Origin of the sequence: Tatumella terrea, assembly GCF_039523755.1 — a bacterium.
Taxonomy (GTDB): Bacteria; Pseudomonadota; Gammaproteobacteria; order Enterobacterales; family Enterobacteriaceae; genus Tatumella; species Tatumella terrea.
In genome coordinates this window covers 172,193-255,554 of record NZ_BAAAFX010000017.1, presented here as the reverse complement: position 1 = coordinate 255,554, position 83,362 = coordinate 172,193, and the positions used below count along the sequence as shown (strand labels likewise).

Below are 83,362 nucleotides of genomic sequence, written 5' to 3'. Positions count from 1 at the left end.
TCAGGCCCAAAAAGCCAAAATATCCCTTAAAAAACAATGCCGGTCACCTTAAGTGACCGGCATTAGCCTCTGGCCCTTTTTTAGTGAAGGCTCAGCCGGATTAATCAGGCATGTGCCACCGGCGTTGTCTGGTGGTCTGCTTTACGCAGTAACATGACCAGATAAACGAAAGATACGGCTGCTATCATGGTAAACAAAACATTGTCCGAGTAGTGTTCCATCAGTAATGAGGTCATTACCGGGCCCAGCAGACTGCCGATGGTATAACTTAGCAGCAGGGCCTGATTCATCGCGATCAGTTCATGATGTGCCACTTTTTCACAGGCCCATGACATGGCCACCGGGTAGAGCGTGAAACAGGAGCACCCCAGAATAAACAGCGCCGGCACCATTGCCATTTGAGATAACATGGCCAAAGCGCCCAGGATCACCATAAAGACCTGAATTCTCAATACCATCAGACGCCCGAAACGATCTGCCAGCCTGCCGATAGGCCACTGCCCGAGGATGGCGGCACTGACCAGCAATGCCATCCAGTAGCCCACATTCGAATCGCTCATGCCGCGATGGGAAAGGTATAGCGGCAATAAACCATACAGTGAACCCAGAACCACTCCGGAGAGGATGCAGCCATTGATCCCCAGCCGTGAAGAATGACGACCGAACATTTCCCGGACGTTGGGTGTTTCAGCCTCCGCCGCGATTTCCGGCGTTTTAATACGGGTAAACAGTAATGGCAGAAATGCCACGACAATCAGCATGACCAGCATAGGCAGTACATAACCCGCTTTATCGGAAACGAAGCTGACCAGTAACTGTCCCAGAACCGTAGCAATATAATAAACGATCATATACGCTGCCAGCAGACGTCCGCGGTTGCGCGGCGTACCTGAACACAGTAACGCGCTCTCGACAACAACCCAGATTAACGCACAACCGGTACCTGCCAGAAAACGCCACAGTGTCCAGCCCGCAAACCCACCAGCAATTAACAGAGCGCCTGTCGCCACTGCAAACACACCGGCGGCAAGGTAATAACTGCGGTTAAAACCAAGCCGGCGGATCACTTTACCGGCAATAATGGTCCCCAGTAAGTTACCCGAGAAATAAGCAGAACTCACGACGCCAACCTGCCAGGTCGCGAACTGGTCATGGGCCAGCCATAAAGGCACAAGTGTATTCAACACCGCAATCGCAATGGTTAATAACAGTAAACCACTCAGTAAAAGCAATACGGGACGGGACCATGCAGACATAGCCATAACCACAGAAGGAAATAATGTGGCGAATAATGGCACCAACAATTTTAAAGTCAATTAACAAAAATATGCAGAGCATTTTTTGCTTTCGCAGCGGGGAATTAATGAGAAAAACGGGAAGTGTCAGGCCTGTTGATTAACAGTTTTATTACTTCAGGAGATGCAGATAAGTAACAATATCGGGCAGGACATAAAAGCTCTGCCACAGATATCTCCTCTGATAGCGGCGGATTTTACTTATTATGTATCGTTTTGAACTGTATTTTTTAGTAACTCACCACCACACGATTAATACCGTCCCCGGTCGCCACATCCGGACGAACGGTGATCCTATAGGCAACGTGTCTGTTGCAATGTACGGAGATATCACCTGCTGAGGCCTCTAGTAGCATTGCGCAGCGATTAACCACCTGCAAATGTATTCCTAAAGAAGCCTCAACTATCTGACTCGTTGCCGGAAAAGCTACCATCAGACTCATTGCTGAAAAATTAGCTGAAAAAACTAAAGCTCTGATACTTCTGTGCGGGTATCGCATTTTCCACCCCCTCTTGCAATGAATGCAGCAGGCTAATGCTTTCCGCCCTGGTTAAATGTTTAAAATATAAAACTACTTTAGGTAATCTTTGCTACCTGTTGCCTTAGATATACAAGAGGGTGCGAATATTTACAAATGAAATAAATATTTTTTATGATTTAAGTCATTTTGGGGAAAAGAGTGTGATTTACAGAAAGGTAATGAACGAATACTAAGCAGAACGGAGAAGAGAGTGCCGACAGGAATATGGCCGGCTTGTCAACGTCCGATTCGGACAGCGCACAAGCCGGAAAGCAGATTAATAATTCAGTGTCACCGTCACCGTATCACTGTAGTCGCCAGGCGTAGGCCAGCTTTGGGAGGGAACGACGCCATAAACGGTCATACTTTGGCTTGAGCCGGTCGCAGAAGTGACTGTCTGAGTATTTGTATCATCCCATGGCTTACTGTGAGCGGCATCCTGATATAGCTGATAGGACACACACTGATTATCTGAGCTATTACACAGATAACGGGTCGATTGCTGACTATGCAACCCGCTACCCAGTCCTACCGAAAAGGCCGTATTCACAGGACAGGTCACCGTGACCGTCGATGTGGAGGTTGTCGATAAGGCTGATGAAGCCGCCGGACTTAACTCCCCGAAGTTCAGATCACTGACATTGTTGATCTGACAACCATTTTTCACCGCGGCATTAGCCCCCAGCTGTACCGTCCGCGTATTGGTCGATGCCATTGATGCACAGGAAGGCAACTGACTACTGCTGCTGGCATAACTGTACTTGATCACTGTCCAGAAGCCATAATTATAGTAATCAGAGGCGGTCAGTTTAGTTTGTCCGGAAACTATCTTCGACACTAAAGAGAAGTCCTTTTCCACCGAACCGCCCACCGGCACCACAAAGTCTCCCTGCGCATAGACAGTATTGTTTGCACTGAGTGCATCCGACGTATCCGTTGAAGAATAAACATTAAAATACAACGGATAACCACTCACACCGTTCGGATTCATTGCCAGAGGGGCGTTATCCTGTAAGGTCAGACAGGCCCTGATATACTCAGGGACTGAATCATAATTATTACAGGTAAAGGCCACCTGTCCTGAGGTAGATGCAGACTGTCCCGCCGTGACCGTACCAAAACTAAAGGTTATCCCCCCACCGTTCCAGCAATTCGGAGCGGCAGAGGCCCCCGATGAAAAACCGAAACCGATACCTGCGAGTATTAACCACAACATCGTTCTAATTATTGGCATATCGCCTCCATCTGCACCACACTTTTCCCTGCGGGCAACTCTGCTGGTAATTGTATCCGGCAATCTCCATGGGTACGGTGAACAATAACCTCACCCCTGGCCGGAGGATCTTCCAGATAGATATTGCCTTCATAACCCACCACCGTATGGGTCGTCCCTTTCACGGCAGTCAGCCCTTCTGCGTTTGTTACATCAACTGTTGCTGCAAAAGGTAACGCAGTCCCGTTTGCCTGTTTACCGGTAATCAATAAGGCATGAGTCCGGTAAATAGAGAATGCGGCGACCGCACCATCACCACTCTTCGGAATCACTTTCTGCTCGGTATACAACGCCCGGTAATCCATCGGCAGCGACAACACATCTATCGAAATATCATTACTGAAATAAGGATCCAGATCATTGAGAAATAATGTGCCGTTTTTATCCGTTTTACCTGCCGGTCGATGCTGCAGATACACCGGAATATCCGGAACCCCTGCGGTATCAACGATCGCAAAGGCATCTCCCAGCTCCCGGGTCGCATACATATGCCCCATAAACAGACCGACTGCGCCGGTCATTGATGCATAATAGTTACTCTGCTGATTATAGCGGTTATAACCGAGTTCCAGGTCGCTCCAGCGGGTCCGCTGGCGATAGTCTGCATGGGTATTCGGATTGTCTCCGCTTTGTACCGACACATCGCCTCCCCAGCCTGGTTTATTGGAGTCCAGCGTCCGTGACCAGGTTAGCTGGTTATAGGTCGACTGGCTTTCCTGTGACCGCTGAACCGACACATACTGATGGTCGCTCAGCGGGAACGACAGATTGATATACACCGTCTTATCGCGTGTATCCTCCATCGATTGCGTCAGGCTGGTCGCAATGTTGAAACGCTGGCCGAACGTCTTAAACCATGAAAATCCTGCATATTGCTGATGTGTTTCCGGATACTGGCGGTTAATCCAGCTCATGCCGACCGTACCCATATGCGTGAAAGACCAGCTGATAAAGGCATTATCGGAATGCGTGGCTAAGGTACCTTCAGTCAGCACTGACATATCACGATAGGCCATACTGCGTCGCGTTTGCGAAACGGAGGCGCTAAAGCGCTGATCTGACCACTGCCAGCCCATTCCCCATTGCTGACCGGCCTCTCCGTCATGACGGCTGACAGAGAAATCACTGTGGACAATCCCCAGCATCGGGGAGAGCAGATAATTAAATCCTAGTCCGCCATTCTGAAGAGGTTGTCCCTGCTCGGTATGCCCTTCCAGGGTTAGCCGATCCGCCAGACCATAACGCCAGTTTCCCGTCGCCATAAAGTCAGGATCGTAACTGAAGGAACGATAACTATAATTTTCACGTACCCAGCCGGTGTTAAGACTCCAGGTATCCAGACCTTTCGACAACAGTAAGTCAGACCCATAGAGGTTCAGATTGATGACACGTTGCTGACCATTAATATCGGTGATCACGACCTGCGCCGTGTTGCTGCCGGTAAAAAAGGGGGTCGTAGTCAGGGTAAACTGGCCCGGGTTCACATGCTCTGACGATTGTTTAATCCCCTGCACATAGAGATCGACGGTCGACGGTAATGCTGTCGTATCCGACAGCACATCCTGTGCTGAGGTATTAAAGTTCGGCTGTAAGCTATAGTTATGAGAGATGCTGAATCCGCCAAAACGGACGCTATTCGTCCATGCTTGCGAACCGGTATAACTATCGCCCAGGGTGATACTCAGCAGTTTATCCGGATTGTCATAACTCCAGCTGGTCATCAGACGCTGGGTGCTGTTATCCGTATTGCCACTCAGGTCTTCAAACCGGCTGTTAAAGGAGCTGCTGAAATTTCCCGGGCCAATACCAAAGGAACGTAACTGCGTATAAGCGGTAACATCCTGGCCTGATGCATCCTGACTGGCATAGAGATCATAGTTTAGTGCCATCCCTTTTACTGCCGGAGAGAACTGCTGACCTGAAAGCAAACCGGATTGCTGCTGGCTATTGAGTTTTTGGTCCCCGCCCAGCCAGTGTTTATCCGCTTTTATTTCCAGCACCTGGCCGAGGGCATCATAATGGATACCGAGTCCCGGCTGACTGCTCAGATCTAAACGATTATTTTTTAAAGGTAACTGCTGAGTATTAATATTTAGTTTTTTGGCATCTTCAGCGGCGATATAAAAGTTTTGACCCTGTTTTGAAATCTGAAACAGGCCAGGAACAGAGGCTCCGTTGACCGTAATATTCAGATATAACATTTCATCCGGAGCCGCAAAAACAGACGATGACAGAAATAGCGACGTATATAAAAAATAGTTACTGGAGTGTGATCGGGACTGTTTTTGTTGTCGAATCATCATTAGTGGTAAAAGTAATTGTTGAACCGGAGTACCTGCCTTTCGGCAAAGACCATGAACGGGCACTATGTGCTAAAACATACCCCATTAACCCCTGGTTAATCGTTACCTGATGCTCACCTGAAGATAAAATAACATTACTTAGTTTTAAATGTTCCGCCCCATTATTTACAATGCGCAGTTTTTCAGGAACAGAATGAGTATCCAGATAAAATTTGAAGTCACTCATATCAGGTGCACTCTGCGGCGTATTAATAAATACCGGAAGGGTGTAGCGTAACAGGAACCTGACAGCATGTTTACCGCTGTTATCTGTGGCTCCGGGCAATTCATCCACAACCAGTTTATAAGATTGTTCCGCCGGCCCCACGGGTACAGGAAGAATGACACGTAATAATTGCTGTTTTCCCGGCGGTATCGCCGTCATTGGCGGGCTGACGACCAGAGACTGTGTCTCTGTCAGCACGTCCGTATCATTCTGCTGCGTCCATTGATAGACACGAACCTGTGCGCTGATAGGATCAGTACCCATGTTGTTAACATAGATCGCTTTTACATTTTCTCCCGCTGAGAAATTAATATTCACGGGAAAAACCTGCAGGCTGGCGGCATATGAACCAGATATAAAGAAAGTCGTAACAAAAAGACTTAACACCGTAAAAAAACGCATCATATACCACACCAGCAAATAATATGAATTAGTAATCAACACTCAGCAACACGGTATCGGTATAATCACCTGCAGGTGCAACCTGTAATGCCGATGAACCTACCTTACCATAGATATTAATATTCTGCGCAACACCGGTACCTGTTCCGGTAGTACCGGTGGTAAAAGGTGTCGATGCGGCCTGATCGGCATAGAGACTATAGGCAATTTTGTCGCCGTTAGTGTCCGACATTTCATAATCATGTGAACTGTCAGAAGAAACTTTATAAGGTGTATTTTTAGTACAAACTACAGCAGCCGTCGTTTGCACCGATAAATCACCAGCGTTGCTGTATTGTTTACCAAAATTCATATCACTGGCAGTGATGCTACATGCTTTTAATACGGTCAGCGAAACATTCATATTGGCAGTTGCCTGCGCAGTATATGTCGCGGTAGTTGCAAAGCTTGCTGAAGTAAAAACTAAAGAAGAACTTAAAGAAATCAGTAACAGTGATTTTTTAAACATATTTTTCTCTTTTTTATTTTTCCGACATTTAATGTCAACCACAGTATTGCCAGCACATCTGAATAAACAGATTAGCAATTCAAATGATTAATGATGCGGCTGCATTATACTCGCCAATAATAAAAAACCAACGCAGATCACTGATCAAATATATCTATTGATAGACACTTCCTTTTAAGCTCCCTGCCAGGTGCCATTAATTGAAATTAATCACTACAAAAACAATAAAAACAAGCACAATAAACTACTGCCACAGACAAAAGAACATTAAAAACTGCTATCAGAGCGTGTTAATTAATAGGAAAAAACTATTGAACAGCACTTTTAGCCAGCTAATAAAACGTATAAACACGCATTTCACAGTTTAAAATATCGGCATAAATTACATATGGTAGTATTTAAGAACGATATATTTACGATAAATTTACGATAAACTTATTGCACTGATTAATCATTCATCAGAGTATCTTTTTATTCACTAAATAGCGCATAAAAAAAAATCCAGCTTGTTTTTTAGCCAGATAAAACACTACCTTTTTAACACGTCGTTTGTCACCTGCCGTTTTCATCAGGGCCCTATAGATTTGAGGGCTATTCTATATTTTTATGAGGATTACCTTAATTAAGAATTATTATTACCTCCCTATATGTTTAGGTGATTAACTATTTTTCTACTATAAAATACGTGCCTTCTTTTATGGCCTCTATAACATAGAAGGGTTCGGGTTCGGATGCTGAAAATACACACCTCCGGTAAGCTATATTTACTCCCCTTTCAGGGTAGAAACCCTAATTCCGTGGAGCCTGCAAAAATCCCGGCGCTTTCTTTTCCGGTACGGACCCTTTGCATTCTGCCTATGTCTGGTCTGCTCCTGTTCTTCACTGCTGGATTCCGGGGTGGTCATCTGACGGATAAAGGCACAGTTTGGGTCAGGCTTACACCGGGAAGCAAAGGTGTATTTCTGCCTGCACGGCAGATTTTTCCGGATTAGACACCCGGCGGTAGGGATATTCAGTGTCCGGTAGTGCGACTCACACGACGGTACAGAGATATTATTAACAGGAACACTGTTTTACAGATAAAAAAAACCTGCCGTTCTTACGAAGGGCAGGTTTTTTCAGGCAGGGTCTGTCAGCCAATATAATCCAGATTGTTCATATAAGGCTTCAGGACTTCCGGTACACGGATGCGACCATCGGCTTGCTGGTTGTTCTCCAGAACCGCTACCAGCGTACGTCCGACCGCCAGCCCTGACCCGTTCAGGGTATGCAGAAGCTTCGGTTTTTTCTCCGCTTTACTGCGGCAACGAGCCTGCATGCGACGGGCCTGGAAGTCAGCCATATTTGAGCAGGAAGAAATTTCGCGATAGGTGCCCTGTGCCGGTAACCAGACCTCAAGGTCATAGGTCTTAGTGGCGCCGAAGCCCATATCACCGGTACATAGCAGCATTTTACGGTAAGGGAGTTCCAGTAACTGCAGAACTTTTTCTGCATGTCCGGTCAGTTCTTCCAGTGCCTGCATCGACGTCTCCGGAGTCACCACCTGCACCATTTCGACTTTATCGAACTGATGCATACGGATTAACCCGCGGGTATCCCGGCCATATGAACCGGCTTCGGCACGGAAGCAAGGAGTATGTGCCGTCATTTTAAGCGGCAGACTCTCTTCTTCAAGAATTTCATCACGGACCAGATTCGTCAACGGAACTTCCGCCGTCGGGATCAACGCATAATTACTGCTGTCCGCTTCTTCTTCCAGCGGACGGGTATGGAACAGGTCATTACCAAATTTGGGTAACTGTCCGGTACCGTATAAGGAGTCCTGATTTACCAGATAAGGGACATACATCTCGGTGTAGCCATGCTCGCCCGTATGCAGGTCCAGCATAAATTGGGTCAGAGCACGATGCATACGGGCAATCTGCCCTCGCATCACCACAAAACGTGAGCCGGTCAGTTTAACTGCCGAAGCAAAATCCATCCCGCCGGAAAGTTCACCCAGATCCACATGATCACGAACCGTGAAATCAAACTGCTGAGGTTCACCCCAGCGACTGATCTCCAGATTATCGTTCTCATCTTTACCCTGAGGCACTTCATCTGCCGGCAGGTTAGGCAGCGTCAGCGCGAGATTACGGATGTCGGTCTGCAAAGAATCCAGCCCGGCTTTAGCCGCTTCCAGACGCTCTCCCAGTTCATTCACTTCCTTACGCAGTGGCTCGATATCTTCCCCACGCGCTTTAGCCTGACCGATGGATTTGGATCGTGAATTACGTTCCGCCTGGAGATTTTCGGTTTCTACCTGCAAAACTTTACGACGTTCTTCAAGAGAACGTAACGTTTCAACATCCAGAGTAAATCCCCGGCGTGCCAGTTTTTCTGCAACTGCGTCTGGCTCATTACGCAGCAGGTTGGGATCGAGCATGCTAATCCTGTGTATGAGTTAATGAAATGAAAAAATCGTTGGGAGGAATCCACTAAACGAAATAACGTTGCTACTCACCTTACCGTAATGTTTTTATCAGCGGTAGCGTTTTGTCGGGCTATTTTGATTCTGTTCAGTCAGCCATGCCAGCTTTTCTGCAATTTTCGTCTCCAGACCGCGTTCAACTGGTGAATAATAGCGCGAACCGGCCATTTCAGGCGGAAAATACTCCTCGCCAGCGGCATATCCGTTGGGTTCATCATGGGCATAACGGTAACCTTTCTTCAGCCCCATTTCTTTCATCAACCGGGTCGGCGCATTACGCAGGTGATCCGGAACATCATAATCAGGATTTTCTCTTGCAGACGCCATCGCTGCATTGAACGCCTGATAGACCGCATTACTTTTTGGTGCACAGGATAAATAAACTATCGCTTGGGCGATCGCCCTTTCCCCTTCGGCCGGCCCCACTCGGGTGTAACAATCCCAGCCGGCTAGCGCGACCTGCATGGCTCTGGGGTCAGCATTACCGATATCTTCTGACGCGATCGCCAGCAGACGACGGGCGACATACAAGGGATCACCGCCTGCGGTAATAATACGTGCATACCAGTAAAGGGCAGCATCCGGGGCAGAGCCGCGAACAGATTTATGCAACGCTGAGATAAGGTCATAAAACCGGTCACCTTTATTATCGAAGCGGGCGGTACGTTCGCCGGCGATTTCGGTTAATAATGCCGGGGTCAGTATACGCTTCCCTCCGGCATCAGGTTCCGCCATATCCGCCATCATCTCCAGCGTATTCAATGCACGACGGGCGTCCCCGTTCACTAACTCCGCGATCATTTTCCGGGTATCATCCGGTAATTGCAGATCCTGTCCGCCGAGGCCGCGTTCACTGTCAGACATTGCCTGTGCAAGCACTGCCTCAATATCAGTCACCGTCAGCGATTTCAGCAGATAGACCCTGGCCCGGGAAAGCAGTGCAGAGTTAAGTTCAAAAGAGGGATTTTCTGTCGTCGCGCCGATAAAGGTTATGGTGCCGTCTTCAATATGCGGCAGAAAAGCATCCTGCTGACTCTTATTAAAGCGGTGCACCTCATCCACAAAAAGAATGGTCCTGCGACCCGCCTGCCGGCTCTGACTTGCTCTGGCAATGGCTTCACGAATATCTTTAACCCCGGAGGTGACCGCAGATATACGTTCAACACCGGCATTCGCGTACCGGGCGATAATCTCTGCCAATGTCGTCTTACCGGTTCCCGGCGGCCCCCAGAGGATCATGGAATGTAAATGACCGGCTTCGATCGCTCTGGGCAGGGGTTTTCCGGGGGCCAGCAGATGCTGCTGCCCCCCATATTCAGCCAGGGTTCGTGGCCGCATACGTGCGGCCAGCGGCTGAAATTCGTTGACAGAAAAGTCCAGAGAAAGTGTATCCACATTCACCTCACTGACGCTGATCGTCCACCGTTACCCCTTGCGGAGGAGTAAATTTAAATTTATCCGGACTGATCGCCCCGTTTTGCTGGCTTTTCAGCTGATAACTGCTGCGTTGCCCGTCCTGTTCAACCGCACTGAACTGACGGATAGTGCCGCCCGGAGTGACATCTATCGTGAACTGCTTCAGATTACCGTCGCTGCTCTTCGGCGTCAGTTCGAAATTATCGCCCTGCTGTTTCACATTATAGCGTTTCCAGTCTGAGGGCTGGTTACGTGCAATCAGCATAAACGGTGTATTACTGGTGGCATTTTTCACCCAGGTCGCCGTTACCTGCTCAACAAAAGGATTATAAAACCATAACGTTTTGCCATCGGAAATAATGGTACTTTCATCCGGAGCGGTCATATGCCAGTTGAACAGGCTCGGACGCTGGACCCACAATTCACCTTCACCGTTCTGCACGTTGTTGCCTGAAGCATCCGTGACTTTCTGACTGAATTGCGCATGAAAACTACTTACCTTGTCCAGACGTGTCTGCAGACTGGCTGAATCGTCGGCCCGGACAGCGGCTGAAATCATAAGACTGATAACACCTGTAGCAATCAACAATTTTTTCATCTGTAATTATTCCTTAACTTTCATTCCGGCTGTGCACTGTTAACCGTAGTCTCTGCCGGTATATTCCGACAGGAGAAAAAACTGAATTCTGAGTATTACTATGGGGATACCGGGAGAGATAAACAATGGGCCAGAAAATTCTGGCCCATCAGGATAACAACCTGTTATCGGAACTTACATTTCGTGCGGAGGGGGTGACAGCACCTCCCGGTTACCATTATGTCCGGGCTCGGAAACTATTCCCTGCGCTTCCATCTGTTCGATAATCCTGGCCGCCCGGTTATAACCGATACGGAACTGTCGCTGAACACCGGAAATAGAAGCACGACGTTTTTCAACCACGAAACCAACGGCCTGGTCGAATAACGGGTCCAGTTCTTCACCATTACCATCAGCGCCACCGGTTCCGCTTTCACTCTCATCCCCGGCAGTAATGCTGTCGATATATTGAGGCCGGCCACGGGCTTTCCAGTCCTGGACCACGGCATGCACTTCCTGGTCACGGACAAAGGCTCCATGCACACGGACCGGCATCGAGGAGTTAGGTGGCATATACAGCATATCCCCCATTCCGAGTAATGACTCCGCCCCGGCCTGATCCAGAATGGTGCGGGAGTCAATTTTACTTGAAACGGTAAATGCAATACGCGTAGGAATATTCGCTTTGATAAGCCCGGTGATCACATCGACCGACGGTCGCTGCGTCGCCAGGACCAGGTGAATACCGGCGGCGCGGGCTTTCTGTGCCAGACGGGCAATCAGTTCCTCGACCTTTTTACCCACCGCCATCATCAGGTCCGCAAACTCATCCACCAGCACGACAATGTAAGGCAGCTTTTCGAGAACCGGCGGCGTAGTATCCATACTGTCACCCGGTTTCCAGAACGGATCCGGAATAGGCCGGCCCATAGCTTCAGCCTGTACAATCTTCTCGTTATAACCGGCAAGGTTACGTACGCCCAGTGCGGACATCAGCTTGTAGCGCCGTTCCATCTCTCCGACACTCCAGCGTAGCGCATTGGCGGCATCCTTCATGTCTGTCACAACTTCAGTCAGCAGATGCGGAATGCCTTCATAGACAGAGAGTTCCAGCATTTTCGGGTCGATCATAATGAAGCGCACTTCATCAGGCGTTGCCTTGTACAGCATACTGATGATCATGGCGTTCACACCGACAGATTTCCCTGAGCCAGTGGTCCCCGCGACCAGCAGGTGAGGCATCTTCGCCAGATCGGCAACCACCGGCTGACCGGCAATATCTTTCCCCAGCACAATCGCCAGCGGTGAAGGATTATCCCTGAACTTTGCGCAGTCCAGTACTTCACGCAAATAAACTGTCTGACGATGCTTATTCGGTAATTCCAGGCCGACATAGGGCTTGCCAGGGATAACCTCGACAATACGGACCGCAACAGCAGATAACGAACGGGCCAGGTCACGTGAGAGATTAGAAATCCTGGCGGCTTTCACGCCAGGAGCCAGATCCAGCTCGAAACGGGTGATCACCGGTCCCGGTGAAATACCGACAACTTCTGCTTTCACTCTGAAGTCATTCAGTCTTGCCTCGACCAGTTTACCCGTTTGTTCCAGAGCAAACATATCAACCGGTTCTTCTTCCGCCGGAGGTGGTGTCAGTAAATCCATGGTCGGAAGAGGTGTCGACGGTTTTTCCAATGGCTGTTCATGGCGAACCAGGAACGGATGGAACAGACTCTGCTGTTCCTGAGCAGCCGGCGGTTGAGAAGCGGCTTCCTGCGGGGCTGCGTATTGCGAATACCCTGGCTGAGCCGTTGTGCCTGACGTCTGCGGAGACTGCTCAGAGTTACCCTCTGCGGCAGAATACGGTGCCTGCTCCGGTGTGTGCGGGGCTGCGTATTGCGAATACCCTGGCTGAGCCGTTGTGCCTGACGTCTGCGGATACTGCGCAGAGTTACTCCCTGCGGCAGAATACGGTGCCTGCTCCGATGCCTGCGGGGCTGCGTAGGGTGAGTGCCCTGGCTGAGCTGTTGTGCCTGACGTCTGCGGAGACTGCGCAGAGTTACTCCCTGCGGCAGAATACGGTGCCTGCTCCGGCGGCTGCGGGGTCACTGTTTCCGCACCCGGTGCAATCGTAAACAGAGGCTCTGCCGGATTGTCATCCACCAGCTCTTCCATCGGTGAAAAATCAAACGCAGAAATAGCCTCTGAGGAGAGCGGCGCAGAGGCCACAACGTGGTCAGCACTAACCCGCGTAGCATCCTCAGCCGGCGTCTGATACCGCTGCTGCTGTTGCTCCGAGAATTGACGTGCCAGCAACGCCTGTTGCAGTTCATCTTCTTCGTCAGGTGTGGCAGTGACATGGTCCTCGCCATAGCGCGCCTTTTGCTGCCCGGTAAAAGCCTGGCGAAGCGCCGCCTGGTCGAATTCACTCTGTTCGGACGAAAGCTCGTCTGTCTCCGGTATCTGCGCATTCAGCTGACGCTGTAATTCCTCTTCACGTGCTTTTTCTTCTGCCATCCGTTGTGAAGGTAATTTAATGCCATAAGAGGCCATTTCGCGGCGGGTCGGCAAACGGACAGGATTCGGTCGTGGCAGTTCCGGCCCACCGACTCCGCGTTTTACCTGAGGGTTAGCACTTCGTTGCGCTGATTCTGTCACCGTCGCAGGGGGCTGTAATTTACCCATACTGGCGGCCACAGCAAATGGCGACTGCCCTGCCGGTTTCACTACAGTGGCAGCCACGGTCTGAGCATTGACTGCGGCAGGCGTCGCCGCCGCAACCGGTGCCTGAGGGGTAACTGCCGGCGGCCGCTGAGGATCAGGCCGGGTTGTCTGAACCTGTGGAGTAACCCCGGAGGCTTGGGGTGCCGCAGACGGAGAAGCTGCTGGTGTCGGCTGAGATGCCACCGTATCCGGCACATCGAAGCGGTAAAGTGGTGGCTCTGCGGCCTGCGTGGCTTTCACCTGAGCAGGTGCCCTGTAGGCATCGGCAGCGACGACAGGTTCAGGACTGTTTTCCGGCCTTGTGGATGACTCCGGTGCAGGTTGCCGCGCGGCAGGAGATTGGATGATCGGTCCAGCCCCGGCGACGGGTGCACTGAATAGCGGATCATTTTCTTCCTCCTCCGTCACTGGGGAGAAGGCAGAAGAGGTAAATAAGGGGTCATTGTCATCCGTTTCCGACGCAGAAACCGGCGTTGAAAACAGCGGATCATGTTCATCATCCTGTGACTGAGAGACTGTATTACCGTGCGCAGGCGATCCGGCGGCCGGAGAGGCTTTGGAGCGGAACAGAGGAGCGTCTTCAGTGACATCCTGCGCCGTCTCTTTACGGGACACCGGGGCAATCGCCTCGTCTTCGTCCTCGTCTTCATCGTGCCAGCGATCATCCCCCCGGGAGCGGTTGCTCGCGAAGGTCAGAACGGACATGATGACCCCGCCGATCTTCTCAGCAATCGTCAGCCATGACCACCCGGTATAGAGGGTGATCCCGGCGGCCCAGACAAACAGCAGGACCAGCGTTCCGGTCATCTGGTTAAGATACGGGGCCATTGCACTACTGACCAGGCTGCCAATCACGCCTCCGGACGCAAAGTACCAGATATCATCAGCATTGATTGCTGCCAGACCACAGGTGGTGACCACCAGGGCCAGCACACCTATCAGACGCAGGCCGATAGAGAAGCAGTCGATGAATTCTTTGCTGTTACGATGGCGGAAGGTAATCCAGCATAAGCCAATGATCACTACCGGAATGGCGTAGGCCATCACCCCGAAGATAAATAACAGGGTATCCGCCATCCAGGCCCCCGGCCGGCCACCCAGATTATGGATAGGCTCATGCCAGGCCGTTTGTGACCAGCTCGGGTCAGAGGGATTGAAACTGACCAGCGAGACCATCAAATACACGGCAAAAAGTGCCACCAGAATCAGTAATGCTTCCAGCAGCCGTCGTCCACTACTCAGTGGCGTTAAAGATACATCTTTATCTTCTGTATATTCCTGGCTCAAGAGAACTCTCCAGGTGCCTGTCAACTAAAGAGAGGAACAGCACCATCAGTCAGCACTGTTCCTGTATGAATTCACAGGAGTGTACCTAATTGCCACAGGTTTTGCACCTGCCTGATTTAGCGAGTTTTAATCACTAACCGGTTACTCTGTTTTACTTCTTCCATCACTACATAGGTGCGGGTATCGTTAACACCTGGCAGGCGTAACAAGGTTTCCCCCAGCAGCTTACGGTATGCGGACATATCCGGCACGCGCGTTTTCAGCAAATAGTCAAAATCGCCGGAAACCAGGTGACACTCCTGAGTTTCCTCAAGTTTCTGGACGGCGGTGTTAAATTGCTCGAACACATCAGGCGTGCCACGATTCAGAGTAATCTCAACAAAAACCAGCAGTGATGCGTCCAGATAGTGCGGATTAAGCAGTGCGGTATACCCCAGAATGAACCCCTGACGCTCCAGACGGCGGACACGCTCAAGGCAGGGCGTCGGAGACAACCCTACCCGTTTGGAGAGCTCGACATTAGAAATACGGCCATCTTTTTGCAATTCGTTGAGGATATTTCTGTCGATGCGGTCCAGATCTTTGCCAGGGCGTTTCTTATTATCTGTCATTATTATTTTCTCTCTTCATTTCCTTCCCAAGACTACCTGCCCTTCCACCTGTCACCGGCGAAGGGCCTGAGTTATATTGAAACAATGCCTGTATATTTGCTGTTTTCGGTACATTTCACTGTCTGTCCACGATGAAACAGCCCAAAAACAACTCAGGTTTATTTATCCTGCGCTCAGAAGCTGCGGCCTGCGCGGGTTCCTGTTCGCTGAACTTTATTTGTCTCACCTCATGTTTTCGCAAAACAACAGGCGATTGTCAAAGTAAAACATCCAATTTCAGTACAACATTCCGCCGTCTGCGGTGAATATAAATTTTCAGCCAGTAATTTCAGCCATTTCAACTCCCGTCACACGCCAGACTGATCCCTTTGGGTGACCTTTACAGAGAGTGATTAGTTTCGACGTTCACATTAATCGCTAATCTCAGCGACCGGACTCTTTTTTTCGTCGCCGCGTTTGCCTACAATCAGCAGATATTTGTCAGCGGTTTGTTTTATTGAGGAAAAAAGCATGGCCAAACACAGTAAACTTCTGATCCTGGGTTCCGGCCCTGCCGGTTACACCGCAGCTGTCTATGCTGCGCGTGCAAACCTTAATCCGGTACTGATTACCGGGGTAGAAAAAGGCGGGCAACTGACCACCACGACAGAGGTAGAAAACTGGCCGGGTGATCCTGAGGGGCTGACCGGGCCCGGACTCATGGAGCGTATGCATGAACATGCGGTAAAATTTAATACCGAAATCGTTCACGACCATATCCACACCGTCGACCTGAAACAACGCCCGTTCCGTCTTGTCGGGGACAGTGGTGAATACACCGCGGATGCGCTGATTATCGCCACCGGCGCATCGGCACGTTATATTGGCTTACCTTCGGAAGAAGCGTTTAAAGGCAAAGGTGTCTCCGCCTGTGCGACCTGCGACGGTTTCTTTTATCGTAAGCAAAAAGTAGCTGTAGTCGGTGGCGGGAACACGGCCGTCGAAGAGGCCCTCTACCTGGCGAATATCGCCTCTGAGGTTCATCTTATCCATCGTCGTGACACCTTCCGTGCCGAAAAAATCCTTATTGACCGGCTGATGGAAAAAGTCGCCAGCGGCAATATCGTTCTGCACACTAATCGTACCCTGGAAGAAGTTACCGGGGATGAGATGGGAGTGACCGGAGCACGTCTGCGTCCGACAGGGGATAATGCTGAAGCTGAGCAGATCGACGTGGCCGGGGTATTTATTGCCATCGGGCATAGCCCGAACACCGCTATTTTTGCTGACCAGCTTGAACTGAACAACGGTTATATCGTGGTACAGTCCGGTCTGCAGGGCAATGCAACTCAGACCAGTATCCCGGGAGTCTTTGCCGCCGGTGATGTGATGGACCATACCTACCGTCAGGCAATCACCTCTGCAGGTACCGGTTGTATGGCAGCGCTGGATGCAGAACGTTATTTAGACGGTCTCGGCACAGACGCCTAGTTCTTCCCTGAACACTGAATGATTTCCTAAGGCGACAGCGAAACTGTCGCCTTTTTACTGTTCCGCATGCTAAAGTACCTGCACTTTTATAAGGGGTATTACTTTACACCTCTGGTGTCTGACATTCACTTTGCAGAATTCCATGAATAAATCCCGTCAACAGTATTTAGTACGCTGGCTGAAAGAACAGCGCCATTACGGACGCCGCTGGTTACGCCTTTCGGTTATTACCGGTGTCTTCAGTGCACTCCTGATTATCACGCAGGCCGGGATCATCGCCCGCATATTGCAGAATTTTATTATCAGTCATCACCCTGCCAGTGATACGCCAGGCTTGCTGGTTGCGCTGGCGGCCTGCTTTGCCGGGCGAAGCCTGTTGCATTACCTGCGGGAAATGGCGGGTTTCCGTGCCGGAAGCGTCATCCGCGAGGCTATCCGCCAGCAGATTATTTTACGTCTGGAGGCCCGGGGCCCTGCCGGAACGACGAGCCGGGCCGTCGGTAGCTGGACCACCCTGTTGCAGGAACAAATTGATAATATGCAGGATTACTATGCACGTTATCTGCCACAGATGAGCCTGGCAACATTGATCCCCGTGCTGATCCTGATCACGCTGTTACCCCTTAACTGGGCTGCGGCGTTGATCCTGTTCTGTACCGCGCCACTGATCCCGTTATTTATGGCCATGGTCGGTATGGGGGCGGCAGAAGCCAACCGCAGAAACTTCCAGGCCCTCGCCCGTCTCAGCGGAGACTTCCTTGACCGCCTGCGCGGGCTGGAAACACTCCGCCTGTTTCACCGGGGTCGGGCAGAACAGGCGGCTATCGCCGACAGTACAGGGCAATTTCGTCTGCGTACCATGGAAGTCCTGCGGCTGGCATTTCTGTCTTCGGCAGTACTGGAGTTTTTCGCGGCCATTTCCATCGCCGTGGTGGCTGTCTATTTCGGCTTCTCCTATCTGGGGGTACTGCATTTTGGTGATTATCACCGTGGCGTCACCTTGTTTGCCGGTTTCCTGGCATTGATCCTGGCGCCGGAGTTCTTCCAGCCTTTGCGGGATTTGGGGAATTTTTACCATGCCAAAGCTCAGGCTATCGGCGCTGCCGAACAGCTGGAGGCCTTCCTCAGTGACACTGAAGCGGCCAGCCAGAGCACCGGAACACTGACCCCGGACAGGTCCGGGCCCTGTACCCTGGTCGCACGTGATCTGATTGCTATGACAGCTACAGGAGAACCGTTAACCGGGCCGCTCAATTTTATTCTGCCGGCAGGCAAGCGCGTTGTGCTGGCCGGGGTGAGTGGTGCCGGTAAAACATCGCTGATCAATGTCATACTGGGCTTTCTTCCTTACCAGGGGTCTCTCACTGTCGACGGCACAGAATTACGGGATATTCGCCCGGATCACTGGCAGCAACAACTGGCCTGGGTCGGGCAGAACCCGCGGCTGCCGGCAGAGACCCTGCGCGATAACATCACCCTGGATCGCCCCTGTGACAGGCAGCAGTTTCAACGGGTGCTGGAATGCAGTGGAATCAATGAATTTATCGCCGACCTGCCTGAGGGGATTGATACTCCTGCCGGCGATGATGCCGTCCGGTTATCAGTCGGCCAGGCCCAGCGTGTTGCGGTTGCCAGGGCCCTGTTACTGCCTTCAGCACTGCTGCTGCTGGATGAACCAACCGCCAGTCTGGACAGACAAAGCGAGCAACATGTGATGCATGCACTCACGGAAGCCTCCTTACAGCAGACGACACTGATGATCACTCACCAGCCCGAAGGAGTACAGGACTGGGACGAGATCTGGATGATGGCGGGCGGAAAAATTATTCAGAAAGGCGGCTGGCAGGCGCTCGCCGTGACACCGGGGCCGTTCCGGGACATGTTAGCTCAGCGTCACGGGGAGATAACGCTATGAAAACTTTACTGCCGTTTTTACGCCTCTGGAAACGCCATGGCTTTTTGCTCGGGCTGGGTCTGGTGCTGGCTCTGCTGACATTACTGGCAAGTATCAGTTTACTGACGCTGTCCGGCTGGTTCCTGGCCGCTTCGGCGGTCGCCGGGACGGCCGGACTATACAGTTTTAACTATATGTTGCCCGCGGCCGGTGTCAGGGGAGCTGCCATTATCCGCACCGTGGCACGCTACTTCGAGCGACTGGTCAGTCACGACGGCACATTCCGCGTACTGCAGCATCTTCGCGTTTACACGTTCAGTAAGCTGTTCCCACTCTCCCCTGCCGGGCTGTTACCGTTTAATCAGGGCGATTTACTGAACCGCTTTGTTGCAGACGTTGACCACCTGGACCATCTCTATCTGCGGGTGCTATCCCCCCTCGCCGGGGCGTTATGTGTCATTATCGTGGTTACCTTCGGACTGAGTTTCCTGAACCTGCCGCTGGCACTGGTCGCGGGCCTGGTGATGCTGCTGACGTTATTATTACTCCCTCCCCTCTTTTACCACCTGGGTAAAGGTTCCGGTGAGGCAATGGCGCTGACACAGGCCAGTTACCGCCGGCAACTGACCCGCTGGCTAAGCAGTATGGCGGAACTGAAGATTTATCAGCACACTCAACGCTGGCAACAACAACTGACGGCCACCGGACAGTCTATTTATCAGGCCGAACGGCAACAGCAGTCGCTTAACGCCGCATCGCAGAGCCTGTTGATGTTCATTACCGGGCTGACTGTCTGCCTGATACTGGGACTGGGTTCCCTGCTGCTCAACTCCGCGTCTGCCGACCCCACCTGGCTGGCACTGTTCACTTTTTGCATCCTGGCGGCGTTTGAGTCCCTGGGGCCGGTGGCTGCCGCTTTCCTGCATATCTCGAAGGTGATGGTTGCAGCTTCACGCTTAAGTGAAATTTTAGGACAGACTCCCCCGGTACAGTTTCCGCAGAAAATAGTGGCAGATAATCATCCCGGGATTGCCGTACGGATCACCGGTCTGGGATTCAGCTATCCCGGACAACCCCGGTCGGTGATTAACGGACTGAACCTGTCCGTGGCTCAGGGTGAAAAAATTGCGCTGCTCGGTTTTACCGGCTGCGGTAAGTCAACACTCCTGCAACTACTAACCCGTGCGGCTGACCCCGCACAGGGCGAAATTTTCTTCAACCAGTCCCCTCTGCCACAGTGGGATGAAGCATCGCTTCGTCGCAGGACCAGCGTAGTGACCCAGCGTGTCTCCGTATTTAACCAGACCCTGCGTGACAACCTCAGACTGGCTGCCCCTGACAGTAGCGATGCAGCGCTGGTCGACGTATTGCAACAGACCGGTCTTGAGAAGTTGCTGGAAAATGACGGGCTTAATCGCTGGTTAGGCGAAGGCGGCCGGACACTCTCCGGAGGGGAATTACGCCGTTTAGCCATCGCCCGGGCACTGCTCCATCGGGGAGACCTCTGGTTACTGGATGAACCCACCGAAGGGCTGGATGCCACCACCGAACAGCATATTCTGGCGCTTCTGGCGCGGGTCACCCGGGATAAAACCGTCATTATGGTGACACATCGTCTGACCGGCCTGGCGGCCATGGATCGTGTTTGTGTAATGGAGAACGGCCACATTATAGAACAGGGTGACACGGCCACGCTGCTCCGTGCGCGTGGTCGCTACTGGCAGTTTACTCAGCGTCTGAATCAGAGTGAGGTCATCGCGGATGCCATTGATCCTGCCACAGTTACCGGCTGATACACTGAGCTTTCCCCCGCCATCCCGGGCGCTGACAGAACCTGACGGTCTGCTGGCGTTTGGCGGAGACCTTAGCTGGCCACGGATGCGGGAAGCCTACCGGCAGGGTATCTTTCCCTGGTTCTCGGAACAGGACCCGTTGTTATGGTGGTCACCGAATCCGCGGGCGGTACTTTACCCTGAGGCATTTCATCTCAGCCGCAGTATGGCCCGCTTTCATCGTCACTCACCTTATAAGGTCACCGTGGATCGGGACTTCGGTGGGGTGATCCGCGGTTGTGCTGCCGACAGAACAGACGGTACCTGGATCACTGAGCAGGTGATCGAGGCGTGGCTGGCTTTATCGCAGAGAGGCGATGCACACTCGGTCGAGGTCTGGCAGGACGGGCATCTGATCGGCGGATTATATGGGATGGCCGTCGGCCAGCTCTTCTGCGCCGAGTCGATGTTCAGCACCCGGCCGAATGCTTCAAAGACTGCGCTGATGCTGTTTTGCCGGCACTTCAGCGTCCATGGCGGACAGTTAATTGATTGCCAGATACTGAACCCGCATACTGCCTCCTTAGGAGCGACAGAGATCCCGCGCGAGGCCTATCTGCAACAGGTTGCCTTACTCCGGACGCGCCCGCTGTCGGACGGCTGCTGGCAAACGGCTGAGCTGGGATAAGCAGGCTTTTAATGTTTTACAGACATTTCACCCGGAAAGTGTTAGACTCCGTGTGCTTGTTATGTCGTTCGCGCTTCAGAAGGTGTTTTCCGATGCGCCCTGATGGAGATTCTGCTGGTACACTGATGAACATCAAGGAAGGTTTTCCCCCGACTTGCTATTCAGATGCACGATTCTGCAAATATCCCCGATTAACGTCAGAACACCCGAATTTATTTGCACTGCGCATGTTTTTACATGCCGCATAGCGGAGTGTTGGTATTTACACCAACAATTCTTTACATAGATACCAGAATTGGGCATTATCTTGCCGATTCAAATTTAGCTAGTCCATTCAGAGGATTCGATGGCCAAAGAAGACAATATTGAAATGCAGGGTACCGTACTGGATACGTTACCTAACACCATGTTCCGCGTTGAGCTCGAAAACGGGCACGTGGTTACCGCTCATATCTCCGGTAAAATGCGTAAAAACTACATCCGCATCCTGACCGGTGATAAAGTCACCGTTGAGCTGACTCCTTATGATTTGAGCAAAGGCCGCATTGTCTTCCGTAGTCGCTAAGAGTCAGTAACCTGTTTTTATTCAGGTACAAATAATAAAGGCCGGATATTCCGGCCTTTTGTTTTATGACTGCCTGGCAAATACGGAATCAATGTACCGTTCCTGCCGCTTTACGCTGTTCCGCACTTTCAAAATGATAGGTTAATGTATTACTGGTGTTATCCAGTGCCACCTTCACCGATCCCCCGTCAACCAGTGAGCCAAACAGTAATTCATTCGCCAGCGGTTTCTTAAGGTTTTCCTGTACGGCACGGGCCATTGGACGGGCACCCATCGCTTTGTCGTAGCCTTTTTCAGCCAGCCAGTCCCGTGCGCCGTCACTGACTTCCAGAGACACGCCTTTCTGATCCAGCTGGGCCTGCAGTTCGACAATAAACTTGTCGACTACCTGATGAATGACCCCGGTCGACAGATGATCAAACCAGATAATATTGTCCAGCCGGTTACGGAATTCAGGGGTAAAGGTCTTCCTGATTTCTTCCATCGCATCGGTCGTATTATCCTGATGGATCAGCCCGATAGATTTACGCTCTGTTTCACGTACCCCGGCGTTAGTGGTCATCACCAGCACCACATTACGGAAGTCTGCTTTACGTCCGTTATTATCGGTCAGTGTCCCGTTATCCATCACCTGCAGTAACAGATTAAAGACATCCGGATGCGCCTTCTCAATTTCATCGAGTAGCACGACCGAATGCGGATGTTTGATCACCGCATCCGTCAGTAATCCGCCCTGATCAAAGCCCACATAGCCCGGAGGCGCACCAATCAGGCGGCTGACCGTGTGGCGTTCCATATATTCCGACATATCAAAGCGTAACAGTTCAATGCCCAGAGCTTTCGCCAGCTGTACCGTGACCTCCGTTTTCCCCACCCCGGTCGGACCGGCAAACAGGAAGGAACCCACGGGTTTATGATCATGGCCCAGACCAGCACGACTCATTTTGATAGCTTCCGCCAGCGCATCGATTGCATTGTCCTGACCGAACACCAGCATTTTCAGCCGTGAGTCCAGATGACGCAGGGTATCGCGGTCTGTGGCTGAAACGCTCTGCTCAGGAATACGGGCAATACGCGCCACGACACTTTCAATGTCCTGAACATTGATGGTCTTTTTACGTTTACTCTGCGGGACCAACCGTGCACGGGCACCGGCTTCATCAATCACATCGATGGCTTTATCCGGCAGGTGACGGTCATTAATGTATTTCACCGCCAGTTCTACTGCCGCACGAACGGCTTTAGCAGTATAACGAACATCATGGTGTGCTTCGTACTTCGCTTTCAGACCGTTGATGATGCGGATGGTCTCTTCGGCTGATGGTTCAGTGATGTCAATTTTCTGGAAACGACGGGCCAGCGCACGGTCTTTTTCGAAGATCGAGCTGAATTCCTGATACGTCGTCGAGCCCATCACGCGGATTTTACCGCTGGAAAGCAGCGGTTTGATCAGGTTAGCGGCATCCACCTGCCCGCCGGAGGCAGCACCGGCACCGATGATGGTATGGATCTCATCGATAAACAGGATACTGTTTTCATCCTGCTCCAGTTGCTTAAGCAACGCTTTAAACCGTTTTTCAAAATCGCCGCGATACTTCGTCCCGGCCAGCAGAGAACCGATATCCAGTGAGTAGATAGTACAGTCTTTCATCACCTCCGGCACATCACCCTGCTCAATACGCCAGGCGAGACCTTCGGCGATCGCCGTCTTACCGACACCGGATTCCCCTACCAGCAGCGGATTATTTTTCCGGCGGCGGCATAAAACCTGAACGGCTCTTTCCAGTTCTTTATCACGGCCGATCAGAGGATCGATACCGCCGACCCGGGCCAGCTGATTCAGATTGGTGGTGAAGTTCTCCATACGTTCCTCCCCGCCTGTACTCTGCTCTTCGTTGTTGGCCTGGTTTTCGGGAGCAGGCGCACTCTCACCCTCATCTTTACGGACGCCATGAGAGATAAAGTTCACAATATCCAGACGGCTCACTTCATGCTTACGCAGTAAATACGCGGCCTGAGATTCCTGTTCACTGAAAATAGCCACCAGGACATTCGCCCCATTGACTTCACTGCGGCCGGAAGATTGCACATGAAACACGGCGCGTTGTAATACCCGCTGAAAACTCAGTGTCGGTTGAGTATCACGTTCACCGTCAGTGTCCGGTAAGACCGGGGTCGTTTTTTCGATGAAGGTTTCGAGTTCCTGACGTAAAACCACCAGGTCTACCGAGCAGGCTTCGAGGGCCTCACGGGCGGACGGATTACTGATCAACGCCAGTAACAGGTGTTCCACGGTCATAAATTCATGGTGGTGCTCCCGCGCTCTGGCGAAAGCCATATTTAAACTGAGTTCCAGTTCCTGATTGAGCATAAAGCACCTCCTCGATTCACGCTCTGATGTCTGCCTACAGATATGGTGGCTTAATCAGATTTTTCCAGAGTACAGAGCAAAGGATGTTCATTTTCTCTGGCATACTGATTGATCCTGACAACTTTTGTTTCTGCCACTTCGGCAGTAAATACCCCGCAGATCGCTTTGCCATCGTAATGGACTTTCAGCATGAGTTCCGTTGCGCGTTCAATATCATAAGAAAAGAACTTTTGCAGTACGTCAATAACAAATTCCATCGGTGTATAGTCATCGTTGTTCAAAATAACTTTATACATTGACGGTGGCTTCAGTTCCTCACGAACGGTGTTATCAGCAAGGTGTTCAAAATTAAGCCAGTCGTTTGTATTCGCCATAATATCCACTGAAGTGTGCCTGTGACTCTGTAGAGAATTCTTCAGTTAAGTCTATCATGCCGGCAAAATGATGCGCAGTCTGCATGCTCCTGATTAGGGCGGTTTGCTGCGGTTTTAAAGTCCGTATAGCGTTAACTGCTTCAAAGTTTGAGAAATTATCCCTGCCCGGCCTGTGGTAATTTCTTGACGATCCGTGCCGGTGAAGAGATAGTCGTAGCGACGGGTTTGTCTGTTTTATCATCAGGTGGCTCCCCGGCCACCCTGATTCATTTTTGCAATTCAGGTGAGAGGCATCATCACATGGAAACAGGATTTGTAAAATGGTTTAACAATGCCAAGGGATTCGGTTTTATTTGCCCGGAAGCCGGAGGTGAAGATATTTTTGCGCACTACTCCACCATTCAGATGGAAGGGTATAAGACACTGAAAGCAGGCCAGAAGGTGAGCTACAATGCCAGTGAAGGTGAAAAAGGGAATCAGGCCAGCCTGATCGTTCCTGTCAATGAAACTGTAGTCAATCTGTCATAATTACCCCTGCTGTGCAAGCCTGTCTCGCACAGCATGTTAAACGGATGACTCAGCCGTACCGGCCCCGGGCGAGTCCCCGTACCCGGCCTATCATTTTCCGGAGTAACCACGGAATCGACTGACTGCCCCGCTCTGCCACTTCACTGGCCACTGCTATCGCCAGCGAAGGTTTGGAGCTGTGCTGTATTGCGCGGGTGATCACTCGTTTTACCCCGCCCGGTCCATGTTCAGGGAGCTGAGCAGCCTGCCGGTAAACCTCAGCAAATCCGTTACGGTAGAAGTAATGTTCAATATCCGGCGCCGGAAAGCGGGTGAGATGATGCCGTTCCGCCTGCTGATCTGTCAGGTGGCTGGTCGCGATGGCGGCGTATTTCGCCCCTGCTTCATCCCCGTCCGTCAGAACGTGCCACCGGATACCCATATGTGCGGCAAACCGTAACAGTGGCTTCAGCCCGGACTGGGCGAATTCAACCACGCGGATCCCCTCCGACGCCAGAGAAAACCCTGTCTGCCGGGCCAGTTCATTAATCAGCCAGACTTCGGTTTCTCCCTCCACCAGAAGCCAGCAACGGGCAAACAGCGCCGTCGGGCGATTCACCTGAATATGGAAGGTCACTTTTCGCAACTCATCGCGGGACATGCCTTCATCAGGAATATGCCAGCAGCGGGTGATTTGCTGGTACCGGTCAAGACGGTAAATACTCTCCAGTGGCACCATAGAGACCAGATCAGACGAGTTAGTGGTCACCACCTTTTGTGCCGGTAACAGTGCCAGAAACTGCCATACCATCGATAGCATCATCGGATGCAGACGGGTTTCCGGGTCTTCGAGCAGGATCAACGGACGGGCACCCTCCGGAAGGGTTCCGGCTGAGGGCGTACCGGCGAGTAACATCAGCAGGGCACGCAGGATCGGCGCCCGATCCTGCCGGGCGGTTTTGGCCAGTTTCCGGTTCAGTGTATTCAGTTGCTGCCAGAGCAGATCGTTTTTCTCCGCTGATACCGGCAATTCAGATAATGCTCCCCCGGTACGGATATGGAAGTAATGTCCGGATAACCGGCACAACAGACTCAGCGCCTGTTGCAGCACCTCCGCTCCCTGCAGAATTTCTCCTTCCTGTGCCCTCCCCGCCAGGGGTAACTCAGCAGCCCGGACGCCCTCTCCACCGGCTGACCTCGCCAGTCCCGGGGGGCTGAAACGGGCATCACGTAATCGCAGCACCGGACACAGCACCCTGACATGTTGTATCAACCGATACACCACGGATTCTGTTACGTCAGGATAGTCAGGAAAGGAAAAACCCTGAGTCATCCCCTGTGCTGTCCGGCAGGCACTGAAGCTGAAACGCAGCCCGCGAACGGCGGGTTCTGCAGGCAGCAGCGCTGCTAACGTTGCCGGCAGGCTGCCGTCAGGGGACTCTGGTCCGAAAGTCAGTTCGATCAGACAGGTCCTGGCAGGCTCATCGTCCTGCGGGCGGAAAAAGTCGTTCTCTGTCAGGCGTGAACTCCCGGCCGCAGGCGACATCATCAGGGTCAGCGCATCCAGTAAACTGGATTTACCCCAGGCATTTTCACCAATCAGCAGGGAAATCTGGCGGAAGGACAGAGATAAAAACGCGATACCGCGAAAGTTTCTGATCTCGATCTGTTTCAGCATCATCGGGGAATTCGACTCCATAAGGAAAAACTGACAGGCCGGAAAACAGCCATCAGTATTTTATTTACTGACCAATATCAATCAGATAACCTGATTCTCTGATAATTACCTTTTCTGGGCTTCTTATGTATTCCGGTTTACTCATTATTCTCATTCCTTTGGTTGCGGGTTACCTGCTGCCTGTACGGCGTCCCGGTATTCTGAAAGCCGCGAATTACGCACTGACCCGCATGGTCTACATTATTCTGTTATTTATGGGAGTGAGCCTGGCATTCGTGGACAATCTGACCGCGAACCTGATGGTGATTGTCCGGATCACTCTGATCTGCGCTCTTTGCATTTTAGTCTGTAATTTTCTGGCGTTGAGATTATTTGACCGTATCGTCCCTTCACCGGCTGCTCATGCTTCCGGCCCGCTACCTTCCCGGCTGCATATGCTGCTGGACTCACTGAAAATGTGCGGTGTTGTGATTGCCGGATTTCTTATCGGATTAACCCACTGGCCGGTCTTACAAAATGCCACCCGGGCGGGTGAATATGCCCTGTTACTGCTGCTGTTACTGGTAGGTATCCAGTTACGTGCCAGTGGTATGAACCTGCGACAAATCCTGTTTAACCGTCAGGGCGTGACCGTCGCGGCCATCGTGCTGGTCAGTTCTCTGCCCGCAGGAATACTCGCCGCCCTGCTGCTCGGATTACCGGTGAAAACCGGACTGGCACTTTCCAGTGGTTTCGGCTGGTATTCTCTGTCCGGTATTTTAATGACCAATGCGTTCGGGCCGGTGATTGGTAACAGCGCTTTTCTGGTGGATCTGTTACGGGAACTGATCTCAATGATGCTGATCCCGTTGCTTATCCGCCGTTATCGTTCGACAGCACTGGGATTATGCGGCGCGACCTCCATGGACTTTACCCTGCCGGTACTGCAACGCGCCGGCGGATCCGGGATTGTACCTGCGGCGATCGTTCATGGTTTTATTATGAGTCTGCTGGCTCCGATCATGATCGCGTTCTTTTCCGCCTGAGCGCCGGTAACGATCACGTTCCGCGCTTTTCCGGGCAATTGTTGCCAGATACGCTACAATTTTGTTCATTATTCGTACTCATAACCGTCCCGGTCGGACCGGTTTTATTCCAGGGAGTCAGTAATGAAAAATACGGTTGCGTCATTTCTTATAAAAAGTCTGGAACTTGCCGGTGTAAAACGTATCTGGGGAGTCACCGGCGACTCCCTGAATGGCCTCAGTGACAGCCTGAATAAGCTGGGGACCATTGAGTGGATGTCCACCCGTCATGAAGAGGTCGCCGCCTTTGCCGCCGGTGCTGAAGCTCAGATCACCGGCCAGCTCGCGGTCTGTGCCGGCTCCTGCGGCCCGGGTAACCTGCATCTCATTAACGGACTGTTTGACTGTCACCGCAACAAGGTGCCGGTGCTGGCCATCGCGGCGCATATCCCTTCCAGCGAAATCGGCAGTGGTTATTTCCAGGAAACTCACCCGCAATCCCTGTTTCAGGAGTGCAGCCATTATTGTGAGATGGTGACGAATCCGGAGCAGTTACCACAGGTGCTGGCCATTGCAATGCGAAAAGCTTTCGTGGAAGGCGGCGTCTCCGTCATCGTTTTACCCGGCGATGTGGCCCTGGAGCCGGCGCCGGAAAAAGCCACACCCGCCTGGTACCCGCCGGTAGCGCCGATCTCCGTCCCTCCGCTGTTACAGCTCGAAACGCTGGCCGCCATGCTGAATCAGTCCGAAAATATCACGCTAATGTGTGGCAGCGGTTGTGCGGGTGCACACGCCGAAGTAACCGCGCTGGCTGAAAAGCTGAAAGCCCCCATCGTGCATGCACTGCGTGGCAAAGAGCATCTGGAATACGATAACCCTTATGATGTCGGAATGACCGGATTCATTGGTTTCTCTTCCGGCTATCAGGCCATGCAGAAAGCCGATACGCTGGTGCTGCTGGGGACTCGCTTCCCTTATCGCGCTTTCTATCCCACCGATGCGAAAATCATTCAGCTCGATATTTCTGCAGGCAGCCTGGGGGCACACTGCCCTGTCGACCTTCCGCTAACAGGGGATGTGAAAGCCACGCTGATGCTGCTGCTTCCCCGTCTGGAGGAAAAAAAGAACCGGAAACATCTCGACAGGGCCATTAATCATTATCAGGATGCGCGCCGGGACCTGGATGATTTAGCGATCCCTGATGACGAACAAGCCATTCACCCGCAATATCTGGCCAGCCAGATCAGTTTGCTGGCCAGTGAAGATGCGGTATTCACCTGCGATGTCGGTACCCCGACCGTCTGGGCGGCCCGCTATCTGAAAATGAACGGTCGCCGCCGCCTGCTGGGGTCGTTTAACCACGGTTCGATGGCCAACGCCATGCCACAGGCAATGGGGGCTCAGTCGGTCGACCCGCAGCGTCAGGTGGTAGCTCTGTGCGGAGATGGCGGGTTTGCCATGCTGATGGGTGATTTACTTTCCATTGCGCAACATAACTTACCGGTAAAACTGATCATCTTTAATAACAGTGTCCTGGGGTTTGTTGCCATGGAAATGCAGGCCGGCGGTTTTCTGACCGATGGTACTGAACTGGTCAATCCGGATTTCGCTGCCATCGCGGCGGCCTGTAATATCAAAGGGATTAATGTTGAGAAAGCGTCTGCCCTGCCCGATGCGCTGCAACAGGCCTTTGATCATCCGGGCCCGGTGCTGGTGAACGTGACGACCGCCGGTGATGAACTGGTGATCCCGCCGAAAATAAAACTTGAGCAGGCGAAAGGTTTCAGTCTGTATATGATCCGGGCCATCATTAATGGCCGCGGGAATGAGGTGATGGGTCTGGCGAAAACGAACTGGCTGCGGTAAAAGGGTAAGGCCGGCAACGGACAGTGGCCGGCCTGCTGATTTTTTACTGACGACGGAGCCTGATGTGATTGACTTACGAAGTGATACAGTGACCCAGCCCGGGGCTGAAATGTTACGTAAAATGACCTCTGCCGCGACAGGAGATGACGTTTACGGTGATGACCCGACAGTTAACGCGCTACAGGAAAAAGCCGCTGCACTGAGCGGTAAGCAGGCAGCCCTTTTCTTTCCCAGCGGAACTCAGGCGAATCTGGTGGCATTGCTCAGCCATTGTCAGCGGGGCGACGAATATATTGCCGGGCAGCATGCCCATAATTATCGCTATGAGGCCGGTGGCGCGGCAGTGTTAGGTAGTATCCAGCCCCAGCCCGTGATGGAAAATGCGGACGGCACCCTGCCGCTGGACATTGTCCGTGAGGCCATTAAACCCCGTGATATTCATTTTGCCCGAACCCGCCTTATCAGCATCGAAAATACTCATCATGGAAAAGTGCTGCCCTCTGACTGGCTGGCCGAAGTCTTTGCTTTTTCCCGTCAGCATCAGCTGGCCTTACACACCGATGGGGCGCGGATTTTTAATGCGGCTGTTGCCAGTGGTCAGCCACTGGACGCGTTAAGCCGGTACTGCGATACGCTGTCGATATGCCTGTCAAAAGGTCTGGGGGCACCGGTCGGGTCCCTGCTCTGCGGCAGTCACGAGTTTATTGAAGAAGCCTGTCGCTGGCGAAAAATGACCGGGGGCGGGATGCGCCAGGCCGGTATTCTGGCCGCCGCAGGGATTTATGCGCTCGACAATAATGTGGAGAGACTGGCTGAAGACCACGAAAACGCCCGCTGGCTGGCGGCTGAATTAACGGAGCTCGGTATCGAAGTCATTAGCCGGCAGACAAATATGCTGTTTATCGGCCTGCCGGAGGCACAGATTGCACCGTTACAGCAATGGATGGATGCACGGAATATTCGTATCAGCTTTGGCTACGGCACGCGTCTGGTCACTCACCTGAATACCCCCCGCCCGGCACTTCAGAAAGTCGTCGAGGCCTGGAAGGCCTTTTTACAGCAATAGCCCCGGCCCGGCCGCGTCAGTGCAGGGTGCCGTATTTACTGAGCAATGCCCGCGCAATAGCTTCGGTTTCAGCATCGGCTTTGCCGGTCACCCCTGCCGGCCGGAAATGCATCTGAAAGGCGCGAATAAGCCGGGTCTGTTCACTTTGTGAGGCAGGATCGGTGACGGGATAACCATAACGGGACAGTAACGCTATCAGCACCCGGGGGTCTGCAGGGGCTCTGGCTGAACGCCCTGCCAGAAACTGTGAGACAGTCCCCGCATCCGGCCAGGCACCCAGCCCGGCGTTTGCCAGACTGCGCCATGGAAAACAGGGGCCGGGGTCCTGTTTTCGTGAAGGTGCCACATCACTGTGGCCGACGATATTCACCGGAGTGATGGCATAACGCTTCACCAGCGTCTGCAGAAGGCTTTCCAGCGCTAAGAGTTGCGATGGCGGGTAAAGGGTACAGGTCGTCATGCCGCCTTTGCGGTAATACCCAGGATTAACCATCTCTATGCCTATCGAAATACTGTTCAGATGGGTATAGCCGCGCCAGCCACTCACGCCGGCATGCCAGGCAACACGGGATTCCGGCACCAGCTGATAAACGGTCACCGCGGGGGCTGACTTTCCATCGGGGGAGGTTATCAGATAATGTGCGCTGACATCCCCCTGACTGAGCAGGCGCAGGGAGCTGGCATTATCTTCAGCCGTATAGTGAATGACGACCATTTTCACCCGTGGTTCCTGGCTTCGGGCATTCAGATGGTGATCGACGGTAAACACCTGACGGTCTCCGGTGCCTGAATGACAACCGCTTAACAGCAGTACACTCCATAACCAGATTTTTTTCATGCGTCCCCGCCAAAAAGCGATAATAAACAGGCTAAAGCATACGCAAGCCTCCGCTGACTGACAAAATTTTGTGCTGCTTTTTTGACTCTGACGCGTATTTAAATAAATTTCCAGCGCCCGGAATTGCATAACTATGCTGGCGACGTTACTATTCGTCCTACTTTATTACTATTCAATTTTTACGCATGAGTATTCAACTAAACGGGATAAATTGCTTTTACGGCGATCACCAGGCACTGTTTGATATCGGACTGAATTGTCCGCAGGGTGAAACGATGGTTTTGCTCGGCCCAAGCGGTGCGGGTAAAAGCTCGCTCCTGCGGGTACTCAATCTGCTTGAAATGCCGCGTACCGGGGAACTGTCCATCGCCGGTAACCGCTTTAACTTCCGGGATAAGCCCTCTGAGCAGGCTATTCGTGAGTTACGGCGTAATGTCGGTATTGTATTCCAGCAGTACAATCTGTGGCCTCATCTGACCGTCATGCAGAACCTGACGGAAGCGCCCTGTCGTGTGCTGGGATTGAATAAAACGGCGGCTCGTCAGCGCGCCAGCGCACTGCTTGAACGTCTTAAACTCAGCACGTTTGCCGATCGTTTTCCCCTGCACCTGTCCGGGGGGCAACAGCAACGTGTTGCTATTGCCAGGGCATTGATGATGGAGCCTCAGGTGCTGCTTTTCGATGAGCCTACCGCCGCGCTGGATCCGGAAATCACCGGTCAGGTCGTCGATATTATTCGCGAGCTGGCACGGACCAATATTACGCAGGTTATCGTGACCCACGAGGTGGAATTTGCCCGTAAGACGGCAAGCCAGGTGGTTTACATGGAAAACGGACATATTATTGAGCAGGGTGATGCCAGTCGTTTCACTCACCCGCAGACCCCTCAGTTCGCACATTATCTTTCACATTAATCCGGGACTCATTATGAAAAAAATTCTTTTAGCCGCCCTGTTTGCCGGTGCCAGCCTGAGTGCTTCCGCAGCCACAACCTTACATTTTGCGACCGAAGCCTCTTATCCTCCGTTTGAATTTGTCGGGGCCGATAATAAAATCCAGGGCTTTGATGTTGATCTGGCGGATGCGATTTGTAAAAAGATCGATGCCACCTGTGAATTCACTAACCAGTCATTTGACAGCCTGATCCCGGGCCTGAAATTCCGTCGCTATGATGTGGTTATGGCCGGGATGGATATCACACCTGATCGTGAAAAACAGGTGCTGTTCACCAAACCGTATTACGATAACTCCGCGTTATTTATCGCACAGAAAGGCAAAGTTGCCAGCATTGCCGCCTTAAAAGGCTTACGCGTCGGGGTTCAGAACGGCACGACACATCAGAAATACCTTACCGATAAGCATCCTGAGATCACCATGGTGCCTTATGACAGCTATCAGAACGCGATGCTGGACCTGAAAAACGGTCGAGTGAATGCCGTGTTTGGTGATACTGCCGTGGTGAATGAATGGCTGAAGAAAGATCCCAAACTTAGCAGTGTCGGTAATAAAGTCACCGATAAAGACTATTTCGGTACCGGTTTAGGGATTGCGGTCCGTCAGGGGAATTCGGCTCTGCAAAAACAACTGGATCAGGGCCTGGCCGAAGTGAAAGCCGACGGCACTTACCAGACCATCTACCACAAATGGTTCCAGCAGTAATCGCCAATGAGTGAGTTATTTCCACTCGCAAGCGCCGCCGGGATGACCGTCGGCCTTGCCGTCTGCGCATTAGTGCTCGGGCTGTTACTGGCGATAGTGTTCGCCGGCTGGGAATCGTTGCGTTTTAAGATCTTCGCCTGGCCCGGGACAGTACTGGTGACATTACTGCGGGGTCTGCCGGAGATCCTGGTGGTGTTGGGGATTTATTTCGGATCCTCCCAGTTGCTGCTGACGCTCTCCGATGGTTTTGACATCCCGCTCGGTGTGACCCGGCTGCATGTTCAGATGAACATCACTGATTTTAATGTCAGCCCGTTTCTTTGCGGTGTGATTTCTCTGGCGCTGCTCTATTCGGCCTATGCCTCCCAGACCCTGCGCGGGGCTCTGAAAGCCGTTCCCGCGGGGCAACGTGAATCCGGTATGGCGTTGGGGATGAAAAAATTCACCATCTTCTACCGGCTGATTTTACCGCAGATGTGGCGTCATGCCTTACCGGGACTGGGTAACCAGTGGCTGGTATTGCTGAAAGATACTGCGCTGGTTTCGCTGATCAGCGTTAATGACTTAATGCTACAGACCAAAAGTATTGCCACCCGTACCCAGCAGCCGTTTACCTGGTATCTGCTGGCGGCCGCCATTTACCTGATCATCACGCTGTTCAGTCAGTACATTTTACGGCGAATTGAACAACGTGCGACCCGTTTCGACCAGGAGTCTGCATAATGGCAGAATACTTTCCTCAGTTACTGAAAGGTCTGCATACCAGCCTGTTCCTGACGCTCAGTTCTTTACTGATAGCTCTGGTGCTGGCGGTAGGCTTCACCCTGATCCTTGCACTGAAAAAGCCGCTGGCGGGGCGGGTGGTGAATATCTATATTACCCTGTTTACCGGGACACCGCTGCTGGTACAGATTTTCCTGATTTATTACGGCCCCGGGCAGTTTCCGCAGTTAGAGCACTACCCATGGCTCTGGTCCCTGCTCTCTCAGCCCTGGTTTTGTGCCATTCTCGCACTCTCGCTGAACAGTGCCGCGTATACGACACAGCTTTTTTATGGTGCGGTGAAAGCCATCCCGAAAGGTCAATGGCAATCCTGTGCTGCGCTGGGGATGAGCCGTCATCAGACCATGAGAATACTGCTACCCTATGCGTTTAAACGGGCGTTATCGGCCTATTCCAATGAGGTCGTGCTGATATTTAAAAGCACATCACTGGCCTATACCATCACGCTGATGGATGTCATGGGTGAAGGGCAATTGTTGTATGGGCGTACCTACGATGTGTCGGTGTTTGTGGCCGCAGGGATCATCTACCTGTGTGTTAACGGGCTCCTGACTCTGCTGTTGCGGGGTCTGGAATATTACGCATTACGTTTTGAGCGTCGTAGCTGACCTTCCGTTGCGGGGCCGGAAACCTCCGGCCCCGCAGTTATCTCTCCTGCTCTCCGTGACCAGCCGGCGGCCCCGGGACCCGTCTGAAGAAGGCACGACTGCTGGCAGGTACACATAACAGCAGGATAATCAATAAATCAGGTATCTTCTGCAGCAGGATATGCCGGACGAAATGGTGGCTGTCAGCAGGATCGATACCCGGCAAACACGACAGGCCCTCGCCCCGGCCCCTGAAAAGGATCAGTAACAGTACCAGACACTGACAGCAGATAAACAGAGTCCGCCAGTGGTAGCTTCCCCTCAGCAGCATCAGTACACTCCCCGCTTCAAACAGAAATACCCCGCCCATCAGCATAAACAGTAAGCGATAATCCGGCAGCAGGCTAAGACGGAGTATTTCGCTCAGAGTGCCGCCCGTGTCCGACCTGAACAGCAGTACCAGCATCAGCAAATTAAATAAACGCGTAGCAATAATCGAGATGACGGCGGCCAGCACCGGGGCCGGGATAGCCTGCGGGAGAAAGACCTTGGATCCTGGCATCTGCTGTACCTCCTTTACAGACCGTCGAAGACTCATCCGGGCCTGCCAGGATGAGAGAAAAGTATCGTGTCGGGTCGCGGGCTGAGGCACATTTAACGTCAATACCGTCCATCAGCCCCCGTTTTTACCATCCTCCCTGTGCCGGGTTAACGTGACCGTGGCAAGCCGGTTTAGGGTTAGTGTCACTGCAAAAATACTTCCGGCGGAGTGTATCCTTTAACCTGATGACCAGGGGATAAGTGGCAACAAAAATGCGGGCGGGATCCCGTTATCACTTCAGGCCTGCCTTTCGATTTTATACGGCCCCGCTGTCAGCCCGGGATTCCGCAGAGCTGCACAGACACGTCACCTCTGCGGGTGAATAACAGAGTGAATAGCCGCCGGACCCTTAGACCCATAGCAGCATGACTCGTGCACAGACTGCCTCCCCGCGACTGGCAGCTCTGAAGATTCAGCTTATTCTATCGAGGCAGGCTTTCCGCAGGCCGGGGAGATTCGTGCACAGACTGCCTGCCCGCAAAAAAACTGCGGAGCCGGGATCCGGGGCGGCGGGCCGGACGGTCCATGACAATGGAATGCCCCCTGCGCGCAGAGCTTTAGTGTAACAGCGGTTGTGCAGTATGCAGGGAAGCACTGTTTTCAGCGGTGACCAGTAAATGGTTAGCCGCCAGCTCCATGATGATCATGGATAACTGCTCTTCGCTCTGCTGCATAAAAAAGGAGAACTGGGATAAGGCCAGGCCATTGCCGATGCTAAGGGACTGACAGATGATGAGCCTGGGTAAACTGTCATCCTGAATATCCAGAAAACATTTTGCCGTCAGCGAACTGGCATTGATTTGGGAAATTTCCCCCACCAGCGTAAGCAGTGCTGACGATCTGACTTCGGCACTCACGGTCACCAGAATCACATTGTCGATAATATCCAGTTTTGCATCAAACACCCCATCAATGTTCTGCATTGCAGATAAGTGCAGAGCCTGACAGCTGCCACATTCAAACCAGTCAATCGTGGTTTTATCCATCCAGTCGCGCAGCATTTCAAGGTCAGGTGTGACAAGAGCGTCCATCATTTTTTTCCGGCTTAATCATCAGGCGCAACAGATTACGCAAAAATCCCCTGTAACGCTATGACCGGTGAATAATTTCGTCGCCCTGTAACGCAACATTTGCCGGTGTTGTGATCCTCAGCGCCCGAAAATCTGTTAACTGTTGTATTTATCACTCCCCCTGCCCCCCGGAGGAAAATATTCCGTGGCGCAGGGGTGTCCTTGCGAAGCGGAGCTGAATCACACGTTAACGTGTCGCCCAGCCTTGCTGATGCAGGAAGTCCAGCATAAACGGCCGGTTCTCTTTGACAATCATACGCTGGATCATCTCACTCCAGCTTTCCTGGCGGCTATTACTGCCCCGCTGCTGATAGTATTCCTGAATGTGCTGGTCATAGCCGGCCAGCACCTGACTATCCATCGGCTGATAACTGTTTTCGTGCACCAGCAGGCTCAGCGGCAACCGGGGCTTCACCTCCGGGTCGGCATCCGGCCAGCCCAGGCACAGCCCGAACAGAGGCAACACAAAACGCGGTAATGAGAGCAGATCGGTCACTTCATGAGGATGATTGCGCAAACCGCCGATAAAGACACCGCCCAACCCCAGTGACTCCGCAGCCACCATCGCATTCTGCGCCATCAGCGCCGTATCGACACAACCCAACAATAACTGCTCCGCAAGTCCCAGCCCGGCCTCAGGACAGATCTGCTGGTGGCGGTTAAAGTCAGCACAAAAGACCCAAAACTCCGCCGCCTCACTCACCCAGGGTTGAGGCCCCGCCAGTTCGGACAAACGATTTCGCTTTTGCGGATCCGTCACCCGGATGATAGATGAACACTGTAAAAAACTGGAGGTGGAGGCGGACTGAGCTGCCGAAAAGATCGCATGACGCTCTTCATCACTGATCTGACGGTCAGTAAACGCCCTGATTGAACGATGCCGGCGTAACAGGTCGATCGTCGGGGTCATAAGTATCTCCTTTCTGTTGCAGTTAGAGGGGTATTATTTCTTTGCCGGTGAACTCGCCAGTATCGCCCGGAGCGTACGGTAACCCAGTGTGATCACTGCCGGCAGGATCAGCAGGATACCGGCTGTCAGACTGATTTTTGCCAGCATGTGGCTGTCCTCTCCCCCGGTCAGGCGGCCGTGGCTGTTAATCAGCACTATCGACAGCAGCACCAGAACACCTCCGGCAAGTTCGGCAATAATCAGGTATCGCGGCAGGCGTGTAGTATCAGACATCTCTTTATATTCCTGTTAACCGGTTGTGCGCCCGGCATCGCCAGTCGTTGTCGATTGATAGTAACATTCAAAGCAACAGGGATTTCCTGTTTTCCTTTCATACTGAAGACAGGCATCATAGTGGCTTGTTATCTGTTTTTCTCTAAATCACTCAGGAGAGTGCCATGTTTGCAGTTATTTTTGGTCGTCCGGGCTGCCCTTATTGTGTTCGCGCTAAAGACCTTGCCGAAAAGTTAACCGAAGATCGCGAAGACTTCAGCTACCGCTACATCGATATCCATGCGGAAGGGATCACCAAAGCTGACCTGGAAAAAACCGTCGGTAAACCGGTAGAAACCGTACCGCAGATTTTCCTTGATCAGCAACATGTCGGTGGTTTTACCGAATTTGAAGCCTATGCCAAAGAGCACCTGGGTCTGTTTCAGTAATCTCTCTGCAATATGCGCGCCGCTTCCCGGGCGCGTTATCCTTCCTGCGGTTTTTTCATGTTCCCGTCATAGTCTGTTGCCGAAAATGCGTTTAGAATGCTGACTTTATATCTGCCGCTGAGCGCCAGCGTTCAGAGGTATTTACTCATCTCGTTCCTTTGCGGATAAGAAGCCAATTTGTGAATATTAACGTCGCCAACCTCCTGAGCTCCAATGACGTTTTGTTATTATTTGTCGTCCTTTCTCTCGGGCTATGCCTGGGTAAACTCCGCCTCGGGAGTATCCAGATAGGTAGTTCTATCGGGGTACTGGTCATGTCTTTACTGCTCGGACAACAACACTTTTCTATTAATACCGATGCACTGAGCCTCGGGTTTATGCTGTTCATCTTCTGTGTCGGCGTGGAAGCCGGGCCTAACTTCTTTTCTATCTTTTTCCGTGACGGTAAGAACTACTTTATGCTGGCACTGGTGATGGTGGTTACTGCACTGGTGCTGGCACTCGGCCTTGGCCGGTTATTCCACTGGGATATCGGACTGACGGCAGGTATGCTCGCAGGCTCAATGACCTCCACTCCGGTTCTGGTCGGCGCCGGTGACACGCTACGCCAAAGTGTTACAGAGGGCAGTAAGCTGAATTTGATGCAGGATCATCTGAGCCTGGGATATGCCCTGACCTACCTGGTGGGACTGGTCAGTCTTATTCTCGGTGCCCGCTACCTGCCGCGACTACAGCACCAGGATTTACCTACCAGCGCGCAACAGATTGCCCGTGAACGGGGACTGGATGCAGACAGCCAGCGTAAAGTCTTTTTACCGGTGATCCGGGCTTATCGTGTGGGCCAGGAACTGGTCGAATGGACCGGCGGTAAGAACCTCCGGGAACTGGGGATTTACCGTCATACCGGATGCTATATAGAGCGGATCCGTCGCAATGGTATTCTGGCTAATCCCGACGGGGATGCAGTACTGCAACAAGGTGACGATATCTCTCTGGTGGGATATCCGGATGCACACGCCAGGCTGGATCCCAGCTTCCGCCACGGCAAGGAAGTGTTCGATCGCGATCTCCTCGATATGCGTATCGTGACCGAAGAAATTGTGGTGAAAAATCACAATGCCGTGAATAAAAGACTGGGTAAATTAAGACTGACAGATCATGGCTGCTTTCTGAACCGCGTGATCCGTAACCAGATAGAAATGCCGATAGATGATGAAATCCTGCTGAACAAAGGCGATATCCTGCAGGTGAGCGGTGAGGCCAAACGGGTAAAAAGTATTGCCGATCGGATTGGCTTTATCGCGATCCATAGCCAGGTGACCGATTTACTGGCCTTCTGTGCCTTCTTTATTGTCGGGCTGATGATAGGGATGATTACTTTCCAGTTCAGTAATTTTAATGTCAGCATCGGTAATGCCGCCGGATTACTGTTTGCAGGCATTCTGCTGGGCTTTTTACGGGCTAACCACCCGACTTTCGGTTACATCCCGCAGGGTGCCCTGACGATGGTGAAAGAGTTCGGGCTGATGGTATTTATGGCCGGCGTCGGGCTGAGTGCCGGTAGCGGAATTAATCAGGGGTTAGGCAGAGACGGGCTTGAAATGCTGGCCTGCGGTCTGCTGGTCAGTCTTATTCCGGTGGTGATCACCTACCTGGTGGGGGCGTATCTTTTGCGGATGAACAGAGCCATGTTGTTCGGGGCATTAATGGGGGCAAGAACCTGTGCACCGGCGATGGAAATCATTTCTGATACCGCACGCAGCAGCATTCCCGCACTGGGATATGCCGGGACGTATGCCATCGCAAACGTATTGCTGACCCTGGCCGGGACATTGATTGTGCTTATCTGGCCACTGATTAACTGACGCTTCCCGCCGCGAGCTCTTCAGGCACCCTGCCTCACGACGGGTGCCTTTGCTTACCCCGCCATAACACAGTAGTCCACTGTTTTTATTCTCTATTTTTCCCTTCATCATCCGCGGCTGCCACATTAACGCTTTGTGCGTTACAGGTGTTAACGCACAGATACACAAGAAATAAGAACCGGATTATTTACTTTTTATGACGTTGTTTTATCCTGTTAAGCAAATCTTAAGCTCTTCTCTGTATGCTTTACGTCAATTAGTGACAAATTGCCCGCGCTGACTGCCCATAAGGATCGCTCAAAACAATGGAACACCTGAATCACATTCTGTTTCTATGGATTAATGCCACACCCGACTCCCCTCACGCACTGATTCAACTGGCACTGTTTTTCGCCAGAGACCTGATTGCCATTGTTCCGCTACTGATTGTCGGCTTGTGGTTATGGGGCCCGGACAACCAGGTTTCCCGGCAGCGGGTATTGGTACTGAAAACCGGCACGGCACTGATCTACGCGCTGGCCATAGCGACCGTGGTGGCCTTTTTCTATCCTCATCCGCGACCTTTTGTTGTCGGCCTGGGCTATCAGTTTCTGAGTCACAGTGCAGATGGCTCCTACCCGAGCGATCACGGCACCATTATTTTTACCTTTGCGCTGGCCTTTATCTTCTGGCACAGACTCTGGTCAGGTGTCGTATTACTGGCCATCGGTATCGCTATCGCCTGGTCACGGGTGTATCTGGGGGTTCACTGGCCGCTGGATATGCTGGGAGGATTTCTGGTCGGGATGCTCGGTTGCGTGGCATCACAGCTGGGGTGGAGTATTTATGGCGACCGTTTTCTGTCTTTCGCCAGCGATGTCTATCGTTTTGTGTTCGGCCCGTTAATTAAAAAAGGCTGGGTGCGTCACTGATAACCTGGCCGGGCCGACGGTAACCCCGTCGCCCGGCCGGTAAGTTTAGCCAAACCAGCGTTTAAACAACGTGTTGATCTGCAGGCTGATAAAGTCCCAGATCCGACTGATAAAGCCGCCCTCTTTGACCTCGTCCATCACCACCAGAGGTTTCTGCTCAATCGTTTTACCGTTCAGCTGAAAATTAACCGTCCCCACGGCCTGACCGCGGGTTAGCGGAGCTTCCAGTACCGGTGAGTTAAGCGTATAGGACGCTTTCAGGTTGTTGATCTGTCCGCGGGGAATGGTCACGGCGGTGTTATTGATTACCCCCAGATTAACCATCCGGTTATCTCCGTACCAGACCCGTTGCTGCACAAAAGGTTTGTCCGATTTCAGCGGAGACACGGTCTCATAGAAACGGAAGCCCCAGTTAAGCAGCTTCTCACTTTCACGGAAGCGGCTGGCATCGGTTTTCGCGCCCAGAACCACAGAAATAAGTCGCATATCACCGGCAGTCGCCGAAGCAACGAGGTTATTCCCTGCGCCTGAGGTATAGCCTGTTTTTATCCCATCGACATGCAGATCGGTACTCCACAACAGGCGGTTACGGTTAGGCTGGCGGATTTTATTAAACGTAAATTCTTTTTCCTGGTTTAACGCATACTCCTGCGGCACATCACGGATCAGTGCCTGACCGATTAACGCCATATCGCGTGCAGTGCTGTACTGACCCGGTTCATCCAGTCCGTGCACGGTGGAGAAATGGGTATTCTGTAGTCCCAGTCGTTTGACATAGTTATTCATCAGGTCAATAAATGCACTCTGACTGCCGGCGACATAGTCCGCCAGCGCGATACAGGCATCATTTCCTGACTGAACAACAATTCCCCTGTTCAGGTCAGAGACAGACACCTGATCACCGGGTTTCAGAAACATCAGTGACGAACCGCGCAGCTGAGGATTCCCCGTTGCCCAGGCATCCTGACCAATGGAGACCATGTCGGTGGACTTAATTTTACCGTCTTTTAATGCCTGCCCCACCACATAACTGGTCATCATTTTGGTGAGACTGGCCGGGTCAAGCCGGTCATCGGCATGAGATTCAGCGAGAACCTTTCCGCTGGCATAATCCATCAGGATCCATGCCTTCGCATCTAACGCCGGGGCATCAGAGGGTTGCTCAGCGTAGCTCATTGCCGGTGCCACCAGCAGCAGCGCAACCATTACCGCACGGGATCGGGAAAAGTGACGTGTTTGATGTACCATTAACAGTCCGTCCTTGTTTGCTCAAAAATATAACGTATAGACAGGTGACTGAACTGACCTTCGCAACCGGAACCCCAATGTTGTTAAACCGGTAAGACACTCACCAGGATGTAAAGGCTCCCGGTCTTTACAGTAACAGGCGCCTTGCAGAACGGTGCAGATTGACAATTTAATCTACTGATTTCGTTCCCGATACTATCAATAGCATAAGCACCCCGTGGTTGTATACTTCACCACCATTATTTACTGTTGACCGTCTTTCCGGGGCACACATTTCCCGCAGGAAACCGTGCCCCTGTCAGTCCCTGGCACTAAAAATGGTATGACGGATGACGCGGGCGAATGTAGATCATAGTCGCATGCCGCCGTGCTGCCGAAATCAGGCCACCCGTAAGAGTCATACAGAAATACCGGAGAGTATCCACCGGTTTATCCCGTCTGCCGACAATAAAGCCATCCCCTATGATGACCCGAATAGCGATGACCGTAGCGAAAATACTTCCGGTACGCGTGGAGAAGGCTCCTTAATCTCAGATACCCGCTGACGAATGATCATGCACAACAAGTTTTTTCGGACTGAGCAGGTTGTCGCTTTAAGGCGTGAATTTTCCCACCGGAAGAGCACCGGCACTCACTCCATCCCGGGACATTGATACCAGAGTCATCATCATCGGCAGCCTGCAGGCGCAGCGATATTACATTCACCCTGCAGACGGACGCTATGTTGAGCCTTCTGCGCGGAAGTCACGTGACTGACCGCACAGGCGGGCTGGCAGGCTTGTTATCAGCGGAGTATCGGTAACATTCACGGAGAACAGCGGCACGATTTTTGGTCCCGACAGAGGTTTAAAATGCTATTCTCCCCCTAATCTCTGTACTGATCGGCGTGCGTGATCCCGCACTGCCCGATGCTCTGATAGCACTCACTAAGGCAGGAGCCATTATGGAACCTTTTACCTCCGGACTGATTTCTCCGGAAGAAGCATTACAACTCATTCAGCGTCCTCTGACCCCGATTCGGGACAAACTCAGTCTTGCACTGAATGATGCCACAGGTCGTATTACTGCCGGACCGGTGATCTCCCCGATTGCGGTGCCGGGTTTTGATAATTCAGCAATGGATGGTTACGCCGTTCGCCTCTCTGACCTGCGGTCACCTGGCACCCCGCTTGCCGTTGCCGGAAAAGCGCTGGCCGGTAAACCCTTTACCGGCGAATGGCCACAGGGCAGCGTTATCCGGATCATGACCGGTGCGCCGGTGCCACCGGGCACCGATGCCGTCGTGATGCAGGAACAGACCGACACCCGCGAAGACGGTATCGTGATCACTGCCGATGTCGCATCGGGACAAAATATTCGCCGCGCCGGTGAAGATATCCGTGCCGGGCAACCGGTACTGGATGCGGGCGTCCGGCTGGGTGTGACATCGCTTCCGCTGCTGGCCTCGCTGGGGATTGCAGAAATCAGCGTGCTGCGCCGGCTGCGTGTTGCGATTTTTTCTACCGGCGATGAGCTGGTCCCGGTCGGTGAATCGTTACAGGAAGGGCAGATTTATGACACAAACCGGTTTGCCATTCGTCTTATGCTCGAAAAAATGGGTTGTGAGGTAGTGGATTTAGGGATCGTTGCCGATGATCCGCAATTACTTCGTCAGGTCTTTGAAGAAGCGGACCGTCAGGCAGACGTTGTCATCAGTACCGGGGGCGTGTCGGTCGGTGAAGCCGATTACACACGGGATATGCTTGAGGCCTTAGGATCTGTGACCTTCTGGAAACTGGCGATGAAACCGGGCAAGCCTTTCGCTTTTGGCCGTCTGTCTGAAAGCTGGTTCTGTGGCCTGCCGGGTAACCCGGTCTCCGCCGTGGTCACCTTCTGTCAACTGGTTCAGCCGATGCTAAACACCCTGATGGGCCTTAACCACAAAGAAGCCTCAGCCTTACTGCAGGCAACTGCCGGGAGCTTTATCCGTAAGACTCCGGGGCGGATGGATTTTCAGCGCGGATATTATTCCGCCGATGCTGAGGGCCGGTTACAGGTCGTTCCGGCAGGACATCAGGGATCGCATGTGTTCAGTTCATTTATGAAAGCCAACTGCTTTATTGTGCTGGAACGTGAACGGAACGATGTTCAGCAAGGGGAAACCGTCCGGATTGAACCCTTTAATTACCTGCTGGACGACTGAATGGACGTGACTCTCAGCGATGAAGAAATCCTCCGCTACAACCGGCAAATCGTACTGAAAGATTTTGATTTTGAGCGGCAGGAACAGCTAAAAGCTTCCCGGGTACTGATTGTCGGACTGGGAGGTTTAGGCTGTGCTGTTGCCCCTTACCTTGTCAGCGCGGGGGTCGGCGAAATAACATTGTGTGACTTTGATACTGTCTCAGTCTCTAATCTGCAACGACAGATCCTGCATAATGATGAAACGCTGGGCATGCCAAAGACCGTCTCTGCGCTTAACGGCCTGGCAAAGCTGAATCCCTTTGTCAGGCTCATTACAGATGACCAGCCATTAGCCGAAGAGAATGCGGATGAGCGGGTGAAGTATCATCATGCGGTGGTGGACTGCAGCGATAATGTTGCCACCCGTGAACTCCTGAACCGTACCTGCTACCGCCATAAAATCCCGCTGATTTCCGGGGCGGCTATTCGTATGGAAGGTCAGCTTTCGGTGTTTCGCTGGCACGACGACGAGCCATGTTATCGTTGTATCAGCCGCTTATTTGGCGATCAGGGGCTTAGCTGTGTCGAAGCCGGGATAATGGCTCCGCTGGCAGGAATGGTAGGAACGATGCAGGCCATGGAAACACTGAAGGTCCTGACCGGCTACGGGGAAAGTCCGCGTGGCAAGCTGTTACTGATAGACGCCATGGTAACCCGCTTCAGGGAGTTCAGTGTCCGGCGTGATCCGCTCTGTGAGGTTTGCGGTACCGACCCTGCATAACAAAACGGTTGTCTGTACACAGACAACCGTTTTCACATGACAGGCGTTTACAGAATGCCCTGTTTACACAATGCCCTGGCTACGCAGGTAATCTTCGTAGGTTCCGGAGAAGTCTGTGACCCCTTCCGGTTTGAGCTCAATAATACGTGTTGCCAGCGAGCTGACGAATTCACGGTCATGAGAGACAAAAATCAACGTACCTTCGTACATCTCCAGTGCCATATTCAGGGATTCGATAGACTCCATATCCAGGTGGTTTGTCGGCTCATCCATCACCAGCACGTTCGGTTTTTCCATCATCAGTTTACCGAATAACATGCGGCCTTTTTCCCCCCCGGATAATACTTTCGCAGGCTTTTTAATATCATCCTGAGAGAAAAGTAACCGACCCAGAATACTGCGTACCGCCTGCTCATCATCCCCTTCCTGTTTCCACTGGCTCATCCAGTCAAAAACCGTCAGGTCATTTGCAAAATCAGAGGCATGGTCCTGCGCGTAATAACCGATCTGCGCATTTTCAGACCATTTAATACTCCCATTATCCGGCGTCAGCTCACCCATCAGTGTTTTCAGCAATGTCGTTTTACCGATACCATTCGCACCAATAATGGCCACTTTCTCACCCACTTCAAGTAACAGATTCAGCTTATTGAACAGCGGGCCTTTATCAAAGCCTTTAGTTAATGCTTCTGTTGTCAGTGCATTTCTGAACAGTTTCTTATTTTGTTCAAAACGCATAAATGGATTCTGGCGGCTGGAAGCTTTAACTTCATCCAGCTTAATTTTATCCATTTGTTTGGCACGTGATGTTGCCTGACGGGATTTGGACGCATTCGCGCTAAAGCGACTGACGAATGATTGCAGTTCTGCAAGCTGGGCCTTCTTCTTCGCATTGTCAGACAGAAGACGTTCCCGGGCCTGGGTCGCCGCGGTCATATACTCGTCGTAATTTCCGGGATAGACACGTAACTCACCATAATCCAGGTCCGCCATATGCGTGCACACCATATTCAGGAAGTGACGGTCGTGTGAAATAATGACCATGGTGCTGTTACGCTCGTTCAGAACCTGCTCAAGCCAGCGGATAGTATCAATATCCAGGTTGTTGGTCGGTTCATCGAGCAACAATATATCCGGGTTAGAGAACAGTGCCTGGGCTAATAACACACGCAATTTCCAGCCCGGAGCAACTTCACTCATTAAACCGTAATGCTGGCTTACGGGAATGCCAACGCCTAATAACAGTTCCCCTGCCCTTGACTCCGCAGTATAACCATCCATTTCACCATACAGCACTTCAAGATCAGCGACTTTATAACCTTCTTCTTCACTCATCTCAGGTAAAGAATAAATGCGGTCACGTTCTTTTTTTACTTCCCAGAGTTCGGTGTGGCCCATAATGACCGTATCGAGTACCGTAAACTCTTCGAAAGCAAACTGATCCTGGCGTAATTTACCAATCCGCTCATTAGGATCATAAGAGACGTTACCTGCCGATGGCTGCAAATCGCCCCCAAGGATTTTCATAAACGTCGACTTACCGCTGCCGTTGGCACCAATTAAACCATAACGATTCCCTCCGCCAAATTTTACAGAGATATTTTCAAACAATGGCTTACTGCCAAACTGCATCGTCACATTACTGGTTACTAACACGGGATAGCCTTATCAATGAATCAAACTCAGGAAAAAAATATGCCAGCAGCCACAATGGCTGGCATAGCGTGGTGGAACCTGTTGCAAGCCCGGCAATTAAAGCATCCTTGTATGACCTGTACGCTGGACAGGTCCCTTACCTGTGGTGCCGGGGCGGCTAATTTATATAGCCTGGTAGATTACTCGTTAAAAGCAAAAAAGCCAGTAACAATACGTCACTGGCTCTCCCACTAACAAGGAGTTTACAGCGGATTAGATGAGGAAGTCATCCAGGCTTTTGCCTTCGTCCAGTGCTTTTTTGATAGCTGCAGGTGTACGGCCCTGACCGGTCCAGGATTTAGTTTCACCATTTTCATCGGTGTATTTATATTTCGCCGGACGTGGTGCACGTTTCACACGTTTCTTGCTGACATCAGCAGCACCGATTAATTCGTTAGGATCGATACCGTCTGCCAGCAGCATTTCACGGTACTTAGTGAGTTTTTCTTCTTTCTCACGATTCATCGCTTGTTCAGCTTCAATTTCTTCGCGGCGTTCATTAACTACGACAGTCAGTTTTTCCAGAACTTCTTCCAGATCACTCAATGCCAGGTCACGTGCCTGAGCGCGCAGAGTACGAATGTTGTTGAGAACTTTAAATGCATCACTCATCATATTTTCCTTGCTTAACCGGGTACAATTAACAGTGTCGCTGAGATTACCTAATTTAAATAAAAAAATAAATAGCCTGGTCCTGATTATATAATATTAATGCTTAATTTAGCATTATCGGTTACACCTTGAATAAAAATTAACGACAACTTAACAGTGGGATGATTTATCCGTGAACACCCGCCGATGGCAACGTAACTTCCGAAAGCCCATCCCCGTGAGGAAACTTCCGGAAAAGATAATCGTGACCTCCGGATGCGTTTAATTACTTAAATCTTCTTTTCTAATCAACTTATGACAGTATAAAAAAAACGGGATTATAATTAGCACTCTCAGTGAATAATCTGATTTTGCAGGTAATCGTTTGCAATACCGAAGGATTAACGCTATCAGTCACGATTCTGCACGATTAAATTATTCCCCCACCAGTGACAGTGATATTCCCGGTAAAGGCGGAAGACTTACGGTGGTTACAACATAACCTGTAACGCGTAATTATCGGTAAATCAGAGAGGTATAATCAACTGCAGTAAACGGTCAGAAGAAAATAATGGGAAACATTGTTTCCCCCCGGCCACCATTCTGTAATAAACCGGGGCTGCCCGCCCGCCCCGGCAGACTCACAGAGGCAGGATCCTGATATCTGATTCAGATATTACGGGTCGATGACTGATAAAAAGCTCTGAATATCTCCAGCGTTTCATCACTGACATGATGCTCAATACCTTCGGCATCCCGGTGTGCTATTTCGGCACTGATGCCCAGAGAAAGCAAAAAGTTTTCTACAATATGGTGACGCTCCCGGCTTTGTTCCGCCAGGCTTTCACCTTCCGCCGTCAGAAAAACGCCGCGGTAAGGCACCTGTTCTACCAGACCGGTACTGGCCAGCTTCTTCAGCATCTTGGCAACCGTCGGCTGCGATACCCCCAGTCTGGCAGCCATATCCACCTGGCGGGCCTCGCCAAATTCATGGATCAGATCTGAGATTAATTCAACATAATCATCGATCAGTTCACGGCGATGAGCCTCTCTGACCTGCCGGAACCCTTCAACATGTTCTTCGACATCTTTAATAGGCCCCGGCCGGGAAACCGTATTTTTCGCTCGATGATTCATTCAACTTCCTCTTTATGACCCAGGCAATCACTGAATAGATGCCGGTAATCTGCTGCACATTGTAAACCAGCTGAGAAGAAGCTCAAATTTTTCCTGAATAGCCATGGCTAAATCATATAGCCAATGCTATACCTGTCAGTAAGAATAACGTATTGATACGTTCTGACTGATACCGGTCTTCTTCCCGATACACCGGGTTTGTTTCCGCAAGGGGGTTATATATGAAATGCACAACGCACTGCACAGGTTGTCAGCGTCATCTGAAGACCAGCGTCGATGGGTTCAGTAAAACGGCTCTGCTTGCATGCTTACTGCGCCATTCTCCCTTCCGGTTGCGGTTGATGCTGGCAGAGCTTCTGCTGGAGCGTCTGACCCGCCGCACGACAACGATTAAGCCTGCGGTGATTTTTTCCTGCCATTTACACGACTAATTGATTCTGAGATAACGCCCTCCACGGCCCTCACTCTCCCCTGTCACAGGCAGGGGTTCTGTACTGTTCATCAGCGGCTTATGAAGAGTCATTCAGTCAAACCGGCCCGCGCCATGGACGGGCTGTCGAACACGCAGCGTCCTTACGCAAAACCCGGGTCCACTAACGGTTCCCTGGTTCAGGAGCCAGTTAAAACGACACAATAGTCCGGCCTGTATCATCTGCTACCGGGATACGGTGTTGTCCCTGACAGAGTAAAAGAGACGCCAGGCAATGGCCGGATGCGGCCCGGAGCATAATGATGTATAAGGTGCGGAAGAGACGCCGGTCATTTTCCCGCGGGACAAAACAAAACGACGGTATTTCTGCGGCAGGAACGGCGGCCGACAGAGAACAGCGCGGGGTTAACCGCTTGAGCCTAAAAAAAAACGGCCCTGTCGGGCCGTTTTTTGATATACACAGGATGTGTCGGGCGAGATTAGAAGCTGTAACCTACGCCTGCAATCCAGGTACCGACGTCAACGCTACGGATACGGCTCTGCTCGTAACCAACATCAACGGCGAAGTTATCGATTGGGTTGAACTGCAGACCTGCACCGTAAGCAACACCAACATCGCTGGTATCTTGTTTATGGTATTGAGTCTGGTCATTCAGCTGGTATTTGCCGTAGCCGATACCAACAACACCGTAGATGCTAGCCCAGTCGTTCAGACGGTAAGCAGGACCACCGGTGAAGCCATAGTACTGGCCTTTCTGGTAGTCGTCACCTACAGTACGGTTTTTCGCAGTGTAAGTGAAAGATCCGATCCAACCCAGTGGGTTAGAGCTATCTTCGTAACGGTATTTCAGGTTGAAACCGTTAGCTTTGTTCAGAACACCCTGGTAATCGCTCTGTGCGTAACCACCAGTAATTGTGCTTTGTGCCATTGCTGAACCAGCAGATACTGCCAGAACGCAAGCCAGTGCTGAAAGACATGCAATTTTTTTCATAATCACCTCAAATGTGAAACGACTTCTTATTTCCTGACAACGACGAAAATATAGCAAAAAATAGTGGGAAACTCTGCCCTGATTTTATTGTCTAACAGATCGTTTCGTGTAACAGAAAGTTACCAGTCATCTATAATCCTATGATTTTAAGCTGTTTTGAGGCTGTAACAGCCCCGTAATTATTTTGTGCTTTTTTAGATCTTTAGGGATATTCCTAAACTTATCGCACAGATTTTCAGGCTAACCCTTCAGAAATGCTTAAAAAATAAACGAAAATCATAGCATTTTATTCAGACATCAGTGTGCGTTTATCCTTAATTCAGATAAACTGCCGCGCAGTATCACCTTCCGTTATTTTCATACAGGATTTCTCCCGATGTCCCCGCTCGACAATAAAAAGAATAATAGCCTGCTTTTCCCGATCGCCCTGTTATTAATTGCCATGATGTCACTACAGGGGGCCGCCTCGCTGGCAAAACATCTGTTTCCGATAGCCGGTGCGCCAGGGGTGGCAGCACTCCGGTTAGGGCTGTCGACGATAATGCTATGGATAATCTTTAAGCCCTGGCGTCTGCGTTTCAAAAAAGAGCAGCGTCGCCCGCTGGTCTTTTATGGCCTGGCGCTTGGCGGGATGAATATGTTGTTTTATCTGGCATTACGCACCATCCCGTTAGGGGTCGGGGTGGCGCTGGAGTTTCTGGGGCCACTGACCCTTGCGCTGGCTAACTCACGGCGGCCGACCGATTTTTTCTGGATAGTTATCGCCGTCACCGGGTTAGGTTTTTTGCTGCCGCTGGAACACGGGATTTCAGATATCGACCCCTTAGGGGCCTTACTGGCGATTTGTGCCGGGGCCTGCTGGGCGATTTATATCGTCTTCGGCCGGAAAGCCGGTATCGAACACGGTGCAGCCACCGTGGCGGCGGGGTCTCTGATTGCTTCAGTCATTTATGTCCCGGCGGGGCTGACCTTTGCGGCCAGTGGCTTATGGCACTGGGAAATCATCCCGCTGGCCCTGCTGCTGGCCCTGCTTTCTAATGCTATCCCCTATTCTCTGGAAATGATGGCCCTGACCCGCCTGCCCGCCAGACTCTTTGGTACGCTGATGAGTCTTGAGCCGGTCGTTGCGGCCATGTCAGGACTGATTTTCCTCGGAGAAACATTGAACCTGCCACAATGGCTGGGGTTATCTGCCATTATCATCGCCTCTGCGGGGTCGACGTTAACCATGCAACCGCCGAAGAATCGACTGCGACGTGTGCGGGTCAAACCGGCGAAATCCTGACGACCGCCCTCCCCTCTCTTATTCGCCATTGTTCAGAACGATAACAGCGATTGGTTACGCCACCGTGCAAAGTCATCAGCAGTTGCTATACTTATTCGCACATTCAATATCGAACTGGCAACATCGACTAAGAGAGGAAATCATATTATGAGTACCGCGAAACTGGTCAAAACTGAGGCTTCTGATCTGATTTACACCCGCAATGATGTCAGCGATAAAGACAAACTGGCGACCATCAGCATCCTGAACCGCGTAGTGATTGAGCTCATTGATCTGTCTCTGATCACCAAACAAGCGCACTGGAATATGCGTGGCGCAAACTTTATTGGCGTTCATGAAATGCTGGATGGTTTCCGTACCACCATTACTGACCACCAGGACATTGTTGCAGAACGTGTAGTGCAACTGGGGGGCATCGCTCTGGGCACGCCACAGGTTGTGGCCGATAAAACCCCACTGAAAAGCTATCCGCTGAATGCACATAGCGTACAGGAACACCTGCATGCACTGGCAGAGCGTTATGCGCTGGTCGCGAATGATGTGCGTAAAGCCATCACCGAAGTGCCGGATGAAGATACTGCTGACATCTTCACTGCTGCCTCCCGCGACCTGGATAAATTCCTGTGGTTTATCGAATCAAACATCGAATAATTGAGTAACAGTCGCGGATATCGCTCTTGCTGAGTGATATCCGCAAGCCTCAGGCGGGACGGTGACGTAAGCGCTTCGCCCGCTTTTCAGGGGTCAGATAGCTCCATGCCAGCAAACGGCTCTGCTTCTGCCCCTGTCCCATCTCAATAACCCGCAAATCTTCCACCCCGGCATCCCGTAATAACCCGCTCAGCGGCTTGATATTTTCCTGCTTTGAGACCAGCGTACTGAACCAGACAACCTGAGACGAGAATTGCTGACTCTCACGGATCATATTGCCGATAAAGCCCCGTTCTCCGCCCTCACACCACAGTTCATGGTGCTGTCCGGCAAAGTTAAGCCCTTTTTCTTCATCTATCCCAAGGTTTTTCAGTTTACGCTCACTCCCCTGCAACGATTCTTCCGCCGAATGATGAAACGGAGGATTACAGAGGGTCAGATGGAAGAAATCGTTTTTATGGATAACGCCACCGAATATCCTGCCCGCATTTTTCTGATGCCGCAGGCGGATAAGGCGCTGTAACCCGGGGTTGGCCGCAATGAGACTGTTGGCGGAACGTAATGATTGCGGATTAATTTCCGAACCGGTAAAGCGCCATCCGTATTCCGCCGCCCCAATCAGCGGGTAAATGCAGTTCGCTCCGCACCCGATATCTAAAACATCGGCGCTGGCCGGCAGCGTGCCCTGCAGATCGGCGGCTAATAAATCTGCCAGAAAATGCAGGTAATCTGCTCTTCCGGGCACCGGCGGGCAGAGAAAACCTTCCGGCAATTGCCAGTTGATGTCGTAATACTGCTTCAGCAGCGCCTGATTCAGCGCTTTGACCGCCTCAGGCTCGGCAAAATTAACTGAGGTTGTTCCCGCCGGTGTCGTTGTCAGCCACTGACTCAGCTGCGGGTTGAGTTCGCACAACAGAGGTAAATCATATTTTCCCTGATAGCGGTTGCGGGGATGCAGCGTCGTCTTTTTATTTTTTTTAATCATACCGTTTCATCATTTATTGCGTGACTTAGTAAGCTCAGGCGAAAACTGCCATCGCATGACCGGAAATCTCCGGGGGATCAGTATCCGCAGGCCCGGAGCCTGGCCAGCCCTTCCTCCACACCGGCACATTGTCCACTGATCACCAGACAGCAGGCCACCTGTAATCGCAGAGGTTGCGGGACAGGGATCTCCCCGGCCAGCACTGCCGAGATCCAGCGGGCAGTATCTGCGGCCGATTTAGACAATGGCAGAGAAACACTGGCTTCAGGCTGACGTTCACTCAGCAATTCCGGTAGCGGATGGCGGCCATCCACTGAATACAGTGCCGGTCCGCGTTGCGGGTTAGCATAAACCTCCCCCTCGCAACCATTGAGTAATAAGGCCGGCGCGTCTGACTGATGAAAAAATGTCGCTACTTTCGCGATATATTCCGGATGCGAGACGGCAGAAATACGCAGTCCTTCTGCCGGGGCAAAAGGTGTCGCCAGTTTTGCCAGTGTATGAGCACTGTTACGTAATCCCAGCTGCCAGCGCAGTGCCAGCTGACCGGCCAGGGCCGGACACCAGCCGTCGATGGTCATAAAAGCAATATTGCCCTGGTCGAGTAATGATTGTGCCTCTTCGGGACTTCCCGCCGGAAGAATACCCAGCTCAGCAAAAACGGCTTCGCTGGTGACACGGGTCGGATCGTGACTGATACCATGCACAAACACCGGAAAACCGGCTTTTTCGAGCAATAAGGCCAGCAGCGGTGTCAGATTTCCCTGACGCCGGGCACCGTTATAACTCGGCAGGACGACCGGTATCGGCCGGTTTTTCGGTGGCTTCAGCGGGGGTAACTTCTCCTGCAAGGCGCGGTAAAATCCGCGCATCTCTTCCTCACTTTCGCCTTTGATCCTCAGTGCAATTAATACGGCACCCAGGACCAGCGGATCCAGCTGATCATTCAGCATTGCCTGATAGAGCTGATAGGCGGTTGACTCATCCAGATCGCGGGCGTGATTTTTACCCCGCCCGATTTCTTTAACTATACGGGTGATATCCATCCTGTTTTCCTGCCTGTGATCACTGAAGGTCATGGTCTGTAAAATTTAACGCTTAGGGCGACGGGTAACCGCTTTCTTACGCGGTGCCGCGGAGAGTTTTCCGCGACGGTTGACAGTCTGCTCCGATTCCGGGGGCGGAATTTCCGGTCGTTCAATAGCAAAAACCGGTAAGGCTGCCAGTAAGCGGCTCCCATAGGCTTTGGTCAATAATCGCCGGTCATAAATAATCACCTCGCCGAAGCATTGATGGCTACGGATAAGCCTGCCCACCTGCTGTATCAGAGTGAAGGACGCGCCTGGCAGACTCTGGATTTCGAACGGATAACGCTGCTGGCTTTTCAGCCATTCGCCTTCGGTCAGGATCACCGGACTATCGATGGGCGGAAACGCTATCTTATGAATATGTACCTGGGTCAGCAGTTCCCCCTTTAAATCAAGCCCTTCAGAGAAAGACTGCAACCCGACCAGCACACTTTGCTGACCTTCGCTGACCCGTTGCCGATGCAGTGCGATCAGACGGGAACGGGGCTGATCCCCCTGCACCAGCAGCATCAGCCGTAAATCGGTCACATGGGCCAGGAACTGCTGCATGGCCCGGCCACTGGAAAACAGCACCAGGCTGCCGGTATGCTTTTTCTCTTTGACCTGCTGACGGAAATAACGCGCCATTTCAGCGATGTGCAACGCTTCCTCTGCCAGTCGCGGCTCATACTGCATTTCAGGGATCACTAATTTTCCCTGACTGAGATGATTAAACGGAGAGTCGAGGGTAACAAAGCGGTCCCCGGCCGACTCTTTCAGTCCGGACATTTCGCTGAAACGGCGAAAGCTGTTCAGTGAGCGTAATGTTGCAGAGGTCACGATAACGTGGGGGACTTTACGCCATAACAGTTTTTCAAGTTGCTCACTGACCCGGATACCGGCGCAATGGAAAAAAAGATGACATTTTTCTTCCTGCCATTCTGCCGTCAGCCATTTTGATACCGGTGCCCCGGACAACTGGTTCAGCCCCGCCAGCCACCATAATTTACTCAGCGATTCAAACCAGCCCTGAAAACGGTTCAGCTGTAATAACCCCCGATGGATCCTGACTATATCCTGTTTGCCGGTCATTTCACCGAGGGCATTGATCAGATATTCACATAACCCGCGCAGCCCGTCACAGAGTTTAAATAATTGCTGACAGCGTGCGGTCGCTTCTTCCGGTAATTCCCCCAGAATAAAGCGGTGTTCTGCCTTCCCCTGCGATACCTCCGATAATAGCGGCATAAATTCTTCCGCCATTTCCTGCATTAACTGCCGGACCCCGCCACAGTGCTCTTCCAGTCTTCCGGGGCTTGCCAGCGGCGGCGGCGATTTAAAGGTAAACCAGCTGCGCAGGGTACCGATAAATTTAATAAACAGATCCAGCTGCAGCGCACTGCCGGCGGGTGAAATATCACTGCTCATTTCCAGTGCATCCCGCGCGACTTCTGGCAGATGATGTCCTTCATCGACCACCAGCAACATCTCTTTCGCCGGGGGCAGAACCGCATCACTTTCCAGTGCCGCCATCACCAGGGCATGGTTGGCAACGACCACTTCTGCCTGCTCTATTTCCCTGCGAGCCAGGAAGAACGGGCACTCTTTATACCACTGGCAATGGTGAGCCAGACAACTGTTTTTATCGGTCGACAGCCGTAACCATAACGAATCATCGATCTGTTCATCACAATGGTCTCTGAGTCCGTCCCACGCTCCGGATTTCAGGGAGCTTTCCAGCCGGCTACAGACCTTCTGTTCCCGTTGCTGCTGTTCACCGGAAATGGCTGGCCGGGTCCCCGCTGACTCTTCCAGATAGAGGAATAAATCTCCCTGCGTGTCCGGTTCAGCCGTGGTGAATGCCAGGTTGCGCGGACAGACATACCGGCGTCGCCCGAAGGCCGCCGTAAACGTCAGGTCCGGAATAAACTTTTTTAACAGCGGCAGATCTTTATCAAAGATCTGATCCTGCAGGGCGACGTTAGCCGTACTGATCACCAGTTTCTTTTCTGCTGATCGGGCAACCGCGATCCCCGGGATCAGATAAGAGAGGGTCTTACCGACACCGGTCGGCGCTTCAATCACCAGATGACGATCGTCTTCCCCCGCCAGCGTTTTTGCCACTTCAGCAATCATCTGACGTTGTGGCAGACGGGGGATAAAATCGGCGACCTGTGTCTGTAGCAGCTTATACCATTCACCGATTTGTAATTTTAATGCGGGTGTCAGAACCATAACGACCATCTGCCAGAAGAATCAGCCTGTATTTTTACACAGTATGGCGCCTGACGGCAGTCCTGAGAGTAAATTTGCCCGCAATTCACTGTGTCGTCCGGTGCGATTGTTCTGCCGGGGATGGACGCAACAGTTTTTTTCATCGCGCATGTTAGATTATAATAGTTACCGGATCTGTGTCAGGATAACTACGATATGTCCCAGTCTGAGTTTTACACAATCGGTGATATTTCAAGAGATTGTGCCATTAACCCGGTCACCTTACGCGCCTGGCAGCGGCGCTATGGCCTGATTACGCCGCACCGGACACCCGGTGGCCACCGTCTCTACAGCGAAGCGGACCGGCAGAAAATACTGGAAATTAAACGCTGGATTGAAAGCGGATTACCGCCCGCCAAAGTAAAAGCATTACTGGAGGGAGAAGCTACCGAGACCTGCAGTGAGTGGGCATTACGTCAGGATGAACTGCTGTCTGTGCTGCGGAATAATCACCCGGCACGCTTGCGTCAGTGGATTTATTCTCTCGGGAAAGATAACCCGGCGGGCGTACTGATAGACCAGGTGTTTCTTCCGGTCCGTCAGAGGCTGATGCTGAACCAGCATACGGCCGCCTATATGAGCAGTTTACTGGACGGTGTTCTGATCGATTATGTCAGTTTTTCGCTGGCAGCCACGCGTAAACGTGCCGGTGAAGATGCCCTGCTTATCGGCTGGTCTAACCGTGACCGCCTCCGTCTGTGGCTCGAAAGCTGGCGTTTAACAGAACAAAACTGGCGGGTGACGGTGCTGGCTGAACCACTCAAGCTGACTGACCCGCAACTGTTACCCCGTATGCAAATCTTTTTATGGACCGATAATCCACTCACCCGGGGACAGCAAAATCTGCTGGCAGAATGGCAGGAGAGTGGTTATAAGATTGAAGCACTTCACGGGTCAGCGTCTTCCTCTGCCGCGTTACTGTAAAGAGTGCAGACCGATCATCCCGGCCCGGGAGTCTCTTTTTCTGTTAACGGAGTAGCACGGACATGAACTGGCAAAAAATCGGCATTACCTTTCTTTTCCTGCTGCTGGCTGTCGGGGGCATGGGCGGCCTGATGCTGGTAGGCTATACCATTATTCTCAGGTCCTGACCCCCGTAAGTTCCGGGCCTGCCCCGTCTTCAGGAGTCACAAGGCGGGTCCGCAGCCATGAAGGCGGGGTGATGGGCAATCGCCTCTGACAACGTATAAATAAACCAGGGGGTAAAGCGCTCAGGACTGGCGGCCATTTCCCGTTGCAGTCCCTTCACGTTGCTGTATCGCCACGCATCAGCCTCTTCAATATTCAGTACCGGCGGCTCGTCAGTGATACCGAAAAAAATATGCCCGTATTCATGTTCCGTCAGACCATTGTGTAACGGCATGTTGTAGCTAATCTCGAACACCGGGTGCAGAGAGAGTCTCAGCCCCATTTCTTCACGTAAACGACGTTCTGCCGCCTGCTGCGTCCCTTCGCCAGGAAAAGGATGACCGCAGCAGGTATTGCTCCACAACCCTCCGCAATGGTATTTACTAGCCGCCCGACGCTGGAGCAGAAACTCTCCTTTGCGGTTAAAGACATAGACGGTCACCGCGCGATGCAATAATCCTTTTTCATGCACTTCCAGTTTTTCCATTTTTCCTGTCGGAGCATCGTTTTTATCGACAAGAATAACTTCGATCGCTGACATAAGAATTCCTTAAAAAATCTTTAATGATTATACACTGCTGTCAGCATGCAGTGAATCATCATCCCTCAGCCGATAACGCTGCCCTGCGTATCGCTTTAGCGCGTGCCCCGTCGGTCACTGCCCAGCGCAACAGCGCCGCCACCCCCTGCATACTGTAGCGTGTCATCTGTCGCCTTAAGCGGCTGGCCGGTGGCCTGCCAGGCACCGATGTCCATTCAGGCAGCAGATCGCCTCCGGCACGTAGCATAATATCCATGACCGGGCGGGCTGCGACAGAGGGTGCCGGGGCCGAAAAAAGTAACCGGCTGACTTCACAGGTTCGCTCATCAATACAGAGCTGAGGCCGCATCGCCTGCAGATATTCCTCCACTTCTGTGACTGTCACCGGAATATGCGTGGCTCCCAGCGCCTGTCCGGTCAGTGCCGCTTCCCGGTAATAGCGGTCTTGTTCCTCACGGCTCAGCAACGGGTTTTTGTAGCGCAGGTGAGCGGCAAGAAAACTGTAAGTTTCGGCGACATGGACCCAGGTCAGCAACGCCGGGTCATCTGCCCGGTATTCCCGCCCCAGAGGGTCTTTCCCGGTGACATACCGATGGATTTTTTTCACTTTCTCTATCAGAGTGCAGGCATCCTGGCGGTTACCAAAACTGGTGACCGCAATAAACTGGCTGGTCCTGCGCAAGCGCCCGAACAAATCAGTCCGAAAGTCCGAATGATCCCGGACGCCGGCCAGTGCCAGCGGATGCTGCATCTGCAGAAGCAGCGCGGCTATCCCGCCACAGAGCATGGAGGGAAAGTCGCCATGAACTTCCCAGACCATACTCCCCGGGCCGAATAACCCCGGATCGCCGGGCGGCTGGCTGAGGTCAAACTCATTCAGTGACAAGCCGTTAAGACGCGACACCTGCCGGGCAATTCTGTTACGGATCATACCTCTCCTGCCGTCTCATCAGGGGACACAGACCGCCGGCGCAAGGCCGGCGATACATTAGCGCAGGGTAAAGACTGTTTTCTGCGTCCTGACCGAATCCAGTCCTATCATCAGATTAAATTTCCCGGGTTCTGCCACATAGTGCATCTGCGGGTCCCAAAACTTAAGCTCGTCCGTGGTAATCCTGAAGCTGACACGCTGTGACTGCCCTGCATCGAGCTGTATTCTGCGGAAATCTTTTAATTCCTCGACCGGACGGCTAAGGCTGGCGACCGGATCATTCAGGTACATCTGAACCACGGTCGCTCCGGACCGTTTACCCGTGTTGGTTACCGTCACGCTGGCCTGCAGACTGCCTCCGGCACTGAAAGCCGGTGCTGAAAGTGTGACCGGAGAGACGGTAAAGGTGGTGTAGCTCAGGCCATAACCAAACGGATAGAGCGGACCATTGATCGCGTCATAATAGTGTGAAGTATATTTATCAGGATGCAGATAGTTATACGGTCGGCCGGTGGGCAGATGGTTATAATATATCGGTAATTGTCCGACAGAGCGCGGGAAGCTTACCGGTAACTTTCCGGAAGGATTCACATCGCCGAACAGCACATCAGCAATGGCATGGCCCCCTTCCGTACCACTAAACCAGGTCTCCAGAATCGCATCGGCCTGATCGGCCTGATGGCTGATATCCAGAGGCCGGCCATTCATCAGCACGATCACCAGTGGTTTCCCTGTGGCTTTTAAGGCATCCAGTAACTGGCGCTGGGCCTGCGGAATACGGATATCACTGCGGCTGGAGGCTTCATGGGCCATCCCCTGAGATTCACCGACCGCAGCCACGACCACATCGGCTTTACGCGCCATATCGACCGCATTCTCTATCAGTTGCTGCGGGGATTGCTTATCTACCGTCACCGCAGGTTCATAGCTGTTCAGAAATTTTTGTACCCGCGGGTTGTCCGTGATATTTGAGCCTTTAGCATAGAGTAACGTCGCTTTCCCCTGCAGAGCCTCTTCCATTCCCTGACGTAAGGTCACCGATTGGCCTGCCACCCCGGCGGCTGACCAGCTCCCCATAATATCCCGCTGACTGTCTGCCAGCGGTCCGATCAGCGCAATCGTGCCCTGCTTTTTCAACGGCAGGATATCCAGCCGGTTTTTCAGCAATACCAGGGTTTCAGCGGCGACATCGCGGGCCGGACGACGATGGAGACGGTTTTCTGCATTGGTATCTGCCGGGTCATCTTTGGCCGGGCCGAGATGCCGGTAAGGGTCACTGAATAGCCCCATATCATATTTCACATTCAGAACATGGCGGGTAGCATCGTCGATCTCCGCCAGGGTGACCGCCCCGCTTTTGACCAGCCCCGGCAGGTACTGGCTGTAATATTGATCGCTCATGCTCATATCAATGCCGGACGTAATAGCAATACGGACCGCATCCTCAGGGTCACTGGCGACGCCGTGCTGAATCAGCTCTTTAATGGCACCATGGTCACTGATGGTGATGCCTTTAAATTTCCACTGCTGACGTAAGATATCTTTTAATAACCAGCCATCGGCCGTGGCGGGAACCCCGTTTATGGAGTTCAGTGCCACCATGACCCCGCCACTGCCGGCATCCAGAGCCGCTTTATAAGGAGGCAGATACTCCTGGAACATACGCTGAGGGCTCATATCGACCGAGTTATATTCCCGTCCGCCCTCGACGGCCCCATAGAGTGCAAAGTGTTTCACCGTGGTCATCAGCGAATAGCGGTCGGCGGGGCTGGTTCCCTGCATGGCGGTCACCATAGCCTGCCCCATCCGCGCAGTCAGCAGGGTATCTTCGCCAAATCCTTCCGACATCCGGCCCCAGCGGGGTTCATGGCTGACATCCACCATCGGTGCCCATGTCATGTTCAGCCCGTCATCCGCCGCCTCGTAGGCTGAAATACGGCCGACGGTTTTTACCGCATTCACATCCCAGCTGGCGGCCAGACCGAGCGGAATAGGAAATATCGTTCGCTGTCCATGCACCACATCATAAGCAAAAAATAACGGGATTTTCAGCCGGCTCAGCTGCATCACCTGATCCTGCATCGCACGGATATCCGGTCGGGTAACCGTGTTAAAAATCGCCCCGACCTGCCCCTGGCGGATCATGTCACGGATGGCAGACTTCGGATTATCCGGGCCTACGCTTATCAGTCTGAGCTGACCAATTTTTTCATTGAGTGTCATTTGTGACAGGAGCCGGGTGACAAACGCATCCCGTGCCTGTTCATCCGGGACACCGGAGCCTGCGGGGCTGGCTGCCAATGCGGCAGGGATCGAAAAACTTATCGCCAGTAACGGGTAAAACCATTTCATAGTCAGGCTCTCAGAGACGGGCAGCTGTCAGGGACCGGCACAGAGTTATACTGAACCGGGATAGGGTCGGTCCTGAAAAGCATAGCATGCAGAGCGTATTACGGGGAGTGAACGGGCCCCTGAACTGCAAGCCCGATCAAAGAGATAGCCGGTTATTCCGTCGGTCCGGGGATTAACGACTCTTTCTTCTGTTCGATAACCATCGTCTGCGGAGAAGATAACGGTACATCGGAGTGGCGTAACCGCACCAGAATTTCGAACAGTAACTCACTTTTCACCGAGGATATCTGCCGTTGCGTAGCCACATTCCCGGTCACACTCAGTGAGATCCCCTGGGCGGAAAGATCTTTAAAACTGACCGACGGTGCCGGAGTTTCAAGGATACGTTCGTTATCCTGATAAACCCCCAGTAAAATGTCTTTCACTTTCACCGGATCGATATCGAGCGGGAATACCAGCGGAATGGTCACTACCCCCTCGGCATTTCCCATCGTAGCGTTACGGACATTCTGTGAGATCAGCTGTGAGTTCGGGACAATTACCGTCGATTTATCCGAGAGCTGGATTTCGGTCGCCCGGACATTGATACGACGGATATCCCCTTCATAACCGCTGATCCCCACCAGGTCGCCGACTTTTACCGGACGTTCGGTGAGCAGAATCAGCCCGGAAATAAAGTTTTTAACGATCTCCTGTAAACCAAAACCGATACCGACCGACAGCGCACTGACAATCCAGGCCAGTTTATTCCACTGCACCCCCATCACCGAAAGCGCCAGCAGGATCACCAGCACATAACCGACATTGGTAAACAAGGTGATGATAGAAACCTGCATCCCCTTGTCCATTTCGGTCTTGGGCAGGAAATCCTGATCCAGCCAGCGACGGACCGCCCGCAGAACATAAATGCCGGCCACTAACGGAATCACGGCTGTGACCACCTGCGAAGGGACGATATTCAGTTTTTCCAGCCCTTTCCCGCCCCAGAATGCAATCGCTTTTTGCAGCATTTCAGTCGGAGAGGTCGAGGAGATGGTGCCATTCAATAACGCGAAGATAAGCAATAACACCAGAAAGGATTTCAGTAATGCCGATAATAATGAGGCTATCTGATATAAATAGCGCTCATCAATATCCAGTGTACTTTGCACGCGCTGACCACATGCATTTCCGGTGGAGAATATTGCCTCGCAACTGTCTGTCGTCAGGCGGGTAAGCAGATAAAAAGAGCTGAGCAGGATCCCAATCCAAACCACCTCATAACTCAGGAAACGCCCGAAAGTCACATAACCGATCAGTAATGCCACCAGGATAGACACTCCGGCCAGGAACAGCGACAGTTCAATAATTCCGGCCAGGGTGGAACGTGTTTCGGCGGGTGTATCATCGTTCTGAATCCGGCGGCGGGTACGATTAATACGTATCACAATCATTACCGCAAACAGACCAATCACCAGCGCGGTCAGCCCGTTACCGAAGATGGTGGTACTGACACTGGTACCGACAGTGTAGTTAAACGATTCCATCGCCTGGAAAATACACACCATCAAAGCGATAAGGGTCGGAAAAGGCTTCAATGCATTCGCCACCCCATTACTGATATTCGCCAGACGCCAGGTCGGTCGCCGTGTGGACAGGAAGGCACGTCCCAGCCCTGCAATCAGGCCGCAGATAATACTCAGCTGCACCAGCCGTGACACATATTCCTGCACATCGTCACCGGCCGTTTCATTACGGGTAAACGCCAGCGCAATAAAGTTAAATGACAGCACGATGGCCAATAGTGTGGTTAAGGCGATGGCGGTTGCCAGAAAACTGCGTCTCAGACGCCCTTCAGGCATCTTATGGATGCTGACCCAGGCGAGAAATTCTTCCGCATAACGGCGTCCCGGATACATCACCAGTATTGCGGCCAGTACCCAGAAAATGGTGCCGATCCGCCCATCCGGACTCCATGAAAGCACGGCGGTATCCAGTAATTCCTGACCGAAGCGCTCTAATTTTTCCTGGTCAAAAGAATTGCTGTCATAGAGGGGTTGCCAGAACGTTGCCGACAGGATACTGCCGGAATTGAGGGCCAGCTGTGTTCTTAGCTGGTCGCGGCGCAGGTTAAGGATCTGCGCAGACAGGTTAAGCGCACCGTTCTTCAGCGCGGTCGCCTGCTTTATCTGGTTATCCAGTGTTTTTTTCTGCTCTCCCAGTATCCGTCGTTTGCTGGTGACATCGGCGGTTTCTTTCACACCGCTGCCCGGTGCGGGAGCCGGCCCCAGCACCGCCAGCTGTGCATCTATTTTCTGGCTTTGGGGCTGCAGGCTCTGGGCCAGCGTATTGGCATTGTCCGAAAGGTCCTGTGCCATATCATTCAGCTGGCTCAGGGTGACATCCGGAGTCGAGCCGGAGACCTGGCCCTTAATTTTATCGAGGATCACCTGCATTTTAGCCAGTTCACGGCCCGCATCGATATGAGGAGCCGGCTCTGCCTGTGCAGAATCTGTCGTATCAGCCAGCGCAATCGCAGAAAACTGACAGGTGAACAGCAGTAACATAACGCTGAGAAGGGTCGGGAAAATACGCATAATGACCTTATACCCCGGAACGATGACGGTGAAGTTGTCAAAAATGATCAGAGAGTCAGTTGTAGTGAATTATTCCGGGACATGCCATCGGAATGGTACGGAAAACACGCCGGGCAGGGTACCCGGCATGTCCGGACATGCTATAACGCTTTCTCTTTCTTATACGCCAGCGCAGACGCCGGTACCGGCGCTGATTTTCCGGTTTCCAGAAAGCTACGGATGCGGTTCGCGTCAGCAAAATGGGTATATTTTCCGAAAGCATCGAGCACCACTAATGCCACCGGCCGGCCATTAATTTCTGTGCGCATGGCCAGGCAATGCCCCGCTTCATCCGTGTAACCGGTTTTTGTTAACCGGATGTCCCATGTTTTATTATAAACCAGATGATTCGTATTACGGAAAGGCAGTGCGTACGACGGATGACTGAAGATTGCGGTATCTTCCGGGGTCCGGCTCAGTTCACCGATCAGCGGATACTTTTCGGTAGCTTTCAGTAATTTCACCAAATCTGCCGCCGTAGACACATTGTGTATCGACAGCCCGGTCGGTTCCACATAGTGAGTCTGCGTCATCCCCAGAGTGCGCGCCTTAGCGTTCATCGCCCGGATAAAGGCCTGATATCCTCCGGGATAGTGTGCCGCCAGGCTGGCCGCTGCACGGTTTTCTGACGACATCAGCGCCAGCAATATCATATTGCGGCGACTGATTTCACTGTTCAGTTTCACCCGCGAAAACACACCGCGCATTTCCGGTGTCTGGCTGATATCCACATTAATGATCTGGTCCAACGGCTGTTTCGCATCCAGCACCACCATAACGGTCATCAGTTTGGTTAAGGAGGCGATAGGCCGGACGCGGTCCGGATGGCTGGAAAAGAGGACTTTATTGGTTTTAAGATCGAGCACCATCGCACTGCCGGACGCTATCCGGGGCTGCAGCGCGGCATTGACATCGGGAGTGCTGCGCTCAGCACTCGCAGGCAATACGGTCAGGGTCGCCGGTGAAATTAATGCAAAAATAAGTAAAGAATGGCGTAAATTTAAAGACATGTTATTAATGATACCGTGATGTTTTTTATGACTGTGCAGACACAGGCCGCCGCCCGGTATTATCGAGTGGTTAGCTGGCGGCAGCATCATACGCTGATCATCACAAAAAAACTTAAAGTAACGGAAATTTGACGACCACGGAATTTGTAAGTAAGTCTGACAAAATTAGCCGGTTTACTGCCACGTGATCCCGGGAACATCATCGCACCGGAACGAAATGCCGTGTAAACTTACCTTACCGTTGAACAATACAGGGACCTCAGCGTTGCATATTGATATTAACTCTTTGATTTCACACTATGGTTATCTTGCGCTACTGATAGGTTGTGTCGCGGAAGGTGAAACTTTTGTTCTGCTTGGGGGCGTCGCAGCCCATAAGGGATTATTACATTTTGCCGGCGTTGTCGCGGCGGCGATGGCTGGCGGCATTATTGGTGACCAGTTACTCTACTGGCTGGGAAAGCGTTATGGCACCCGAATTATTTCCAGGTTCACAAACCATCAGGATAAAGTGGAAAAAGCCACACAGCTTATTCATCGTCATCCCAGCCTGTTTGTGATTGGTGTCCGTTTTATGTATGGCTTCCGGATCATCGGCCCCATTATTATCGGTTCCAGCCAACTGTCTCCACGCCGTTTTCTGATTTTTAATGTGATCGGCGCCTTTGTCTGGGCGATGTTGTTCGTCAGTCTGGGATACTTTGCCGGAAAGCTAATCGCTCCATGGCTCGATAAACTGGATAACTATCTGAAACCTTTGTTCTGGCTTGCAGGATTGGCCGTGGTGTTGTACATAGTCTGGAAAGGGATACGCTTTTTAAAACAGCGGAAACAGCAGTAACCGGGTGTTTGACGGAAGACGCTCTGCAGTAAAATGCTCCGCTATAAAATGCAGGTTCCGGAGATTCGTTTAAGCGCATATACTGTGCAGCCAGCGATTATTAACGGCCCCGTACATTACTATTAACACGCCCGCTTCAGGCACTAATATACTGAATAAATATGAAAAATAGCATTCGCGCGTTCGCATCACTCGCACTGGCTTTAGTGGCTTACAGCCACTCTGCATTTGCCGTGCTTTATCCGTTGCCCCCGGCAAACAGTAGTCTTATCGGTGAGAACCTTGAACTCACTCTGCCGCAGGACAATAAACTGCCACTGGAAGCTTTCGCCTCTCAATACCAGATGGGATTGAGTAATATGCTGGAGGCCAATCCGAAGGTGGATGTTTACCTGCCGCGCGGTGGCAGTAAACTTATCATCCCTCAGCAATTGATCCTGCCGGATGCACCGCGCGAAGGTATTGTGATCAATAGCGCCGAGATGCGTCTCTACTACTACCCGAAAGGCACGCACAGTGTCGTGGTTCTGCCTATCGGTATCGGCGAACTGGGTAAAGATACCCCGCTGAACTGGGTGACCAGTGTGCAGCATAAGCGTCCTTTCCCGACCTGGACACCGACAAAAGCAATGCATGCAGAATATGAAGCTAATGGCCAGAACCTGCCGGACGTCTTCCCTGCCGGACCGGATAACCCGATGGGTCTGTATGCGCTCTATATTGGTCGCCTGTACGCTATTCACGGCACCAATGCTAACTTCGGTATCGGTTTACGCGTAAGCCACGGTTGTGTGCGTCTGCGTGCTGACGATATCAAATGGTTGTTTGAAAATGTGCCGGTAGGCACCCGTGTGCAATTTATCGATCAGCCCGTCAAAGTCGCGGTAGAGCCTGACGGGTCGCGTTATATTGAAGTGCATAACCCGCTGTCTACCACCGAAGCGCAGTTTACCTCCAACGCGGAAGTACCGTTAACCCTTACACCGGCCATCAGCAAAATGCTGACCGACCCGGGGATTAACCAGAATGTGTTGAATGCTGCACTGAAAGCGCGTTCCGGAATGCCGGTAAAAATTAATGGCGTCGGCAATGCGGTAAACACGACACCTCAACCGGTGGCAGAGACTTCTGAAGCACAGCCTAAAGAAGAACCGCTGACACCGAATACTCCACAGGGTGCCAATGTGATCACGGAGCAGCCTCAGGCAGCAACGGCCGGATAAATCTTCCACGCCCTGCCCTAAGTTCTGATAAAAAAGCCCCGCTCTGGCGGGGCTTTTTATTGTATCCAGAAAACCCCCAGCCAGGCTGGGGGTTCCGTAAAGCTTTCAGCTTTGGGCCGTATATAAAAACCCCTTTTGATTTGTTAAAACACCTTGCGGTCTGGCAACTGCAAAGGTTCAACAGGAAATCAAAAGGGGGTCCCAATGAGAGACGAAAAGAGCTTGATGCGGAGTTCCGGGGCAGACAGCAACCTGTCTCTGACGCAGCCTGTCCGGCCTGCTTAAAATGCCTCAGACCGGCTTGATGATATCCCGCCGGAGTAAGCGGATCATCAGCACTCCCCCTCCGGCAACCACCAGCATTGCCGCCAGATAGACGGATCGGATCCCGGCGAAATTCATCAGCAGACCCGCCACTGGTCCGGTGATCCCCAGACCGAAATCCAGGAAAGCAGAGTAAGTTCCAAGGGCGGCCCCCTGGCTTTGAGGTTCAACCTGTTTCACCGCCTCCACGCCCAGCGCTGGAAATATCAGCGAGAAACCACAGCCGGTAAGAAAAGCGCCGATATCGGCGGTCAGTACCGAATCCGCATGCCAGAGCAGAAACAGCCCGACCCCTTCCGCCAGAAAGGAGATCAGTGAAACCTTCAGTCCCCCGAAACGGTTGATAGCATTGCCCGATACCAACCTGATAACGGTGAATCCCAGGCTGTACAGGGTCAGCGTCACCGCGGCTCCGCCCCATCCCCGGCTACCGAAATAGAGCGTGATAAAGGTCGCAATCACCCCGAATCCAATGGTGCCGGCACTGAGTCCCAGCCCGAAAATCCACACCCGCCGGAAGACCTGGCTAAAGGGAACACGTTTAGCGACGGTCACGATAATGGCCGGCTTTTTACTGGCTAAGACAAAACCCAACACGGCCATCAGTGCCACCAGTCCGGCAAAGCCACTGATCCCCATCCATTGATCGAGTAATACCCCCAGCGGTGCGCCAATCGCCATGGCCAGATAGGTCGCCACCCCGTTCCAGGAGATCACCCGCGCCGTATGTACCGGACCGACGAGATTCATCCCCCACAGGGTTGCTCCCGTGCTACTGAAACTTTCGCCGAACCCCAGACAAATACGCCCCGCCGCCAGCAGCAGTAAGCTCAGCATCGGACGGCCGGCAAGAATAGCCGCGATAATCGTCATCACGCCGCTCATTCCGCACAGCACCAGGCCCAGCATCACGACTTTTTTCGGCCCGATACTGTCGGCAAGGCGACCACTTTGCGGCCGGCTGATAAGGGTAGAGAAATACTGCAAACTGATAATGATACCGGCAATAAAGGAACTGTAGCCGAGGTTATGATGGACGAACCCGGGCAGTACCGCCAGGGGTAAGCCGACAGACAGATAGCAGAAGAAAGTGAAAATAACGACAGAAAGAATACGTAGGTTTAACTGAGTCCGGCCCAGCACTGCAGATTCAGCCATGATAAGTAAAACATCCGGAGATTGAGGGTGAATCCTTTAATCATAGCGTCTGATGGCGTAATACGACAACCGTAAAACGCATTGTCTTCAGCACAGACTATCGGCTGCCCGCGCGATTGCCGAGGCGATAAGCCCGGATGTCGCCAGAGGGCGGACATCACTGAAAAGTTCGCTGGCTTGCGGATACGCTTTACGGAGATAACCCAGCCACTGCTTGATGCGTGCGAGATGATATAACCCGGTATCCCCTTGCTTTTCCAGCTGACAATACTTATTCAGCAGCTGAACTACCTGCGGCCAGGCCATCGGCGGCTCATTATATTTGATGACACGGCTAAGATTCGGCACATTCAGCGCCCAGCGGCCCACCATGACATCATGACATCCGGTCACCCGGAGACATTGCATGGCGCTCTGATGATCGCGGATTTCACCATTGGCGATTACGGGAATAGATAAACGCTGACGGATTTCACCGATCGCCGGCCAGTTAATGGCCTCCGCCTTATAACCGTCTTCTTTCGTCCTGCCGTGAACCACCAATTCTGTCGCACCGGCGCTGGCAACGGCATCGGCAATTTCGAAGCATCGCGCACTCGAATCCCAGCCCAGCCTGACTTTTACCGTGACGGGTAATTCCGCGGGTACCGCCTCGCGCATGGCTTTAGCGGCCTGATAAATCACATCGGGATCTTTGAGTAAGGTAGCACCGCCACCACTGCCGTTGACCATTTTGGAAGGACAACCGCAATTGAGATCCACCCCGTAGGATCCTAATTCAACCGCACGGGCCGCATTTTCGGCCAGCCAGCCGGCATGCTGCCCCAGCAACTGGATCCTGACCAGGGTGCCGGACGAGGTCCGGCTGTGATGATGTAACTCCGGACACAGCCGGTAAAACGATTTTGCGGGTAATAACTGATCCACCACCCGGAGAAACTCCGTAATGCACAGATCATAATCATTCACTTCTGAAAGAAGTTCCCTGACTAAAGAATCAAGCACGCCCTCCATCGGCGCCAGTAATACCCGCATCGTTATCAGGTCCGTTCGGTCTTTTTCGGCCCCTGCGAACGACGTGGCGGCCGCGGGCTGCCAGTATTCGTCCGGGGTTTACCGTTATCACCGCCAGGTTTGCGGGAAGACTGACCCCGTGGCCCCTGTCCGCCGCCACCCGGACGACGATCACGTCCTCCCTGACGGCCATTCTGGATGGGCTCGGCTTTGATAGACGGATCCGGCTCAAAACCAGGCAGCGCCAGACGCGGGATTTCACGCTTCAGTAAACGCTCGATATCACGCAGCAGTTTATGTTCATCAACACACACCAGTGACAAGGCAGCACCGGTCGATGCCGCACGGCCGGTACGCCCGATACGGTGAACATAGTCTTCCGCCACATTCGGTAGTTCGTAGTTCACTACATGAGGCAGTTCTTCGATATCAATTCCCCTGGCCGCGATATCGGTCGCAACCAGTACACGCACTGCGCCGGTTTTAAAATCAGCCAGTGCCCGGGTACGGGCACCCTGGCTTTTATTACCGTGAATAGCTGCCGCCGTAATACCGTCTTTATTCAGCTGTTCGGCCAGATGGTTAGCCCCGTGCTTGGTACGGGTAAATACCAGCACCTGCTGCCAGTTATCACGACCAATCAGATACGAAAGCAGTTCCCGCTTACGTTTTTTATCCACAAAGTGAACCTGCTGACTGACCTGTTCAGACGCGGTATTACGACGCACCACTTCAATCAGGGACGGGCGATCCAGCAGTTTTTCGGCCAGCGATTTGATCTCATCTGAGAAGGTGGCTGAGAACAACAGGTTCTGTCGGCGTGGCGGTAATTTAGCCAGTACCCGACGGATATCATGGATAAAGCCCATATCCAGCATCCGGTCAGCTTCATCCAGTACCAGAATTTCAACGGTAGAAATATCGACCGCATTCTGATGCATAAGATCCAGCAGACGGCCCGGGGTCGCGACCAGGATATCGACACCGCCACGCAGTTTCATCATCTGTGGGTTAATGCTGACCCCGCCGAAGACGACCAGTGAGCGCATGTTCAGATAACGGCTGTACTCACGCACATTTTCCCCGACCTGAGCCGCCAGTTCACGGGTCGGTGTCAGGATCAGGGCGCGTACGGGACGACGTCCTTTAGCCACCAGCGGGGTGGTGGATAACCGTTGCAGCATTGGCAGGGTAAAGCCGGCGGTTTTACCGGTACCCGTCTGAGCGCTTGCCAGTAAATCCCCCCCTGCCAGCACAACAGGGATCGCCTGACGCTGAATAGGTGTAGGTTCACTGTAGCCTTGTTCGCTGACAGCACGCAGGATGTCGGCGCTAAGGCCGAGAGATTCAAAAGACATGGGAAATAGTTACTCCGGAACGCCCTGACCGTAAATTTACGGCGCAGTTTTCAGGGGGTAGTGTTATGTGACTCAGAGATGAGTCAGTGGCAAAAACTACGATGCATAATACGGGCAGTCTACCAGAGTTAGGGGCACTGCGCGAGTGCCATTACCTATCAATAGCACCGGTCTGTAAAAACCCGTCCCGGCTACAGTAAACTGTCCGTCGGTAAGAAAGATTAGCTGCGTTTATTTTCGGTGTGACGCACCGGCTCTTTAGCCAGTAAGGAGATCAGGGCCGGACCGACCAGCATGACAACTCCCAGCGCACCCACCAGTAAAGGGTTGTGGACCACACGGGACAGTAACAACAGAGTTAACATTGCCGCACCGAAATAATACGTGGTGCTGGCTTCTTCAAGATAATCGCCAATCAGTCGCAGACGTGCGATACGCTGCGTCACCATCATCGCGACCAGAACGATGACGTAAGCCGCCACCAGACCCGCGCTGACTTCAGCTAATAACCGGTGTTTCCATCCCCAAATCAGGAATACAACAACACTCAGATGCATTGCAATATGGAAGCAGGTTTGCCCAGTGATAATCTGAACACGGTTAGACCATTTCATTTTTCTCTCCTGGCAGACTGTTAAGCCGCCCATGCACACCGGCATCGCCGGTCAGGATTATTCAGACTAATCCAGTTTTAAAAAAAGAGCCTGTTTTTTAATTTTTACGGGTGTTTTTTGTGATTCAGACACCAGTTTTTGCTTATCCGGCATTTACTCAGGTGTGGCATTATGCCACAAAAATCACTTTTTTTGAATTTTTTGCAATTATGCAAAATTTCGGCAGTGAGTTATGCCCCCCGAACCCCCTGAATTCAGTGTGTTGCAGCAGAATATTTTTTATCGCTGTACGCAGCCGCTGATCCCCCGGAATACACAGAATGCTATCGGACCGGAATAACGCCAGGGGGGGTGTTTTGCGGCCTGTCGCCGTGGAAAACGGGCAATAAAAAAGGGGCCCTAAGGCCCCGGCACAAAATGAACATCAATTAGCGGCGATTACCAAAGATACGCAGCAACATCATAAACAGGTTAATGAAGTCCAGATACAGCGTCAGTGCGCCGACGATACTGTAACGACGAAGATTTTCTTTATCGTTAATATCGATATTCTCACCCATATATTTCAGTTTCTGGGTGTCATAGGCGGTCAGCCCCACAAAGACCACCACACCGATATAGGTAATTGCCCACATTAACGCCGGGCTCTTCAGCCAGTAGTTCACCAGAGAAGCCACCAGGATGCCGATCAGCGCCATAAACAACAGACTGCCCATCTTGCTGAGATCACGTTTAGTCGTATAGCCATACAGAGTCATGGCACCAAACATGCCGGCAGTGACAAAGAAAGTGCTGGCAATCGATGAATAGGTATACACCAGAAAAATACTGGCCATGGTCAGTCCGGTCAGCGCCGAATAGAGCATAAACAGGCCGGTCGCCAGTGCCCCGCTCATCTTATGCACCATGCCGGAGAGGACAAAAACCACCGCCAGCTGAAGAATGATCAGGCCAAAAAAGGTGATCTGACTGGAGAATACAAACTCCATGACGCGGGGAGTTCTGACAGCAAACCAGCTGACAAACGCCGTCAGTAACAGCCCGCAGGTCATCCAGCCATAGACCTGAGCCATATAAGTTTGCAGGCCGGAACCGGCCCGTTGTAACGCTGAATTATCCTGACGTTGATATCGCTCCATGCTCCACCTCATTACTAAATTAAACCGGTGCTTAAGTTTGGCACAAATCACGGTGACTGCGCCAGTGAAGGGTTATTCCCGCGCCAGACACTGTCTGTAACGGGTATTTACCCGCTCAGCATACCAGGCTGTCGTCAGCTGACGGGTAATTTTCGGGCTTTCCAGTTCGATGCCGGGCAATATGGCCCGCGGCAGTGCACGGCCATTCTGTTTATCCGCCAGCCGGAAGACCTGTTTCCAGACGTCACTTTGGGAAAACTCAGGGTCCTCCCCCAGAGTCAGCTGATGACGGAGGGAGGAAGCACTGATCCCCAGACGGCCCTGCAGACTCAGTACCGCTTTTTCCGTGCTGCCGACCCCGTCACCGTCATAACGTATAAGGTCACCATCCAATGCCAGCCGGCGGCCGGTTAACTGCATTACGGCGGCCTGGAACGCTGCATTCCGGCTGGCATACCAGCCGGCATTATAATCGGCAAAACGATAAATCATCGACGGATAGTCAGCCGGATAGCCCAGCAGATGCAGTGTACCAAACCAGACGCTGCCCCGGCGACTGAAGACTTCACGACGCAGTGTGTTATCCACCGGCCACGGATAACCGGCAGCATGCTGTTCGGCGAAAGCAATACTCACCTGCATCGGACCGGCCGTATGCACCGGATTCAGATTGCCGAATAACCGTTGCCCCATCGGCACCGTGCCGATAAGGTCATCAAAAATGGCACTCAGCTGCTGCTCGTTACGGACCGAATGCAGACGTTGTGCATAGCTTTTCCCATCCGGCGACGGGATTTTCAGGGCCGTATCCACCACAAATTGCGGGATATAGAGTGCAGCAGCGCGGCGATAAATCTCTTTCATCGCGATAGCGGGCAGACCACTCACCGGTGTGTCCGCATTGAACCCGGACTCCTGTCCGGCAACGGCAATCACCGCACAAAGATTTTGTGCTGACGGAGAAAGTTTCTGATGACTGAAGGCCTGGTAGATATCTTCCGACCAGCCGGCTTTATCTCTGACCGCCGGCGGAAGTAAGTGCTGCAGCCGGGCCTTCACCACTGCGGGTTTTTCGGCCGGCACGGAGGGCTGATGCTGGCTACAACCTGCCAGGGTGAGGAGTGCGACGCATAACAGCACAGGGTAACGTCGCAGACCGGCACACTCCGGGAATGACGGCCACAGAGAGCGGATTGGCGGAACCACAGATAACACACTCACCGGGACTCATCCCAGCGCCTGGCCGCCTGCGCATCGCTTTCCCGTGAACTCACCCAGCGATCCCCCTGCGCAGTCGCTTCCCGTTTCCAGAAAGGGGCCTGCGTTTTCAGAATATCCATAATATAACTGGCTGCGGCAAAAGCACTGCTGCGATGCGCTGAACTGACGCCGACCAGCACAATCTCATCGCCAGGCGCCAGGCACCCTACCCGATGAATAATGGCGACCTGCTGTAGCGGCCAGCGTTCCCGTGCGCGGGTGGCAATCTCGTGCAGTACTTTATCTGTCATTGCCGGATAATGCTCAAGTGTCAGGGTCGCGACACTGTCACCGGCATTATGGTTACGCACTTTTCCGGTGAAAGTCACGATAGCCCCGTCCTCATCACTGGCGGACAGCCACTGGTAAACGTCGGCGACGGAGAACGGTGCTTCCCCGACCCTGATCATGGTATGACTCGTCACCGTTTAACCTCCGGTCACAGGCGGAAAGAAAGCCACTTCGTCCCCGTCATTCAGGGGATGACTGAACGGTACCAGGGTCTGATTGACGGCCACCAGCAGTTTCTCTTTCTCCAAAGCCAGTGCGAAACGCCCATCCCGGGCGACCAGATGCTGGTGTAAGGCATCAACATCCGGGTAACCGGCCGCGACCCCGAGATCTGAACATCCGGCCAGTTCACGAACGCGGGCAAAGAACAGCACATTAATCATGTTCACCTGCCCTGAAATCGCCGGATTTACCGCCGGTTTTACTGACCAGCCGCACGCCGTCGATCACAATATCTTTCTGCACGGCTTTGCACATATCGTAGATAGTCAGTGCCGCGACGGACGCCGCAGTGAGCGCTTCCATCTCCACGCCGGTTTTCCCGGTCAGCCGGCAGACGGCCTCAATATGCACCCGGGCACTCTCCGGTAACGGGTTCAGTGTGACCTCTGCTTTGCTAAGCATCAGCGGATGACAGAGGGGGATAAGCTCCCAGGTCCGCTTGGCGGCCTGGATACCGGCAATCCGGGCGGTGGCAAAGACATCGCCTTTGTGGTGGCTTCCGTCAATGATCATCTGCAGGGTCTGCGGATGCATACACACGTACGCTTCTGCACGTGCTTCACGTACTGTCTCAGACTTGGCCGAGACATCGACCATATGGGCATCGCCGGCACGGTTGATATGGGTGAGTTGGGACATAATCAGATTTTCTTAAGCTGGGAAACAAAGTTACAAGGGCGGGTGGTCGCATCGATCTGTGAGCAGATAATCCGCTCCCAGGCCTGACGGCAGGCACTGGTCGAACCGGGCAGCGCAAAGATCAGTGTCTGATTGGCCAGGCCCGCCAGTGCCCGTGACTGCAGGGTAGCCGCACCGATGTCTTCATACGAGACCATCCGGAATAATTCACCAAACCCCTCGATGGGGCGATCGAGCAGGGGTTCGATGGCCTCAGGCGTACTGTTTTTAGGGTGAAAGCCGGTGCCGCCATTGATAATAATGACCTGCACCTGCTCACTGACAATCCAGCGGGAGACAGCCGCCCGGAGGTGGTAACGATTATCCGGACAGATAAGCTGTTCTGCCACCTGATGGCCCGCCTCCCGGACGGCTCCGGCTAAATAGTCACCGGAACTGTCCTGCGAGGCATCGCGGCTATCGGAGACGGTCATGACCGCCACGGATAACGGCACAAACGCTTGCGGGGATTTACTCATTCTGTCTCTCCTGACTATCCACCAATAAACGACAGATTCTGCGTGATTCCGGTATTTCCCTGATGCAGAAAATGGGTCTGTTTTTTCCGGCCGAGGCTGTGACGGATCCTGGCCAGTAATTCATCCTGATGCTGATCATCTGCCAGTAAATCGCGCAGCGGTATTCCGTGCTCACCGAACAGACAGAGATGCAGGTTGCCGATGGCCGAGACCCGCAGCCGGTTACAGCTCAGGCAAAAATCTTTTTCATACGGCATGATAAGACCGATGCTTCCCTGATACTCCGGATGTGAGAATACCTGTGCCGGGCCATCATCCTTTGCTCTGACCTGCAGTTGCCAGCCCAGACGCAGCAGTTGCTGACGGATAACCTCTCCGGAGACGTGATGTTTTCTGAACAATGCACTCCCCTCACCGGTCTCCATCAGTTCAATAAAGCGCAACTGAATCGGCCGTGACTTTATCCAGTCCAGAAACGTGTGGAGCTGATGGCTGTTGAGATCTTTCATCAGCACAGTGTTAACTTTAACCTGCGCAAAGCCGGCCTCAAAGGCGGCATCTATCCCGCTCATCACCTGGTGAAGTTTATCCTGCCCGGTGATGGCATAGAACTGGCGGGCATCGAGGCTGTCGATGCTGACGTTAACGGCGGTCAGTCCGGCGTCACGCCACTGCTGAATGTCTCGCTGCATCCGATAACCGTTGGTTGTCATCGCTATCTTGCGCAGTTCGGGGTTTTCCCTGACCGCAGCGATGATCTCCGTGAAATCCCGCCGTAATGAGGGCTCTCCCCCCGTCAGGCGGATCTTCTCCGTCCCCGCCGCCACAAAGGCCCGGCTGACACGGCGGATTTCATCCAGCGACAAAAAGCCCTTGTTACGGACAGACTGCGGCCGGTAACCGTCCGGCAGACAGTAGGTACAGCGAAAATTACAGACATCGGTCACGGACAGTCGCAGATAGTAAAAACGCCTGTCAAAGGTATCAATTAACGAAGACACAGGAACACCTTTCCAAGTCGGGAGATGCGGTCATTTCTTCCCACACCCTGGCAGTTTATCACTGCGGCCCGACCGCCGTATTCGCAAAGACACTTAGGTCAGACGGGCTTTGAGTGTAAATTATCCGTACAGATAATCGTCTGTCAGTAATTCTAGCGCGAATGCACGATCTGCACCATGCCGTTTATCCGCAGGCGATTGATGTCAGACAGCATAAACACAGATTTATCTTCTGTTCATCATGCTATGCATAACCGAAGATGTTGATTTATCCTACCCATTATTCTGCAAAACTTTTGCCGTTCAGGATGGCAGCGCATTTAAGGAGTGTTATGAACCGCACGCTGGCAGATTTGGATCGTGTTGTGGCTATCGGTGGAGGACATGGGTTAGGCCGTGTGATGTCCTCGCTCTCATTCCTCGGCTCCAGACTGACCGGGATAGTGACCACCACAGATAACGGAGGTTCGACCGGCAGGATCCGCCGTTCCGAAGGCGGTATCGCCTGGGGCGATATGCGAAACTGCCTGAACCAGTTGATCACCGAACCCGGCATTGCCTCTGCCATGTTTGAATACCGTTTCAGCGGTAGCGGAGAGCTGGCGGGCCATAACCTCGGTAACCTGATGCTGAAAGCGCTGGATAATCTGAGTGTGCGCCCGCTGGAAGCCATTAACCTCATCCGCAATGTTCTGAAGGTGGATGCCCTGCTGATCCCCATGTCAGAGCAACCGGTCGACCTGGTCGCCAGCGACAGCGAAGGGAATGCGGTGTACGGCGAAACCGCCATTGATGCCATGACAGAAACCCCTGCGACCCTTGAACTCTGTCCGCAGGTTCCGGCAACCCGTGAAGCCGTCAGTGCCATTGCCGAAGCCGACCTGATTCTGATTGGGCCTGGCAGTTTTTATACCAGTCTGATGCCGGTCCTGCTGCTTGAGCAGATGGCCACAGCACTCAGGCGCACCCCCGCTCCGATGATCTTTATCGGTAATCTCGGCCGGGAAATGAGCCCTGCCGGCACATTGAGTGTGGCCGATAAACTGATGAAAATGGAGCAGGTCATTGGCCGTCGGGTCATCGATGCCGTGGTGGTCAGCCCCTCCACCGATACGGTGGCACTGGATGGGCGAAAAATCATCCGCCATCCGCTGGAAGCCGGAGATATTCGCTACCGCCATGATCGCCAGTTGCTGCATATTGCACTGGAAAAAGCCGTCCAGGCCATCAGCTGATGACCCGGAGGCCGGAGTGAGGTTAAGAGGTCGCGATAAACAGTTCACGGAGTTCGTGTAATTCATCACGGACCCGTGCCGCCTCCTCAAACTCAAGATCCATCGCATGCTGCTGCATACGGGATTCCAGTTCGCTGATTTTTTTCTGCATTGCCTGTGGCGTTAAGGCCGCATACTCGCCGCCATCGCCGGCCGGACGACGGCCACTCTGTTTGTCCCGTGATTTCCCTTTCGATTTGCCGGCCGACTGGCCCATCTCCAGAATATCGGTGACTTTCTTGTTCAGCCGGGTCGGCACAATACCGTGTTCCGCATTCCAGGCTTCCTGCTTTTCACGACGGCGTTCGGTCTCATCGATAGCCCTGGCCATCGATGGGGTGATGCGGTCGCCGTAGAGGATGGCCTTACCATTGATATTACGTGCTGCGCGTCCGATGGTCTGGATCAATGAACGTTCCGAACGCAGGAAGCCTTCTTTATCCGCATCCAGAATCGCGACCAGAGACACCTCCGGCATATCTAACCCTTCGCGTAACAGGTTAATCCCCACCAGCACATCGAACTCCCCGAGACGCAAGTCACGGATAATCTCCATACGCTCGACGGTATCGATATCCGAGTGCAGGTAACGTACCTTTTCACCGTGCTCTTCCAGATATTCGGTCAGATCTTCGGCCATACGTTTGGTGAGCGTGGTCACCAGAACCCGTTCATTCAGGATGACCCGCTGACGAATTTCAGAGAGCAAATCATCCACCTGAGTCGCCACCGGCCGGACTTCGATGATCGGGTCAAGCAATCCGGTCGGACGAACCACCTGCTCGATCACTTCCCCGCCGGATTTCTCCAGCTCATAGGCCCCGGGCGTTGCAGAAACATAGATAGTTTGCGGAGCCAGAGCTTCAAATTCTTCAAATTTCAGTGGCCGGTTATCCAGCGCTGACGGGAGTCGGAAACCGTACTCCACCAGATTTTCTTTACGGGCACGGTCCCCGCGATACATACCGCCTATCTGCGGAATAGTCACGTGGGACTCGTCGACCACCAGCAGACCGTCTGCAGGCAGGTAGTCAAACAGGGTCGGCGGTGCCTCACCCGGCCCCCGCCCGGAAAGATAACGCGAGTAGTTTTCGATCCCGGAGCAGTAGCCCAGTTCATTCATCATTTCCAGATCGAACTGGGTACGCTGTGCAATACGCTGTTCTTCGAGCAGCTTATTGTTTTCCAGTAACACCCGGCGCCGGTCAGCCAGTTCCGTTTTAATCTCTTCCATCGACTGAACAATACGCTCACGCGGGGTCACGTAGTGCGTTTTCGGATAGACCGTATATCGCGGTATCGTCTGTGCAATCTGCCCGGTCAGGGGGTCGAAGATCGATAACCGTTCGACTTCATCATCAAATAACTCCACCCGCAGGGCAATCTCATCCGATTCCGCCGGGAAAATATCAATCACTTCCCCGCGCACGCGGAAGGTCCCGCGTTGAAATGCCTGATCATTACGCGTGTACTGCAGTTCTGCCAGCCGGCGCAGGATACTGCGTTGATCGATGATCATCCCCCGGGTCAGATGCAGCATCATTTTAAGATACAGATCCGGGTCACCCAGACCATAAATAGCCGAGACCGAGGCCACCACAATCACATCTTTACGTTCGAGCAAGGCCTTAGTGGCGGACAGGCGCATCTGCTCGATGTGCTCATTCACCGAGGCATCTTTTTCGATAAAAGTATCCGAGCTGGGAACATAAGCTTCCGGCTGATAATAATCGTAATAGGAGACGAAGTATTCCACCGCATTGTCAGGAAAAAACGCTTTCATTTCACCATACAATTGTGCCGCCAGCGTTTTATTCGGGGCCAGTACCATGGTGGGGCGATTCAGGTCTGCAATAACATTGGCTACCGTGAAGGTTTTGCCTGATCCGGTGACCCCGAGCAAGGTCTGATGCGCCAGACCGTCTTCCAGACCTTCCTCCAGTTGCCGGATAGCGTCCGGCTGGTCACCGGAGGGACTGAATTCAGAATGGAGTTTAAACACTTTGCTCATCGTTTGCCTGCCTGTTGCGATTGACGGTGCGGGGTTACTATTTTACTCGCTGACGGAAAATATGCCAATTCCTGTACTGTATATCCAGCCAGTTATGTTAAAAAAAACTTAACAGCGTAACCTGTAAAACAAACCGTTATCCCTGCTGAAATTCCCGCCGGTCAGGTTATCCACCGGAACTTTGTTCCTTTACCTTTTGTCAAGCGATTGTCATAAAGCCATGGCAGAATTCCGGGAGGCGCTCCCCGAAGGCTTGCTTTTAATTAACTAGTTGAATAGATAAGAATAATAATAAAAGCCCGGTTTACAGCCAGCCTGATGCCAGCCCGCATATTTCCTTGCGTCAGCGCTGTTTTACGATGCTAATGCACATAGTTATCCACAGGAATGGTGGATAACTGATTTTAGCCCAGAGGCGGCCTGCTGTGCATAAAGTATTTGCGGCCAAAAATGCCGGTAAAAAAATTTTTTTTTAAGTTTTTTTTACCCTTATACGACGGGTTCAAAAGCATCAGTCATGGCGACCCGGTCGTTATTTTTGACTACAGTCAAGCACCCTGACTCAGATTTTATCTCTTTTTCACCTTTTTGCTGCACCACCATACCCGCATACAGGCACCGACAAAGTGCAACCCTTTATTAACCTGCCCCGTCCCCCTGAGTCAGCCGCAGTGCAGCCCTTGCCCTCTCAGGCCGGCACCCGATTTTCGGTGATTGTAAAAACTGGCCCGGTTATTGCTTGGTTAGAGTGAAGCTGTCGCCGGAGGGAAGGATGGCATGGACTACCGGTTAGCCCATGTCTATTCGCCAGGCCTTGTTTATTACGAGAGGAGTTCAACAGATGCTGAGTTTACGTGCAATCAATCAATTTTACGGCCAAAACCATACGCTCTGGGATGTAGATTTGGATCTGATGCCAGGCTCATGCACTGCTGTGCTCGGTCAGCACGGGATGGGTAAAACCACCCTCGTTAACTGCATTATGGGTTATTTGCCGGTCAACAGTGGCACCATGACCTGGCAGGAAAAAAATGCCCCGCCCCGGGATCTGAATCTGCAACCTTCAGAACAACGTGCCGGAATGGGCATCGGGTATGTCCCTCAGGCCCGCCATATTTTTTCCCAGATGAGCGTGGAAGATAATCTGATGATTGCCCTGAAAGCGGCCCGCAGTAACGGACCGCTGGCGATCCCACCGATGATTTTTGACCTTTTCCCGCATCTCTATGACCTGCGTCACCAGCGCGGGGGGGATCTTTCTCTGGACCAGCAGCAGCAACTGGCCCTGGCCCGGGCCCTGGTATTACAACCTAAGCTGCTGATCCTCGATGAACCGACGGAAGGTATGTCGCCCTGGCTGGAAGAAGATATGGGCAACCTGTTGCGTTGCCTGAATCATCAGTACGGTATGACCATCCTGCTGCTTGAGCAAAGGATCTCCTTTATCCGCCGCGTTGCGGACTACTTTTTATTACTGCATCGCGGGCGGAATGTTGCCACCGGCCGGGTTGCCCAGCTGGATGAAGGCATGATCAATAAGTGGCTGACCTGACACTTTCCGGCAGATCCAGATACTGACCACAGGATGAAATCGCCTGGTCGTCAGTAAAGTGGGGTATTTCTCCCAGCAAAGGGGCCGGAAGAGAATGTATCAGAGTTTGCAGGTACGGCTGATGCCGGTATTGCGGCGGCTGTACATTGCTGGCTATCCAGCCCGCCATGACCAGTCCTGAAGCCTCTATCGCCCGGGCGGTCAGTAGCGCATGATTAATACAGCCAAGCTTCATCCCCACCACCAGAATCACCGGCAGCTGCTCACGAGCCACCCAGTCGGGATAAAGAAAGTCTTCCCCCAGCGGGGTAAACCAGCCACCCGCCCCTTCCACGGCAATCCAGTCCGCGCTCTTTTTCAGATGCTGTAAGCCTGCCGACATAGCCTGTGCGGTTATCGGCCGGTTCTCTGCCTGGCTGACAATATGCGGTGACGTTGCTTCGCCGAAAATCAGTGGGTTAATCTCAGCATAGCGCAGCCCCGGCAGGCTGTAACGTTGCAGCAGCAGCCCGTCCCGGTTACGTAAACCTTCCGCGGTCATCTCCGACCCGGAGGCTACCGGTTTATAGCCCGCCGCCCGCCAGCCCCGCTGAGTGGCTGCCTGTAATAATCCACAGGTTGCCACCGTTTTACCGGCATCGGTGTCGGTTCCGGTAATAAACCAGCAATTTTTCATCCTTTGACTCCATACAGTAATTGATAACTTAACCGGTAGCCCTGACCATCTTTCGGCCAGGCCGCATCCAGCAGTGCAAGACGCTGCCGTGTTAACGCCTTGCCGTTGCTCCGTTGATGGAGATGGCTGGCCCCCACCCCTTTCAGTGACCAGAGTGCGGATTTCGCATCCGGGAAATGTAATGTGACCGTTTCAGCGGACAGCGAAATTCCGTAGCCGGCCGTCGCCTGCTCAACGGCCTCTCTGGTCAGGAAACGGTTAATATGTGTGCTGCCATCCAGCGCCTGCCAGGCGAGATCGACCTCCGGTAACGAGCCCGCCAGCAGCGTGGAAAAGCGTAAACATCCGCCGGGGACTAATGCAGACACTAACCGGCCGAGGCACTGCTGCAAATCGCTGCTCCACTGCAAGGCTAAATTACTCCACACCAGATCAAAACTGCCTTGCCTGAAAGGTAAGGCATCCAGATCGGCCTGCACATAGCCGTCAGCGGCCTGCCGTTTTTTTGCAAAGGCCAGCATCTGCGATGAAATATCCAGTGCAGTGACAAAATGCCCCTGGCGGCGAAAATAACGGCTGTACCAGCCACTGCCACATCCGGCATCCAGTACCCTGCCTGGCGGGCAAAGCGGTGCGATTTCCAGTAGCCGATCCCCGCACAGACGCTGCAGTATTGCGTAGCTATCGTAAGTGGCTGCCGCCCGGCCGAAAGCCCGGCCGATGGCGGTTTTATCCCTGCTCAGGGCCTGAGGGTCACGCGTGTCAGCGGGCCGCTGCATACAGTTGCTCCGCTAATTGTCTGATCTGTTCCGGCTGATGGGCGGCGGAAAGGGTTATCCGTAGTCTGGCACTGCCTGGCGGAACGGTCGGAGGCCGTATCGCATTCACCCAGATCCCGCTCTGGCGCAGAGCCATCGCCAGCTGCTGAGCCGCCTGATTATCGCCGATGATCAGCGGCTGAATGGCGCTCTCTGACGGCGCCAGCGGCCAGGGTAGCTCTGCCGCCAGCTGACGAAAACTGGCAATATTCTGCTGCAGTTTCTGCCGCAGCCCGTCACCGCTGGCCAACAGACTCAGTGCCGTTTCGATGGCGACCGCCTGTGCGGGAGGCATTGCCGTACTGTAAATCAGATGTCTCGCTTTTTGCTGCAGGTAGTCCGCCATTTCTGCCCCGCAAAGGATAGCGGCCCCGCTGATGCCCACTGCCTTACCAAAAGTTACCACCAGGATATCCGGGCGGATCTGTTGCTGTGAGCAACTCCCGCGCCCCTGATGACCACAAACCCCTAATCCATGAGCATCGTCCACTACCAGCCAGCTCCCCGAGCGGTCGGCCTGTTGCCGGAGTCCGGCCAGCGGGGCCTGGTCACCGTCCATACTGAACACCCCCTCGGTAACGATCAGTGTTTCTCCGTCGCAGGGCGTACGAAGTAATTGCGTCAGGCTGCTCAGCGAATTATGACGAAAACGACGCAGGGTTGCCGGACTCAGATGCGCGGCCTCAATCAACGAGGCATGCATCAGTTTGTCGGCCAGCAG

The 83,362-nt window shown here is 52.6% G+C and carries 74 protein-coding genes and 1 riboswitch (1 of these 75 only partly in view); of the genes, 28 read left to right on the top strand and 46 right to left on the bottom strand.

Annotation, left to right across the window (positions count from 1 at the left end):
- Positions 1-104: 104 nt before the first annotated feature.
- The 10 genes from ABD035_RS13225 to lrp all read right to left on the bottom strand — a co-directional run bounded on the left by ABD035_RS13225 (position 105) and on the right by lrp (position 15,652).
- Positions 105-1,256, bottom strand: a complete 1,152-nt coding sequence (locus tag ABD035_RS13225; protein ID WP_212713854.1) for an MFS transporter — start codon at positions 1,254-1,256, stop codon at positions 105-107.
- Between the two features lie 837 nt (positions 1,257-2,093).
- A complete protein-coding gene (locus tag ABD035_RS13220; protein WP_343870687.1) occupies positions 2,094-3,050 on the bottom strand; it encodes a Csu type fimbrial protein in 957 nt (318 codons plus the stop codon).
- Complete coding sequence (locus ABD035_RS13215; protein WP_343870686.1) at positions 3,041-5,290, bottom strand: fimbria/pilus outer membrane usher protein; 2,250 nt, start codon at positions 5,288-5,290, stop codon at positions 3,041-3,043. Before ABD035_RS13215 ends, ABD035_RS13220 begins: the two co-directional genes overlap by 10 nt.
- Positions 5,291-5,348: 58 nt before the next feature.
- Positions 5,349-6,062 (bottom strand): fimbrial biogenesis chaperone, encoded by a 714-nt coding sequence (locus ABD035_RS13210; RefSeq protein WP_343870685.1) that lies wholly within the window; start codon positions 6,060-6,062, stop codon positions 5,349-5,351.
- 25 nt (positions 6,063-6,087) lie between these two features.
- Positions 6,088-6,609 (bottom strand): Csu type fimbrial protein, encoded by a 522-nt coding sequence (locus tag ABD035_RS13205; RefSeq protein ID WP_343870684.1) that lies wholly within the window; start codon positions 6,607-6,609, stop codon positions 6,088-6,090.
- 1,090 nt (positions 6,610-7,699) lie between these two features.
- On the bottom strand, positions 7,700-8,992 hold the full coding sequence (gene serS, locus ABD035_RS13200) for a serine--tRNA ligase (RefSeq protein WP_212713859.1): 1,293 nt from the start codon (positions 8,990-8,992) through the stop codon (positions 7,700-7,702).
- Between the two features lie 96 nt (positions 8,993-9,088).
- Positions 9,089-10,432: a replication-associated recombination protein A gene (locus ABD035_RS13195; RefSeq protein ID WP_343870682.1), complete on the bottom strand. Its 1,344-nt coding sequence runs from the start codon at positions 10,430-10,432 to the stop codon at positions 9,089-9,091.
- Between the two features lie 7 nt (positions 10,433-10,439).
- Positions 10,440-11,051 carry an outer membrane lipoprotein periplasmic chaperone LolA gene (gene lolA, locus ABD035_RS13190; RefSeq protein ID WP_212713861.1) on the bottom strand — a complete coding sequence of 204 codons (612 nt, stop codon included), beginning with the start codon at positions 11,049-11,051 and terminating at the stop codon, positions 10,440-10,442.
- A gap of 174 nt (positions 11,052-11,225) precedes the next feature.
- Complete coding sequence (locus tag ABD035_RS13185; protein ID WP_343870681.1) at positions 11,226-15,041, bottom strand: DNA translocase FtsK 4TM domain-containing protein; 3,816 nt, start codon at positions 15,039-15,041, stop codon at positions 11,226-11,228.
- A 116-nt stretch (positions 15,042-15,157) separates the two neighbouring features.
- Positions 15,158-15,652, bottom strand: a complete 495-nt coding sequence (gene lrp / locus ABD035_RS13180; protein ID WP_025902866.1) for a leucine-responsive transcriptional regulator Lrp — start codon at positions 15,650-15,652, stop codon at positions 15,158-15,160.
- A 510-nt stretch (positions 15,653-16,162) separates the two neighbouring features.
- On the opposite strand from lrp, the gene trxB reads away from it, so the two are divergent.
- From trxB to infA, 5 genes are all read left to right on the top strand, one after another.
- Positions 16,163-17,122 (top strand): thioredoxin-disulfide reductase, encoded by a 960-nt coding sequence (trxB, locus tag ABD035_RS13175; protein ID WP_343870680.1) that lies wholly within the window; start codon positions 16,163-16,165, stop codon positions 17,120-17,122.
- Between the two features lie 142 nt (positions 17,123-17,264).
- Complete coding sequence (gene cydD / locus ABD035_RS13170; protein WP_343870679.1) at positions 17,265-19,037, top strand: heme ABC transporter permease/ATP-binding protein CydD; 1,773 nt, start codon at positions 17,265-17,267, stop codon at positions 19,035-19,037.
- Entirely contained in the window at positions 19,034-20,809 is a 1,776-nt protein-coding gene (gene cydC / locus ABD035_RS13165; protein ID WP_343870678.1) for a heme ABC transporter ATP-binding protein/permease CydC, read from the top strand. Before cydD ends, cydC begins: the two co-directional genes overlap by 4 nt.
- The gene (gene aat, locus ABD035_RS13160; RefSeq protein ID WP_425579725.1) at positions 20,778-21,476 is read left to right on the top strand and encodes a leucyl/phenylalanyl-tRNA--protein transferase; all 699 of its coding nucleotides are present in this window, start codon (positions 20,778-20,780) and stop codon (positions 21,474-21,476) included. The genes cydC and aat overlap by 32 nt, the downstream gene beginning before the upstream one ends.
- 346 nt (positions 21,477-21,822) lie before the next feature.
- The gene (gene infA / locus ABD035_RS13155; RefSeq protein ID WP_002211347.1) at positions 21,823-22,041 is read left to right on the top strand and encodes a translation initiation factor IF-1; all 219 of its coding nucleotides are present in this window, start codon (positions 21,823-21,825) and stop codon (positions 22,039-22,041) included.
- 88 nt (positions 22,042-22,129) lie between these two features.
- Here infA and clpA read toward each other — a convergent pair whose 3' ends face one another.
- Both clpA and clpS read right to left on the bottom strand, forming a co-directional pair.
- The gene (gene clpA / locus ABD035_RS13150; RefSeq protein ID WP_343870677.1) at positions 22,130-24,412 is read right to left on the bottom strand and encodes an ATP-dependent Clp protease ATP-binding subunit ClpA; all 2,283 of its coding nucleotides are present in this window, start codon (positions 24,410-24,412) and stop codon (positions 22,130-22,132) included.
- 50 nt (positions 24,413-24,462) lie between these two features.
- Positions 24,463-24,786: an ATP-dependent Clp protease adapter ClpS gene (clpS, locus tag ABD035_RS13145; RefSeq protein ID WP_212713867.1), complete on the bottom strand. Its 324-nt coding sequence runs from the start codon at positions 24,784-24,786 to the stop codon at positions 24,463-24,465.
- A gap of 300 nt (positions 24,787-25,086) precedes the next feature.
- Between clpS and cspD the strand changes: the two genes are divergently transcribed.
- Entirely contained in the window at positions 25,087-25,314 is a 228-nt protein-coding gene (gene cspD, locus ABD035_RS13140; protein WP_212713939.1) for a cold shock domain-containing protein CspD, read from the top strand.
- A gap of 49 nt (positions 25,315-25,363) precedes the next feature.
- On the opposite strand, the gene ABD035_RS13135 is transcribed toward cspD, so the two are convergent.
- Positions 25,364-26,974 carry a DUF2813 domain-containing protein gene (locus ABD035_RS13135; protein ID WP_343870676.1) on the bottom strand — a complete coding sequence of 537 codons (1,611 nt, stop codon included), beginning with the start codon at positions 26,972-26,974 and terminating at the stop codon, positions 25,364-25,366.
- Between the two features lie 122 nt (positions 26,975-27,096).
- Between ABD035_RS13135 and ABD035_RS13130 the strand changes: the two genes are divergently transcribed.
- The 3 genes from ABD035_RS13130 (at position 27,097) to ltaE (ending at position 30,907) form a co-directional block, all read left to right on the top strand.
- On the top strand, positions 27,097-27,996 hold the full coding sequence (locus ABD035_RS13130; RefSeq protein ID WP_343870675.1) for a LysO family transporter: 900 nt from the start codon (positions 27,097-27,099) through the stop codon (positions 27,994-27,996).
- 123 nt (positions 27,997-28,119) lie between these two features.
- Positions 28,120-29,841, top strand: coding sequence for a ubiquinone-dependent pyruvate dehydrogenase (poxB, locus tag ABD035_RS13125; RefSeq protein ID WP_343870673.1), 1,722 nt, complete (start codon positions 28,120-28,122; stop codon positions 29,839-29,841).
- A 64-nt stretch (positions 29,842-29,905) separates the two neighbouring features.
- Positions 29,906-30,907, top strand: coding sequence for a low-specificity L-threonine aldolase (ltaE, locus tag ABD035_RS13120; RefSeq protein WP_212713871.1), 1,002 nt, complete (start codon positions 29,906-29,908; stop codon positions 30,905-30,907).
- 16 nt (positions 30,908-30,923) lie between these two features.
- Here the strand turns inward: ltaE and ABD035_RS13115 are convergent, their stop codons facing one another.
- Positions 30,924-31,745: an N-acetylmuramoyl-L-alanine amidase gene (locus tag ABD035_RS13115; RefSeq protein ID WP_343870672.1), complete on the bottom strand. Its 822-nt coding sequence runs from the start codon at positions 31,743-31,745 to the stop codon at positions 30,924-30,926.
- A gap of 185 nt (positions 31,746-31,930) precedes the next feature.
- Between ABD035_RS13115 and artP the strand changes: the two genes are divergently transcribed.
- Genes artP through artM form a run of 4 tightly spaced genes read left to right on the top strand, consistent with a single transcriptional unit; the run spans position 31,931 to position 34,795 of the window.
- Positions 31,931-32,659 carry an arginine ABC transporter ATP-binding protein ArtP gene (artP, locus tag ABD035_RS13110; RefSeq protein ID WP_212713873.1) on the top strand — a complete coding sequence of 243 codons (729 nt, stop codon included), beginning with the start codon at positions 31,931-31,933 and terminating at the stop codon, positions 32,657-32,659.
- A gap of 13 nt (positions 32,660-32,672) precedes the next feature.
- Positions 32,673-33,404, top strand: coding sequence for an arginine ABC transporter substrate-binding protein (artJ, locus tag ABD035_RS13105; protein ID WP_212713874.1), 732 nt, complete (start codon positions 32,673-32,675; stop codon positions 33,402-33,404).
- Between the two features lie 6 nt (positions 33,405-33,410).
- On the top strand, positions 33,411-34,127 hold the full coding sequence (artQ, locus tag ABD035_RS13100; protein ID WP_212713875.1) for an arginine ABC transporter permease ArtQ: 717 nt from the start codon (positions 33,411-33,413) through the stop codon (positions 34,125-34,127).
- The gene (artM, locus tag ABD035_RS13095) at positions 34,127-34,795 is read left to right on the top strand and encodes an arginine ABC transporter permease ArtM (RefSeq protein WP_212713876.1); all 669 of its coding nucleotides are present in this window, start codon (positions 34,127-34,129) and stop codon (positions 34,793-34,795) included. Before artQ ends, artM begins: the two co-directional genes overlap by 1 nt.
- Positions 34,796-34,832: 37 nt before the next feature.
- On the opposite strand, the gene ABD035_RS13090 is transcribed toward artM, so the two are convergent.
- The 4 genes from ABD035_RS13090 to ABD035_RS13075 form a co-directional block, all read right to left on the bottom strand.
- Positions 34,833-35,336: a YbjO family protein gene (locus tag ABD035_RS13090; RefSeq protein WP_343870671.1), complete on the bottom strand. Its 504-nt coding sequence runs from the start codon at positions 35,334-35,336 to the stop codon at positions 34,833-34,835.
- 596 nt (positions 35,337-35,932) lie between these two features.
- Positions 35,933-36,406, bottom strand: coding sequence for a YbjN domain-containing protein (locus ABD035_RS13085; RefSeq protein ID WP_343870695.1), 474 nt, complete (start codon positions 36,404-36,406; stop codon positions 35,933-35,935).
- Between the two features lie 226 nt (positions 36,407-36,632).
- Positions 36,633-37,355 carry an oxygen-insensitive NADPH nitroreductase gene (nfsA, locus tag ABD035_RS13080; RefSeq protein ID WP_212713878.1) on the bottom strand — a complete coding sequence of 241 codons (723 nt, stop codon included), beginning with the start codon at positions 37,353-37,355 and terminating at the stop codon, positions 36,633-36,635.
- Between the two features lie 33 nt (positions 37,356-37,388).
- The gene (locus ABD035_RS13075; RefSeq protein WP_212713879.1) at positions 37,389-37,628 is read right to left on the bottom strand and encodes a DUF1418 family protein; all 240 of its coding nucleotides are present in this window, start codon (positions 37,626-37,628) and stop codon (positions 37,389-37,391) included.
- 164 nt (positions 37,629-37,792) lie between these two features.
- On the opposite strand from ABD035_RS13075, the gene ABD035_RS13070 reads away from it, so the two are divergent.
- The 3 genes from ABD035_RS13070 to ybjG all read left to right on the top strand — a co-directional run bounded on the left by ABD035_RS13070 (position 37,793) and on the right by ybjG (position 40,832).
- Positions 37,793-38,056 (top strand): GrxA family glutaredoxin, encoded by a 264-nt coding sequence (locus ABD035_RS13070; RefSeq protein WP_025902886.1) that lies wholly within the window; start codon positions 37,793-37,795, stop codon positions 38,054-38,056.
- Between the two features lie 179 nt (positions 38,057-38,235).
- Positions 38,236-39,921, top strand: coding sequence for an aspartate:alanine antiporter (locus tag ABD035_RS13065; RefSeq protein ID WP_212713880.1), 1,686 nt, complete (start codon positions 38,236-38,238; stop codon positions 39,919-39,921).
- Between the two features lie 305 nt (positions 39,922-40,226).
- A complete protein-coding gene (ybjG, locus tag ABD035_RS13060) occupies positions 40,227-40,832 on the top strand; it encodes an undecaprenyl-diphosphate phosphatase (RefSeq protein ID WP_212713881.1) in 606 nt (201 codons plus the stop codon).
- Between the two features lie 45 nt (positions 40,833-40,877).
- Here the strand turns inward: ybjG and ABD035_RS13055 are convergent, their stop codons facing one another.
- The gene (locus tag ABD035_RS13055; protein ID WP_212713882.1) at positions 40,878-42,080 is read right to left on the bottom strand and encodes a serine hydrolase; all 1,203 of its coding nucleotides are present in this window, start codon (positions 42,078-42,080) and stop codon (positions 40,878-40,880) included.
- Positions 42,081-42,409: 329 nt separating this feature from the next.
- On the opposite strand from ABD035_RS13055, the gene ABD035_RS13050 reads away from it, so the two are divergent.
- The 3 genes from ABD035_RS13050 to ABD035_RS13040 all read left to right on the top strand — a co-directional run bounded on the left by ABD035_RS13050 (position 42,410) and on the right by ABD035_RS13040 (position 45,024).
- Positions 42,410-42,625, top strand: a complete 216-nt coding sequence (locus ABD035_RS13050; protein WP_343870670.1) for a hypothetical protein — start codon at positions 42,410-42,412, stop codon at positions 42,623-42,625.
- 398 nt (positions 42,626-43,023) lie between these two features.
- On the top strand, positions 43,024-44,262 hold the full coding sequence (moeA, locus tag ABD035_RS13045; protein ID WP_343870669.1) for a molybdopterin molybdotransferase MoeA: 1,239 nt from the start codon (positions 43,024-43,026) through the stop codon (positions 44,260-44,262).
- Entirely contained in the window at positions 44,263-45,024 is a 762-nt protein-coding gene (locus ABD035_RS13040; RefSeq protein WP_212713884.1) for a molybdopterin-synthase adenylyltransferase MoeB, read from the top strand.
- Between the two features lie 63 nt (positions 45,025-45,087).
- Here ABD035_RS13040 and ABD035_RS13035 read toward each other — a convergent pair whose 3' ends face one another.
- From ABD035_RS13035 to mntR, 3 genes are all read right to left on the bottom strand, one after another.
- Positions 45,088-46,680, bottom strand: a complete 1,593-nt coding sequence (locus ABD035_RS13035) for an ABC-F family ATPase (RefSeq protein ID WP_212713885.1) — start codon at positions 46,678-46,680, stop codon at positions 45,088-45,090.
- A 252-nt stretch (positions 46,681-46,932) separates the two neighbouring features.
- On the bottom strand, positions 46,933-47,331 hold the full coding sequence (locus tag ABD035_RS13030; RefSeq protein ID WP_212713887.1) for an H-NS family histone-like protein: 399 nt from the start codon (positions 47,329-47,331) through the stop codon (positions 46,933-46,935).
- Between the two features lie 648 nt (positions 47,332-47,979).
- Positions 47,980-48,447: a manganese-binding transcriptional regulator MntR gene (gene mntR, locus ABD035_RS13025; RefSeq protein WP_212713888.1), complete on the bottom strand. Its 468-nt coding sequence runs from the start codon at positions 48,445-48,447 to the stop codon at positions 47,980-47,982.
- Between the two features lie 221 nt (positions 48,448-48,668).
- Between mntR and ABD035_RS13020 the strand changes: the two genes are divergently transcribed.
- The gene (locus ABD035_RS13020; protein WP_212713889.1) at positions 48,669-48,878 is read left to right on the top strand and encodes a hypothetical protein; all 210 of its coding nucleotides are present in this window, start codon (positions 48,669-48,671) and stop codon (positions 48,876-48,878) included.
- Between the two features lie 478 nt (positions 48,879-49,356).
- Here ABD035_RS13020 and ompX read toward each other — a convergent pair whose 3' ends face one another.
- Positions 49,357-49,869, bottom strand: a complete 513-nt coding sequence (gene ompX / locus ABD035_RS13015) for an outer membrane protein OmpX (RefSeq protein ID WP_212713890.1) — start codon at positions 49,867-49,869, stop codon at positions 49,357-49,359.
- Positions 49,870-50,245: 376 nt separating this feature from the next.
- Between ompX and rhtA the strand changes: the two genes are divergently transcribed.
- On the top strand, positions 50,246-51,154 hold the full coding sequence (rhtA, locus tag ABD035_RS13010; protein WP_212713891.1) for a threonine/homoserine exporter RhtA: 909 nt from the start codon (positions 50,246-50,248) through the stop codon (positions 51,152-51,154).
- Positions 51,155-51,301: 147 nt separating this feature from the next.
- Positions 51,302-51,805, top strand: a complete 504-nt coding sequence (gene dps, locus ABD035_RS13005; protein ID WP_212713892.1) for a DNA starvation/stationary phase protection protein Dps — start codon at positions 51,302-51,304, stop codon at positions 51,803-51,805.
- A 49-nt stretch (positions 51,806-51,854) separates the two neighbouring features.
- Here dps and rlmF read toward each other — a convergent pair whose 3' ends face one another.
- The 3 genes from rlmF to dinG all read right to left on the bottom strand — a co-directional run bounded on the left by rlmF (position 51,855) and on the right by dinG (position 56,092).
- Positions 51,855-52,790 (bottom strand): 23S rRNA (adenine(1618)-N(6))-methyltransferase RlmF, encoded by a 936-nt coding sequence (gene rlmF, locus ABD035_RS13000; RefSeq protein ID WP_343870668.1) that lies wholly within the window; start codon positions 52,788-52,790, stop codon positions 51,855-51,857.
- Positions 52,791-52,867: 77 nt separating this feature from the next.
- Positions 52,868-53,836 (bottom strand): DNA-binding protein YbiB, encoded by a 969-nt coding sequence (gene ybiB / locus ABD035_RS12995; protein WP_343870667.1) that lies wholly within the window; start codon positions 53,834-53,836, stop codon positions 52,868-52,870.
- A 45-nt stretch (positions 53,837-53,881) separates the two neighbouring features.
- Positions 53,882-56,092: an ATP-dependent DNA helicase DinG gene (gene dinG, locus ABD035_RS12990; RefSeq protein ID WP_343870666.1), complete on the bottom strand. Its 2,211-nt coding sequence runs from the start codon at positions 56,090-56,092 to the stop codon at positions 53,882-53,884.
- A 195-nt stretch (positions 56,093-56,287) separates the two neighbouring features.
- On the opposite strand from dinG, the gene ABD035_RS12985 reads away from it, so the two are divergent.
- The gene (locus ABD035_RS12985; protein WP_343870665.1) at positions 56,288-57,055 is read left to right on the top strand and encodes a MerR family transcriptional regulator; all 768 of its coding nucleotides are present in this window, start codon (positions 56,288-56,290) and stop codon (positions 57,053-57,055) included.
- Between the two features lie 62 nt (positions 57,056-57,117).
- The gene (locus ABD035_RS12980; RefSeq protein WP_025902904.1) at positions 57,118-57,222 is read left to right on the top strand and encodes a protein YohO; all 105 of its coding nucleotides are present in this window, start codon (positions 57,118-57,120) and stop codon (positions 57,220-57,222) included.
- 29 nt (positions 57,223-57,251) lie between these two features.
- Here the strand turns inward: ABD035_RS12980 and idi are convergent, their stop codons facing one another.
- The 5 genes from idi to pbpG all read right to left on the bottom strand — a co-directional run bounded on the left by idi (position 57,252) and on the right by pbpG (position 64,708).
- The gene (gene idi, locus ABD035_RS12975; protein ID WP_343870664.1) at positions 57,252-57,800 is read right to left on the bottom strand and encodes an isopentenyl-diphosphate Delta-isomerase; all 549 of its coding nucleotides are present in this window, start codon (positions 57,798-57,800) and stop codon (positions 57,252-57,254) included.
- Positions 57,801-57,858: 58 nt separating this feature from the next.
- Entirely contained in the window at positions 57,859-58,731 is an 873-nt protein-coding gene (locus tag ABD035_RS12970) for an oxygenase MpaB family protein (RefSeq protein ID WP_343870663.1), read from the bottom strand.
- 57 nt (positions 58,732-58,788) lie between these two features.
- Positions 58,789-61,083: a beta-glucosidase BglX gene (gene bglX, locus ABD035_RS12965; protein ID WP_343870662.1), complete on the bottom strand. Its 2,295-nt coding sequence runs from the start codon at positions 61,081-61,083 to the stop codon at positions 58,789-58,791.
- Positions 61,084-61,235: 152 nt separating this feature from the next.
- A complete protein-coding gene (locus ABD035_RS12960; RefSeq protein ID WP_343870661.1) occupies positions 61,236-63,659 on the bottom strand; it encodes a DUF3772 domain-containing protein in 2,424 nt (807 codons plus the stop codon).
- Positions 63,660-63,799: 140 nt separating this feature from the next.
- Positions 63,800-64,708, bottom strand: coding sequence for a D-alanyl-D-alanine endopeptidase (gene pbpG / locus ABD035_RS12955; protein ID WP_212713901.1), 909 nt, complete (start codon positions 64,706-64,708; stop codon positions 63,800-63,802).
- Between the two features lie 265 nt (positions 64,709-64,973).
- Here pbpG and ABD035_RS12950 point away from each other — a divergent pair, with 265 nt between their 5' ends.
- Positions 64,974-65,549: a DedA family protein gene (locus ABD035_RS12950; protein WP_343870694.1), complete on the top strand. Its 576-nt coding sequence runs from the start codon at positions 64,974-64,976 to the stop codon at positions 65,547-65,549.
- Between the two features lie 161 nt (positions 65,550-65,710).
- Positions 65,711-66,772 carry a L,D-transpeptidase family protein gene (locus ABD035_RS12945; RefSeq protein ID WP_212713902.1) on the top strand — a complete coding sequence of 354 codons (1,062 nt, stop codon included), beginning with the start codon at positions 65,711-65,713 and terminating at the stop codon, positions 66,770-66,772.
- Positions 66,773-67,063: 291 nt separating this feature from the next.
- Here ABD035_RS12945 and ABD035_RS12940 read toward each other — a convergent pair whose 3' ends face one another.
- From ABD035_RS12940 to moaA, 11 genes are all read right to left on the bottom strand, one after another.
- Positions 67,064-68,254, bottom strand: coding sequence for an MFS transporter (locus ABD035_RS12940; protein ID WP_343870660.1), 1,191 nt, complete (start codon positions 68,252-68,254; stop codon positions 67,064-67,066).
- An 87-nt stretch (positions 68,255-68,341) separates the two neighbouring features.
- Positions 68,342-69,289 carry a tRNA dihydrouridine(16) synthase DusC gene (dusC, locus tag ABD035_RS12935; protein WP_343870659.1) on the bottom strand — a complete coding sequence of 316 codons (948 nt, stop codon included), beginning with the start codon at positions 69,287-69,289 and terminating at the stop codon, positions 68,342-68,344.
- 5 nt (positions 69,290-69,294) lie between these two features.
- A complete protein-coding gene (gene rhlE, locus ABD035_RS12930) occupies positions 69,295-70,626 on the bottom strand; it encodes an ATP-dependent RNA helicase RhlE (protein ID WP_343870658.1) in 1,332 nt (443 codons plus the stop codon).
- A 221-nt stretch (positions 70,627-70,847) separates the two neighbouring features.
- Positions 70,848-71,240, bottom strand: coding sequence for a YbhQ family protein (locus ABD035_RS12925; protein WP_212713906.1), 393 nt, complete (start codon positions 71,238-71,240; stop codon positions 70,848-70,850).
- 428 nt (positions 71,241-71,668) lie between these two features.
- Positions 71,669-72,379, bottom strand: a complete 711-nt coding sequence (locus tag ABD035_RS12920) for a Bax inhibitor-1/YccA family protein (protein ID WP_212713907.1) — start codon at positions 72,377-72,379, stop codon at positions 71,669-71,671.
- Between the two features lie 72 nt (positions 72,380-72,451).
- Positions 72,452-73,534: a DUF1615 domain-containing protein gene (locus ABD035_RS12915; protein ID WP_343870693.1), complete on the bottom strand. Its 1,083-nt coding sequence runs from the start codon at positions 73,532-73,534 to the stop codon at positions 72,452-72,454.
- A 62-nt stretch (positions 73,535-73,596) separates the two neighbouring features.
- Entirely contained in the window at positions 73,597-74,049 is a 453-nt protein-coding gene (gene moaE, locus ABD035_RS12910; protein WP_212713943.1) for a molybdopterin synthase catalytic subunit MoaE, read from the bottom strand.
- An 18-nt stretch (positions 74,050-74,067) separates the two neighbouring features.
- The gene (gene moaD, locus ABD035_RS12905; RefSeq protein ID WP_212713908.1) at positions 74,068-74,313 is read right to left on the bottom strand and encodes a molybdopterin synthase sulfur carrier subunit; all 246 of its coding nucleotides are present in this window, start codon (positions 74,311-74,313) and stop codon (positions 74,068-74,070) included.
- Entirely contained in the window at positions 74,306-74,791 is a 486-nt protein-coding gene (gene moaC / locus ABD035_RS12900; RefSeq protein ID WP_343870657.1) for a cyclic pyranopterin monophosphate synthase MoaC, read from the bottom strand. The genes moaD and moaC overlap by 8 nt, the downstream gene beginning before the upstream one ends.
- A gap of 2 nt (positions 74,792-74,793) precedes the next feature.
- On the bottom strand, positions 74,794-75,309 hold the full coding sequence (gene moaB, locus ABD035_RS12895; protein WP_212713910.1) for a molybdenum cofactor biosynthesis protein B: 516 nt from the start codon (positions 75,307-75,309) through the stop codon (positions 74,794-74,796).
- A gap of 14 nt (positions 75,310-75,323) precedes the next feature.
- Positions 75,324-76,310, bottom strand: a complete 987-nt coding sequence (moaA, locus tag ABD035_RS12890) for a GTP 3',8-cyclase MoaA (protein WP_212713911.1) — start codon at positions 76,308-76,310, stop codon at positions 75,324-75,326.
- Positions 76,300-76,438, bottom strand: a riboswitch (molybdenum cofactor riboswitch). Its footprint overlaps the gene before it by 11 nt.
- A 204-nt stretch (positions 76,439-76,642) precedes the next feature.
- On the opposite strand from moaA, the gene ABD035_RS12885 reads away from it, so the two are divergent.
- On the top strand, positions 76,643-77,545 hold the full coding sequence (locus ABD035_RS12885) for a gluconeogenesis factor YvcK family protein (RefSeq protein WP_343870655.1): 903 nt from the start codon (positions 76,643-76,645) through the stop codon (positions 77,543-77,545).
- A gap of 22 nt (positions 77,546-77,567) precedes the next feature.
- Here the strand turns inward: ABD035_RS12885 and uvrB are convergent, their stop codons facing one another.
- Entirely contained in the window at positions 77,568-79,595 is a 2,028-nt protein-coding gene (gene uvrB / locus ABD035_RS12880) for an excinuclease ABC subunit UvrB (RefSeq protein WP_343870654.1), read from the bottom strand.
- An 841-nt stretch (positions 79,596-80,436) separates the two neighbouring features.
- Between uvrB and ABD035_RS12875 the strand changes: the two genes are divergently transcribed.
- The gene (locus ABD035_RS12875; protein WP_212713914.1) at positions 80,437-81,147 is read left to right on the top strand and encodes an ATP-binding cassette domain-containing protein; all 711 of its coding nucleotides are present in this window, start codon (positions 80,437-80,439) and stop codon (positions 81,145-81,147) included.
- Here the strand turns inward: ABD035_RS12875 and bioD are convergent.
- The 3 genes in view from bioD to bioF are tightly spaced (each overlapping or abutting the next) and all read right to left on the bottom strand, a layout consistent with a single transcriptional unit that may run on beyond the window.
- A complete protein-coding gene (bioD, locus tag ABD035_RS12870; RefSeq protein WP_212713915.1) occupies positions 81,128-81,823 on the bottom strand; it encodes a dethiobiotin synthase in 696 nt (231 codons plus the stop codon). The genes ABD035_RS12875 and bioD overlap by 20 nt on opposite strands.
- Positions 81,820-82,602, bottom strand: coding sequence for a malonyl-ACP O-methyltransferase BioC (bioC, locus tag ABD035_RS12865; RefSeq protein ID WP_343870653.1), 783 nt, complete (start codon positions 82,600-82,602; stop codon positions 81,820-81,822). The genes bioD and bioC overlap by 4 nt, the downstream gene beginning before the upstream one ends.
- Positions 82,586-83,362, bottom strand: partial view of an 8-amino-7-oxononanoate synthase gene (bioF, locus tag ABD035_RS12860; RefSeq protein WP_343870652.1) — the 3' portion only. It continues 375 nt past the right edge of the window; the window shows 777 of its 1,152 coding nt (coding positions 376-1,152); its start codon lies beyond the right edge, outside the window; the stop codon is at positions 82,586-82,588. Before bioF ends, bioC begins: the two co-directional genes overlap by 17 nt.

Excerpts from the sequence above, each read along its gene's own strand:
- ABD035_RS13225 (WP_212713854.1), bottom strand. The coding sequence starts at position 1,256 with ATGTCTGCATGGTCCCGTCCCGTATTGCTTTTACTGAGTGGTTTACTG.
- ABD035_RS13220 (WP_343870687.1), bottom strand. The coding sequence starts at position 3,050 with ATGCCAATAATTAGAACGATGTTGTGGTTAATACTCGCAGGTATCGGT.
- ABD035_RS13215 (WP_343870686.1), bottom strand. The coding sequence starts at position 5,290 with ATGTTATATCTGAATATTACGGTCAACGGAGCCTCTGTTCCTGGCCTG.
- ABD035_RS13210 (WP_343870685.1), bottom strand. The coding sequence starts at position 6,062 with ATGATGCGTTTTTTTACGGTGTTAAGTCTTTTTGTTACGACTTTCTTT.
- serS (WP_212713859.1), bottom strand. The coding sequence starts at position 8,992 with ATGCTCGATCCCAACCTGCTGCGTAATGAGCCAGACGCAGTTGCAGAA.
- lolA (WP_212713861.1), bottom strand. The coding sequence starts at position 11,051 with ATGAAAAAATTGTTGATTGCTACAGGTGTTATCAGTCTTATGATTTCA.
- lrp (WP_025902866.1), bottom strand. The coding sequence starts at position 15,652 with ATGACAGATAATAAGAAACGCCCTGGCAAAGATCTGGACCGCATCGAC.
- trxB (WP_343870680.1), top strand. The coding sequence starts at position 16,163 with ATGGCCAAACACAGTAAACTTCTGATCCTGGGTTCCGGCCCTGCCGGT.
- cydD (WP_343870679.1), top strand. The coding sequence starts at position 17,265 with ATGAATAAATCCCGTCAACAGTATTTAGTACGCTGGCTGAAAGAACAG.
- cydC (WP_343870678.1), top strand. The coding sequence starts at position 19,034 with ATGAAAACTTTACTGCCGTTTTTACGCCTCTGGAAACGCCATGGCTTT.
- aat (WP_425579725.1), top strand. The coding sequence starts at position 20,778 with ATGCCATTGATCCTGCCACAGTTACCGGCTGATACACTGAGCTTTCCC.
- infA (WP_002211347.1), top strand. The coding sequence starts at position 21,823 with ATGGCCAAAGAAGACAATATTGAAATGCAGGGTACCGTACTGGATACG.
- clpA (WP_343870677.1), bottom strand. The coding sequence starts at position 24,412 with ATGCTCAATCAGGAACTGGAACTCAGTTTAAATATGGCTTTCGCCAGA.
- clpS (WP_212713867.1), bottom strand. The coding sequence starts at position 24,786 with ATGGCGAATACAAACGACTGGCTTAATTTTGAACACCTTGCTGATAAC.
- cspD (WP_212713939.1), top strand. The coding sequence starts at position 25,087 with ATGGAAACAGGATTTGTAAAATGGTTTAACAATGCCAAGGGATTCGGT.
- ABD035_RS13135 (WP_343870676.1), bottom strand. The coding sequence starts at position 26,974 with ATGATGCTGAAACAGATCGAGATCAGAAACTTTCGCGGTATCGCGTTT.
- ABD035_RS13130 (WP_343870675.1), top strand. The coding sequence starts at position 27,097 with ATGTATTCCGGTTTACTCATTATTCTCATTCCTTTGGTTGCGGGTTAC.
- poxB (WP_343870673.1), top strand. The coding sequence starts at position 28,120 with ATGAAAAATACGGTTGCGTCATTTCTTATAAAAAGTCTGGAACTTGCC.
- ABD035_RS13115 (WP_343870672.1), bottom strand. The coding sequence starts at position 31,745 with ATGAAAAAAATCTGGTTATGGAGTGTACTGCTGTTAAGCGGTTGTCAT.
- artP (WP_212713873.1), top strand. The coding sequence starts at position 31,931 with ATGAGTATTCAACTAAACGGGATAAATTGCTTTTACGGCGATCACCAG.
- artJ (WP_212713874.1), top strand. The coding sequence starts at position 32,673 with ATGAAAAAAATTCTTTTAGCCGCCCTGTTTGCCGGTGCCAGCCTGAGT.
- artQ (WP_212713875.1), top strand. The coding sequence starts at position 33,411 with ATGAGTGAGTTATTTCCACTCGCAAGCGCCGCCGGGATGACCGTCGGC.
- artM (WP_212713876.1), top strand. The coding sequence starts at position 34,127 with ATGGCAGAATACTTTCCTCAGTTACTGAAAGGTCTGCATACCAGCCTG.
- ABD035_RS13090 (WP_343870671.1), bottom strand. The coding sequence starts at position 35,336 with ATGCCAGGATCCAAGGTCTTTCTCCCGCAGGCTATCCCGGCCCCGGTG.
- ABD035_RS13085 (WP_343870695.1), bottom strand. The coding sequence starts at position 36,406 with ATGGACGCTCTTGTCACACCTGACCTTGAAATGCTGCGCGACTGGATG.
- nfsA (WP_212713878.1), bottom strand. The coding sequence starts at position 37,355 with ATGACCCCGACGATCGACCTGTTACGCCGGCATCGTTCAATCAGGGCG.
- ABD035_RS13075 (WP_212713879.1), bottom strand. The coding sequence starts at position 37,628 with ATGTCTGATACTACACGCCTGCCGCGATACCTGATTATTGCCGAACTT.
- ABD035_RS13070 (WP_025902886.1), top strand. The coding sequence starts at position 37,793 with ATGTTTGCAGTTATTTTTGGTCGTCCGGGCTGCCCTTATTGTGTTCGC.
- ybjG (WP_212713881.1), top strand. The coding sequence starts at position 40,227 with ATGGAACACCTGAATCACATTCTGTTTCTATGGATTAATGCCACACCC.
- ABD035_RS13055 (WP_212713882.1), bottom strand. The coding sequence starts at position 42,080 with ATGGTACATCAAACACGTCACTTTTCCCGATCCCGTGCGGTAATGGTT.
- ABD035_RS13050 (WP_343870670.1), top strand. The coding sequence starts at position 42,410 with ATGACGCGGGCGAATGTAGATCATAGTCGCATGCCGCCGTGCTGCCGA.
- moeA (WP_343870669.1), top strand. The coding sequence starts at position 43,024 with ATGGAACCTTTTACCTCCGGACTGATTTCTCCGGAAGAAGCATTACAA.
- ABD035_RS13040 (WP_212713884.1), top strand. The coding sequence starts at position 44,263 with ATGGACGTGACTCTCAGCGATGAAGAAATCCTCCGCTACAACCGGCAA.
- ABD035_RS13030 (WP_212713887.1), bottom strand. The coding sequence starts at position 47,331 with ATGAGTGATGCATTTAAAGTTCTCAACAACATTCGTACTCTGCGCGCT.
- mntR (WP_212713888.1), bottom strand. The coding sequence starts at position 48,447 with ATGAATCATCGAGCGAAAAATACGGTTTCCCGGCCGGGGCCTATTAAA.
- ABD035_RS13020 (WP_212713889.1), top strand. The coding sequence starts at position 48,669 with ATGAAATGCACAACGCACTGCACAGGTTGTCAGCGTCATCTGAAGACC.
- ompX (WP_212713890.1), bottom strand. The coding sequence starts at position 49,869 with ATGAAAAAAATTGCATGTCTTTCAGCACTGGCTTGCGTTCTGGCAGTA.
- rhtA (WP_212713891.1), top strand. The coding sequence starts at position 50,246 with ATGTCCCCGCTCGACAATAAAAAGAATAATAGCCTGCTTTTCCCGATC.
- dps (WP_212713892.1), top strand. The coding sequence starts at position 51,302 with ATGAGTACCGCGAAACTGGTCAAAACTGAGGCTTCTGATCTGATTTAC.
- rlmF (WP_343870668.1), bottom strand. The coding sequence starts at position 52,790 with ATGATTAAAAAAAATAAAAAGACGACGCTGCATCCCCGCAACCGCTAT.
- ybiB (WP_343870667.1), bottom strand. The coding sequence starts at position 53,836 with ATGGATATCACCCGTATAGTTAAAGAAATCGGGCGGGGTAAAAATCAC.
- dinG (WP_343870666.1), bottom strand. The coding sequence starts at position 56,092 with ATGGTTCTGACACCCGCATTAAAATTACAAATCGGTGAATGGTATAAG.
- ABD035_RS12985 (WP_343870665.1), top strand. The coding sequence starts at position 56,288 with ATGTCCCAGTCTGAGTTTTACACAATCGGTGATATTTCAAGAGATTGT.
- ABD035_RS12980 (WP_025902904.1), top strand. The coding sequence starts at position 57,118 with ATGAACTGGCAAAAAATCGGCATTACCTTTCTTTTCCTGCTGCTGGCT.
- idi (WP_343870664.1), bottom strand. The coding sequence starts at position 57,800 with ATGTCAGCGATCGAAGTTATTCTTGTCGATAAAAACGATGCTCCGACA.
- ABD035_RS12970 (WP_343870663.1), bottom strand. The coding sequence starts at position 58,731 with ATGATCCGTAACAGAATTGCCCGGCAGGTGTCGCGTCTTAACGGCTTG.
- bglX (WP_343870662.1), bottom strand. The coding sequence starts at position 61,083 with ATGAAATGGTTTTACCCGTTACTGGCGATAAGTTTTTCGATCCCTGCC.
- ABD035_RS12960 (WP_343870661.1), bottom strand. The coding sequence starts at position 63,659 with ATGCGTATTTTCCCGACCCTTCTCAGCGTTATGTTACTGCTGTTCACC.
- pbpG (WP_212713901.1), bottom strand. The coding sequence starts at position 64,708 with ATGTCTTTAAATTTACGCCATTCTTTACTTATTTTTGCATTAATTTCA.
- ABD035_RS12945 (WP_212713902.1), top strand. The coding sequence starts at position 65,711 with ATGAAAAATAGCATTCGCGCGTTCGCATCACTCGCACTGGCTTTAGTG.
- ABD035_RS12940 (WP_343870660.1), bottom strand. The coding sequence starts at position 68,254 with ATGGCTGAATCTGCAGTGCTGGGCCGGACTCAGTTAAACCTACGTATT.
- dusC (WP_343870659.1), bottom strand. The coding sequence starts at position 69,289 with ATGCGGGTATTACTGGCGCCGATGGAGGGCGTGCTTGATTCTTTAGTC.
- rhlE (WP_343870658.1), bottom strand. The coding sequence starts at position 70,626 with ATGTCTTTTGAATCTCTCGGCCTTAGCGCCGACATCCTGCGTGCTGTC.
- ABD035_RS12925 (WP_212713906.1), bottom strand. The coding sequence starts at position 71,240 with ATGAAATGGTCTAACCGTGTTCAGATTATCACTGGGCAAACCTGCTTC.
- ABD035_RS12920 (WP_212713907.1), bottom strand. The coding sequence starts at position 72,379 with ATGGAGCGATATCAACGTCAGGATAATTCAGCGTTACAACGGGCCGGT.
- moaE (WP_212713943.1), bottom strand. The coding sequence starts at position 74,049 with ATGATCAGGGTCGGGGAAGCACCGTTCTCCGTCGCCGACGTTTACCAG.
- moaD (WP_212713908.1), bottom strand. The coding sequence starts at position 74,313 with ATGATTAATGTGCTGTTCTTTGCCCGCGTTCGTGAACTGGCCGGATGT.
- moaC (WP_343870657.1), bottom strand. The coding sequence starts at position 74,791 with ATGTCCCAACTCACCCATATCAACCGTGCCGGCGATGCCCATATGGTC.
- moaB (WP_212713910.1), bottom strand. The coding sequence starts at position 75,309 with ATGAGTAAATCCCCGCAAGCGTTTGTGCCGTTATCCGTGGCGGTCATG.
- ABD035_RS12885 (WP_343870655.1), top strand. The coding sequence starts at position 76,643 with ATGAACCGCACGCTGGCAGATTTGGATCGTGTTGTGGCTATCGGTGGA.
- uvrB (WP_343870654.1), bottom strand. The coding sequence starts at position 79,595 with ATGAGCAAAGTGTTTAAACTCCATTCTGAATTCAGTCCCTCCGGTGAC.
- ABD035_RS12875 (WP_212713914.1), top strand. The coding sequence starts at position 80,437 with ATGCTGAGTTTACGTGCAATCAATCAATTTTACGGCCAAAACCATACG.
- bioD (WP_212713915.1), bottom strand. The coding sequence starts at position 81,823 with ATGAAAAATTGCTGGTTTATTACCGGAACCGACACCGATGCCGGTAAA.
- bioC (WP_343870653.1), bottom strand. The coding sequence starts at position 82,602 with ATGCAGCGGCCCGCTGACACGCGTGACCCTCAGGCCCTGAGCAGGGAT.